Source organism: Verrucomicrobiia bacterium (assembly GCA_035577545.1).
Lineage (GTDB): Bacteria > Verrucomicrobiota > Verrucomicrobiia > Palsa-1439 > Palsa-1439 > Palsa-1439.
Genome location: DATLVI010000024.1, coordinates 57672 through 173014, shown reverse-complemented (window position 1 = coordinate 173014; position 115343 = coordinate 57672). Strand labels below are relative to the sequence as shown.

Here is a 115343-nt window from a genome sequence, read left to right as displayed (position 1 = left end):
GTGGAATTATGACGGGACGAAGTGCGGGGGGACGATTTGGTTTCCCGATGGCCGGATCTACAAGGGAGACTGGGTGATCGTGGAGGGGAAAGCGGACCTGCCTTTCGGCACAGGGGCGATGACCTGGCCTGATGGCCGGCAGTATGCGGGCCATTTTGTGGACGGGAAGATGGACGGTGTCGGAAAGATGACGTATCCCGATGGTAAGATCGAGGACGGCCAGTGGAAGCAGGATGCATTCGCGGGAGCGGCGAAGTAACGGCGCGATCCGTGTGCAGATTGTACGGCTGCCCTTTGCAACACCGCGGACCACCGATCACTGGACAGTACATTTTTGGACGCGAGCCTGGTTCCTGAACGAACACCTTCACCGTCACATCCGCCGCGTCGGCACGGATGGCAACACGGCTTTTTCGGTTCACGCCATAACTGTTCTACGGGTTTACCCTGCCAAGCGCGCAACCCGGGATACCGACTCTCCCTGATTGTTCGAGATTCTCAGTTGTGCGGACTCCTACCTGCTTTAAGGAACGCGCATGGCGGAATTTTTTAAGCGGATCTTCAGCCCCAATGACTTCATGCCGCACGGGCATTGCTATCTGTGGACAGCCAGTTTGGTCTGGCTGCACGTGATCGCGGACATGCTGATTGGATTGGCTTACCTGACGATCCCGTTGACGCTGGTTTATTTCATCCGGAAGCGCCGCGACATTCCGTTTAACTGGATGTTTTTCGCATTCGGGGTGTTCATCCTCGCGTGCGGCATGACGCATTTCATGGAGGTATGGAACATCTGGCATGCGGCGTACTGGCTGGCGGGCGCGGTGAAAATGCTGACGGCAGTCGCCTCGATCCTGACCGCCATTCTCCTCGTAAAGCTGATTCCCGTCGCCCTGACGATCCCCAGCCCGGCGCAGTTGGCGGCCGCCAATGACCAACTTAAGCGCGAAATTGCTGAACGCGCCGAGGCCGAAAGGAAGGTCACCAAACTCAACGACGAACTACAGCGCCACAATACGGACCTCGAGACCACCACCCGGGAACTGGAGGCCTTCAGCTATTCGATTTCCCACGACTTGCGCGCCCCGCTACGCGGTCTCAGCGGTTTCAGCCAGGTGTTATTGGAAGATTACCACGACAAGCTCGGTGACGAAGGCAAGGACCTGTTGCAACGCATTCGCGCCGGCAGCCAGCGCATGGGACAACTCATTGACGATTTATTAAACCTGTCGCGCGTGTCACGGAGTGAATTGCGTCACGAGCCGGTGGACCTGAGCAGGCTCGCCGGCGATATTGCCGTGGAGTTGCGGGCGCGTGATCCCCAACGAGACGTCGAACTGCGAATCGACGGCAACCTTACGGCAAACGGCGACCCACAGCTTCTGCGCGTGGTGCTCGAAAACCTTCTCGGCAACGCCTGGAAATACACGGCCAAGCGGCCCCATGCAACGATCGAGGTCGGTTTCGACCGCGACAATGGACATTCATCATTTTTTGTGCGTGACGACGGTGTGGGCTTCGACATGAAGTACGTGCACAAGCTGTTCGCGCCGTTCCAGCGGCTGCATGGGATGACCGAGTTTCCCGGCTCGGGCGTCGGTCTGGCCACCGTCCAGCGCATTATCCACCGTCACGGCGGGCGTGTCTGGGCGCTGGCTGAGGTCGACAAAGGCGCGACCTTTCATTTCACGTTGTCGTAATCGGCGAACGTGGTGGAACACAACCAGAATCGTTTACGGCCAAGTCGGCTAGGGCACAAGATCGCCCTCCCGTCCCCGCCGAAGCCAGCACGATATAATCCGACGGGTCACGCCCGGTGACCTCTGCGGTCGATGGCCTTAAAAATCGGTTGCGGTGCGAGATACCGGGGTTATATTCCGGTGAAAGAGGTGGCACAAATGTCAACGGCTTTACAGGTCGCGTTGTTTATCGCATCGGTGGCGTTTACGGTCCTGATGGTTTGCCTGATTCCCATTGTCTTTCGAGTTTGGCGACAAGTGGAGAAGTTGGTTGGTACATCAGACCGCTTGCACGAAAAGCTCCACGTCCTCGTCGAGGACAGCCGCGAATTGGTGCGACACATGACCCAGTTTTCCAAGCTTGCCAATCAGCAACTGGACGATATGAGCCAGATCACGCACACCGTGCGCCAATGGAGCGAGCGGGCGGATCGTCTTGTGGACGAGGTCGGATCGGCGATTGAGCCGCCTGTGCATTCGTTGGTGCGGAACATGAACCTGTTCCGCGCCGGATTCACCACATTTCTAGAGGTCTTGCTGCATCGAAATCATCACAACCAGGAAAAAAAGGAGGCAGATCATGTCTGAAAACAATTCAACTCCAGTAGGCGGTTATTTGGCGGCGTTCGCTATCGGCGCGCTCGCCGGTGCCGGGATTGCCCTGCTCTACGCCCCCCAGTCCGGCGAGGAGACTCGAAAGTTGCTCGCTGCCAAGGGCAGGGATCTTGGCGGTAAGGCGAGAGACGGCCTCGAGAATGCCCGGGGTTTCTTTGAAGACAAGAAGGCGGAGATTTCGGCCGCTGTCGAAGCCGGCAAGGAAGCGATGCGCGAAGAGCGGGCCAAACACCAGAGACACGTCTAGTCGCAGGACGGTCATCGGTTGTGAGCGTCGGATGGCGCTGGTCAGCGAGGTTGACCCCTTCGCCATGTGGTCGACGCGCCAAAAACCGGACGATTTACGGAAGTGGGAGTTTGCTTTCAGCCGCTTCCTCGGACAGAATCCGGCATTCATGATTTTGCATCGCAACTTCAGTTTTCCGCGTTTTTGTCATGAATGAGATCCTCGATTTCATGGTGCGTTATGGGTTGCTGGTCTTGTTCGTGGTCGTCTTCATCGAACAACTGGGCGCGCCGCTGCCGTCCCCGCCGTTTCTGCTGGCCGCCGGAGGTCTGGCGGGCGTTGGCAAAATGAATCCGTTGCTGGCGCTCCTGATGGCCACGTTGGGCTCGCTGCTGGCGGATACCATCTGGTTCTACGTGGGGCGCCATCGCGGCAACCGCATCCTCAAACTTCTGTGCCGCATTTCGCTCGAACCGGATTCGTGTGTCCGACGAACCGAGGATGTTTTCGTAAAGCACGGTATGCGGGGTATTGTTTTCGCAAAATTCATCCCCGGCCTCGGTACGGTCATGCCGCCGCTGGCAGGGATGTACCGGGTCAATCTCCGCCGGTTCCTGGCATTCGACGGTTTTGGGGCGATGCTATACGTGGGGTGTTTCCTGGTGCTGGGGCTTCTTTTTCGCAACCAACTTCAGGAAGTAGCCGAGTGGCTGGATCGGCTGGGCCGCGGCGCGATCATCCTGTTGGCGTCATTGTTGGTGGCCTACATCGCCTTCAAGTATATCAACCGGCAAAGGACCCTGCGGAAATTGCACATGGCGCGCATCACGGCCGAGGAGCTTCGCCAGCGGCAGGAGGCGGGACAGGACATATACATCGTGGACGTCCGCTCCAGCCTCGCCGCGCAGGGCGATCCCTACCGCATTCCCGGCGCGCGGCATATGTTGCTGGATGAAGTGCAGAAGTGGGCCCCTGAAATCCCGCGTGATCGGGAGGTGGTGCTCTACTGCTCCTGTCCAAATGACGCCAGCGCCGTCCGCGCGGCGTTGGCGCTTTACAAGCGCGGCATCACCCGCGTCCGTCCGCTGGCGGGAGGGATCGACGCGTGGCGGGAGCGCAGTTATCCCCTCGAGTCACTCACCGTATTTGCTGGGGAGGAAACGATCACAGCCGTGCCAGAAACTCAGTAAACAGGCTCAAGCCTGCGGAAGTTGCTCCCAATCCTGATACCTCAACGCGGGTGGGCAGGTTGGGACTGGTACTTCTTGGTGAGGTAGGTGTGGACGGAATCAACGAGGACGAGTTTCTTGCCGCCGCTACCTTCGTAATCGAGCCAGCGCCATTCGAGTTGGCCGTCGTCGCAGAGGTTGTGGATTTTTTGGATGCCGCAGGCCATGAGCTCGGCCGCCTCGGCGACGCAGACCCATGACGATGGGCGCTGCAGACGAAGGCGGACTTCGCCGTTGATCGGCGAGGGAAGCATTTCCACGAACCACTGTTGCTGAAGGGCGGATGGCGCGCGGATTTTTGAGCCTTTCACTGGCTGGCTGGTGAAGCTCATCGTGGGAATCGAAATCGAAACTGCGGGATGCGACGATTCATCATGCCGATGTCCGCGCTTCGCGTCTTTCGCGCGCTATTGGGTTCCATTTTGGTCGATCGGAAAGTGGGGACCGCGACGTGTAGGAGGCCACGCGCGGCCGCTGGGCCGTCACCCGGGATTGGGCGCGACGGCAATTGATCGAGCGGTTGGGCCTGGGCTGGCCGACGCGGCTGCACCGCCAGGCGGTTTTCCTCGGCCTCCGCAGAAGCGGTTGCGGCAGGGGCTCGATCGGGTGTAGCGAAGATTCGGGCGTCGGGCTGTGGGACAGGATCCGGCGAAAAAAGCTCAAATCCGCATTTTCGGGCTTGTCTTTGCCGCGTGGTTTTGGTCTTCTTCAAATTGAACCAATACAAATACCAACATAGAAGCATGCTGCACTAGATATCGAGAAACGATACATATGTCAACATCAAAATCCGATACTCGTAAGATATTCACTGCCAACTTTCGTATGTTGCTGTCGGCTGCCAGTTGGACGCAGACAGAAGCCGCACAGCAGCTGGGCGTCAGCCAGGGGTCGGTGAGCGACTTCACGTCCGGCAAACGCGTGCCGTCCACCAAGGGCATTGAGTCAATCGCCTACCGTTTGGGAGTCCCAGCCGAGGTCTTTACATCCAGGCTCATTCCGCTGGATCAAATGCGCAAATTGCTCTCGGGCAAACGCTCGTCGCGGGTCGCCGAATCCAGTGCGTCCTACCGCATCAGCCAGCCAGACCTTCCCGGGCTCCGCAAGCTGAAGCAGCGCTGGAAACGAAAATCCGTAAACCGCGACGAAATCAGAGTCGCCATTCGCGTCTTGTTTCGGGACCAGGCCGATGAGTTCATAGCGTGGCTTGATGCGACGTAAACCAGGCGGGCCGAGGTTCACACTCCTCATCCGTCAGACGATGGGCTCTAACGGCGCTCCTGCTTGAGCGCGTAAGCCACGAATCCTATCCAAAAAACAAGCCGGCCCGGCAGGTTGCCGAACCTGACCATGAAAATGTAACCCGGTGCGCCACTACCGCCGATCATGGCCTGCACGACAATCAACAACATGACGCAAAAACCGAGGACACTGCCCGCGAGAAGCAAAACCACCGGCCAACTCTTGTCGCGAAACAAAAGTATCAGGGAACCGACCAGGGGAAACAAAGAAAAAAATGCTGACAGTAATAAACTGACATTCATCATCATCACCTGCAGCTGATGTGAGGGGCTGGAATCACGCCTCTTGTGAATCCAATGCTGCGCGATTGCCTTCGTCTAATGTTTCCGGTCTTCCAGGTATCGCTTCAGCGGCACCCAATAATGTGTCCGCCAACCCTTGTTCTTCTCCCGGTAATCACTTGCCGGCACACCCATTTGCGAGAAGCGTAGCGTCGTCCGGCCCCCGGCCGCCTTGGAGAGTTTGAACGTGACAATCGTATAAATCCCCTTGGGCCAATTCCGCGACCGCCACGCCTGCACAATGCGTTTGCCGGGCTGCAATTCCAGGGTGATCCCGTTTATGTACGTGCCGTAACACGTAAACGTCCCTCCCACCCGCCGCTCGATCCGGGCCCGTGCGTCCGTAAACTGCGCGTGCTTTTTCTCATCCATCAACGCTGCGTAAACCTTGGCCGGCGTGGCGCGAATCGTTACCCGATGTTTGATTTCCCTGGTCACGAGGACGACTCCAGCCTACGCCGAGTTACAACACTTGCACATGCCGCTAAACATCTTCTTCAATCCCGCGAGGATCACTAGGATCGGCCAGATGATCTCGACGGCCCGGGGGCTGAGTACGTTCAACGCGCCCAACAAGAAGGTCAAACCGATCAAGACGATAAACAGACCAGGCATCTTGTGGCAGGGGCAACCGCACTTACCTTCCGACGCTTGCATGGCCGGCTCCTTTCATGGGTTGGCAACTGATGGAGTTGTTTCATCCCATTTTGCCCTCCCAAAGGCAAGCCGAATTAGCACAACCCGGCGCGCTCCTCGCTCTATTTTTTCGTACGGATGTCCAGCGACCGGAGGGCATTCAGAATCTGGTCCTTCGCCTCCCCGTTCTTCCGATTTGTCAGCATGACGAACTCACACATGTATTCCGGACTCCGGCCTAATCCCTGGAGTACGTACCGGCTCCCCTGCAGTGGATCCGGGCGACTGTCCGTCAGTTCAAAATAGAAGTATGTGAAACTGCTGCCCTTCAGCGCCTGCACTTTGATCTCTTTTTCCACAACCGCCGACATAAGTCGTTGCCCGGCGGTAAGGAGTTGGCTCTTCATTTGATCGTCGGACAACTTCACAACACTCTTGGCCATCACCATCCGCATTTCGCTGACCTTGTTCGTGTCGGAGAGGATCAGATGCGCGGGCTGCCCGCCCTCCGCCGGAGCAAACTGCACCCGAATCGCCTGTGCCACCGCAATGGTCAGCGTACTCTCCCCATTCAAGTCGAACCGTTTGACGTCGGCCCCTGTGGCGGACAAAACATCTCCCGCCACCAATAACCATGCCAGTGCAAATATCTTCATTCGATCGTCCCTCACCGGGAAGGAGAGTATATGCCCGCTCCGTCGCGGACGCCATACTTCTCGCGGATCACCGGGATCAACCACGAGCCGTCACAGCCAGCGTCGCACACGCGCTTTGTAGGCCCGGTATTCTTCGCCAAATTTCGTTTCAAGGTAGTGTTCCTCGCGGTCAATGACCAAACGCCGTACCGCCACCACCACCGGCACCAGCGTCACGAGCGGCCAAAGCGCATTCGTCACCATTGCCAGGCCCACTTGGAGCAGCGCCAATCCCAGATACATCGGGTTGCGGGTGAAACGATAGGGTCCCGTGAACACCAGAGCCGTCGTCGGTCGCATGGGATTCGGCGTCGTGCCAGCCCCGTGGAACAACCGTGCCGCCCAGATCGGCAGCATGACGCTGGTTGCGATAAACACCCAGCCGACGACGCGGGCGACCAACATCAGCCCGCTTCCCGCCGTCATCGGACGCAAGGGCCACCACCAGTGCAATAGATACCCCACCCCGATTCCCGCCGCATAGATTATCGGCGGAAACACGCGCACGCCCGAACTCTCGACAGTCGAATCGTGACTCATGGCCTTTCGGTCATCCATTGGACTGGCGCCCGGCGGTCAATGGTTCACGTGCCGCCCCTTTCAATCTTCTCGATTCTTCGCAGGTGTCGACCGCCTTCAAATTCAGCGTGCAGCCAGGCATCAACAATGCGGATCGCTTCTGCTTCGCTGACCATCCTCTGGCCGAAGGAGATGACGTTCGCGTTATTGTGTTGTTTGGCAAGCCGGGCACTTTCCTCGTTCCAGCAAACAGCGCAGCGGATACGCCTGACTTTGTTGGCTACGATGGCCTCGCCATTCCCGCTGCCTCCCAAAACAATTCCCAGGTCGGCTTTCCCATTCGCCACGCTTTCGGCCGCAGGACGGATAAAATCCGGATAGTCGACCGGCGCTTCGCTGTCCGTCCCAAAATCGTCAACTTCGTACCCGCCGGATCGCAAATGCGCTGTGACGAGCACCTTGTAGCGAAATCCCGCATGATCCGACGCGATGGCAATCCTCATCCTCGCACCATGATCGTCAACAGAACCAATCTCACAAGCAAAAACACCCGGTCAAGCAGCATTGGGCCCAGGTACCTGCCACACCACACCCATGAAGTATTTCAACCGAGTAAACGAGGCGCCGGGCAGGAGTTGACCGTATGTATTACGAAACTCATCCGCCGACAGGAACCGGTCCGTTGCCATATGGGCGAGCCAGGAACGCGACACACGAAATCGGAAAAGCCGCCACGCGGGGAGAAGACCATGGCGCAAGGCATCCGGCGGAAACCTCAGGCAGGATAAGGCGTTACGCAGCGGTGTATGGCGATCCAAGAAAGGCCAACGGACGACGTTATCAACAAGGATCAAACGGCCATCCGGTTCGAGCGCCGTTTTCAGCACACTCAAAGTCCGGGGCACATCTTCCAGATGATGAAATGTCGTATGGCTAACGATGGCGTCGAATTTCTCCTCCAGAACCAGTTGATCCGCATCTGTCCGCCGATACTCGATGTTGGCTGCAGCCCGCTTCCCGCGAGCGATTGCGAGCATCGGCTCGGAAATGTCGATGGCAACAACTGTTTGAAAATGCCGTGCGAGTTCCTTGGCGAGGATGCCCGTTCCGCAGCCGACATCCAGGACGCGGCAACGACGTTGCGGCAGATGGCTGAGGAAAAAATCAGGTCTCCGTTCGAGTGAAGCCGCAAAGTCATATTCCTCCGCAAGATGATCGAAAGAGCGAGGGTCGCGGTCCTTCAAGACAGTGCCCTTCGCGTTATTGGCCGCGCTGGCTTCTAACGACTCATTCACCCGCTTTCCTTTTGGCCCCAAAGGCATCATCTTGGTCTGTCCGTCTGGCTTACTTGTGGGAATCCTTCCCCGCACCCTTTCCGCGTTTGGGAAAAATGCACTGCACTACCAGCGCCGCCAGTCCGCCGATCAAAAAGAGAACCGCCAGGCCGCCAAGGGTGGCGAAGACGAAACCACCTACTATGAGAGTCACCAGCGCGATGATCCCAAATGCGGACACGAGCACAACGCCGCCCCAGAAAAAGGTGTCAATCCATTCTTCTTTGGTCTCTGGAATGGATGTGGGCGCCGGCGTTGGCTCAATAGCCGGTGGTTCCTCCGGTGGAACGAAGTCATCCGGGAGCGGCGTCACCCCTTCCCGTTCGTCCAACACACGGCGCGCCCGGCCCAGATCGGCATCCTCCACTTGCAGTCGTATCCCGCCCAACACGCCCCCGTAACCCAGCGACATACTATTTTCATCCGCCAGGAAGACGGGAATCCCCGCCTCTTCGAGCAGAGTCTTGTCCAACTCCGCTTCGCTCGGGTTCATGTACTGTCGGACTGTAACCATACCCATCCGCCAATCCTACAGCGCCTGTCAGCTGGTCTTTCTATCGATCCATTTATCCGTCTTTACCGGGGCATATGCACGGATTCTCGCCAGCAGCGATGCCCCATCGGAATCGACAATGAGCGCATCAAATGGCGCCTGTTTGAGGAAGCGCTGCTGGACCATGTGTTCAAGAAAACGAACCAATGGTTCGTAGTAGCCCGCGACATTCAAAAACGCGCACGGCTTTCCGTGAATGTGAAGTTGGTTCCAGGTCAACATTTCGAATATTTCTTCCAGCGTCCCGATCCCACCGGGCAACGCCACAAAACCGTCCGCCAGATCGGCCATCTTCTGTTTGCGCTGATGCATGGTATCGACGGGATAGAATTCCGTGACGCCGCGATGTGCCAATTCCTTCGCGACCAGCGCGTGCGGGATCACACCGATAACCTTTCCACCCGCCTGTAGAGCCCCATCCGCCGCCGCTCCCATCAGCCCAACATTCCCGCCCCCATAAACCAGCGCGATCCCCTCCCGCGCCAGGAGCGCGCCGAAAGTCATGGCCGCTTCCTTGTATTCCGGAAGCAACCCCGGGCTCGAACCGCAATACACCGCGAGTGCTTTGATTTGCATGACCGCGACTATCGCCGACGCCGATTGCTCGTCGCCTTACCGTGCGTCGAATACTTCGCCTTGCCCGGCGCCGGGTACTGCCTTTTATTCTGCTCCGGTCGTCGTGTGGAGCGTTCGGAGACGCGCTTTGTAGGCTGCGCTGATCTCACAAATTCCCGCCGCTCGCGCTCCCGGCATTCCAACCGGATCGGACAACCGGTAAAAGCGTAGGTGGCGCGGATTTTATCAATCAGGAACCGCTTGTAGTGCGGCGTCAACGCGCCCACGTTGTTGACGAACAATCGAAATGTGGGCGGTTGTGTGGGCTTCTGGAAAGCATAATAGACCTTGAACCGCTTTCCGCCAACATGCGGCGGCGGATACGCGTCAAGTGCCTGCATAAACAGCTTGTTCAACTGCGGCGTCTCCACATGTCGCGTCATCTCCTGCTCGATGACGGTGATCTGGTCGAACAATAGATTCAGGTTCTGGCCCGTCTTCGCCGACCCGAACAACACCGGTGCCCAATCCAGGAAGAACAATTCCTTCCGCAAAGCCTCCAGGTATTTCTCGCGGAAGGTGGTTTTTCTCCGCTTTCCTTGCTGCTCCAACCGATGGTCCTTTTCCTCTTCTTCCGCTGCGAGGTCCCACTTGTTCACCAGTATGACACAGCCGCGCGCGGCGTCCGCAATCTGCCCGGCGATTTTCTTGTCCTGGTTCGTCACACCCGCGACCGCATCAAGCACAAGCACAGCGACATCGCATTCACGGATGCTACGTTCCGCCCGCATCAGGCCGAATTGATCCACGGATGTCCTGATCTTGCGCCGATGCCGCAGCCCGGCCGTATCGACCAGCAAATACGGTTTCCCTTTCACCGTGAATGGCACATCCACCGAGTCACGCGTCGTGCCGGGAATATCGCTGACAATTGTTCGCTCATCTTTCAGGATCGCATTGATCAATGACGATTTGCCGACGTTCGGACGACCCACAATCGCGATGCGCGGCGTCCGTACAGTTTCCGGTACCACGTTCGCCGAGAATGCTTCCGTGGCGGCATCCACCAAACTCTCCACACCGGTGCCGTGAACCGCGGCAATGGAGAACGTCTTGGGGAAGCCCAACTCCGCAAATTCCGCCTCGTTCCGCGCGCGACCGGCATTGTCCACCTTATTAACCGCGAGGAACACCGGCTTGCCGCTTGAACGCAACTTCCGGGCGATTTCCTGGTCGAGCGGCACCACGCCTTCTGTCACATCCGCAACCATGATGATCGCGCTGGCCATTTCGATGGCGATTTCGGCTTGGTGCCGCGCCGCGCTCGCCAGGACGTCCCCGCTCTTCTCATCGTCCATGAACCCGATCCCGCCCGTGTCGATCACCTCAAACGTCTTCCCATCCCAGTTCGCCACAGCGCTGACCCGGTCGCGTGTCACGCCCGGCTCTTCGTGGACAATGGCGATGCGACGGCGCACGATGCGGTTGAAAAGCGTGCTCTTCCCGACGTTTGGGCGGCCCACAATGGCGAGGATATCGTGCGTTGTTTGCATAAGACCAAAAGTGCGGCATCTGCGCCGCCTCTGCATCCTAGCGGACTTGTTACGAATTCGCCAGCCGTTATATCCGTGCCCGCCGCGTTTCTGCTGGCCTCGAATTATCTTCGGGGCTAGCCTCGACCCGTGAACGCCCGCGCACTCGCCTTGAACCTACTCAACAACTGGCAAAAATCACGCCAGTTGGCCGACGAGCTTCTCGAAGCCGCGCTGGCTTCATCCCCGCTCGTTGGCCCCGACCGCGCTTTTGTCACCGAACTGTTCTACGGCTGCCTGCGCCGAAAGTTGTCGCTCGAGTTTTTGATCACGCAACTGGCCAACACGCCCCCGCAACCCGTTGTCGCCAACATTCTCCAGCTCGGTCTTTACCAACTCTTCTATCTCAAGACCCCGGCGCACGCGGCAGTAAATGAAACCGTCTCACTCGCCAAGTCCCAGGCTCATGCCAGCGAAGCAAAATTCGTCAACGCAATCCTCCGTCGCGCCGAACGGGAACACGGTGCTCTTGTGTCGAGATTGGAAGCAACCCGCGAGGCAGCCCCCTGGATTTACTATTCCCACCCGCAATGGCTGTGGGAACGTTGGACGGCGCGACTGGGCCGCGGGCCGGCGGCAGCTCTCTGCGAATGGAACAACCAGCCTCCTCCCATTTACATACGGATCAATACGCTCAAGACGTCAACCAAACCTGCCGATGTCGAGGCTGAACCGACAACGCATCCACTTTGCTGGCGAATACTGAATGCGTCAGGACTTTTTCAGGGCAAATCTTTTACGAGTGGCGAGTTCTACGTGCAGGATCCGTCCACTCTCACCGCCGTGGATGTGCTCGACCCGCAGCCGGGTGAGTCAGTGTTGGATATGTGCGCCGCACCGGGCGGCAAGACGACGTATCTCGCGCAGAAGATGCAGAATCGCGGACGCATCATCGCCGCTGACATGTCGAGTTCACGGCTCGCGCTCGTTGGGGAAAATTGCCGGCGCCTGGGCGTGACCATCGTGGCGACCTTGGCCTGCGAAGGAACACACTTGGATCGCTGTCTTCGTGGGGACCAGTTCGACCGTGTGCTGCTTGACGCGCCCTGCTCCAACACGGGCGTCCTTCGCCGTCGCGCCGACCTGCGATGGCGCATCGAAGAAAGTGAAATCTGCAAGCTCGCGACGTTGCAAGAGAAGCTGCTGGCCGCAGCCGTGCCATTCACCAAGCCGCAGGGCATCCTGGTCTACAGCACGTGCAGCCTCGAAGAAGAGGAAAACCAACGGGTCGTTGAGCGGTTCAGCAAGTCGCACCCGGAATTCACGTTGGAAGCGACGCGATCCAGCTTTCCGCCGCGCGACAGCATGGACGGCGCCTTCGTCGCCAGGTTCCGCAACACAAACGCCGCGCAAGGTGGAATACAACCTCACGCGGCGCGTGATGAAAGACAGGAAGTCTAGTTATTGGCTGGCGGTGGCGTCGGTGGTGCGGGTGGTTTGCTGTCCGCGTTCGGTCCGCCGCGCGGTCCGCGGCCAGGACCATTTGCGAGGGCCTTATCCAGTTTGGTCTTCTGGTCATCGGTGAGGGAGCTGCGCAGCTTGTCAATGTAGCCCTTCCGAATATCCATGAGACCCTTGCGTTGGTCGGCCAGCTTCTTCAGGGCCGCTTGATCGTTCGCGTCCCTGGCCGCGCGCATCTCTTCGCGGGCCTTTGCGGGATCATAGTTGTTGTCCGCCTGCCATTTCGCGGCGTCCTTCTTGAAGCTCGCTTCTAGCACGCCATACTGGGTTTTCTGGTCGGCCGTCAGTGCGAGTTCGTCCAGCACGCGCGGGAACAAGAGATTGTCCATCATATTGCCGCGCATTGGCCGGGGGCTTTCTGTCGGCTTGGCGGCGGGTTCATCCGCGGCGCGGGCGCCGACGGTGGCCACAAGGCCGATCAAACAGGCGATTATCATTCCGCGTTTCATTTCAGTCTCCTTCGGTTTGTTTGGTAGTTCGGAAAAAATCGTTTGGCAGTTCAGGAAATGTCACGGGGCTGGCGACGGCGTTGGGGGCGGCGCGCCATTGCCTTCGGGTGGTGGAGGTGACTTTGATTCATTTGTCGAGTTTGGCACCACGTCTTCGCTGGGATGCGCACGATGCCACTGCTGTTCAAACTCCTGGCTGCGTTTGCGGAATTCCTCGCGCGCCTTCTGCCGTTCCTCGGGCGTCATCTGCTCCCATTTTTGCTTGTTCTGTTTCAACTTCTCCCGCTCTGCCGGCGACATGTTCAGGAAACGTTCCACGCGGTCGTGAACGAATTTGCGTTCCTCGGGCGGCATCTCGGAGAGCGCCCGATGCAGACGCATCAATCGCGACTTCGCTTCCACCGGCATCTTGGTCCACTGCTCGTTCAGGCGCTGCTCAAGCTGGGCGCGCTGCTCCTCAGTAAGGGGCGGCTTGGATCTGGACTTGTTGGTCTGATCGGTCGGTGCGGGTGTCGGCAACGGCGGTTGCTGCGCCGGCGCTGCCCCAACCACGGCGCCAATCAGTAGAATCGACAGCAGGACAATCCGCCTCATAGATGGCTCCCTCCCTCGATTTGGTCGAGGTTGGCGATCACATCGAAGTCCTCCAGATAATCCGCCTGCTGCACATGCGCGTAAAGCTCGGCGCGCCTCCGCTCCTGCATCCGCGCGCGCCCAACCCACCCGACCACACTGAGCGCGAAGACGGCCGCACCGAGCGTCACCCAACGGACGGCAGGTTGCCAGAACCATGAACGACCCACGGCCGGCTGCTCGTCTAGTCGCCGCACCGTGCGTTCGACGAACCCGAAGGACGGTTCAATTCCCGGCTGACGTCCGATCACTTCCCACGCGCCCGCATAGGCCTGCCACTCGGGACGGCACTCCGCGCAGGCCGCGACATGGGCGTCAAAGGCCGCCTGCTGCGACTCAGACAGGCGTCCATCCAATCGCTCGTCGAACTGCTCTTTAATTGCCTGACAACGCATGTTTTTCCGTCCTCTTGTTGGAACACCGCCGACAGTAAATGGTTTCACTGGTAATAGCCGCGGAGCCTTTCTTTTAGCGTCTGGCGCGCGCGGTGCAGCAATGATTTCGTGGCGGAAACCGAGCAACCCAGCACTTGCGCAATCTCCTCATAGGACAGGCCTTCGAACCGGCACAGGATCACCGCCGTGCGCTGCGCCTCGGGCAATTCCCGGACAGCTTCCATGATCTTCTCTTTCAACTCGCGTTCGACCACCTCCTGCGCAGGGTCAGGCGCCGTTTTGTCGGGGGCCTGCCAACCCGCGCTCTCCGGGTCGGCTGGATCTTGCAGGGCCTCCAGCGATTGGGCGGCGTGACGACTGCGACGACGGTGCTCGTTGAGAATCGTGTTACGGGTGATGGTGAAGAGCCACGTGGTGAACTTCGCGGTCGGCTGGTAGCGTTTTGCCGACCGATAGACCTGCAAAAAAACGCGTTGCGCCAGGTCTTCCGCCTCCCAGGCGTCGCCGATGGCGCGATGGATGGTATTGATCACGGCCCGCTGGTGCCGTTCGACCAACTCCCGAAACGCGTCCGTGTCCCCCTCACGCACGCGCACCATCAGCACCACGTCGGAATCGTTGGGAGTCATCACGCGCAATGCTACTGCACACAGTGAAACACCGCAACGTCGCGGAAGTTTCCCCGGCCGTGTCCTTGCGAATCAAGGCAGGCTGTGGCCGAACCGGTCAAAACGTGGTAGGTAGTGCCGGTCGTGGTCGAACGACATCGCCACCAAGGTTGCGCGGCCCAGAATGCGGTCGCGTGACACGAACCCGAAATAGCGCGAATCGAAACTGTTGTCGCGGTTGTCGCCCATCACGAAGTATTTGCCTGCGGGAACCTCTACCGGCCCGAAAGATCGCATAGCTCGTTGCTGCGGTTGGATCATCAGGGAGTGTGTTTTCCCCGAGAGAGTCTCATTGAGAACCAACCCTGCCGCAACGTTGTTGTTGACCAATGCATACGATGCTGTCTCGTCGTTGATGACGAGATGATCGTTCCGTAATTCGATGCGGTCACCCGGCACCGCGACAACGCGCTTCACAAGCCGAATCCCGTCCGCCGGCGACGGGAACACAACGATGTCACCGCGCTGCGGATCAGCCCACTTGGCCACCTGCCAGGTGGTGAACGGAACCTTGAGGTCGTACGCGAGCTTGTTGATGAAGATACGGTCACCCACGAGGATGGTCGGTATCATCGAGCCCGTCGGCACGTCATTCCAATCCGCCACCGCCGACCGCAACGGCGCAAGAATAGCCACAGCCACCACCGCAGGCAAAATCCATTCACGCCAGAAGATCCGGAGTCGTTGTTTCATGCGGATTGGACAGGGCGCAGGGGTGGTTTGTTCAAGGAAACTCTACCACTTCACTTTCACAGTGCGTTTCTGGCCCACCCGGTCGACGAACGAGACTTCGCCGTGCTGCTTGCCGTATTCGTGGAGTTCCTTGGTGATCTTCACGTCGAAACAGCAGTACTCGGCGATCTCCAGGAGCCGGCCCTCTTTCCACCACTTCAACGCTTGCAGACCGTCGGCAATCTTCGGCGCGTTGAGTGTCGACTTGGCTACGGCATCGAGCGAGACCCGGTGGCCAAGCTTCTGTTCGAGGTCCACCATCAGATCAAGTGTCGGCGTTGAATGCAAATCCAGCGGGGTGTAACCGTGCAGCACCTCGTAATCGAAATTGATGATGTTGAAGCCGATCACTTTGTCCGCGCGGGTGAGCTGCCTCACCAAATCGGCGACCTGCTCTTCCGAAAAAATCCGATACTGCCCGTCAGCCGTGTTGTAGGTGACGCCGACGGACATTTTCATGTCGCGCTTCTTGTCCCAGCCGCCGACTTCGGCCGCGCTCTTTTGGGTTTCCAAATCGAAGTAAACGATGTTCGCCATGTTTACAGTGTCATCCGCGGCAGGCCGAGCGTGCGCATTGTGTGCAAGCCGGGCCGACATTCCACCAAGCGGGAAAGCGTGTTCACCAGAATAGCCGGCGTAGCCACGTCGCCCGGGACGCCGCCTTCGATCACCAACCGCAACGGCGGTTCGCCGACAATCTCGATCACGTCGCGTGGATTCGGCGCACCCACATACATCTGCAATTCCAACGTGATCACTTCCTTACCACCGCGCAAACCACGCGCAAACTGTCGCACGCCAGCAACACCGCCTTCCGCCACGGTAAGAAACTCCGTCTTAACTGTCTTGGTGGCAATCACGGGCGCAAGGCTCTCATTCAGTTCGTCCAGCGCCCAGCCCAGTCCGTCCGCGAGAAAAACCAGTGACTCCGCCAGGCCAACGTGGCCGACCTTGCGCTGCTCACTTCGGGCATTGAATTCTTCTTCGCTCAACGCCGCGCCCACCTTGCGCTGCAGCGCCTCGCGTCGCGTCCCGGCATCAACTACGCGCAGCACACGGACCGCTTCAATACGCTGGCAGGCCATCGTCAGCAGCAGCGCCAGCGTGTCCATCACCAAACCGGGATTCACACCCGTGCCGACCACGGCCGCCGCTTTCTGAATGCATAAGTCGTCCAACTTCCCCGCGAGCACTTTGTGCCGGTAATACGGGAACAACGCCTCCTCGCAAGAGGTCACACAATGCAAACCCGCGCGCACAATTTCCGTGAGCTGCTCGTAGGCCTCGACGAAACTCGACGTCGTGCAATGAATCACCACATCGGCCTGGGTCTGCGCAAACAGAACGACCGGCTTGTCAGTCACAGCCACGCCAAGCTTGCGGTCAAGACCGATCACTTCACCCAGGTCCTTGCCAGCCAGCTTCGGATCACGATCGACCGCGCCGACCAGTTCGATCCCCGGTCGGCTCGCCGCCAACCGGGCCGCCGCGCGCCCAATGGCACCCAGTCCATATTGAATCACACGTATCGGTTCGGTCATAACAGTCCTCGCCTGGTGTCTTGTAGCGCCTTGCTACGCTCGCAGCAACGAAAAAGCCTGCGGAGGTATCGATGCATCCCTATTGCCGATTGCCTGCAGCTTAGCACGCGTTTCAATGCCCGATCTCGCGCATGCTCCACTTGCCGCCCTGGTCGTCCTCCACATCGATGCGAGCGGTCGGATCGAGCACGGGAGCGCCATCCACGAGAAACCGATAGACGTATCGCCCCCGCGCCAGTTCCGTCCGCAGACTCCACACACCATCGAGGCCCTTGTGCAAGGCGCGGGTCATCGGTTTCGCATCATCTTTGACCAAACAGACGAGCACACGAACCTCTTGTGCCTCGGGGGCATTGAGTCGGAACGTCGTGTGTTTGGTAATGGAACGGTAGGCCTGCCTCATGACAATAGGATGATTTTAGGGCGGCGCAGTTCCACGATAGCGAATGATATGCACTTTTTCGAGGGTGACGAGGCCGTCGCCCAGCATTTTGTCGAGTTCGGGCAGGAACGCCTTGATCCTCTCTTCCTTGTCCACAATTTCGATCAAGATCGGTAAATCTTCACTGAGCCGGAGGATTTTCGCAGTGTGCAGGTGTGAATTGGCGCCAAACCCCATCGGGCCGCGCAGCACGGTCGCGCCCGCCAGGCCCATCTCACGCGCCTTGATCACAATGGCTTCGTAGAGTGGCTGGTGATGCCACTTGTCGAGTTCACCGAGATAGATTCGCAAAAGAGAGCCTTCGCCTTCGAGTTTCATAGTGCGCCTCCATGGAATTTCGCCTGCAACGCGCGCCCACAGACCCAGCCGAGATAAACGGCGAGCAAGCAGAGCACGTTGGAGCCGACGATGTTCAACGTGACCGCCAGCCACTCTCCGTCTCGCGCCAGATTGAGCGTCTGCAGCCCGTAGCTGGAAAATGTGGTGTATCCGCCGCAGAAACCGATCATGAGGAAATCGCGCCACTCAGGCTTGAGCCCCGCGCGCCCCGTCGCCGGACCGCTGACGGCGGCGATCACACCGATGGCGAAACAGCCGCTGACATTGACGAGGAGCGTACCGAGCGGAAAGACCACCGCCCACGGATAGTGTTTCGATTGATGCTCGGAGATGACGCCGTTCAGGCCGTACCGGGCCAGCGTCCCGAGCGCTCCTCCAAAAAACAGTAGTAACAATCTGAACATGTCATCCTCTGTGCGTTGGTAGGAGTCATCAGTCCCGAAAGCATCCGGGACGGTTGCAGGCGAACCCCATCGCCGGTTCCAATTTGCATGAAAGCGCCACGAAACTCCAGATGTAAAACACGATCCGAGATAACGGGTCAAAGGCGAACACGGCGATGCAGGCAGGGACATCTGCAGATGCCTGAAACCAATGGTCGTGTAATTATTATCCTCCCTTTCGTCTTCACGCTGATCTTTCACTATCCACTACATTGACGAGCCCATTGGGGAATTGACGTTGTTGTTATTTGACCACGCTGGTCAACAACCGGCGGAACGCAGCGCTGAATGGGACCCGACGAAACTACGTAACCAGTTGTAAAAATGCTGTTTGCGCATATCGCGGAGACACATGGCATAGGGACTGCAAACACTCGCGACCATGCGAGGCTTGTTACCCGCAGCGGTGTCGTGTTCCTGTGTTTTCGCCCAAGTTCAGGCGCAACCGCAACCGCTTTCGGGAATCCCCGTCTCCTATCGCGACGGGTTGTTGTGGGTATGCCTCGGTGCTGCGGGGTCACGATCAATACGAGATCACGTAGCTTTGGAATAGCCGACGAAGACGCAGAAGTCCAACGTACTAACCCAATAAACGGAGGAGATGAAGGTGAGGACCAAACAATGTAAGGCCGTATGGATCGGCATTGCCGCGGCGGTGTTGATCATGAGAGGTGTTCCTGTCGTCCGCGCGGACGACGCGGACTATAAGACTCTCTACGAAGAACAAAAGAAGCGTAGCGACGACCTGGAGAAACGGATTTCCGCGCTGGAAGGTGCCAGCACGCAAAATGTTGCCGTGGCCAAGGCGGACATCACGCAGAAATCGCTGGATTTCCTCGGTCAGACTGAGATCAGCGGCTTCGTATCGTCGTCGTATCTGTACGACTTCGACAGTACCCATGGATCGAGGACAGTGGCTGGGCGCTCCTTTGACACGCATGCCAACCAGTTTGCGCTGAACAAGTTCAAATTGGCACTGGAGAAACCCATCGACTACAACCCCACAAACTGGGTCGCTGGTTACCGTGCGGACTTGATCTTCGGTCAGGACGCGGCGGTGATCCACTCTACCAGCCCGCATGGTGGCACGTTTAACTTGGGGACGGACGGTGATCTGGAACAGGCCTTCGTCGACCTCAACATCCCGATCGGCAACGGGCTGAAGGTCATCGTCGGCAAGACGGTCACCCTTATGGGCGTGGAAGTCATCGAAGAGGTGGCCAATCCGAACTGGTCCGAAGGCAATCAGTTCCTCTTCGTCGAGAACTTCACCCAAACCGGCGTCCAACTGGCCTACAAGTGGAACGATAAGATCGACACGGAGTTTGTGGTGTTTAACGGTTGGGATCAACTGCCTGACAATAACACGGGCCTGTCGTACATGGGTCGCCTCGGGTATGCACTGGACTCAAACACGACTGTTGCTGTTTTGGGTTATGGCGGCCCTGAACAGACGACCGTATCCCTCGGCGGCACGAGCACGACTGCCAACTGGCGCGACGGTGTAGAGTTGGTCGCAAACCACAAGTTCACCGACAAACTCAACAGCTTTGTCCAATTGGACTACGGTCGTGAGCAAAAAGTCGTCGATCTCGGCGATTCCGAATGGGTTGCCGCCGGTCTCTGGCTGACATACGACTTCACAGACAAGATCGAACTGGCTTTCCGTCAAGATTACCTAAAGGACAAGGACGGCGTCCGGACTAGCGGAATCCAAGGCCTGCCGGTCTTCGCTCCAGGTAACGGTCCGGAACTCTGCAGTTCCACTCTCACGCTCAACTACAAGCCCATCGACAATGTACAGATCCGTCCTGAAGTGCGCTGGGATCATTCAGATGAGCCGGGTACGTACAACGGCAACCGTGACCAGTTCACGATTGGTATGGGTGTCGCCTATTTGTACTGATCGCAACTGGGAAGCACCGTCAACAAGGATGCGGCTAAAAAAGAAAAGCCAAACCTTCAAGACGTTGGGCATTCTGGCCCCGGCAGTGACGCTCTCCAGCGTCCTGTCGGGGTCGGTAGCCCGCGCTGCTGGAGCCATTACCAAATTGGCTGCGGCGTAACACGCGGTTGTGTTCGGGCATCTCCTCTTTCATGACCGTTTCCGGTTGCGCCGGGACCGCGCGGGTAAACGGGTCCCAAGCGACTCGATGTAGCTGACAACCAGGGACGCAATAAGACATGAAAAAAATCGAAGCGGTCATCAAGCCATTCAAGCTCGAAGAGGTCAAGGAAGCGCTCTCGGATTTCGGGATCGTGGGCATGACGGTCACGGAAGTCAAAGGGTTTGGACGACAGAAGGGCCAGACGGAAATCTATCGCGGCAACGAGTACTCCGTGGACTTCCTGCCGAAAATCAAAATCGAAGTCGTGTTGGGCGAGGACAAGGTTGATGAAGCGGTGGATGCAATCCTGAAGGCGGCCAGGACCGGCAAAATTGGCGATGGTAAGATCTTTGTGATGTCGGTCGAGGAAGTTGTCCGCATCCGAACCGGTGAAACAGCCGAAGCGGCCGTGTGAATTAAGAATAGCCGGGTTCATGCAGACCGCCCCTTGACGACTCAGCGCCTAAAGCCCGAGTGGCCCAACATCTAATCTATTGCGCCACAAATACTTGCTTACATTGACACACGAGGGCGCTGTGCTATGCTTTCACACTTATTGCCGAATCCGTGTACGTCGCACGGAACGGGGGACCCGGGTAGTTCGGGGCGAATTTCGGTCATTGTACCGCAACAGGCTAGCCTATTCTTCTCAGCCTGAGCCCGTCAGCTAACCTCGTAGGCAAATCGAGAGGAAACTTGATTTGCACCATGGATAACTCGGTCTCCGAGCCGAGACTGCCGCGTCTCATGCGGTCGCGGTTGAAGCGAATGCTGTTTGGCGCGCCACGCAACCTCCACGACCCGTCCCTCGGTCACAAGATTTCGTTGATTGCCTTCCTGGCCTGGGTCGGCTTGGGCGCGGACGGACTGTCATCTTCAGCCTACGGACCCGAAGAGGCCTTTCGCGCCCTGGGCAGTCATCTGTACCTGGCAGTGTTGCTGGCGCTGGCGACGGCAGCAACCGTGTTCATAATCTCCTATGCCTATAGCCGCATTATTGAACACTTTCCCGGCGGTGGTGGCGGTTATGTCGTGGCAACGGAATTGCTCGGCTCCTCGGCCGGCGTAGTTTCGGGATGCGCGTTGCTGGTGGACTACGTCCTGACAATCACGGTCTCCATCGCGGGTGGCGCGGACGCGCTGTTCAGTTTGTTGCCGGTTTCCTTACAGTACTTCAAGCTGCCGTTGGAGTTTACGGCGATCCTCTTTCTGGTGTTGATGAACATGCGGGGCGTCAAGGAATCGGTTTCGATCCTGGTACCGATTTTCCTGACGTTTGTCGCGACCCACATCATCTTGATTTTCGGTGGCTTCCTCTTTCACAGCCGCGATCTTCCAGCCGTGGCACACGAGGTCCGCAGCGGTTTCGGCCAGGGCCTGAGCCAGTTGGGAATGTGGGGCATGTTCCTCCTGTTTCTACGCGCCTACTCAATCGGTGGCGGTACGTACACGGGAATCGAAGCCGTTTCGAACGGCCTGGCCATCATGCGCGATCCAAAGGTGGAAACCGGCAAACGAACGATGCGCTATATGGCGATCTCCTTGGCGGCGACCGCCGCCGGGTTGTTGTTCTGCTATATGCTCTTTCGCGTGTCGCCTGTGGAAGGCAAGACGCTCAACACGGTGCTTGCAGAGCGATTCGCCGGCTCATTCAAGATCGGGGCCCTTCCCGTCGGCTTGTGGTTTGTGGGAGTAACCATCTTTTCGGAGGCGGTGCTCCTGTTGGTGGCAGCGCAGACGGGCTTCATAGACGGGCCGCGCGTGATGGCCAACATGGCCATCGATTCCTGGTTGCCACGCCGGTTCGCCGCGTTGTCGGACCGCTTGACCAGCCAAAACGGCGTCTTGCTAATGGGTGTGGCTGCAGCCGCGGCGTTGGCCTATACGCGCGGTGATATCCACGTTTTGGTGGTCATGTACAGCATCAACGTCTTCGCCACGTTTTCGCTTTCCGAATTCGGCATGGTGCGCTTCTGGGTACGGCATCGCCAAACCGACAAGAAATGGCTGCAACACCTGGGTGTACACGCCACTGGTTTGGTGCTGTGTCTTTCCATCCTCACCGTCATGCTCACCATGAAGATCAGGGAGGGCGGCTGGATTACCCTGGTGATTACCTGTCTGTGCATCGCCGGATGTTTTGCCATCCGTCGTCATTACCGGGCCTTCACACAACGGCTGCGCCAGGTGGAGTCTTCGCTGGAGGATATTCCGAGTGATCCCACCAAAGTCACGCCGCCGTTCGACCCGAAGAAACCAACCGCCGTCATCCTGGTCGGCGGCTTCGCAAGGCTCGGCGTCCATTGCCTGCTCAATGTGTTTCGGATTTTTCCGCTTTCATTCACCAACGTGATCTTTATTTCCGTTGGCGTGCCCAATTCCGATTTCTTCAAGGGTGGCAGCCACGTGGAAGAACTCGTGGAGCGGACCCAAACATCCCTGGATCGCTACGTGGAAATGGCCAATCGTCTCGGTATCCCCGCCCAGTCAGCCTACCGCATCGGCACCGACGTCGTGCAAGAGGTCTCGGAAGCCTGCGTCGAACTGGCTAAGAAATACCCGCGGGCTGTTTTCTTTGCGGGTGAAGTCGTCTTCGACGAACCGAAATGGTTCGACCGCATCCTGCACAACGAGACAGCGTTCGCCATCCAGCGGCGGCTGCGTTTTGCGGGCGTGCCGATCGTCGTCTTGCCGATCCGCCTGTTCCGCAAACAAAACATCACCTCGTCTCCCGCCCCCGCATGAATCAATGAAGCGCGGGTCGCTCGTGGCGCTTGCATTTTGATAACGACCCGTTAGTCTGACAGGCTTAGGTGGGTCGCTAGGGCGTCAAAATGGTGGATGAAAAAAAAATAAACTCCGCTTCCTCGGATGTCACTTTATCTCAGCGGGTGAAGGCGGTACTCATTGGCCGCTCTCTCAGCCCGCATGATCGCTCTGTCTTTCACAAGCTCTCGCTGATTGCATTCTTCGCCTGGGTGGGACTGGGCGCTGACGGCCTGTCATCATCCTGCTATGGGCCGGAGCAGGCGTTTCGGGCGCTGGGATCGCACCCGTACCTCTGCGTCTTTGTCGGGCTGGCTTCAGCACTGACCGTGTTCATCATCAGCGCCAGCTATTCGCAAATCATCGAATTGTTCCCGACCGGAGGCGGCGGCTATCTCGTCGCGAGCAAATTGCTCGCGCCCACCGTCGGTATGGTTTCCGGCTGCGCGCTGCTCATTGACTACGTACTGACGATCACGATCTCCATCGCCAGTGGCGCGGATGCCCTGTTCAGCTTTCTGCCGGAATCGTGGCTGCCGTACAAACTGACCCTCGCCTACCTCGGGGTGTTGGTGCTAACGCTACTGAACCTCCGTGGCGTGAAAGAGTCGGTGGTGACCCTCGTTCCCGTCTTCATGGTCTTTGTCATCACGCACGTTTTCGTGATCCTCTACGCGCTGATTGTGCATGGGAGCGATTTCGGCCAGGTCTTTACCGCTACGGCGGATGCTGTCCGTCAAGCGCATGGCGAGCTCGGATTGCTTGGAATGCTGATGCTAATGTTGCGCGCCTACAGCCTTGGCGCGGGTACGTACACGGGCATCGAAGCCGTTAGTAATGGCATGCCCATTCTACGGGAACCGAAGGTACAGACCGGTAAGCGGACGATGCTCTACATGGCCACTTCGCTGGCGTTCACCGCCACGGGACTGATGTTCGCCTATCTGCTCTTGCATGTGAACGTTCAGAAGGGCAAGACGCTCAACGCGGTGTTGTTCGAAACATTGACCGCCAACTGGGGCGCCGGCGCGCACTGGTTCATTTTGGTAACGTTGATTTCCGAGGCCCTGCTGTTATTTGTCGCCGCCCAGGCCGGTTTCCTCGACGGCCCGCGCGTCCTCTCCAACATGGCGCTCGACCGCTGGATGCCCACGAAATTCGCCACGTTGAGCGACCGCCTTGTGACACAGAACGGCATCGTGCTGATGGGCGTAGCGGCCTTCGGAATGATGTGGTTGTCGTCCGGCAAGGTCGAATTCCTCGTGGTGTTGTACAGCATCAACGTGTTCATCACCTTCACACTTTCACAACTCGGGATGGTCCGTCATTGGTGGATCACCGAGAAAGGAGTGGAGCATCGCCGCAAAAAACTCTTCATCAATGGTCTCGGCCTTGTCCTGTGCACGGCAATCCTCGCCCTGATGACGGTCATTAAATTCCGGGAAGGCGGCGCCATCACGATCCTCCTGACCGCCGGGCTGGTCATTATCTCGCTCCTGATTCATCGCCACTATCGTTACACCGGTCGTTTACTGCGCCGCCTCAACGACCTCGTCAAGGTTGCCGCCGTCGACACGGGAATGGACGAGCCGGTAGTAGCCAAACCCGCCCCCGATTGCGATCCAAAGGCCAAGACCGCCGTCATCCTCGTCAGCGGCTACAACGGGCTCGGCCTCCACACGCTCTACGGGGTCATGCGCGTTTTCGGTGGCGTGTTCAAGAACTTCGTGTTCGTGCAGGTCGGCATCATCGACGCGGGCAACTTCAAGGGCTCGGACGAAATCGACCGCCTCCGCAGGCACGTGCTCGACGAAATGGAACACTACGTTGACTACATGCGCGAGCACGGCCATTACGCCGAGGCTTTCTACGCGCTCGGCACCGACGTCGTGGAAGAACTGGATCAGATCGCCCCGAAGATCGTCGCGAAGTTCCCCAACAGCGTTTTCTTCGGCGGCCAACTTGTGTTCCCAAAAGACACCTTCGCCTCCCGCTGGCTGCACAACTACACCGTCTTCGCCGTTCAAAAGCGCTTCTACCACGCCGGCTTCCCCTTCGTGCTGTTGCCCATTCGCGTGTAGCCACACGCCTGCGCCTGCTTCGCAATCCATCGGCCCGACCGTGGCTCTCTCACTCCCTCTTCAGCGCTTTCACGGGATCGACGTTCGCTGCGCGATTGGCGGGCAACAGTCCGGCCAGCAGTGAAACCAGCGCCGCGCCAGCGATAAGCAGGAGACAAAACCGGGGATTCATGGAAAAAATCGAATTGGGAATGAGCAGCGCTTCTTCGGGTTCATAAACCGAGCGGCGTGCGAAGCCGATCACCCAGTGGCCGATCGCGAGCGCCAGTCCCCAACCGAGCACCATGCCAACCACGGTGCCGAGCACACCCTGCAGCATCGCTTCGCCGAGAAACAGCCGGCGAATCTCGCGCTTTGTCGCGCCCAGCGCGCGGAAAAGGCCGATGTCCGCACGGCTGTCGGATACCGTCTTTGAGGTGGTGCTCCAGACCAGACCGCAAGCCAGCCCGAGAATCAGGCCACCGAACGCAAACGCCACTTTCTTCACGATGTTCACGCTGCTGTCGAATGCGCGCGCCTGATCTTCAAACATACGCGCTCGCGTCGCGACGGAAAACCCCATCTCCTCAATGCGCTTGGCAATGGCTTCGATGTCCGCGCCCTTTTTCACCAGCACGGCGCCTTCGGTGTACTCACCTGGTTTCGGCGTGCGGCGGCCACGCTCGCCATAGACCACTTCGGTCGTTTCACGTGCGGGATTCCGCGAAGCCAGGCGGTTGCGTTGGTCGATCCACTTCTCGCACAGCGTCGCCGTTTCGAGCGGAATAAGCACCTTGCTGCCGGGACAAAACCCAACGACGCGCCCTTTCAGCGTGAGGGTCGTGTTAAAAATAGCCGTATCGTACTGTACACGGAAATTGCGCTCCATCGCGTCGTGTTGGGACACTACTTCGTCTTCGCCCAATGGCTTGAATTCGCGCTTATTGTAATCGTACTGGAATCGAGAGACCCGTGCGTAGTTGTCGCCGAGGAGGATTGTAACTTCGCGACCAAGCCAGGACTTCTCGCCCGCGGGATCGGACTCCAGTTTGCCGCGCTTCTCGTCGAAGCGGAGCCGCACATTGCGTTCCCCTACGACCAGGGGGATCGCATTGGTATTTGCGGTCACCAGCGCGCGGTCAGTTACGTACCGCAGCAACATGGGCTCTGGCACACCCTGGAATTCGGATACGCTGCGTGGCCGCTTGTCGAACCCGTTCACGCTCACCGGTTGCACCACGACGGGCCGGTCGGCTGCCTCAACCCCGGACCAGCCGCGGATCTCGTCGAACACCGCTTCGCTCAAATACTCGATCCGCTTCTTCGCTTCCCGTTTCGGCCCCTCTTCGGGCGGGAGAAGCTCGTACGGGTTTTCCCCTGCATACACGTGAATCACGTCGGGATCGATCTCTTCCGTCCAAATCGTTTTCACGGCCACATTACGCACACCTTCCATCAGTGAATTTGCCGTCACAACCACGATCACCCCGAGCGCAACGGAAATGATGGCAAATGCCGCGCGTTTCTTCCGCAACGCCAGCTTCTGCGTCGTCAACCGCAGATAATCGCGCCGCCGAATCATGCCAATTCCCCCTTCTCAATCCGGATGATTCGCTGCGCGAACCCGGCGGCCTTTTCGTCATGCGTGACCATCAATACCGTCACGCCGCGCTCGCGGTTGATCTTCTGCAGCAACTCCATCACGTGCGCACCCGTGTCGCGGTCGAGGTTCCCGGTCGGTTCATCAGCCAGGATAATCTTTGGGTTGTTGATCAGGGCGCGAGCGATCGCGACGCGTTGCGCTTCGCCGCCGGAGAGCTGATCCGGTTTGTGATCCAGTCGATCTTGCAGCCCGAATTCCGCCAGCAGCGTGCGCGCCCGGATCCGGCGGGTCCGCTCGTCCACTCCCGTAAACACCAACGGCAACGCGGCGTTGTCCACCGCCGTGTAATAATTCGGCAGATTGAAGAATTGAAAGACGAAGCCGATGGTACGGTTGCGGAAGGCGGAGATCTTTTCATCGTCCAGGCGGCTCAGGTACTCGCCGGAGACGATTACTTCGCCCGCAGTAGGCGTAAGTAAACCCGCAATGAGCTGGATAAGCGTCGTCTTGCCCGACCCGCTCGGCCCCATGATGGCCTCAAAACTTCCCTCGGCAATGCGCAAGTTAAGGTTCCGCAACGCCTGCACGCGTTCGCTCTTCAATCGGTACTCAACGCTGACATTCTCGAGACGGATCATGTCTCACGACTCAGGGTAGAGAGGCGCTTCATACAAGCCCGGCCACAACATCATTTTCCCCGCACCGACAACTTCTCGACGCCGATGTTTCCATCTTCATCGGTCGCGCGCACGGCAATGAAATGCAAGCCCGTGGCGAGAGGACCGACTTTGACTTCGAACGCTTCTTCGCGGTCGTCGAACACGCCATCTTTCGGGGCAAAAAATTTCCATTCGCCCCCGTCGACCGAGTATTCGAGGTAGCGAATTAAGCTCAGGTTGTCGCGGGCGATTCCCTTGAGAATTTCGCCGGCCGCATCATAAGAGAGTTGCTGCACCTGCGGACGAGTATTGTCAACCTTGACGGGGTCGCTGATCTTTTCGTCGGTCAGCGCCTCTCCCACAGGGTTGGATTCCTCGTCACTGGCGACAACCTTGATACGATACCAGCCGTCGGGAATGGACTCGGTGTTCCACGAATACTCGGTCTTCTTTAACGGCTTCTCCAAAAAAGCAGGCACCCAGGCGCCGTCGCCTTCAGCCTGGTAGAAGAGCCGGTAGACGAGTGTGTCGCCATCACTATCGCTGGCGCGCCAATGGATTTCCTTGATCGGCGTGGCGGGTTTTGGACGGGCCTCCTCTGTTTTGGGCGACGAGGTCGCGCGCTGAAGGGCCATACTGGCAGTGGCTTCGGTATCACCATCGTCCGATTTCAAATCGTTCGACAGCTCGGCTTTTGACTTTTCAGTCGATGGCTTTGGTTTGTCGCCTATCTCAACTGACGAGACTTCCGGCTTTTGATTCTGCATCCGGTAATACAGATCCAGCGACTCCAACATCGGGTCGGCGCCCGCGGTGAGTTGGGCCCGCACCTGGATAAACCGCGCACGCGGGCTCGCCACCTTTGTGGGCGAGGTCTTGGCAGGCTCGGCCCAGGTCGACCATGTCGAATCGGGCAACGTGGTGTTGCCGGTGCGTGTGGCGACGGCGATGGCGCCGCTACCCATCCACGAAAGGTTGCCCCACGTCGTGAGGAAACGGCAGTCATGCACTTCGCTCGTCAATTCGCCCTCGTGTGCCTTTTGTGCGTCGATACCATACGCGTTGCCGATGTTGCCGGTGCCAACGAACGCGAGCTTGCCATCACGCACCGCGAGTGTGAGCGCTTGTTGTTCGTCAAAATCAAAGAGTAATTCCCAATTCTGGCTGTCGCGGACGCGATAAACACGGCCCTGACCCGACGTGCCGACCAATGCCGCGCCTTCGCCGTCGACTTTCACATCCAAAACAGATTCATTGTCCCAGTTCGCCAGCCGGTCGACACGCCCGTCGGCATGTCGCACGTAGAGATTGCCCGCGAGCAGATTTGCCAAACGCGCTTCCGGCGGTGTCTCGCGCTCGCGCGCCACGGTTTCGGCTGTCATCGCCGCGCCGAACTGACTGCTCAACTGCTGCGTGAGGTCCTCAAACTCCGCCGCGCTCGGGCGTCGCGCCGCCACGCCTCGCGGCCGCTTGATCTTTTGCCGGTTCACGCCGATGTAAACTTCGTTGCCGTTCACCACAAGCGCCTTTACTTCGTCCTCGGCAAACTCGTGGAGAACAACACCCTTGCCCTTTTCCGCGATGCGGTAGAGCAAACCCCGGTCACTCCCGCCGGCAAGCAGCGCGCCATCGGCATCAAGCGCGAGGCACAAAATGTTCGAGTCTTCGGCAGCGTACCATTCCTCGGCCTTGCCGTCCGGGCCGATGTGGAAAATCTTCCCATCCGGGCCGGTGCCCGCGAACAGTCGGTCCTGTTTGTCCACGACCAGCGACCAGACGTACGGCGCCCGCAGTTTACAAAACGGCTCATCGATCTTCACCACGGTCGCCTTGCCGGTCGTGGAGATTTTGTAAATCTTCCCCTCCGGCATCGTCGCGGCGTAGAGATTACCATGCGAATCGAGCGCGACCGCCGTCACGGCAATCGAATCGGCCTCGAAGAGCTTCGTGGTCCGGCCATCCTTACCGAGCCCGTAGACCTCAGCCGGCGAGCCCGTCCCAAAATAAACGACGCCGTCACGATCCACCGCCGAACACCAAATTTCCTTGGCGAACTCGCCCAGTTTCGTGCTGCCATAGCCCAGGCGTAATTCACCACCGCTCGTGACGATAAGCTGCTGTATCTTGCCATGCATGAAATCCTGCGGCGACTTTAGCTCCCAGCGCTGGGTCTTGACGGCCTGGACCGTCACGGCACTGAGAAGGATGGCCAGCAAAGCTGAGAATAGGATCTTCATGCGATATTATTCCTGTCTGATTGGCACGCGAACCGTGGCCTGACCGCTGAGAACCCAGTCCGTGGGCTCCACAAGTTGCGAGATGTCCGCGGCGGCGACGACGTCAGCCGTGCTTGAATCGTCCAGAATGCCGACGGCGCTCGGCGGAAGTTTCTTCAGCAGCTTGCCATGGTATTGCATGCCCTGGCTGTGCGTCGGCGAGAGCGCGACCAAATCGGTATTGTGATGTGCTTGTTGTATGAAATCGAGAAACTCGTCAAGACTGTCGGGCGGCGCGGCGTCCGGTGGCGCGTTATTCCCAGCAACCACCGTGACGACAAGGTAATGTAACGTGTCCGTCGCCGCGGGGACGTCGATGGGAATCGTCTTCGTGACCTCGGGTCGGCCAAAGGGTTTGAGCACAATTTTAAGGGTTGTCCTTTCACCACGTTGGAGTTCCGACTTGTCAAAGTAGGCGCGTTTGATCTCCGCCGTCTGGCGCGTGAGCGCCGCGTCCACTTTCACGTCGACGCGTTTCACGGTCGGGCTGCCGAACGGGGTGTTGAACATCGCCAACAGCGGCATGAGACCCTCGATGCTCAACATACCGCCGCCGGCGCTGAAGAAAGTGTTGGTTACCGTAATGGTTCGCGACGATCCGCCTGCCTTTATGGGAGCCAGTTCCGCCCCCACAGAAATCCGCACGGTGGTGTCCTGCGAGGAACCCGACGCGGCGCTGACGGCCTGGGCGATCGCCATTAGCACAAGCTGGGGCGTGAACACCTGATTATTCATGACCTCGACATCGTAGTGCTCCGACTGCCCCGTGTCGCGATTCGCCGCGTCGATACTAACGGGGATCATCTGCGCCTGCACTTTCGCGTCGGCGACGATGCAACTCTGCCAGTCACCAACCATTGAGCCAATCTCGGCGATGGGGCTCGCCATCTTGAACGAACGCTCCAGGCTGGACATGATCGTGTGTACCTCGGCCGACACGGCAGGTGCCTGCACGGAACCGCCTTGAAAAAACGGGTGGCCGAACGCCAGGATGCGGTTCTTTTCGACGTACGTGGCCGTGCCGACCGCCGTGGCGTCCATATCGCCGCGAATCAATTGCACCCCAATCGCACCGCCGGGTTCCATATCGCCACTGTGGTGCGGCAAGGTCCTGGCGCCCGCGCCACCGGCCGCAATCGGCATCATGCCACAACCCATAAACTTCGAGGCAAACCGTTCCAGCACGCGCGAACTGAAGCCACCGAGCGAAAGGGGTGTCAACAACGGATGTGGCGCGCCGAAACTGTCCGTGGTTTGTGCGAATGCGGCGTTCGGCAGGGCAAATGGCGCGGCCATGGATGATGTCTGACCGAGCGACACGGACGCGTTGATGGTCGACGGGGCCACCGTGGGCAGTTTCAGTTCCGCCATCATATTATGGATGGGCGTGACGCCGGCCAGTGGATCGTTCTCGAACGTCCAGCCGTAGGCGAGGGCCCCAATTAGTTTCCCGTCGATGTATACCGGGCTGCCGCTCATGCCCGCGATGACTTTATGTTTCTCCAGGTCCGCGCCGCTCAAGCGGATGAGAATCATATCTTGTTTGGGTAACGCGTTTCGCAGGACGCCGATAATCTCGACGTCAAAACGCTCGGGCTTGGTCCCCTTAAACACCGATAGACCGTAGCCCTTCATGCCCGGACCGAGCTGCTCGGGCCGCAACGTGTCAGCGGCCACAGCCGGACGCAGCGCCCCCAGCAGCAAAAGGAGCAAGAGCGTGAGCGCTTTCATCATGGCGTTGGGTCTTTGGACGCCGGCGCGGCGGTTTGCGCTGAGACAGGGGCGTCCGCCGTTTTGTCTTTGGGCTGCTCGAAAACAAAACGCGAAACCTTGTCGTAATACAAATCGAACGAATCCAACGAATGGACAAAAGCGTCGCAGTGGGCGCCGTGAATCTCAACGAGTTCCTTCGGTTCATGCGCTAGCGCCCAGAGGCGGTGGGAATCATTGAATGGCACCACATTGTCTTCGGTGCTGTGGATAATCAAGATCGGCATGTGCACGTCGCGGATATTGGTCACGGAATCGAATTTATTGCGCAGCAGAAACTGCCACGGGATCAGGGGCCAGGCTTCCTCGATCTTTTCGATGACCGAGGCAATCGCGCCTTCCGTGATCAGGCCCGCTGCCGGTACCTTCTTCGCTGCCAGGTCGATCGCTACTGCCGCGCCCAGGTCTTCACCATAGAGGTAGAGGCGTTCGGGGTTCACGTGGCGGTTGTCCCTCAGGTAAAAGTAGGCGGCGAGGGCGTCGCTGGCCAGTCCGCTTTCGCTCGGGGTGCCACCGCTTTTACCGTAACCGTGGTAGTCGACGGTGAACACATCCAGGCCCATGTCGTGAAGGAGGTGGACCTTTGGGAGATAGTCGCTGATGTTACCGACCCCTCCATGAAAGAAGAGCAGCGTCGGAGTCGATGCGTTGGTCATGGGTGGGTCCTCCGGCGCGTGCGCCGGGACAAACCACCCTTGAATGTTGACACCGTCGTCAGTTGTCAGGGCGATGTTGTCAAAGGATAGCTTGGCCTCGCGGGGCGTTTTCTTGATAAACGGACTGGGCGCGTAAACGAACTGCTGCTCGTAGTTGTGCATGACGAGGTAGACCCCGCCCACCAAGAGCAGAAGCAGCGTTAACCGGAGTCCGGATCGCGTTCCGCTTTTCATGAAAAAGTAAGCATACCCTAGGTTGCCCAGTACATACTGGCAATTTGTAGTGGCGTGCAATCCGAAAATCTGCCTGATCTGCGGACCCGCCAGGATCTGCCTGTCTCCTGGATACGCATTCCTCCTAACCCATCAACCAGGGTACAGATCTGTGGCGCTGGGACCGGTAATGTGGACACGAATCACGAAGCCTATTGCGCAAATCTGCTTGCCGCTGTTGTCATTACATCCTCAACTGCTTGCATTTTGTGCCGAAATACGACTGAAAACCCTTTATTTTTCTCAATTCTCACCAGCGGCATATTCCATGCTCAATTGTGTTGCGTTGACGGTGAGACGCTCCCATGGCGCAATCAACGGCCATCAAACTTGACGTTCGGGAGTGGTCCCCACGCGCACTACTTTACGGACTGGCGCTGGCGATCACGTTCTCGTATATGCTCATCGGGCGGCTCTACAACGGTAACGATTCATGGGTCCAGGTCAGTTTGCCATTAAGCAGTGCCTCCTTGCTCCTGGTCTCACTCGCCGCTGCCGAAACCTACCTCCACGTCCGGCGCACGCAGCGAAACCACGAAGAACTGCAGGCGACTCGCTCCCGTGAGATCGAGCTTTCGCAACGGCTCGCCTTCCAAAGGCAATCCACGCTCAACCAAATTACCCGCGCCTTGATTGACAAACTCGATGTCGCTCAAATCTCACCGGAAATACTCGAAAAAATCGCTCAGTTTTTTGAGGCTGACGTCGTCGGGGCATGGATCACGGAGAAGAACGGCCAGTCGCACTTCGTCCTCAAGGGGGCCTTCGGCTTCACGGCGCACAGCGTCGAGCAACTTGAGGCGACTGAGTGGTCCTTCCCCGCATTTGAGCAGGCTCACCAGCTTATCCTGAACAACCTGGCGCAAACAGGGCCCGACCCGCTCGTTGATGTCTGCAAGCGTGAACACATTGTCTGCGCCGCCCTAAATCCTGTCATTCGTCGCAACGAACTCGTCGGCCTCATCGGCGTCTTCTACCGCAACCCGCGCGACATCTCGCCGTCCCTCGCCGCGGAAATGTTGACCGTCGCCAACATCATCGCCAGCGCCGTGCAAGCCGAGGAGTTGTACCGCGACCTCGTACAGGTACAGAAAATCGAGTCCATCGGCGCGTTGACCAGCGGCATCGCCCACGATTTCAACAACGTCCTCGCGGCGATTCTCGCCTGCGCGAGCTACGTCAAGCTGCAAACCGATCCCGCCAGCCCGACCTATCGTTACCTGGAAGCGACGGAAGCCAGCGCGCACCGCGGTGCGGCTCTGACAAAGCAGTTACTTGCCTTTGCGAGGCGCGAGGTCCCGCGCCTCGCTGTTGTCAACGCCAATGACTGCATCGAGCAGACTTTGAAGATGCTCGAACGCAGCTTCGACAAGTCGATTCTTATTCAGCGGCAGTTTGCCAAAAACCTTCACTGCATCGAGGTTGATCCCTCGCAGCTTGAGCAGATCTTCCTCAACATCGCCGTCAACGCGCGTGATGTAATGTCCGAGGGCGGCATGTTCACCATCACGACCCGCAACGTCCATCTCGAGGCGACCGATCCGTTCCGCCCCGCGCTCTCGTTGCCCGATGGTGACTATGTGGTTCTTGGGTTCCGCGACACGGGCTCGGGCATGGATGCCGCCACGCTCTCGCACATCTTCGAGCCGTTCTTCACCACCAAGCGACCAGGCAAGGGAACGGGACTTGGACTTTCCCTGGTGCTGAGCATTGTGAAGGGTTTCGGTGGCGAGATTCGCGTTGAATCGCAACCGGGGATGGGAACGATGTTCGAGATTTTCCTCCCGGCCACGAAGAAAGCGCCGACCGCCGCGCCTGTGCCGCCGCCAACAACTGTGCGCGGCGGCCAGGAGTGCATCCTGCTCGCCGAAGACGAAGAAGTCATCCGCGAAATGGCACAGATCGGTCTCGAATCGAAGGGTTACAAAGTGTTCAGCGCGCCGGATGGCGCCTCCGCGCTCTCCATGTATCGCGAGCGCCAGAAGGACATTGATTTGGTAATTGCAGACATGGTGATGCCGCGGATGAGCGGTTCTGAATTATTCGCGCGCATAAAGGAGATCAACCCGGACGTGCGTGTGATCGTCTCCAGCGGTTACAGCCACGACCAGGAGGGCCAGCGCATGTTACGCCATGGCTGCCTGGGCTACCTGCAAAAGCCCTACAACATCGAGTCGCTCAATCATCTCGTCCGTTCGGTGCTCGACTCGGGATTGTAAAGACAACTCACTCCCGGTTTTCACGAGTCAACGGTACAAACATGACCGGGGCGACGTCGCGGGTCGTAACGCCGCCATCGGTGCTCTTTTCTACGAGCAACAGGGATTGCTGATCCTGGCCATCGCCCACCGGAATTACCAGGCGGCCACCCGGTTTGAGTTGCTCGACCAGCGGCGGTGGGACGTGATCAGCAGCAGCGGTCACGACAATCGCGTCGTACGGCGCGTGCTGGGACCAGCCGAGATAGCCGTCGCCCTGCTTCACCTGAACGTTCTCGTAACCGAGGCGCCGGAGGAGTTCGGCGGATGTTCTGGCCAACGGTTCAAGGATTTCGATCGAATAGACCTCCGCGCCGACTTCCGCGAGAATTGCCGCCTGGTATCCCGAGCCTGTCCCCACTTCAAGCACCTTCGCGCCCGGCTGGAGCTTCAGCAACTCGGTCATCAACGCGACGATGTAAGGCTGCGAGATTGTCTGGCTATACCCGATGGGGAGCGGATGGTCTTCATAGGCGGCGTCGGCCAAATGCTCGGGCACGAATTCATGCCGCGGGACTTTGCTCATCGCGGCGAGCACCCGGGCATTCGTAATGCCGCGCGATTCGATTTGCTCACGAACCATGGGATCGTAGTTCGCCGACAAATCAGCCATCCTCTCTGCCCATTGCCACATCAGCCGCGTGGCGGCCGACCAGTTCAGGAAAGATTTTCTTCCGGCGCCGACTTCCCGCCGGACTTTCGGGCAAGGTATTCCTCCACGCGCAGCAAACCATCCTGGCCGGCGCGGCGGATCACCTTGAGCAGGTTGTCCATCGATGAAACCTCTTCGAGCTGTTCCTTGACGAACCACTGCAGGAAGTTGTCCGTGGTGTAATTGACTTCCTTCTTGGCCAGATCGACCAGCTTGTGAATCTGGTTGGTCACCTCGACCTCCCAGTCGAGCGACAATTTCACGGCCTCCTCCGCCGACGCGAACTTGCCCTTCGGCGCCTTGACGGCAGGAATGACGACTTCGCCGTCGGTCTCGACAACGAACTTCACAAACCGCATCGCATGATCGCGTTCTTCCTTGGCCTGCTCGTAGAAGTGCGCCGCCAACTGCGGCAGTGCCTCCAAGTCGAAGTGCGCGGCAATCGCCACATACTGCAGCGAAGCGCCAAATTCATTGCCAATTTGCTGGTTAATGGCGTCGTTGATCTTCTTACTGATGAGCATAGTACCCTTAGGATGCTGCGACCGATGGCTGAATGCAATTCTATTCTAGAACTGCCGCGGGGGCAGGTCCGGCCTCGGGGCATGGGGATCGGGAACATACATCTTGTTCTTGGCAAGAACCATGGCCTGTCGCGCGTGGATCATGGCGAACTCGCCAAAATCCTCGCGCTGTCCAATCTGATACAGTTTGATCGCTTCCAGCACAGCCCCCTGCCCAACTTCATGGAGCGACTGGGGGCTCACTTGTCTCTCCGCGATCTCGCTCGCCTGGACGCGCAATAATGGATCCATGATCCGCAGAATCTCCTCGCGCGCGCCGCGTCCAAAGATTCTCCGGGCCTTCTTGACCAGGCGAACATCGACATCGCCGTCTGCGGCCTTGCTCTCACGCAATACTTGGTAGTCTATGCGAATCATGGATTTTTGCTTCTCAGTGCCCATACTGTAGCAATTCAAATGCCTGCTCCTGTGTAAAAGTACAGTAAAAATTTGCTCTTGGTCAGGAGGGTGCGTTCGTCAAGAAATACCCGACAAACGCGATCAATTCTCACCCTGCATCTTCTGCGCTATCCAGCCAACTGTGCGTTCCATCACCGGCATCGACATCAGCACGCTGATATGCCCATGCCGCGGCCGCCACAACTCCGTACCACTCCACGCGCGGTGAAGGTCCTCCACCGTTCCAATCGGGGCGAACAAATCGTGTTCCGAACCGATGAGCAGGATATTGTTGTGCGCAACTTTCGGTTGATGATTCGTCAAATTCAACCGGTCGAGTCTTACTCGTGCGCCACCGAGACTGCGGCGAATGGGTGCGCAGAAATCCAGCTCCGCAATCACGCGGTCCATCCGCGATACCGGCGACATCAGCACCGCGCAGTCAATGCGCGCGTCCTCGCAGGTCAGTAGCCCGCTCAACCATGCGCCGAGCGAAATGCCCCACAGGCCGATCCGCGGACAGCCCTGTTCCTCCAGCCACGCGATCAGCGCCCGCGCATCCGCCAGGGATTGATGGGCCGCCTGCACCACGTGCACCAGGTCGCCCGAGAGAAAGTTGTGGATCGCTTTTTTGCCGCGCGGCTTCCGGCGGGTATGGTACGGCAACGCGAACATCGCCACGTTCACACCCTGCTTCACCAACCGCCGCGCCAGGTGCGGGAACAGGACGTGATAGCCCGCTTGCATGTTCCAACCATGAAGCAGAATGACCACCGGCTTGTCCTGCCACCGTTTGCCCGTTGTGAAAAGCCGGCCATGCACCGTGTTGTTCCGCTTCGAGGGTGAAACTACCGATGAAGTAAACTGAAACGCGCGCTTGGTGGTAAATCGCAAGTCGTGCGGAGCCACAACGGAATCGCCGAAGAAATCAGGGTCCTCTAACAGCGATTCAACCTGCGCCACTTGTCCGACCGCGCCCACACCACGATGCACGCTCAACCGCGCGAGTTGAATCGAACACCAGTCCAGAGGTTTTGCCAGGGCTGCTCGCACAATTAAACTTACTCTCGATTGCTCGCTTCCACAAATCGCTCCAGCTTCTCCAGCGCGGTGCCGCTGTCGATCAATTCCACCGCCGCGTTCCATCCGCTCGCAAAGTCGGTCACCTTTTCGGCAACCACCAGCGCCGCCGCCGCGTTCAACAGCACGATGTCGCGCCGCGCCCCGCGGTCCTTGCCGCCCAGCACTTCCCGTACAATGCCCGCATTCACTGTCGCGTCGCCGCCGACCAATTCTCCCGGCTTCACCGTCACACCGCGCCACGAAGTGTGCGGCACTCGGAAATCGCGCTCGGTCTGCTCGATGCGTCCCGCCCACAACTCCGCCATCGTATTGACCCCCATGGTGGACAACTCATCGAGCCCGTCGCCATGCACGACCAGCGCGTGTTTCACTTCGAGCAGGCGCAGCACCTCCGCGAACTTGCCCACCAGTCCGCGATCGAATACGCCGACCAGTTGATGTGTTGGGTGAGCTGGATTGACCAACGGCCCGAGAATATTGAAGACGCTTCGCTGCTTGCGCTCGGCCAGCTTGCGCCGCACCGGCGCGATGGACTTGAATGCAGGATGATAATGCGGCGCGAAGAAAAACGTCACGCCAGTAGCTTCCAGGCAATGCCGCGCTACCTCGGGTGACAGTTCGATCTTCGCGCCCAGCGCCGTCAAGACATCCGCGCTGCCGCACTTGCTGGTGATCGCCCGGTTGCCATGTTTCGCCACCGCCACGCCCGCTGCCGCCACAACGAAAATCGCACACGTGGAAACATTGAAGGTGTGCGACATGTCCGCGCCTGTCCCCACCACGTCCAATACCACCCCGCCGAATTTCGCGGGATCAATCTGCGGATCAACCGCGCGCGAACGCAGTTCGAGCGCAAACGCCGCGATCTCCCCGGCCGTCTCGCCCTTGCGCGCCAACGCCGTAAGAAAGTCCGCCTTCGCGTCCTCAGGGACCGCCTCGTCCAGCAACGCCCGCATCGCAAGTGACACGTCCTCACGCGAAAGCTCCGCGCCCGCCGTCGCCTTCTCGGTCAATTTGTCCAACGCCGCCATAAGCTGAAAGTTTATCATAACCCTTTTAGGAGGGCCATGCGGAGCCTGTCCTGAGCGAAGCCGAAGGATCGTAGCCGTCTGCTGAGACACCTAAAACCACCAATTTTTTACCTGTAACGCTGCAAAAAGGCACTCAAAACACCCCTTAAGCCGAGTCGGACGAGACGCCGCTGTCGTGTGCGGCAATTGGGTTCGTTTTCGAAAACGAACCCAAATATTTTGGCCGATTTTTTATACTACAATCCACTGCGGCTAAGATAGATAGCCGTTGTTCTTCATGCGAAAAAATTGGGTTCGTTTCGCAGAAACGTATATTGGTCCCGAAGCTCGGCCTTCGAAGCGTCCTCGCGAAGTAGGCTCGCACCGTAGCCAGAGCGAAGGCGGATCCCCCTTGGAGTGCTGCGACTCGTCTCAGCTTTGCCGTTCTGTCCGCCGCTCGCCATCAGCTTCAATTCATAATCCACGCGCTGACTATACCCATCCCGGCACACTGCGTCCAGTAAAATTATCGATTTGCGATAGACCGCTCCTCCAGATGGGGTCATACGAAGTGCGACCTTTAAGATACTGATGGAACGCAGCGAGTGCTACACGTTACGTCAAGGTGTGATGATGAGACCTGATTTCTCGCCAAGAAGCGCCAAGCCAACGGCCATTCACCGAGTTCCCGATAACAACGCGCCCTTCAGATCTTCAGCGTGAAAAGACTTACATATGAATTCATAACACGGGCCATCGTCAAAGTAGACCATGAGATGGCAAAGCCCGCCGCTTTGAGCCCCGCGCCGGCTGAGTCGTGTGGATATTTCGCTCAGACAATCAGTTTCCCCGAGGTCAACTACTTGACCGTAAGCGTCCACCATTTCGCCCGTGCATGACAAATGGTACGTAACCCGATACGTCTCTATGCCAGCGAAAAACATCCTATATCCGTGCTCCCCTCGCTTGTCAAAGAGGCAGCTCACGACGCAAGTACGGTGATTGAGCTCCTCAATCTGGTCGTCTGCGCGCCGATGTCGGGTCTGGAATCTTCCACAATGTCTTTGTCACAGCCATTGGGATCAGGCCTCAACATCAGACAATTCGGGTGTCATTTCGTTCGTAGCTCCTCATCACATCGTACGCCGTTGCCTAATCCAGTCAAGATCACGGTTGTTCCGCCACGGAAGCGTCTCGCCAAAGCCCGAAAAGCAAAAGGAGCAGACCCACAGGTCCGCTCCTTCGCTCTCAAAATGAATTACCCTACGACTTGCTGGCGGGTGCGGCGACGGGGTCGATGTTGACGCGGCGACTCTGCTTGTCGAAGCGGACCTGGCCATCGATCAAGGCGAACAGGGTCCAATCGCGACCGATGCCGACATTCGTGCCGGCGACAAAGCGGGCGCCACGCTGGCGGATGATGATGCTGCCGGCGGTGACGGTCTCACCGCCAAATCGTTTCACGCCAAGACGTTTGCTGACGCTATCGCGGCCGTTTCTTGAACTTCCTTGACCTTTTTTATGTGCCATGACTGGTTACTCCTGAACGGCCACTACTATACAATAATCTCTTTGATTTTCAAAACGGTGTGGTGCGCGCGGATGCCGCGTTTGCGATGGTAACCTTCGCGGCGGCGGAACTTGAAGGCGATGACCTTCTTGCCCTTCTTGTCCTCGTCGATGACCTCGGCGGTCACGCGCGCGCCTTTGATATTAGGCTTGCCGACCTGAATTTTCTCGCCGTCAGCCACCAACAAAACGTCCTCCAACGCGATTTCCTTGCCCTTTTCGCCGTCGAGGAGTTCGACCTCCAAAACGTCGCCGGGCTGGACGCGATACTGCTTGGCACCTGTTCGAATAACTGCGTACATGAATGTGTCCTTTTCCTCTTGGGAAGGGGCGAAAAACATAACGGAAGCCCGCGCCTCCGTCAACGATTATCTTCCCGCCCGACTTGTTGCCTATTTCATTGGCTGCGTCTGCGGCACGGGCTGGGCCTGGATCTGCGCCGGTGCTTGCGGCTGTGCCACATCCGACTGCAACTGATCGATGGTGTCCTTCGCCGCATCGATAATATCCTGATCGGGGTCGGTCAGCATTCCCTGCAGGATCTGGATCGCGCGCTTGTCCTCCGTGTCCCCCATCGCGTCGATTCCCTGGAGTCGCACGTCTTTCGGCTGGTCGCCGCGGACCGCCGTGCTGAGGATCGCCAGTTTCTTCTCGTTCTGTCCCTCGATGTCCAGCAGCGAGTTGACCAGCTCGACCTTCAGCTCCTTGTCCTTCTCATTGAGAAACAGGCGACCGATGGTGTCGACGGTATCCGGGGACTCGACCGAACTGAGGTTGTAGATGATCACGACGCGCTTCTGGAAATCCGATGTGTTCTGGTAATCGGCCTCGTATTGCTTGAGTTCGGCGGCGGCCTCCGCCGGTGAGTCCTCCTGCGGAACGACAGCCGCGGACGGAGCCGTTGTTGTAACGCTCCCGGCCGGCTGCGCGGACGGCAGGTTTGTCGGCGCCGGGAACTCGATCTTTTTGGTTGTGACGGCCTTGGGTGGGGGCGCGTCCTCGGCCGCCGGTTTCGAACATCCCGCCAGGCCCAACATCGCCAGGGCGAGTGTGCATGCGACGATTATCTGCAGACGTTTCATGTTGCGTGGTTCCCTTTCAAAGTTCGTGGCGAGAGCATACCTGCACGACGCGCCAGCGTCCAGTCTCCGTTACAACCACCCTTTCGCCGATTCATGACCTTGACTCAAACACCGCAATTGCGCAAGAGTAGCTGTGTCGATGAATATTGGGTTCATCTCCACGCGGCTGGCCGGCACCGATGGCGTGACGCTTGAAACCATCAAGTGGGCGCGCATCTGCCGCGATCTCGGCCACAGCACCTTTTTCTGCGCGGGGCAACTCGATCCCAAGATCATCCCTGGCGTCCTGCTGCCCGAGGCCCATTTCACGCATCCCGAAATCGTCGCCCTCCACCAGAAATGCTTTGGCGTCCACACCCGCCTGGGGGAAACAACCGAGCAACTCCACGAGTTGCGTGGGCGCATCAAAACCGGCCTCGCCGGGTTCGTGAAGAAATTCGCGATCGACTTGCTCGTGCCGCAAAACGTGCTGACGATCCCCATGAACCTGCCGCTCGGCATGGCGCTGACCGAGTTCATCGCCGAGACCGGCATCCACGCCATCGCCCACCATCACGATTTCTACTGGGAACGCCAGCGCTTCATGATCAACGCGGTGCAGGACATCCTCGACGCCGCCTTTCCGCCAAGCTTGCCGAGTATCAAGCACGTGGTCATCAATACTCCCGCGCGCCGCGAACTCGCCCAGCGCAAAGGCATTGCCGCCTCGCTGATCCCCAACGTGTTTGATTTCGACACCGAACCGCCGGCGATGGACGAGTACGCCCGCGACTTGCGCGAACAAATCGGGCTGAAACCCGACGACATCCTCATTCTCCAACCAACACGCCTCGTCTCGCGCAAGGGCGTCGAGCACGCCATCGAGTTGGTGCGCCGCCTGAAGGAACCGCGCGCCAAGTTGGTCGTCTCACACAGCGCGGGCGACGAGGGGCTGGCCTATTACAATTGGCTGCGCGAGCTCGCCCAGTCCGAAGGCGTGGACATTCGCTTTATGGCCAACCGCTTCAGCGAGACGCGCAGCTTCGATGAAAAGGGCCAAAAGATCTACACGCTCTGGGACATTTATCCGCACGCCGATATCGTCACCTACCCGAGCATCTACGAAGGCTTCGGCAACGCCTTCCTCGAAGCGATCTATTTTCGCAAGCCGATCGTGGTCAACCGTTACTCGGTCTACATGCTCGATATCGAGCCGCTCGGGTTCGAGACGGTTACGATGGATGGCTACGTCACCGATGACGTGGTCGAGAAAGTCCGCCACGTGCTCAACGATCCCGAGCTCCGCAAGCAAATGGCCGACCGCAATTTCACCATCGCCCGGCAGCATTTCTCACTCACCGTCTTGAAGCGCCGGTTACACAACCTGATCGAAAGCGCCGAGCACACCCCCCCGGGGGAATTTCCGCAATAGCTTCTCGTACCGCCGCGCGTACGCCCGCAGCGAATACTCTTTCAGCACGATCTTCCGATTGTCCTCGATAAGCTTGCGGGGTGGCCGGGCCAAGAAGTCCGCCAGGCGACGGACCGCCTCGTTGTCAAACGTCCGGTAAAAATGGCCCATCTTCATTCCCGCCGTGACAAAGTCCCGGGTGACCTCGGGTATATCGCGGCCCACCACCGACCTATGGCACAGCCAGCCTTCGACAAACGTATAACCGAACCCTTCGACCTCGGACGTCGTGAGGACCGCGTGCGCCAGGTGAAACAGCGGCTGTGAATTGTCCAGGGCCGCGCCAAAGCCGATCACCACGGGCAGCCGTTCCCGCCGGATCTTCTTCTTGAGCCGCTCGCTGTAATCGCGGTCCCTCGCGGAGGACGCATCAAGCGAGATGACGAGTTGGTATTGCTCCAGTCGTTTCACCAACTCCACGGCCTCGGCATTGTTCTTCCGAACCATCACCTTCATCGGCGAAAGCAGCAGCTTCTTTCGCGGGTCGAAAAGGAATCGATGCGCGTGGGCAAACGCGGCAAGCTGCGCCCGCACGGATTGCAACTCGGCGCGGGATGGTGCTGGTTGGGTGAAGAACTCCTCATCCACCGGGTTCGGTAGGACGTGAATTTTCCCCGCCGGCACCCCGTGCGTCGCGAGTTTCGCCGCATCGTGCGTGGTCAGCGTCGCCCAAATCATGTTCGGCGCGTCGTAATAGCACAGTGTGCGCTGGAAGGCGTCATCACGCTTGCCGGCGCAGTTGCGCAGCGCGCTCAGTTGCGCTGGCCGATCGTCCTCAGGAAAGTCGTGGACCTGATTGATGATCTTGATCCGGCGTTGCTCCGCAAGCAGCTTTACCGCATACGTCAGCCGCGGGTGCTTGCCAAGTCCGACATTGTGAGTGTGCAGAACGTCGACACCTCGAAGGCGTTTCGCAATACGCTCTGCCAGTCGGCTTGATTCCGCGACGAACACGGCCCGGCTGCGCGCCGGATGTTCGTCGTAACCGAAATCCGCAAGGATCTGGACTTCGAATTTCCCCGCCAGGGCGCGTTGCGCGTTGCGGATAACGGTCGCCACGCCGCCGGGTCGCAGGTGGTAGTGCAGGATCGCGATCTTCACAGCCATTCCAAAAGCTGCGCGAGGTTGTGAATCACCAGGTCGGGCTTCGTTGTGGATTCAGGGATGGCTTCTGGCGCAAAGAGAACGGTCTTGAACCCGATATGCTGGGCGGGCGCAATGTCGTTGGCGGGTGAATTGCCCACGAAGACGCAGTCGTCGGGCATGATGTTCTCCCGTGTCAACGCTTCAACTGCGCGCCGAAAAATGGCCGGGTCCGGCTTGGCAATGCCGAGGTCAAACGAGAAAAAGACGAGCAGCGGGTCGAAGATGGATTCGTACGTGCAAATGGCGCACGCGCTTTCGTCGCGGAACAGGAAGGACAACTCAATCGGCGTGTAGAACTGCGCGTTGGAGATGATCCCGTGGCGAAAACCCCGCTTCTTGAGCGTGGTCAACACGTCAAAGGCGTGCGGTTGGAGTTGCGCCGGGTTGGCCTGCCGCTGAAAAAATAGCGCGACCTCGCGCGCAAAATTGATCGTGGGCGGGTCCTCAGGTCGAAACTTCTCCAGTAATTTGAACCAGATTTCGTCGATGCGCACTTCGGGATGCGCAACGCCTTGCGCCGCGCGCGCCTCGCGTTCGGCCCGGATGCCGCGCAGGAAGAGGTCATGCAGGCGTTCCGGGGCAACGTCGAGGCCAAAATTCTTGACGGTGCGCTCAAACACTGTGCGCAATTCGGCCTCGCGTTGCACCAGGGAGTCGAGATTCCCGCGTTGCGCCGTGACCAGCGTGCCGTAGACGTCCCAAAAAATGACCTTCGCGTCGCTCATATAAACAAACGGACGGACAAGAAAATAAATTGCTTCACACCGTCGACCCCGCGTAATCTTACAATCAGGTCAGGCGGGTGCGAAGCACTTTATGAAGCCATGAGCGACTTTCATCAAAGCGGCGTCATCAGCACGTTCCATCGTCTCGGCAAGTACGATCTCGAGGCGATCGAAGCAACGCTGGCGGAATACACCGGGCGACGGCCCATCGCGCTGGTGCTGCCCTGTCTCTACAGCGAATTGGAAGGCCCGGCCCTCAGGAATATCCTGGGACATCTGCGGGGTGTCCGTTACATCCGCCAGGTCGTCGTGGGGCTCGACCGCGCGGACCAGCGCCAGTTCGATCAAGCGCGCCGCTTTTTCTCCACCCTGCCGCAAGAAGTGAAAATCCTCTGGCGCGACGGGCCGCGCCTGCGCAAGCTGATGAAATTGATGGTCAAGAACGACCTTTCCATCGGCGGTCCGGGCAAAGGCAGTAACATGTGGTTGTCGTCGGGCTTCGTGCTGGCCGACGAACAGTGCAAGATCATCGCGCTCCACGATTGCGACATCCGCACCTACGACCGCGAACTCCTCGCGCGGCTGGTGTTCCCGCTCGCGAGTCCGAACATGGACTATGAATTCTGCAAGGGCTTCTACGCCCGTGTCTCGGACCGCTTCTACGGTCGCGTCACGCGGCTGCTGGTCACGCCGCTGATTCGCGCCCTGCAGAAAGTCCTCGGGCGCGAGGTGCCGCTCCTGGTATTCCTCGACAGCTTCCGCTACCCGCTCTCGGGCGAGTTCTCGATGCTCGCCGACCTCGCGCGCATCAACCGCATTCCCGGTGATTGGGGATTGGAGATGGGCGTGCTCTGCGAGGTGTTCCGCAACTGCACGGCCAAACGAATCTGCCAGGTCGATTTGTGCGATACCTACGAACACAAACACCAGATCCTCTCCGCGGATGACGAGCGCAAGGGACTCATGAAAATGAGTGCTGACATCGCGAAATCCGTCTTCCGCAACCTGGCAACGGAAGGGCTCGTGCTCTCCGATGCGCTCTTCAAGACGCTGACCATTCGCTACCTGCGCGTGGCGCAGGATGCGGTGAAACAGTACGAGGACGACGCCGCGATCAACGGCCTTCCCTTCGACCGTCATCAGGAAATGCTGGCGGTGCGCGCGTTCACGAACGCGCTCCGTCTCGCCGCGGATGAATATCTCCGCGACCCGCTCGGCATTCCCCTGATCTCAAATTGGAACCGAGTGACCTCCGCCATTCCCGATTTCTTCGAGATGCTGAAGGAAGCCGTAGACCAGGACTGCAACGGGAAGTGACCTGCTGGAAGAGGAAGCGATGGCAACCCTAGCCCACGAAGATGGCGTCGTCAGTCCAATCAGCGCGCAGCACGCCGTTGTGCATGTTCACCAAGGGCACGTAATTATGGAACACGCGGATCGGGCTGAGGAGGCGCAACGTGGAGATTTCCTCAATCGAGTCTGGCCCATGGTTCTTGCGCAGCGAGGGCACGATCTTCCCCTGGACGTTCTCAATGATATCCGCGTCGTCTTTCCCCTCGATGATCATCACCAGCGCCACGCGTCCGTCCATTTCCGCGATGTGCGATTCGTAAATAAGGTCGGTGAATACCGAGCGCACGTTCGGCTCGCTCTTGATTTCGTCCACGATCTGTTTCACAGTGATACCGATGCGGAATTTAATGATATACAGGTGCCGGGCGCTGAAGGTGCCGGTGCCCGTCTCCTGCATGTCGATCGCTGCGAAATAGTTGAGCAGCCCTTCGTCTTCGAGGCGCTGGCGCTTCCGTCGCACAGTCGGCGTCGGCACGCCGGTAACTCGACTAATGTAGTTATTGCTCTGGCGCGGGTCGCGGATTAGGGCCTTGATAATGGCTCGCTCTTGGTCGTCGATGGTACGCAATGTAGCCTCCGCGTCGATAGTTCTGGAAAGCTGAAGATTTCGCTTGTTTTCGTTCATAGTTTTGCTACTTTTCGATTGGAATTCAACACAAAAGTGGCGTTTGTGAGTAATTTCATACAGTAATTACAGCGAGGGAAACCCCGAAATGTGGCTCAGAAGTTCACAAGGTACGAAGTGTAGTCATCGCACGGAGGCCGCGCCATGACGCCTTACGGTTGGCCCGAGAAACAAGGGCTGTACGACCCGCAGTTTGAACACGATTCCTGCGGCGTCGGTTTTGTCGTGAACATCAAGGGCCAGAAGTCTCACGACATCGTTCGTAACGCGCTCACGATCCTGATGAATCTGGCGCACCGCGGCGCATGTGGCTGCGAGGCCAACTCGGGCGATGGTGCGGGCATTCTGCTGCAGACCCCGCACGAGTTCCTCCAGAAAGTCTGCGCCCAGGATAAGATCGCCCTGCCCACATACGGCGAATACGGCGTCGGCATGGTGTACCTGCCTCCCGATACTGCCGCGCGTTACAAGTGCGAGAAGCTTTTTGAGGAAATCGTCGAAAACGAAGGGCATCGCCTGCTGGGTTGGCGCACGGTCCCGACTACCAACACGACGCTCGGCGAAACGGCGCGCGCTTCGGAACCCATCGTTCGCCAGGTGTTCATCGCGCGTGATCCAAAAATCAAAGACGACATGGCGTTCGAGCGCAAATTGTACGTCGTCCGCAAGCTGGCCGAACGGGGTATTCGCTACGCCGGCATCAAAGGCGGCAATCGCTTCTACATTTCGAGCCTGTCCTACAAGACGATCATCTACAAGGGTATGCTCATGCCCGAGCAGGTGGACCCGTTCTTTCCCGACCTGCGTGACCCCGCCTTTGCCTCCGCGCTGGCGCTGGTGCACTCGCGGTTCAGCACGAACACGTTCCCGAGCTGGGAACGGGCGCACCCGTATCGCTACGTCGCGCACAATGGCGAGATCAATACCCTCCGCGGCAACATCAATTGGATGCACGCCCGCGAGTCGTTGTTGAAGTCCGATCTTTTCGGCGACGACATGAAGAAGCTGCTGCCGATCATCAATGAAGACGGCAGCGACTCGGCCATGTTTGACAACTGCCTCGAATTCCTCGTGCTCGGCGGCCGCTCGCTGCCGCACGCGATGATGATGATGATTCCCGAACCGTGGTCGGGCCACGAGAGCATGAGCGACGAGAAGAAGGCGTTCTACGAATATCACGGTTGCCTGATCGAACCGTGGGACGGCCCGGCCTCCATTGCGTTTACCGACGGCGTGCAGATCGGCGCCGTCCTCGACCGTAACGGACTGCGCCCGTCGCGCTATTACGTGACGAAGGACGACCAGGTCATCATGGCGTCGGAGGTTGGGGTGCTCGACATTCCGCCGGAACGTGTCCTACAAAAAGGTCGGCTCCAGCCGGGCCGCATGTTCCTCGTCGATACGAAGCTCGGCCGCATCGTTGCAGACGAGGAACTCAAGCAGAAGATCGCCACGGAGCGACCGTATCGCCTGTGGCTTCAGCAGGGCCTGGTAGATCTCGAAGACCTGCCCAAGCCGGCTCACGTGCATCAGCCCGACCATGCGACCGTGCTCCTGCGGCAACAAGCGTTCGGATACACCTTCGAAGACTTGCGCATCATCCTGGCGCCCATGGCCAAGGACGCCGTCCAGCCGCTCGGCTCGATGGGCACCGACACGCCGTTGGCGGTGCTCTCGAACAAGCCGCAGTTGCTCTACAACTATTTCAAGCAGTTGTTCGCGCAGGTCACCAACCCGCCCATCGACTGCATCCGCGAGGAACTCATCACCTCGACATTCACCACGATTGGTCCGGAGGGCAACCTGCTCGATCCGCAGCCGGAAAACTGCCGCCAGATCCAACTCAAAGGCCCCGTTCTCAGCAATGAGGAGTTCGAGCGTCTCCGCCACATCAACCATCCCGGCTTCAAATCCATCACCTTGCCGACTCTCTTCAAGGTGGATGAAGGTGGCAAGGGGCTGGAGAAGGCGCTCGATCAACTGTTCCGCAAGGCAAGCAAGGCGATCAAGGAAGACCACAACATCCTTATTCTGTCCGACCGCGGCGTCGACCACGAGAACGCAGCGATCCCCGCATTGCTCGCCGTCGCGGGCATGCATCATCATCTCATCCGCAAGGGCACGCGCACCCGCGTGGCGCTCGTCCTCGAATCCGGCGAACCGCGCGAGGTGCATCACTTCGCGCTCCTGATCGGTTATGGGGCGGGTGCGATCAACCCCTACCTCGCGTTTGAGACACTCGACGACATGATTCGCCAGGGTATCGTCAAGGACATAGACCAGAAGAAAGCGGTCAAGAATTACCTCAAGGCCGTCACCAAGAGCGTCGTCAAGACGATGGCCAAGATGGGCATCTCGACCATCCAGAGCTATTGTGGCGCGCAGATCTTTGAGGCCATTGGTCTCAATCACTCGGTTGTCGACAAGTATTTCACGGGAACAGCCTCGCAGGTCGAAGGCGTCGGCATCGACATACTCGCCGAGGAAGTTCGCCTGCGCCACCGTCATGCGTTCCCCGATCGAATCGTCAACGGCGCGACACTGGATCCCGGCGGCCAATACCAATGGCGCAGCGATGGTGAGAGCCACTTGTTCAATCCCGGGACAATTTCACGGTTGCAACTTTCCACGCGCACGAACAACTACAAGGTCTTTCAGGAATATTCGGACCTGGTCAACAATCAGTCGCGCAGCCTCTGCACCTTGCGCGGGTTGTTCGATCTCAAATTCTCTCCGGAACCTATTCCGCTGGAAGATGTTGAATCGGTGGACTCCATCGTCAAGAGATTCAAGACCGGCGCAATGAGTTACGGTTCCATCAGCAAGGAAGCCCACGAAGCCCTGGCCATCGCGATGAACCGCATCGGCGGCAAGAGCAATACCGGCGAAGGCGGCGAGGACCCCGATCGCTACCAGCCCATGCCCAACGGCGACAGCAAGAATTCCGCGATCAAACAGGTGGCCAGCGGTCGTTTCGGCGTGACGAGCTATTACCTTACACAAGCGCGGGAACTTCAAATCAAGATGGCACAGGGCGCAAAACCTGGCGAGGGCGGCGAGCTGCCCGGCGCGAAAGTTTATCCCTGGATCGCAAAGGTGCGCCATTCCACGCCGGGTGTGGGCCTCATTTCACCGCCGCCACACCACGACATCTATTCGATTGAGGACCTGGCGGAACTCATCCACGACCTCAAGAATTCGAACGAGCATGCCCGCATCAGCGTCAAGCTCGTCAGCGAAATCGGCGTCGGCACCGTCGCGGCGGGCGTCGCGAAGGCGCACGCTGACGTTATTCTCATCAGCGGCCATGACGGCGGCACAGGGGCTTCGCCGCTTTCGAGCATAAAGCACGCGGGCACGCCGTGGGAACTGGGCCTCGCCGAGACCCAGCAAACGCTCGTGCTCAACAATCTCCGCAGCCGCGTCTATGTCGAAGCCGATGGCCAGCTCAAGACCGGACGGGATGTGGTAATCGCCGCGTTGCTGGGCGCCGAGGAATTCGGGTTCGCCACGGCGCCCCTGGTCACGCTCGGCTGCATCATGATGCGCGTGTGCCACCTCAACACCTGCCCGGTTGGCGTGGCCACCCAGGACCCGCAGTTGCGCGCGAAATTTACCGGCGACCCGCAGTCGGTTGTCAACTTCATGCGCTTCATCGCGCAGGAAGTCCGCGAATTGATGGCGCAGCTCGGGTTCCGCACGATCGTCGAGATGGTCGGACACGTTGACCGTCTCGACGTGAAGAAGGCGCTCGACCACTACAAGGCACGCGGACTGGATTTCTCCAAGGTATTTCACCAACCGGACATGCCTGCTGACGTGGGCCGCTCCCGCCAGATCGGCCAGGATCATGGTTTGGAACACTCCCTTGACAAGCAGTTGCTGCTGAAAGTTTGCGAACCGGCGCTGGCGCGACGCGAGCAGGTCCGCGCAACATTACCGATCAGCAACACGAACCGGGTCGTCGGAACAATTACAGGCAGCGAACTCACGCGGCGTTTCGGGCCGGAAGGCCTGCCCGATGACACCATCAAGCTGCACTTCAAAGGCAGCGCGGGCCAGAGCTTCGGCGCGTTCATGCCCAGGGGCATGACGCTGACGCTCCAGGGCGATGCCAACGACTACGTGGGCAAGGGACTCAGCGGCGGCAAGATCATCGTCTATCCGCCCGTGGGTTCCACGTTCGTGCCCGAGGAGAACATCATTATCGGCAACGTCGCGCTTTACGGCGCTACGGGTGGCGAGGTATACATTCGCGGCATGGCTGGCGAACGATTTGGAGTCCGTAACAGCGGGGTGCGCGCCGTCGTCGAAGCCGTCGGCGATCATGGCTGCGAGTATATGACCGCCGGGCGCGTGGTCGTACTCGGCCTGACTGGCCGAAATTTCGCGGCAGGCATGAGCGGTGGTGTCGCCTACGTCCTCGATGTGGTCGGTGATTTTCCGCAGCGTTGCAACCCGGCGATGGTCGGGTTGGAGAAACTGGAAGATCCCGAGGAAATCCAGGAAGTACGGGCGATGATCCAGCGGCACGCGGAATACACTGGCAGCGAGCGGGCGCGCAACATCCTGAAACTTTGGGACGATATGGCCCCGAAGTTCGTGAAGGTCATGCCGAAGGACTACAAGCGCGTTATCGAGGCCACGAAGCGGGTGAAAGCCGCTGGCCTCAGCGGCGAAGAGGCGGTCATGGCTGCCTTCGAAGAAAACGCCCATAGCCTGGCGCGCGTCGGCGGGAACTGATTTGCAATAAAATGGGCAAGCCAACTGGATTTCTGGAGATCAAACGCGAGCTGCCGGCGGACCGCTCATCGCAGGAGCGGATTCGTGACTGGAAAGAATTCCACCTGCACATGCCCGTCCAGAAGCTTCAGGAGCAGGGGGCGCGTTGCATGGATTGTGGCGTTCCCTTCTGCCACACCGGCACCTTGCTCAGCGGTATGGCCTCAGGCTGCCCGATCAACAACCTGATACCTGAGTGGAACGATCTCGTGTACCGCGGGCTATGGAAAGAAGCATTGGCGCGGCTGCACAAGACCAATAATTTTCCCGAATTCACCGGCCGCGTCTGTCCCGCTCCCTGCGAAGGCTCGTGCGTCCTCGGCATCAACGAACCGGCCGTCACCATCAAGAATATCGAGGTGGCGATCATCGACCGCGGCTGGGACGAGGGCTGGGTTACCGCCGAGCCGCCGAAAGCGCGTACCGGCAAACGCGTGGCGGTCATCGGCTCCGGACCCGCCGGCCTCTGCGCCGCGGCGCAACTCAACCGGGCCGGCCACACCGTGACCGTCTTCGAGCGGGCTGACCGTATCGGCGGGTTGCTGATGTACGGCATCCCGAACATGAAACTCGATAAGAGTCTCGTGCAACGCCGCGTTGACTTGCTTGCGAGTGAAGGGGTGGAGTTCCTCGCCAAAACCGAAGTCGGAAAGAATTATCCGGCGAAGAAACTCCTGGAAGAATTTCATGCGACCGTCCTCTGCACTGGCGCCACCAAACCGCGCGATTTGCCAATCGCAGGACGCCAGCTCAAGGGCGTACATTTCGCGATGGAATTTCTCACCACCAACACGCAGAGCGTGCTCAGTGGCCATCGCAACGGCGAATTCATCTCTGCCGAGGGGAAAGATGTCATGGTCATCGGTGGCGGGGACACGGGTACCGACTGCGTGGGCACCTCGATGCGTCACGGTTGCAAGAGCCTCGTCCAACTTGAGATTTTGCCGAAACCCCCGCTTCAGCGCGCGGGCAATAATCCCTGGCCCGAGTGGCCCAAGGTGTACAAACTCGACTACGGTCAGGAAGAAGCGGCGGCGATTTTCGGGGACGATCCGCGTGTCTATTGCGTGACCGCGAGGCGTTTCATCGGCGACGAGCAGGGCCGCTTGAAGGAAGTCGAAATCGTCCAGATTGCGTGGGAGAAAGATGACAAGGGACGGTTCGTACCCAAGGAAGTTGCCGGTACGGAAAAGATTGTCCCCTGCCAACTCGCGCTGCTCGCCATGGGTTTTCTCGGCCCGGAAGACCAATTGCTCCAGCAGTTGGGTATCGAACGCGACGAGCGTTCCAACGTGAAAGCGCTCCATGGCGCTTACACGACCAGTATCCCCGGCGTCTTCGCAGCGGGGGACTGTCGCCGCGGGCAAAGCCTGGTGGTCTGGGCCTTCAATGAAGGACGGGGCGCCGCCCGCGAGTGTGACCGTTATCTCATGGGGCAGTCCGACCTGCCCTAGGTTGGACATTCCCCGTTCCTATCATAGGCGATGCGGAGCCAGATTGGCGCTGGTTGGGTTGCCGTTGACATGGAGAACGGGATGGCGCGATAAGAAGGGCAACCCAACTGATGAAGGACGCGTGGAAAGCTCCGGCCGCAGGCGCGGCATTGATCATCTTGCTGACGGTGGTGGCCTACCTCCCGGCGCTGCGCGGGGGATTCATTTGGGATGACGACTCCTATGTTACGGACAACCCGACGCTTCGGTCCCTGGGTGGATTGGAAGCGATCTGGTTCAGGCCCGGGGTTACCTACCAGTATTACCCCCTGGTCTTTACCAGCTTTTGGGCGGAGTACCATCTCTGGGGGGTGCGGCCGTTCGGGTATCATCTGGTCAATGTCCTCCTGCATGCCGCGAACGCAGTGCTGCTGTGGCGCGTGCTGCGGCGGCTGGGGATTGCGGGGTCATGGTGGGCCGCGGCCATCTTCGCTCTTCATCCTGTGACCGTGGAATCGGTGGCGTGGGTCACCGAGCGCAAGAACACCCTTTCGGGACTATTCTACCTATTGGCCGCGCTGGCCTGGCTCCGATTTCGACCGTTAACGGCCGGGGAGCCAGCCCGCAAGTCGGACTGGCGGTTCTATTGGCTGGCCTTGGGATTGTTTGTATGCGCGCTGTTAAGCAAAACGGTGACATGTTCGTTACCGGCAGTGCTGCTGTTGCTGATCTGGTGGAAAACAGGTCGGCTGGAGAGGCGGGACGGCCTGGCGTTGGCGCCGTGGTTTGTCCTGGGGGCCGTGGCGGGGTTCATGACGAGATGGATGGAGCAACACCTGGTCGCCGTCGGAACGGACTGGAATCTGTCGTTTGTCCAGCGTTGTCTCATTGCGGGACGGGCCCTGTGGTTCTACGCGGGTAAACTGTGCTGGCCGCGCCACCTTACTTTCATTTACCCGCACTGGGAAATCGATGCCGGCGCGGCCTGGCAGTATTCGTATCCATTGGCCGCCGTGATGGTGCTGGTCGCGCTGTGGTCCCTGCGAGCCCGGATTGGAAAAGGGCCGCTGGTGGCCGTGTTGTTTTTCGGGATCACCCTGGCGCCCGCGTTGGGTTTCATCAATGTCTATCCCTTCCGCTACTCCTATGTTGCCGATCATTTTCAGTATCTGGCCGGCATCGGGCTGATCGCGTTGGCTGTTGGCGCCTGCGCAGCGGTCTTCCAACAAGCCGGCCAGCGATGTCGCGGGCTTGGGCCCCTGGCAGGCTCCATCGTTCTGCTGCTGTTGGGAACCGCCACCTGGGGGCAGGCGCACGCCTATCGCGATCTCGAAACTCTCTGGCGGGATACGGTGGCGAAAAATCCCGATGCCTGGCTCGCCCACAACAACCTGGGTACCGTCTTCCGTCAGGCTGACAAGCCAGAAGAGGCCATCGAACAGTTTCAACAGGCGCTACAGATCAAGCCTGATCTTGCCGAGGCCCACTACAATCTCGGAGTTACCCTGGCGCAACTGGACAGGTTCCAGGAAGCGATCGGGCATTATGACGAGGCGCTGCGGCTTAAACCCGATTTCGCCGAAGCTCACTATAATTTGGGAGTCGCCCTGGCTGAATCAGGCCGGGTCCCGGAGGCGATGAAACATTGGGAGCAGGCATTGCGGATTAAACCCGACTACGCGGAGGCACACTTCAATCTGGGCTTGATGCTTGCCGCGCAAGGTCGAACAACCGAGGCGTCACAGCATTACCGCAAGGCCCTCGACCTGGCGATCCAAAAAGGTAACACCACTCTGGCCAACGCCGTCCGCAGCAAAATTAATTCCTAAAAACAAGCGCTGGTGTCCCCAATTTGGGAACACCAGCGCTTTCGATTTCAGACTTTGCTTACAATTACGGCACCAGCACGCGAACGCGATAGTATCGCGTTGCGCCTGCGGTCGCACCGCCCGGATCCACCATGTTGGTCAGCAATCCCTGGCCCGCCCCGCCACTCAGGATGTTGGTTTGACCCGTGCTGGCGAAGCTGTTGCTGTTGTAATTGCCACCAGTACCCGTGGTGAACTCCAGCACATTGGTGCGCGACGCTATCGGTGGCGGGTTGCTGCTATTACCGCTGGCCCCCAGGTAGTCCACGCGGACGTCCGTAGCGTTCGTCTTGGAGACGGCGGTGATGTGGACATAGGCGGATTTATTGGTGGGATCAAATCCCGCCAGGAACTGGTTGGTGTTGCTCATTCCCTTGCCAAACGGATCGGCCCCGCCCTGTGCCTGCGGACAGCCGGTGCAACCAAAATACTGGGTCTGCCACGCGGCGTACCCACCCACAACCACCACGCTCCCGGTGATCGTCAGCGACACCCCGCGGGTCGTGTTGCCCTGGCCGTTAACCGTGTTGACGAAGCTAATCGTGTCCAAATAAGTCCCATTCGCAAGGGTGGTCGCATTCCCGTTGATGGAAACCACGACGTTCGTGTCCCCGCCGGCAGCGAGAGCCCCGCCGTAGTGCGACAGGCTCAGCCAGCTCGACGTCCACGTGGCAGTCCAGGTCATCGAACTATTGCTGACGTCAGACACCAGGTAATTCTTGGAATTCGTGGTAACCGAACTCGGCCCATCAATGACAATGAAATCTCCCGGGGTGAGCGAGATGGCGGCGGTATTCGGAATCTCGGGGGCCAGGGAGACACTATCCCACCTCTTATTAGCTGACGCGGTTGCAATGGCCACGGTCCCATTAGTCGTACCGTTGCCAGACGGGGCAGCATTATAGCCGGTCGAGTCCGTGTAGGCAGTGAGCGTACCACTACCCCCGGTGCTATTTTGCGAGCCGACGGCAAACAGGTTCACGTTGGTCGTGGTGCCGACGATTGAAACATCTCCGGCCAACCCGCGCACCGCATGAATGATCACAAAGCCATTGCTGGTCCAATTACCGCCAACCAACGACCATTTGAAGACGGCCCCATTGCCGTTGTCGGAGGCGCCGCTGTTGTTCTGGTCATCAGCGACGTAAAGGGTATCGAAAGGATCCGTCCCTCCGGGCTTCAACTGGAACAGCACGAAATTATACGGGCTGACTTCGTTGGTGCTGTAACCGGGCAGGTTAACAGCGAGGCTGTCCGTGGTGGGCAACCCGGAGCCAACGGTCGTGATGCGTACCGATCCGGACGCCGTGCCGGCATAAAGTTGATTACTGTAGATGTTGAGCGCCCGGAAGTTCTGGACGGGGTTGGTACAGACATCGCTCGAAGAGGTGGCTCCCAAGAAGGTGTGCCGAACACCGTTGGTGGCGCCCGCAACCCACATGTCCACCCCGTTGGTGCTCACCGCCGCGCGCGGGTTGCTGCCGGAGCAGTAATCCGTCAACCGAGTGCTCACGTCAACATTGCAGTTGCCATCGACGCGACCAATAACGCGCGGAACAACGCTCGCGAGGGAGGCCGGCGCTGGAGCGCCATAAAGTTTGTTTGTTCCGTACCCGACAAAAACAAGGTAGTGCTTGTCCGTCGAGCGGGTCATCAATCCTTCGGCGGTGGCAACACCAGAGCAACTGTAATTGTTGGTTGAAACCGGAACCGTCTGGATCAGAACTCCACTCCGGGTGTATTCGTCGATGAAGACCGGCGTGGGTTGATTATTCAGAGCGGCTACGCCGTCGCCTGCGCGATAAATCACGAGGTTATTTGACGTAAATCCTCCCCCGGTCAAGAGGCTAACGGATCGTGCGGCATTGCCGGGATCGCTGGAGGCGGAATTGGTAAACATGATCGTATCGACGAAGGCGCCACGAGACAGGGCAAGGGCATTCGCGTTGGTGATCGCGACGGTGACGTTGGCGGTCCCACCGGCCGCTATCGCGCCGCTGCTCGGCGTAAACGTCAACCAATTGGAGGACACGGCGCTTGCCCCCCATGACAGCGAGTTTGCGGAGCCGTTGGTCAATGTATAGATCTGGGTGCTGGGGGTGTACGGACCGCCCACAGGGCCATTCGCAAAGTAGTTGGATGACGGGGTGACCCCGATTTGAGACAGTATCAACGTAACCGGGCGGGTCGTGAAATCAGAACCAGTGTTACCCGACGTCGAGTTCGTGAACGAGATGCTCGACACATTCGTCCCGGGAGCCAGCGCGTTGGCATTCGCGTTATTAAACGAAACCGTAACCGTGATGCTGCCGCCAGATCCCAGCGTCCCGCTCGACGGGGACAATCCCACCCAGTTGTTGGCGGCACTCACCGACCAGGTCATCGTGCCGACACCGAAGTTGGCCACCGAGTAATTCTTTGTGAACGTGATCGGCCCGCCGGTGAATCCTTTGGAGAAAAAGACGTCCGTTATCGGTCCAACCGAAAGCTGCGGTGACCCCGAGGGAAATGTCTCGCTACCAACGGGAGCGAACGCGATCCCACGGAAGGCCGCATTAGCCGGAGGATTGACCGCCCAATCAGCAACGTCACCGATACCACCCGGATCGCCATTACCTACCGGCGCCGCATTATAGCCGGTCGTGTCGGTGTAACCAACCATATTGCCGCCGCCGAAATAAGGGCCGGCACCGGCCGCGGGGGCACCCGCCGCAACCAGTTTGACGTTGCCGCCGGAAGTATTGGTGCCCACCAGATAGCGCGCATTCGTAAAGAGCACCACGCCGTTCGACACCCAGGAACTGCCAACGAGGGACCACTTGTAAATACCGCCGGTGCCGCCGTCATCGGCGATGTACAGCGTGTTGATCGGGCTTGGACCGCCCGGCAGGTTGAAAAACGCGAAAGCATACGGGCTGCCGTTGGTGGTTGCCGTGCCGGGAAGATTGGTGTACGTGCTGCCGCTGGTCGTGGGCAGGCCGTTCGTCACGACACCGAGTCGAATCGCGGTACCGGAGGCAGTACTGAAGTAAAGTGTGCTGTTGTAAATGTTAACCTGGCGGATGTTGGTCAGGTCCGGCTCGAGCTGCGTCGCCGCCGTGGAACCCCGGGTCGTGTACCGAATGCCGCTGCTATCGCCACTAAACCAGATGTTCGTGCCGTCCGTGCTTGCCGCGCTGCGGATGTCATCCCCACTCGAGAGTGTGTTGGTTTGCAAAGTGGTTGAGTTGAGGCGCGTGGATTGGTCCATCGTCGCGATCACCCGCGGAACCGTCTGCGCACTCAGCGAGGCCAAAGCTGAAGAACCGGCCCCGATACTGGTCGCGAAGCCGGTGAAAACCAGGAACCGTCCGTCCACAGACCGGGTCATCAATCCTTCTGCAGACGCCGCGCCATTGGCAATCAGCGGGGCGTTCGCGCCGAAATACGCGTTGGTGGGAATTGAGATCGACTGGACGGGATTTCCATTCAGATCGTATTCATCCAAAAAGACCGGGCTGCCGGAATTCACCAGGGCATTGGTCGAGCCATCGCCGACGCGATAGACCACAACATTGCCTGCTGTAAAGTTGGCCGCCCAGGCGCCCGTCGCCAACGACAAAGCCGCCAATATAATCACCGTTTTAATGATCTTCTTCATTGTCCTCCCCCTGCTTCTTACTGCCTGCATTCTTGTTAGAGGTTCACCCAAAAGCATTTACCGTTCCACAACCGCCCTGCTTAGGTCGATGCACCCTTATAAGGAAACCAATGGTAGGGTACACCCTTCTTCCAGTCGCCCAAAGCCGAAGAGTCTGTCTCTGCAAAATTGAGGAACGCCGGGCAGCCGGGGAAACCTTGTCGACAGAAGTTGTTAGCCGCGACCCACTCCCCATGGCCATCGCCCATCACAAAGTTCGCGCCAGCTGAGTGCCGGGCCGGGCAGTTCTGGCCTGTTACGTTGGAGATACCGTCTTCCGCGCGTTCCCCGAGAACAATCGTGGTGGTGGGCTCGGTCAAATCCCCGCGCTTGAACGTAGCTGCACCATTGGGGTCCATCCGCGAATTGAACGCGTACATGAACAGCGGGTTCGAAAAGCTCAAGGCTGCGGCGGTAACGTTGCTTTTCGAACTGGGACAAGTCCAGATGTTCTTTGATGAGTACTGCGTCGGTGGATTTCCCGCCGCGTATAGGTCCATCAACCGCGGTTGTCCCAGGTAGGGAGTCACCACATTGTACCAGGCACCCGGGTTGTTGACGGCATTAATCGGGTTCATTGAGTCGCCTTCGTACGGGAAAGAATCGTTCCAGTCATCACAGTACATGTTAATGCCCAAACCCCATTGGTGCATATTACTGATGCACGTCGCCGCATAGGCTTTTTCTCTGGCCTTGTTCAGCGCGGGCAACAGCATCGCCGCCAGGATGCCGATGATCGCGATAACGACAAGCAACTCGATGAGCGTGAAGGCGCGCCTGGACTCCCTTCCCAACCAAACCGCAATCAGCTTACGCATGTTGCTGTTCTCCTTAATCTAAATCCAAATCTAAACACAATTTGCGGGCCGCACAACTCTTGCGGCTGGCGATCATCATTTAATCAATCAGGCGCTTTCCCGTGCGGCCCCACTGCCTCAGCGTAGTCAACAATTATTACTATTTTTCTCGACCCTAATGCAAGCACAAAATGGTCGGCGCCGGGCGCACGGTGGTCACCAAGCTACACAAAAGAGAAGCGCTGATGCTCCCCAACAGAATGTTGAGAAGCACCAGCGCTTTCGATTTCAAACTTTGCTTAATTACGGCACCAACACACGGACACGGTAGTATCGTGACGGGACGTTGGTCGCCCCGCCCGGATCCACCATGTTGGTCAAGGTCCCGAGTCCAACTCCGCCACTGAGGATGTTGGTCTGACCGGTGCTCGCGAAGCTGTTGCTGTTGTAATTTCCGCCGCTGCCTGCGGTAAATTCCAGCACATTGGTGCGGGAAGCCATGGGTGGCGTGGTGCTGCTGTTGCCGCTGGCGCCCAGATAGTCCACACGGATGTCCGTACCAGCGTTCACCTTCGAGACAGCAGTGATATGCACGTATGCCGAAGCATTGGTAGGATTGAATCCCGCCAGGAACTGATTGGTGTTGCTGATGCCTTTACCCAGTGGATCTGCGCCTGGCGCTGAACTCAAGGGGCTGCCGGTGAAGTATTGGGCCTGCCATGCGGTAAACGGATCCGTCGGGCCGCCCCCGATGGCTGTACCATTGTAAACATCCGCATAATTGGTCGAAACACAGACCTTGCTGATGCTTATGCCCGCTTGGAGAGCGGTCGTGCCGTTGCCAAATTGCGAGATGACAATGTCGCCGACGGACAACGGCGGAGCCGCTCCTGCACCTATTACATGAACCATGTACGGCGTTTGTGCGCCAAGGATCCCACTCGTTGGATTGACATACACCGTCATATTGGAGCCAGCGATATCAGTCTGGATGACTACCTGGTACGTCGTACCGTAGGTAAGGGTGTTTGTGCCATACGTAAACGGATCCTGGGCTTGGCCGGTGACACGCGCGGCAAATGCAAAACCACTGTTGGTAGCAATGGCACTGAACCGGTAATTGGCGAAGTTGCTGCCCGTGGTACCGTTCGTCGTTACATTCAAGGCCGCAAAGAACGACGGAGCGGTCGCTGGCGCGTTACTGACGGACAGCACCATGCCTGCAAAGATGGTGTGGTTGGTGGTAAATATGACATTCTTGTATGCATCCTGATTGTCAGCCACCACAGCAGCTGGAATCGTAACTTTCCCGCCAATTACCTGCAGCGCCGCAGCGGATATCGTACCCACCTGCGTCCAACCTTGCTGGCCCACCAGGTCGGTGTTCTGGTTGAAGGTGCTGAAGTCATCGCAGAAGTAGATTGCGCCAGCGTTAAGGGCGGCGATACGGTCGTCAATAAGTGTATTAGCCGTCGCATTGCTAAAAGTTATGTCATCCGAATAATTGCCCGCAACCAGCGCATTGGCGTTGTTGGTATCAAATGCCACGGTAATCGCCGCGCTGGCACCCCCGCTCAGCGTCCCTGTCAGGGAGTTGGCCACGGAACCATTCAAGCGCAGCCAGTTGGCCGACTTGTTAACCGTGTAGGTGATGGTGCCTGGCGTCACGCCATTGCTCAAGGTGTACACCTTGCTCGCCGGGTTGAAGGGTCCGCCGGGTACACCGGAGATCGTGTAGTCTGTCGATGGCGTCAGCGTCTGATCGCTGATGATCAGTGTCACTGCGCGCGACGTCGCATCAAATCCGGTGTTGCCTGCAGTGTTGTTCGTAAACGTGACACTGGCTGTGTTGGTGCCGGCGCTCAGGGCGGCCGCAGGGCCCGCGGCAAACGAGATAACAACATTAGCGCTGGCGCCGCCGATGAGCGTGCCGCTGCTAGCCGAGAGACTCACCCAACCTGCGCTTGCGCTGGCAGCCCAGGTCACCGTGTTCGTACCCGGATTGGCGATGTTGTAAGTCTTCGTGGCCGCAAATGAACCGCCGCTTAAGCCACTGGAGGTGAATCCCGTGATCGGTCCCACCGAAATCTGGCCCGCTCCCGCAGGAAACGTCTCGCTCCCAACCGGGGCCAGCGCGATCCCGTGAAAACCCGCGTTGGACGGCGGACTGATCGCCCAATTGACGTAGCCACCGATGCCGCCGATATCGCCATTGCCGGTAGGCGGTTGATTGAACCCGGTTGTGTCTGTGTAGCTAACGAGGTTGCCACCACCAAAGTAGGGGGCCGCTCCGGCGGGGGGGCTGCCCGCGGCATACAGTTGCACGTTGCCAGAGCTGTCATTGGTGCCAACCAGGTAGCGCGCGTTGGTAAAGAGCACCACTCCGTTGGAAACCCACGTGCCGTTGTTCATCAATGAATACTTGTAGATCCCGCCGTTACCGCCGTCGTCGGCCACATACAGCGTGTTCAGCGTGTTGGTACCGCCGGGCAATTGGAAAAGCGCGAAGGCATACGGACTGCCTGTGCCCGCTGGAAAGTTCGATAGGCTGGCCTGAAAACCGGTGCCGGCCAGTGTTGGCAAAGCATTCGTCGAGGTGTTCGGGATCCCGTTGGTCACCGCCGTGCCAATGCGGATCGCGGTACCGGACGCATCACTGAAATAGAGCGTGTTACTGTAGATATTAACCTGGCGAAGATTGGTCACGAAACTACTGAGTTGCGCGGCCAAGGTGGATCCCCGTGTCGTATAGCGCAAACCGCTGCTGTCGCCGCTCAACCAGAGATTGGTCCCGTCGGTGCTCACCGCTGTACGGATATCTTCCGCATTCGACAGTGAGTTGGTGAGTATCGTGGACGTGTTCAGATGGCCGGACTGGTCAATCGTTCCGATTACCCGTGGAACCGTCGTCGCTTGGAGAGTGGCCAATGAAGAAGAGCCGGCCCCGATGCTCGTCGCAAAGCCGGTAAAGACCAAAAAGCGCCCGTCGATCGACCGCGTCATCAACCCTTCCGAGACCGCCGTCCCGCTGGCAATCAGTGGAGCGTTCGCCCCGAAATAGCTGTTGGTGGGGATTGAAACCGACTGGACCGTGCTTCCGTCAGCGATGTTGATCTCATCCAGGAAAACCGGACTGCCGGAACTTACCAGGGCGTTTGTCGACCCGTCGCCGACGCGATAAACCACTATGTTCCCAGGTGTGAAATTAGCCGCCCAAGCGCCCGTTGCCAGCGCCGCCGCCAATGCAATGACCGAAATGATAATCTTCTTCATTATCCTCTCCCTGCTTCTTTCTTCCGTCTTTTTTGTTTAGAGGTTTACCCAAAAGCATTAACTATTCCCGCACCGACCCCGCTTAGGTCGGGGCGCCCGCAAAAGGAAACCAATGATAAGGCACGCCCTTCTTCCAATCGCCCAACGACGAGGAGTCCGACTCCGAGAAATTAAGAAACGCGGGACATCCGGCGGGATTACCCTGCCTGGCGTAGCTGTTAAGCCCGACCCATTCCGCGTGGCCATCGCCCATAACGAAATTGCCGCCACCCGAGTGCCGGGGCGGGCAATGGTTGCCCGTTGCCGTCGAGAAGCTGCCTTCGTCGCTCTCTGCGAGAACGATGGTGGTGGTGGGCTCGGTCAAATCCGAACGCTTGAATTGTCTCGCTCCGTTTGGATCCATGCGTGAGTTGAACGCATACATAAAAAATGGGTTCGCAAGCGTCAAGGTTGCCGGGTCGACGGTCTTATTCTTCGCGCTCGGACACATCCAGATGCTCTTCGTGGAAGGCACTGGTTGCTTATTAGCGTTATAGAGTTGAGTCAAACTGGGCTGACCCAGGTAAGGTGGAATTACATTGTACCAGGCGGCCGGGTTGAAATTTGCATTGATCGCATCCGATGCGTTGCCCTCGTAGGGAAAATACTCGCTCCAGTCGTCCTGATAGAGGTTAAAGCCCAAGCCCCACTGGTGCATGCTATTGAGACAATAGGCCTGATTGGCTTTCTCCCGGGCCTTGTTCAGGGCGGGCAACAACATCGCCGCCAAAATGCCGATGATGGCTATGACCACGAGCAACTCGATAAGCGTAAAGGCGCGCTTGGCCACCCTATCCAACCAAACCGCTGTCATCTTGCGCATCTTAACCTTTCTCCTTTCGACGTTCGAGCCACACCGCCTTGCGCCCGGTGGCCATTATTCAGTGAATACCATTCTCTTCTTGTACTGCCTCGGTCTAGTCAACAATTATTAGCCTTTCTCCTGCCTGTTGCAAGAACAAAAGCGCATTGGGACCTGAAATCTGGAAAAGACCCAAAAAGTCAGACCTTATGCGTGTTTTACGCGCTTTTTTACCCTGGAAGACGGTCATGACAGATCCGGGGAGTACGTGACACATTCAGGTCACAAATCCGCCCGCTGGGAGGCCGGGTCGGGTGTCAGCACCAAAACCGTCCGGGCTTCAACCTAACTGGATACAAATGCGGGCGAAGCTTCCCGCCGGTCTATTTCAAGTTTTAAGGGGCGGGCACAGTGCCCGCCCCCCCCGACTTGGCTGACGCATTACCTTGTTGTCTCCCAACGGACATCACCCCTTTCAGTTATTGGCGCGCCAGCCGAGCGTCGAACGCCCAATATCCGAAACCACTCAACAAACCGGCCACGTGTGCCAGCGGCAGGACCATCATGCCGTCGTGCGTATTCACGAATAGCGCCCGTCCCGTCCCGTATTCCCACCCCAACTTCGCAACGAGCAACCCCAAAACCAAAACAGGCAACCACCGACGCACCCTGGATCGTCTGATTTCATCGAGCGCGAGGTATCCGAAGGCGCCGCAAGCTACTCCGGATAATCCCCCGTATGCGGCAATCCCCGGTGCAAGAAACAGCACGGCCAACCCCACCCCGATCGCAGTCGCCGCGTAAAACCAAATCGGCCGTGTCCCTTCCCTTCGTTCAATCAAACTGCCCGCAGCCCCGACGGCAACCGTGTCCGCCAGCAGGTGGTCAGTCGAGAAATGTACCCAGTTGCCGGTCACCAGCCGCCACCACTGGCCATCGATGATGGCGGCGCGGTCGAACACCAACCAGCGCGACAGCGCCGGGACCGTCCTCGCCACTACAGCAAGCACGATCACCGCCAGCGTTACCCACGGGAACTTTGATCGCGAACGCACAAGCATGTCCCCCCAGCAAGCACAGCCAGCAGTAGCAACGTTACGCCATCGAGTTCGCCGACCGCCTTGAGATCGTACCCCGTCTTGGCGACGACCTTGTACTCGTCCGGTGCCTTGCGGGCCTTCTCGCGAAACACATCGAGCTGCTCCTTGAGGTTGACCGCCAGGTCATCACTTGCCTTCGTAAACCCTTGGTGTTCATCCTCTCGCAACGCTGCTATCAGGTCGACGGGCGTGGAATGCCGCCGCACCCGGCTGATGCCGGGCGCTCGGAACAGCATCTTGTGGCTCGGCAGGTGATACACTGCGGCATCGATCATGGTGTGCGTCGTGTTTCGTTCCGCCGGTACCACGTACGCGCCAACCAGCGTCCAGTATGAGAGCGCCGCCAGTTGGTGCTCGTCGGTGAACTGCGCCTGGTCGTACGACAGCAGGACAATCACATCCACCCCGAACATTGTGCCGACCTGTTCGAGGTTGGGAAAGCCTCCTCCGGGCTGCAGGTATTGTGTCGGAATCGGATTCACCGAACGAATGAACGGATACGCCTTGAACTGCTCGCCCACCCGTTCCATCAGCGCGATCTTTTCCTTTTCGGTCAACGCCGATTCCTCGTACGGGTTCTTTCCCGGCACGAACACGATCCCAACGTCCATCGGCAACGACAACGTCGGCACGCACGCCTGTTCGATGGGCCGTTCCTTGTTCGGGTACAGAAAATCAACAATGCTCGCCCGCTGGACCCGCTGCGTGGCACAGCCAACCGCCAGCGCGGCGACGATACCAGTGGTGATGAGCGTGATCCGTTTCATGGTTTGCTCCTCCTAAGGTTGGACGCCATTGTTGTTTCCCAGTGGCCAGATCACCAGTGCGGCGCCGGCGAAGCTCAGCGCCATCAGGAACACGACGGGATCGTTCATCCGGTCATGCCAGCCGCGCGGCCCACTCGTGATGGGAAGGGCGATGACTGCGATGCCAGCCAGGGCTGCCAGGTAACTTGGGACTCGTTTGAGTTTGTTCATATTTGCCTCTGCCAAATCCCTTACGCGTGGCGCATGCCAGAAAAGAGGTAAATCCGGTAGTACCTACAGGAAAGCAACATACGAGAATTGAACCCCGACCGTCTCACTTGGTAGTAGACATTAAATGAATGTAATATATACATTTAATGTATGTCATCGAAGCAGCTCCCTGCCGCGAGCCGTGAGTTCCTGCAGATTGTCTCCCAGGCTTCGTTCATCAATCCCTTCAGCGACGAGTTTGCCGTCCAACAGCGCAGAATCGCGAACTGCGATACGTCGGTGACGGATGAAGAACAGATCAAATTGATGGTGGCGCGTTGGAATGATCACCTCCATGCCCTGAACGCCGCGGGTGTGACGAACCTCAAACAGGTCACGGGCGAGGACCGCGAACTATTGCAGTACGCATTCCTCTACGAGATCTACCACCGCTTTCTCATGAGCTTCGACGAACTCATCACCGACCAGATGGCGGCAGGTACTCGCCCTGTCGTTGTCCCGTTCGCCTCCAAGGCGCTCGCGCTTTTCAGTCGTCGCGGTTTTGAAGTCACAGGAGCCCGCCGCTATTTCGCGATCTTCTACCAAATCCGTCGCGCCTACTACTTCATCGACCGCGGCCTCATCGGGCGTAGTCCTTGCATGCGGCAGCTCCGTCTCCATCTCTGGAACAACGTCTTCACCCACAACATTCGCTGGTACGAACTCCATCTCTGGAACCGCATGGAGGATTTCTCCACCATGCTGCTCGGCGAGACCGGCACGGGCAAGGGCGCAGCCGCCGCCGCCATCGGTCGCTCAGGGTTCATCCCCTTCGACGAAAGGCGGGATTGTTTTGCGGAGAGCTTCACACGCGGCTTCGTCTCGCTGAACCTGTCGCAGTTCCCCGAGACGCTGATCGAATCCGAATTGTTCGGCCACAAGAAGGGCGCCTTTACGGGCGCGGTGGAGGATCATGAAGGCGTCCTGTCGCGTTGCAGCCCGCACGGCGCGATTTTCCTCGATGAAATCGGTGATGCCACGATTCCTGTGCAAATCAAACTGCTCCATGTGTTGCAGGAACGCACGTTCTCCCCGGTCGGCAGCCACGACAAGAAACGCTTCCGCGGACGCGTCATAGCCGCCACCAACCGTCCGCTCGATCAACTCCGCGCCACGGGCCAGTTCCGCGACGATTTCTATTACCGCCTCTGCTCGGATGTCATTACCGTGCCCCCGCTGCGCCAACGGATCGCCGAAGATACTCAGGAACTCGACGATCTGGTCGCTCATCTGGTTCAGCGTATTACTGGCCAAGCCTCAACCGAAGCTGTCAACATGGTGCAGACCGCTCTCGACTCCGAGCTTGGTCGGAATTACCCGTGGCCGGGTAACGTACGCGAACTCGAACAAGCCGTCCGCCGCATCTTGCTGACCCGTCACTACGCCGGCGACCACAAGGCTATCGCGCCGGATTTGCGTTCCCAGTTGGTAGCCGGCGTGGAACACGGGACCCTCGACACCGACGCCATCCTCTCCGGCTACTGCCAGCTCCTCTACGAACGTCACGGCACGTACGAAGAAGTCGCGCGCCGAACCAAACTCGACCGTCGCACGGTCAAAGCCTACTTGGAAAAACGCAGAGCAGTTGCCGGGCGCGGCTAGGCGATCTTGCGCTTGAAGCGTAGCGCGCACAACGAGAAGAGCACACCGCCCATCACGGCGAGGATGAGCAGGTGTCGCCAGAATTCCGAAAAGCTCGCGCCGCGCAGGATGATTGCCCGCATCAACTCAATAAAATACGTCGCCGGCAGGATCGTGCTCAGCGCGTAGAAGATCCACGGCATCGTCTCGCGGGGAAAGATGAATCCCGAAAAGAAAATCGACGGCAACAACACCGTCATGCTCATCTGCAGTGCTTCGTTCTGGCTCTGGGCCACCGTAGACACGAGCAGCCCCAAGCTCAGTAGCGCGAAGATGTAAAGAAACGCCGCGCCAAACAGCATGAGCAGGCTGCCGCGGATCGGTATGAAAAACACCCAGCGCAGGATCACGAAAAGAAACGTGGCCATCGTCATCGACACGCACAGGTACGGGACGATCTTGCCAAGCATGAGCCCCCAACGGGACATGGGACTGACCAGCAGCTGCTCCAGCGTGCCGCGTTCGCGCTCGCGCACGATCGACATCGCCGCCGCGAACACCGTCGCAATCTGGAGCGCTGTGCCGATGACGCCCGGCACGAAGAAGTTTGGCGCCCGCATCGAAGGGTTGTAAAGCACTTGCGGGCGCACTTCCACGGGCAGTTCGCGCCGGCTTGTCTCGCCGAGCAGAATGCCGACCGATTGCTGTAACGCCACACCAACCGCCGTGTTCAGGGCCTGTAACGCCGTCGTGGAGTTCGACCCGTCGATCAGCACCTGTACGTCCGCCTTCTGTCCCGCGTGGAGTTTCCGTGTGAAATCCGGCGGAATCTCCAATCCCGCGTATGCCTTGCCACGGCGCACCATCGACTCCAACTCCGCCAGGCTGTCCACCCGCTTCACGACGCGAAAGGTTTGCGTGTTCACAAACGCATCCACGAGCTGCCGGCTGTCCGTGGTCCGATCTTCGTCGTACACCGCCATCGCCATGTGCTTCACGTCGTTGTCGAGCGCGAACCCGAACGCGATGATCTGCAGCAGCGGCGGGAAAAACATGAAGAACAACGTCGTGCGGTCGCGAAAGATGACGATGAACTCCTTGTAGAGGATCGCCCGAAAACCGCGCAGAAATTTCGGCATCTGGAATGTCATGTCGAACCTCCCGAGTGCTGTCGGGTCAGCACCACGAAGACATCTTCAAGCGACGGCCCGATCGGTCGGATGTCCACCTTGTGAATCCCGGCGCCGGCGAGTGCGTCGCGGATCGATTGTTCCGGCATCGATTCTTCGACCAGGAAGTGCATCGATTGGCCGAACACCGTCGCGGCGCGGACCCCGTCGAGTTTGCGCACCGCCCGCAGACCCGCGGTCACGTGGTCGCAGGTGACGTCGAGCCGCTTGGTGCCCGTCGGATTCACGACCGGCAACTGCTTCAACTCGTCGGGCGCGCCGCAGACTACAAGTTTCGACATATAGATGTAACCGACGTGCGTGCAGCGTTCCGCCTCATCCATATAATGGGTCGTCACGAACAGCGTCATGCCGCCGCTCGACAGTTCAAAGAGCAGGTCCCATAACTCGCGTCGTGCAACCGGGTCGATCCCGGCCGTCGGCTCATCGAGAAAGAGGACGGTCGGGCTGTGGACCAGCGCGCACGCCATCGCCAGCCGCTGTTTCCAGCCGCCGGAGAGCTGCCCGGCCCGGCGGTCGATATACGGTTCGAGGTGCGTGAGCGCAATCAGTTCATCGCGGCGCTTTTTCATCGTTTCGCCGCGCAGGCCGTATAACCGCGCGTAGAATTGCAGGTTCTCGTCCGCTGTCAGCTCGTCGTAGAGCGAGAACCTCTGGGACATGTATCCGAGTGAACCTTTGATCGCATCCGTTTCCCGCGAAACATCGTGGCCGGCGATGCGTCCTGTACCCGCAGATGGTTCCAAAATCCCGCACAGCATGCGAATCACCGTGGATTTGCCGGACCCGTTCGGGCCGAGAAAGCCGAAGATGGATTGTTTCTCGACGGAGAACGTGACCCGGTCCACAGCGGTGAAATCACCGAACCGCTTCGTCAGGTTCTCGCACTGGATCATCGCGTTCGCGGGCATGGGGATCAATTAGATCATGGCTGACCGGCCCGTAATCGCGCCAGTGCATTCTGCGCGTCGACCATGTTGGGTTGGAATTTCAACGCCAGTTCGTACTGTTCAATCGCTTCTCGCAGTTTACCCTCTTCCGCGAAGACCCGGCCCAAATCGTAATGCACCTCAGCGGAATCTGGCCGGATCCGAAGCGCCAGCTCCCATTGATTGATCGCCTCCGGCACCCTGCCGAGAAGGATCAGGGCATGCCCCAGGTTGCTGCGCGCCTCGAAAAGGTTGGGGTTGATCCGTAGCGCCTCCTCGAATTGTTCGACCGCTTCTGGAAGTCTGTCTTCCTGGGCGAGGGCAATTCCGAGATTACTGTGGGCCTCGATGAGATCGGGACGGAGTCGTGCTGTCTCACGGAACTCGATGATTGCTTTGTCGAATCTGCCCGCCTGCAGCAGCTGGCCTCCCAGATTATAATGGACCACCCACGCCCCCGGATTCTTCGCCACGTTGTCTTCCCAAAGAGTTCGCTCGGATGCGAATAGGCCGGCTCGTTTCCAGGTGGCCGACCCCAACGTCAATAGCACGGCCAGTCCTCCCACCGCTGCCCAGGATTGCTGTTGCCTCTCCAGGTGACGGTTGACGTTCATCGCCGCAGCCACCGCCACGCTGATGGGTCCCACGATCGAGTAATACTGCCAGTGATCGGCCACCAGGGAATATCGGTAAAAACTTTGGGGGAAGAATCCCAACACCGGAAAGAACATGACAACAAAATACCCGAACCCAAAAAAAAGGGGGCGTCCTCCTTCCTGACGCTTCCACCAAAACACCATGAGGCTCGCAATGACCAGCACCCCGGGTAAGTACGAAACCCAATAGGATGGATCGATCCTCCATTTCGGATAGACCATCATTAAATCGACCGGCAGTAACACCTTCCACAGGTAAAACCACGGGGCCCAGCCGGCTGCCGCCAGGCGAAAGGTGAAATCATCGCTTCGAATGCCCAGCGGCTTCAACGCGTGCGTGGAATGAAACCAAATCGTCAAAATTCCCAAGACCGCGGAAAAAAGAAAGAAAGGTGCGCAGCAAAGGAGATCCTTCGCCTTTACCCGGCCCCGTAACCACCAGACACAGCCCAACAGGACCACCGGCAGCATGACGACCGCCGTCTTGCTGAGCAAAGCCAACACAAACGCCAGCAGGGAAAGACCATACCAGCGCCACCGATTCTCTACGTCGAACTTTAAGTACAACAGGATCGACAGCGCGTAAAAGAACATTGAAAGCGTGTTCTTTTGCTCACTGATCCAGGCCACAGTCGCGACATTGACAGGATGGATGGCAAATACCAATGCTGCCATCCACGCGCCGATGACCTTTAATTGGCGCAGAACCAGCCATACCAGCACCGCGTTCATCGAGTGCAACAGGATGTTCACGGCGTGATAGCCCATCGGGGCCATACCCCATAATCGCCATTCCAACCAGCGCATGCTTCCGGTGAGTGGATAGTATTCCGTCGCTTCTGTTGTAAACCAGTATCGCCACAGGCCGTCGCTGGCTTTGACGAGTTGGTTCTCCGTCAGGAGCACGTTGTCATCCCAAAAAAAACCAGCGTGCAAGGCCGGCAGGTACACCACGATTGTCACCAGAATGAGAAGAACGGCGTGGGCACCCGGTGACCGCCACGTGTCCTTCATCGCATTGTTGGGTGATTCGTTCACTTGGGGAACGGCGGTACATTGGGAAAGGAAACATCGACCGACATTCCCGCGCGCAGCTTGCCGGTGTCCGTGGGGAGACGGATTTTTACACCGAACACCTGGCGTACGCGATCTTCGACGGTCTGGACGTTGCGCGGCGTGAATTCCGCGGCGCGATTGATCTGTTCGATGGTGCCGGTAAATCCTTCCTGGGAGGAATCGGTGTGCACTTGCACCGACTGGCCCAGTTGTACCAGACCCAACCACGCTTCGGGAACGTACACCCGCACCCACAGGTGCTGTGTGTAGAGCAGCGTCGCTACTTCCCGATTGGCGGCGAGCACATCTCCGACTTTCACACTCAAGATCTCGAGTACGCTGTCGCCGGGAGCCACGATCCGCATCTCACGCATTTGCGCGTCCATCTCAGCCAGTTGCGCACGCGCCTGGGCGACCTGCTCGGGCCGTGTGCCTTCTGCGAGCAAATCATAGCGCCTTTTGGCCGCGTCAGTGCTCTGCTCCAATGTGTGCGCGCGGCTGGTGGCGTTTTCCAGGTCGGTCGGCGCGTTGACTTTCTGCGCGAACAACTCCTCGGCGCGTTTCGCTTCCGCCCTGGCAAATTCCAGTTGCGCGGCAAGCGATTCCCAATCGTGCCTGGCGGCGTCAATCTCGGCGGGTCGCGGCCCGTGCTCCAACTCTTCCAGCACCGCGGCATCGTGATCGCGCCGCGCCTGTAGCTCCGCGGCGTCGAGATCGATGAGGTCCTGCTCGTTGGTCAGCGCGTCGCCTTCCTGCGCGTGAATCGTCACGACCCGTCCGCCATAACGGGACGCAACATGCACCTCGTCCACTTCCACGGTACCGGAAACGGAGCGCGTTTCCATTTGATGCTGTGACAACAGCCAGAGGGCCGCCGCAATCACCACCATCAGGACTACCACAATCCGAATCGTCGGTTTTTTGTTCGCCACGCGGCCCTCCGTCTTTCACTGCGAGAATAGCAGAGCGCCGCAACGAGACGAAAGCGGAAAGAGCATCCGCTTGGCATCCGCGGTCCGGGTTGACTTCGAGAAATGGCCCACGCAAGATGCGCGCGCAATGAGCGTGGGCCGCCTCATGTCGACGGTGGGAGTTTTCCTGGCCATGGCGGGGGTGACGCCCGGGGCCACGCCTCCGGACTTGGCAGTGTGCGTGACGGTAGAAAACCCGGTGCAGCGTCCGGGAGCCTATTGCGTGCTGCACCTCCAAATTCCCGGGGGCGATCCATTCAACCGCTACGTCATCCAGGACGGCGATGCTCTGGAATATGACGCCTTGATCGCGCCGTCCACACCACTGACGGGCGGCGGCATCGACTTGCAATTCACCGACCTCGGTTGGCTGTCGGTGGTGATGACTCGACAGACACCCGACCTCGCGGCCGGGGCAACGCGTTCATGGATATCGGCAACCGGCCGCTGGCAACACATCCGCATCCCCTTGTCCGTGGCCGCAGAACGGAGAATCGACCGGTGTTGTCTGCGTCTTGTCGATGACGCACCCGGGTCGTACCAGGTGTTGCTGGACAATATCATCATCAGTCACGCGGACCGCGCCCCCCTCGTGTTCTTCGACAACCAACACCAGGTCGCCGTTGGTCTGCAGGAGGCTAGCGGTTTCCGCATGCCGCATCCGGTCGTCTTCGACAAAGTCTTGCTGCCGCAGGATGCCTCGCTACCCGACATAATGCAGCGACTGTCGAAGACAAGCCTGGAGCTGCCACGCCTGGCTGCCGAGTTCGCCGGCCTGAATCTATTGCAAGAGGATTTCGCGGCAACGGGCGAGCCGACGAATTTCCCGGTGATTATCGAACAACTCTCCCACTACAGCTGGCGCAAGTTATTCGCCGAACTCCGCCCGCGTGAGTTCGCCCGGCAGATAGATGCCACCCTGGTAACAGCCGAACCACTTCGGGCCTATACCAAGCGGTACACGGTGGATGCGGTTGCGTACGCGCATTTGGATTTCGTCTGGTTGTGGAGTTGGCCGTTCACCCTGCGAGCGGCGCACGACACTTTCCGTCAAATGCTCGCCTTCATGGACGAGTATCCGCAATTCACTTTCACTTACACCAGCCCGGCCCTTTTCGAGGCGTTGGAACGGGAAGACCCGGAAATGTTTGCGCAAATCCAGAGACGCGCTCGTGAAGGCCGTTGGGAAATGGCTGGCTCGCGCTGGTGCGAGGCCGACCCGAATCTGATCAGCGAGGAATCCCACGCCCGCCATTTCCTGCAAGCCCAGCGCTACAATCAGGAGAAATTTGGCACCCGGACAACTGTTTGCTACGAGCCGGATATCTTTGGTCACCTGCCCACGATGCCGCAACTACTGCGCAAAAGCGGTGTGCTTTACTACGTGTCCCAACACCTGCCGGCCGACCCCTCCACGTTTTGGTGGAAAGGACCCGATGGCAGTCGCGTACTCGTCTACTCGGCGCACAAGTACAGCGATACGCTGGATGAAAACCTGTTGAATTTCTGCCTCACGCCAAATCAGCGGCGCGCCGGGCACACCGACTCACTGATCGTCTATGGCGTTGGCAACCATGGCGGAGGCCCGACGCGCGATCAAATCGAAAACGCGGTGTGGCTCGATAAGATGCCGGATTTTCCCTCCGTGAAATTCTCTACACTCGGCCGTTTCATGGAGACTATTTCCCAGCAGGCGCCCACGGCCACCGCCCTCGTTCGGCAGGGAGACATTCAGTTGGATTATCGCGGAACCTATACCACGCATGCCGAAATCAAACGACTCAACCGCGCCTGCGAAAACACGCTGATCACCGCCGAATCATTCGATGCCATCTCACAGATCCTCGGTCTCCAGACCCGAACCAACCAGTTCAATGATCTGTGGCGCTCGGTCCTCTGGGCTCATCATCACGATACAATCAGCGGGACCACTATCCATGACTCGTCCCTGTACGCCGACAGGCAACTGGGTTTGGTACTGAGTAACGCCACCTTCGCGCTTGCCCGCTCGTTATCGAATATCGTCGCGGCAGTCGATACCATTGGACCAACACCACACGCCCGCGTCGTGTTTAATCCCGTTGCGTGGCCGGTGATTGCTCCCGTGCGTGTGCCGCTTCCCGATACCAGGCAGCAATGGGAATGGATCGATACCACTGGGCGCGCTTCGTTCGTGCAGCTCGACCCGGCCTCGAGCAATTCGCCCATGGGAGTGGCTGTGCTACCACCATTACCGGGACTCGGCTATCAAGTAGGCTGGTTACAGCCCCGCCCATCGGTGAAGGACGACGATCTGCAGAAGAATCCCGGGCGTTTGGTTGCTCGCAATCAACATCTCGAACTGGAGATCTCTCCGCAATCGGGAAATATCACGCGCCTGACGCATCTGGCATCCACTACGGAATGGGTGCAGGCCTCCTCTCCATCAGTCCGGTTGCGTGTCGATTATGAAGCGCCTCATGATTGGTCGGCGTGGGAATTCGGCCCGGTGGCACGGACAGAATGGCTCGACGACGCGAAGAGCGTCACCTGCATCGAAAGCGGCCCGGTGCGCACCGTTTTCCGCGCTCGTTACCAATTCGGCCATTCGTCGATCGACAAGGATATCATCCTGTATCACGACCTGAGCCGGGTGGACATTGCGATCCATGTTGACTGGCAGGAACACGGGTCCGCCATCGCACCCACTCCATGGTTGCGCCTCGAGTTTCCCACGACGGCCACCGTCAACCATGCAACATACATGATTCCGTTTGGCGAAATCGAGCGACCCGCCGACGATGCCGAGTATCCGGCCACCTATGGAATCGGCATCAACTGCCAACACGGCAGTGTCTGTCTGGTCAGTGACTCGAAGAATGGTTTCAGCGCCAACACGAATACGATTCGCGTGAGTCTTCTTCGCACTCCGAATTATCCCGATCCAGAATCCGACGTCGGTCCTCACGAAATGGCATTCGCGCTGGAAATTTCCGCGGAACCATGGGCTCAGGCCGCCATGGGGCGCCGCGGCATGGAATTCAATCGCCACCCCATCGTCGTGAGCGCGAACCCGCACAAAGGGTCGTTGCCGGTCGAGCAAAGTTTCTTTTCCGTCGAACCGTCAACCGTACTCGTGACCGCGTTGAAGACCGCCTACGACACGCCTGGCAATCTCATCGTCCGCCTGTACCAATCCGCAACAAATCTCTGTGTTGCACGATTGAGTACGACATTACGGTCAAACTCGTGGTCTGAGACGGATTTGATCGAGCGACCGCTCACCAACGCGCCGCCAGTCGATCCTCTACGCCTGCCTGTTGGCGCGTGGGACATACGCACGTATCAGCTCACGCCAAAACAATAGCCAGCCGCTTTTCGTTGACGCCGCCGGGGGTGGCTTGCACAATCCACACTTATGCCGGGACCGATCTGGAAGTGGGTTTTATTCAATGCCTTTGTGCTGGCGATGCTGGCGCTGGATCTAGGCGTGGTTCACCGCCGGAAGCATGAGATCAAGTTCAAGGAAGCGGTCGCGTGGAGCGCCGTGTGGATTGGGCTGGCCCTGGCATTTGCCGCGTTGGTCGCCTACAAGCGCGGCACGGCCACGGCCCTGCAGTTCCTGACTGGCTACATCATCGAGGAATCCCTGAGTGTCGACAATCTGTTCGTATTCCTGCTGATCTTTTCCTACTTCGCTGTACCGACTCGTCTCCAGCACGGCGTGCTTTTTTGGGGCATCCTCGGGGCGATGGTTCTCCGCCTGTTATTCATTGTCGCCGGCGTCGCCCTGATTGAGAGATTTGAATGGGTGATCTACCTTTTTGGCGGCATCCTGGTGTACAGCGGCGTGAAAATGGCCCTGGAAAAAGAAAAGAAAATCGACCCCAACCAGAATCCTGTCTTGAAACTGTTTCGCAAGCTCATGCCCGTGACGACGGAATACGAGGGCAGTAAGTTCCTCGTGCGGCGCGACGGACGGGTATTCGCAACTCCGCTCCTGCTGGTCCTGATCGTTGTGGAGACGACGGACTTGATCTTTGCGGTGGATTCAATTCCCGCGGTGCTGGCCATCACGCGGGATCGGTTCATCGTCTACACGTCCAACGTTTTCGCCATCCTTGGCTTGCGCGCGATGTTCTTTGCCTTGAAGGGCGCGATGGATCTGTTCCACCACCTGCATTATGGGTTGTCGGCCATCCTCGTTTTCGTCGGCGCCAAGATGCTTCTCGGACACTTCGTTGAAATCCCGATCGGCGTCGCGCTCGGAGTGGTGGCGTCCATACTGGCGCTGTCCATCATTGCCTCGCTGATCTGGCCGCGGACGTCAGAGAACTAGCATACAATCGCCATAGCTGAAAAACCGGTACCGCTCGCGCACCGCCTCTTCGTACGCCTTCAAGATCAACTCGCGCGAAGCAAATGCGCTCACCAGCATCAGCAGCGTCGAGCGCGGCAGGTGGAAATTCGTCAATAGCCCGTCTACGCGGCGAAACACGTGGGGCGGACGAATGAAAATGTCGGTGGCGCCCTCGCGCTCTTCCAGCTTGTCGCACGACTCCAGTGTCCGCACCACCGTTGTGCCCACGGCCACCACACGCTGCGCGTCCTCGATGGCCTGAACCGTCGCCGCCGAAATTGAAAACTTCTCGGCGTGCATCCGGTGTTCCTCAACGTTCGCCACCTTCACCGGTCGAAACGTTCCAATGCCGACATGCAACGTGATGAATGCATGCCCAATACCCGAAGCTTGCAGTTGGGTAAGCAACTCAGGTGTAAAGTGCAGCCCCGCCGTCGGCGCGGCCACCGCGCCTGGCTCCCGCGCAAACACTGTCTGGTAGCGTTCACGGTCCATGTCGGGCTGTTCGGTCGCGCGTTTGATGTACGGTGGAAGCGGCGTGACCCCGTGTGCGGCGACGTAAGCCTCCATGTCGCCGGTGAAACGCAGTACCCGACCGCCAAATTCCGTCTCACCTTCGATGACAGCGCTCACACCGTCTTCGAATCGCAAGGTCGCGCCCGCCTTCGCCCGCTTGCCGGGCTTTACCAGGGCGGACCAACGATCAACACCCAGTTTTTCGACGAGCAATAGTTCGACCTCGGGTTCGCGCGACCAAATGCGTGCGGGAATGACCTTCGTGTCGTTGAGCACCAATAGATCACCAGCCTGCAGGTGCTGGCCGAGGTTGTGGAAGTGATCGTGGCGGATCTCGCCGGTCGCGCGATTGACGACCATCATCCGCGACGCCGCGCGGTCCGCCAGCGGCTGCTGCGCGATCAGCTCTGTTGGCAAATGATAATCAAAATCGGCGGTCTTCATGCCCGGATCGCTAGCGCCTCCCGAACAACCGGAAAAGCAACGTAACAACGATGCTGATAACCAGGCATGTCATCACGGGAAAATAGAATCGGAAGTGTTCGCGTTTGATATCGATGTCACCCGGCAATCGCCCCAACCAAGGCAACCGGCCACCGAGCGAGAATAGAACCCCGAGCACAACCAGCGCGATCCCGATAACAACCAGAGCTTTGCCGATGTCATTCATAGCCGATGGTTCACCGTCACCACCACCATGATTGCGTGCCGACCCGTCAGATTCAAGTGCGCTTTGCAAATGATGAGCCAATCGAGTCGGCTCAGAACGTACACTCCAACTTCAAGGCGTGTTCGAGACGCCAGAGGTATTCGTGGCGCGGGATTTCGAAAGTGCCGAACTGCTGCAAGTGCGGGGTGGTCCATTGCGTGTCCAGCAGCACAAATCCGCGGGCGCGTAATCGTTCCACGAGGGCCACAAGCGCCACCTTCGAGGCGTCGGTCGCGCGGTGGAACATACTCTCCCCGAAGAACGCGCCGCCCAGTGTCACACCGTACAAGCCACCGACGAGCCTCCCCTGCAACCACGTCTCCACACTATGCGCGTGGCCGAGCCGGTGCAATTGGCAATAGCATTTATTGATTCCCGGCGAAATCCACGTGCCTTCCTTGCGCCTGGCGCACTCGCCAATGACGGTCGGGAAGTCCGCGTCGTATGTGATTTCGAATTTTTTCCGCAGCCACACGCGCCGCAGCCCGTGCGGGACGTGGAACCGGTCGTCGAGGGGAATGACCGCGCGCGGATCGGGCGAAAACCACCCAATGCGGCCGCGTTGGTCGACGGCCATCGGGAAGATGCCGCGTCGATACGCAGTCAGCACAAGTTCAGGCTCGAGCACGGACCGATTGTACCCACCAACATCCACTCATCCAAGTTATCCTCGGCCGCGTCTGTTAGAGCGTGTCCAAACGGGTTGCACTCATTGAAGGACAACTATTTACAACAAATCCAGCAACTGTAGAGAATTTTGTGCACATAAAATGCTTTATTTACCTCGGGTCAAAGTTATTATGAATATACTCGTAGCGGAAGACGACAGTGTGTCACGGCGGATCCTGCACCGCAACCTCACCCGGCTTGGCCACACTGTCTCGGAGGCCGGCAACGGCGTTGAAGCGTGGTCGATTCTTCAACATGAACCGATCCGCATCGTGGTCAGCGACTGGATGATGCCGGAGATGAGCGGACTGGAATTGTGCCGCCACATTCGTGAACGCAACGACTCCAATTACACCTATTTCATCCTGTTGACAGCGCGCGAGGGCGATGAGAATTACCGCGAAGCCATGACCGCCGGTGTGGACGACTTCCTAACCAAGCCGCTGGACCGCGAGGAATTGGAAATTCGGCTGCGGGTGGCCGAACGCATCATCGGGTTCGCGACACAAGTGCGGCAATTGAAAGAACTCCTGCCAATTTGCATGTATTGCAAAAAGATCCGCGACGATCACGATTACTGGAAGGTCATTGAAGAATACATCCACCAGTACACGGGCACTGATTTCAGCCACGGAATTTGTCCCGACTGTTACGAAAAGATCGCCGTACCGCAGATTGAGGCCGCCTTGCGGAACAAAACGGGTGCCCAACTGCAGGAGAGTCGTCAATGAGTTCGACCACCCGTCAACGAATCCAGATTGCAGTCAGCGTGCTCTGGCTGGTCATCGTTGGTTTGGGGACCGGGATGCTTTGGAAGTACAGCAACACACCGAACCCGGACCCTACGCCTCCCGTTCACTGGCCGGCTGCGACCACGATCCCGCGGACGGATGGCCAGGCTACCCTCGTTATGTTTGTCCACCCACGTTGCTCCTGCACCAGCGCCAGCATGGGCGAACTGGCGGTCTTGATGGCGCACTGCCAGGGTCTCGTGAACACCCGGGTGCTGTTCTTTCGACCCAGCGGATCCCACGAGGATTGGACCCATTCCGATCTCTGGCATGCGGCTGCCGCCATCCCCGGTGTAACCGTCCAAACCGATGAAGATGGCCGCGAAGCCCGGCTCTTCCATGCCGAAACTTCCGGCCACACGGCGCTGTATGACGCGCAGGGACAACTGGTTTTTGATGGCGGGATCACGGCTTCTCGCGGGCACTCGGGCGACAATGACGGACGCGACGCGATCATGGCCTTGCTCCACGGCAAGACCACAGAACGCGCCCAGACCCCGGTGTATGGCTGCCTCATCCTTCATCCAGAATCAAAAACCACCGACGGAGCAAAATGATGGACTTAACAACGTCGACGCCAGAACGTAGCGAAGCGACCAACCGTCGCATTCACCAACTCTTCGAGGAGAGCCAGGAACAACTCCACAAACGCACCGACCACATGTTTGCCGCGTTGATGGCCCTACAGTGGCTCGCGGGCATCGTTGCGGCCTTGTGGATTTCCCCGAGAGCGTGGGTCGGACAGACCAGCTACGTCCATCTGCACGTTTGGGCGGCCCTGCTGCTAGGCGGCGCTATCTCAGGCTTTCCCATCTTCCTTGCGCTCACCCAACCGGGAAAAACGCTGACCCGCCATGTCATCGCCATCGGGCAGATGTTGACCTCTGCGCTGTTGATCCACCTGACCGGCGGGCGCATCGAGACTCATTTTCATGTATTTGGTTCCCTGGCATTCCTGGCTTTTTACCGGGACTGGCGGGTCATGCTCTCCGCCACGATCGTCGTGGCTGCAGACCATTTTGCCCGGGGAATGTTGTGGCCGCAGTCCGTGTTTGGGGTCCTCACGGCCAGCCACTGGCGCTGGATCGAACACGCTGCCTGGGTGCTGTTTGAAGACACATTCCTTCTCCTCTCGATCCGCCAGAATCTGACCGAAATGTCCGGCGTGGCCGAACGCCAGGCGGAACTCGAGGCGGTCAACGCGAACATTGAAAACAAGGTCGCCGAGAGGACACTGGAATTGACGACCGAGAACGCCGAACGCAAGCGCGCCGAGGAAGAGTTGCGTCGCAGCGAGAAGCGCTTCCGCAGCTCGATGGAGTATGCGGCGATCGGCATGGCCCTGGTGGCGCCCGATGGCCGCTGGCTCCGCGTGAACCGCGCGCTCTGCAAAATCGTCGGCTACTGCGAGGCCGAATTGCTGGCGACAGATTTCCAATCCATCACCCACCCGGACGACCTGGAAGAAGACTTGAAGAATGTCCGCAAAATCCTGGCCGGCGAGATCGACGCTTACGAGATGGAGAAACGCTACATCCACAAGGAGGGTCATTCCGTGTGGATTCAGCTCAACGTCTCACTCGTGCGCGATGCCGACGGTCAGCCGCTGCATTTCATCTCGCAAATTCAGGACATTACTGAACGCAAACGCCAGGCCAGCGAACTCGCAGCTGCCCGCGACGTGGCTGTGGAATCAGCGCGGGTGAAGGCGGAGTTCCTTGCCAACATGAGCCATGAAATCCGCACACCGATGAACGGCATCATCGGCATGACCGGCTTGCTGCTCGATTCACCGCTCAATCCCGAGCAACACGAGTTCGTGGACACTATCCGGACTTGCGGTGATACGTTGCTCACACTCATCAATGATATCCTCGACCTGTCCAAAATCGAGGCCGGCAAGCTGGCTTTCGAAACGATCGACCTTGATCTGCGCCATGCAGTCGAGGGCGTCGTCGAACTGCTAGCCGAGCGCGCGCAGAGCAAGCGGCTCGAGCTGGTCTCGCTGGTGCATCATGACGTCCTGACATCGCTGCGCGGTGACCCGGGACGGTTGCGCCAGGTACTGATGAACCTCGTTTCCAACGCGATTAAGTTCACCGAGCATGGTGAGGTCGTCGTCCGGGCCGTCCGCCACGCCGAGACAGACCGGGACGTGATCGTGCGCTTCACCGTGCAGGACACAGGCATTGGTATTAGCGAAGAGACACGGGGACGCTTGTTCCAGGCATTCAGCCAGGAGGACGGATCGACAACGCGCAAGTATGGCGGGACGGGACTCGGGCTCGCCATCTCGAAGCGCCTGGTCGAGATGATGGGTGGAGAAATTGGCGTCGATAGCACGCCCGGTGTCGGCTCGATCTTCTGGTTCACCGCCCGCTTTGAGAAACAGCCGAATACATCTGTTGTTGATGTGGCGTGCGCCCAGGATTTACGCGCCGCCCGCATTCTCGTCGTTGATGACAACGCGACCAACCGCCGGATCGTCCGCCTGCAACTCAAATCCTGGGACATCGCGAGCGATGAGGCGAGCAGCGCCGAGGAAGCGCTCCTGGTAATGCGCCGCGAATACGATGCGGGCCACCCATTCGACCTGGTGGTGCTCGACATGCAGATGCCGTCCGTCGATGGCCTTCAATTGGCGCGCAACATCAAGTCTGACCCCGCGCTGGCAGACACGCGTCTAGTTATGATGACCTCCCTCGGCAAGACCGAGCATGACGCCGAAATCACCGAGGCGGGCATCCTGCTCTGCCTCACCAAGCCGGTCAAGCAATCGAAACTTTACGACGCGCTGGCGACTGCCATGTCCAACAGCACCAACGACGTGCTCGACCCGCTGGCCTCGAACGCATCTTCCGCGTCGGCCTCCGTGACCCCCTCGGCGTCACGCGGCAACGCGCGCATTCTCGTTGCCGAGGACAACCCGGTGAATCAGAAAGTGATCCTGCGCCAACTCGCCAAGATGGGTTATGCCGCTGACGCGGTGGCCAATGGCCTCGAGGTGTTGCAGGCGCTCACGCGCATACCATACGACCTTGTCCTGATGGATTGCCAGATGCCCGAGATGGACGGCTACGCGGCCACGAGAGAGTTGCGTCGTCGTTCGGGTAGCTCAGCCCGCGTGCCCATCATCGCCCTCACGGCCCATGCCATGGAAGGTGACCGCGAGAAATGCTTTGTTGCGGGCATGGACGACTATATCAGCAAGCCGGTCAATGTGGAGGAACTGCAGGCTAAACTGGCGCGCTGGCTTTCGCTGAGACCACCCGTAGCGGAGGCGACCGTGGCACCGAGCTCGGTGGATGAGCCCGTCGACCTGCCGCTGTTGCGCAATGTCGCCGACGGCGACACCGAGTTCATGAACGAACTTGTCGAGCTTTACCTTGTCGATGCCGGAAAACGCGTCGCCGCGCTCCGCCACGCCGTGACCAGCGGCGCCGTGACTGACGTTGAACAGATTGCCCATACACTGGCGGGCGCCAGCATGGCCTCCGGCATGCGCGCGGTCGCGCCGCCGCTGCGCAAGCTTGAGCGCATGGCCCGCGCCGGTCAACTCGTTGATGCCACCGCGCTCGTCGAAGAGGTCGCCACACAACTGGATCGCACCCGCGACTTCCTCGCAACCGCCCTCCTGAGCAACAGTGAGCAGGTTGCCGTCGTGACCGGCTAACCACAATCCCGACCGATCCGGTGGGTGGGTCTGACGCCCACCGCACTTCGCCAGACGAAGACTTGCGCAATCGGTCGTCTTGCCGCACAATGCGCTCCTGCTTACGTAATTATTCAGGAGACTTTCATGATGATGATACCCGTGACATTGGATAATCCGACGACCAAGCCGCTCGACCAGCTTTGCATCGACACCATCCGCACGCTCGCGATGGATGGCGTGCAAAAAGCCAACTCGGGCCATCCGGGCGCGCCAATGGGTCTGGCGCCCGTTGGCTATTGGCTTTGGGAGAAATTTCTGCGGCACAACCCGGAGAATCCCCAGTGGCCAAACCGCGATCGGTTTGTGTTGTCGGGCGGACACGGCTCGATGTTGCTCTATAGCCTGCTGCATTTGACCGGGTACGATTTGCCGATGAGTGAGTTGGAGCGCTTCCGGCAGTTGGGCAGCCGTACGCCGGGTCATCCGGAATACGGGCTGACCGTTGGCGTGGAAACGACCACCGGGCCGCTGGGGCAGGGATTCACCAACTCAGTCGGCATGGCCATCGCCGAGCGCTGGCTTGCCGAACATTTCAACCGCGACGGCCACGAGATCATCAACTATCGCACGTACGCCATGGGGGGCGACGGCGACATGATGGAGGGCATCTGTTCCGAAGCCGCCTCGCTCGCGGCGCACCTCGGCCTGCACAAGCTGCTGTGGATTTACGACAACAACAAGATCAGCATCGAGGGCAAGACCTCTCTCTCCTTCAGCGAGGACGTCGGGGCGCGCTTCAAGGCCTACGGTTGGTTTGTCCAGCACGTGGCCGACGCCAACGACCTCAAGGCGCTCAACCGCGCCCTCAAGCGGGCGCTCAAGCAAACCGGCAAGCCGTCGTTTATCGTCGTCAATAGCCACATCGGGTTCGGCGCGCCCACGAAGCAGGACACAAACGAGGCCCACGGTGAACCACTCGGCGAAGAAGAGGTTCGCAAGACCAAGGAGCGGTACGGGTGGCCGCCCGACGCGAAATTCCTCGTGCCGGACGAAGTCGCGAAGCACATGCGCAAACAATTCCGGCGCGGGCGAAAACTGGAAAAGGAATGGCAGGCGAAATTTGACGCGTTCGCGCAGGCCCAGCCGGCCCTCGCTGCGGAATGGAAGTTAATCCAGAACCGCGAGATGCCCGCTGGCTGGGACAAGGACATCCCGACTTTCCCCGCCGATCCGAAAGGTCTGGCCACACGCATATCCAACAACAAAGTGCTCAATGCTGTCGCCAAGAATGTCCCCTGGCTCATCGGCGGCGCCGCCGATCTCGCGCCGTCCACCAAGACCTTGATTGCTGATGGCGGCGATTTCGAAAAAGGATCGTACAATGGCCGCAATTTCCACTTTGGGGTGCGCGAACATGCCATGGCGGGCATCGTCAATGGTATGGTGCTTTCCAAACTTCGCGCGTACGGCGCAGGCTTCCTGATTTTCTCCGACTACGCCCGCGGCTCGATTCGCTTGAGTGCCGTCATGGAGATCCCGATGCTGCATATCTTCACCCACGACAGCATCGGCGTCGGTGAAGACGGCCCTACGCATGAGCCCGTAGAGCACCTCATGTCCCTGCGCGCCATCCCACACATGGTGGTCATCCGTCCCGGTGATGCCAACGAAGTGGCCGAGGCGTGGCGCGTAATGATGGAGGAGAAGAAGCACCCGATCCTCCTCGCCCTCACGCGACAGGCGGTCCCCACGCTCGACCGCACGAAGTATGCGCCGGCGTCCGGACTGCGACAAGGCGCGTATATCCTCAGCGATTCCCAAGGACAACCGGACATTATCCTCATCGGCACCGGCTCGGAGTTGCAGTGGTGTGTCGAGGCCGGCGAGAAATTGAAGTCGGAAGGCGTGAAGGTTCGTGTGGTCAGCATGCCCTCAACAGCAATCTTCGATCGTCAACCTCAGGAATATCGGGACCGTGTCCTGCCGCCGTCCGTGCGGAAACGTCTCTCCGTCGAAGCCGGTGTAACTCTCGGCTGGCAAAAGTACGTCGGCATCGACGGCGCATCCGTCGGCCAGGACCGATTCGGTGCGTCGGCCCCCGTCAAGGACGTGATGAACCACTTCGGATTTACCGCGGAGAATGTTTACAACCATGCCAAGACCCTGTTGGCCACCCGGCCGTAGTGAGGCGACTGCGTTTTGACGCTTCATCAGTCTACCTTCGTCCACATCTGCCACGAAATGACAATCGCTAACCGCCGGCGATGGCGCCGATGACGGTAAAGGGCTCCTTTCCCGATACGACATCGTCGGGCAGTGGAGTGTCAGGCGGCCCGTTGGACAGGTCCTCCTCACAGGCGTAGAAGCGCAGAAAGGGCCGCCGCTTTTGTGTGCCGTGGTCGCGGATCGTACCGGTCAACACAGGGTACTGGGCTTCGAGCGCGTCGAGAACCGACCGCACCGTTACCGGGCCCTTGACGTCGACCGTCACCTCGCGGTCGACGTGGGCGAGGTTCCGTAGATGGAATGGTAGCTCCACTCGGATCATGGCAGTGTCTGGACTTCGACCGACAGAACGGGCGGAAGATCTCGGACAATGGGTTTCCAGCTGTCGCCGCTGTCGTTCGAGGCGTACACCTGCCCGCCGGTGGTGCCAAAGTACACGCCGCACTTATCGAGCGAATCCACAGCCATCGCGTCGCGCAACACATTCACGTAGCAGTCCTGTTGCGGTAGGCCTTTCGCGAGCGGCTCCCACTCGTCGCCACCCGTGCGGCTGCGGTACACGCGCAGTTTGGCATCAGGCGGATAATGTTCTGAATCGCTCTTGATGGGGACGACATAAATGGTATTCGGCTCGTGCGCATGGACGTCAATCGGGAAGCCGAAATCGCTCGGCAGATTCCCGCTGACCTCTTGCCAGGATTCGCCGCCGTCGTCGCTGCGGTTGACGTCCCAGTGCTTCTGCATGAACAGCACATTCGGGCGGGACGGATGCATCGTGATACGGTGCACACAATGGCCGACCTCGAAGGACTTGTCCGGCAACTCGTATGCCGACTTCAGCCCTCGCGTGGCCGGCTTCCACGTTTTACCGCCATCCTCGGTGCGGAACACGCCCGCTGCCGAAATCGCCACAAAAATCCGGTTGGGATCTTTTGGGTCGAGCAGGATGGTGTGCAGGCCCATCCCACCGGCGCCGGGTTGCCAGAGATTGCTTTTCGCACTGCGCAAGCCCGGAAGTTCCTTCCAGGATTTGCCGCCGTCGGTCGAACGAAACAACGCCGCGTCTTCCACCCCGGCGTACACGGTGTCCGGATCGGTCAACGACGGCTCGAGATGCCAGACGCGTTTGAATTCCCATGGATGCTGGGTGCCGTCGTACCACAAATGCGTGCCCACCTTCCCCTCGTACACGAATTTGTTGCTCTCGCCTTTGGGCATGCCTTCGGGCGTCATCGTCGCGCCGCCGCCCGGCGGATTCCACGTTTTGCCGCCGTCATCGGAGCGTTGCAAGACCTGCCCGAACCAGCCACTGGTCTGCGATGCATACAAGCGGTTTGGATCAACGGGCGAACCCTTTACATGATAAATCTCCCAGCCGCCAAGTTGGAGACCGCTGACATCCCACTTTTCGCGCTTACCATCCGCGGTCAGGATGAAGGCGCCCTTTTTCGTGCCAACCAGAACTCGTACTTTGCTCATTGTTTCCTCCCGATGTTATCCTGCCTGAACCATACCGAACCCAAATCATTTGGCAACCCGCTTTTTAGGGAATTCGGCTCACTGAATGCGGCCAGAAGAAGTCCGCTGGATGGCATTCAAATCGCTCATATTCACAGTGTGCAACGACAGCTGATCGAACGCAAACGCGGACACATCCGACCATTGCAAATCCGAGGGCTTTTCGTTACAGTCCGCGCGATGAAGAAGTCCCTCCAGTTGTGCATTTTGGTTTCGCTGTGCCTGGGTGGCGCGGTTGGCGCCTGGGCGGCGGATCCTGGCGACCGTTTCCTCGAAGCGTACTTCCTCATCCAGGAGGGGGATGCGGCTGTTCACGATAGCGACTGGACGAAGGCCAACCTGAAGTACAGCGGCGCGCTCGACATCTTGAATGAGATCAAGACGGAGAGCCCCGACTGGAATCCGCACATCATCGAGTTCCGCACAAAGTATATCGCCGACCATCTGGCCAGCTTGAAAACCAAGCTGGCGCAACCCCCTGCCCCGCCGCAACCGCAACCTGCCGCGACCACGAACGAGATTCCCGCGCCCCAACCCATACCGCCTGTCGTATCCACCATCGCCACCAATCCTGCCACGGCGGCCGAGAGCGAGCAGGTTCGGCAACTGACCTCGGAATTGCAGCGCGCCCATGAGCAAGTGGAGCAGTTGGAAGCTGCCCGCAACGAACTGAATGCCAAGCTGCAGGAGCAACTCAGCAAAGTTGCGCCGACGCAGACCACCCCGCAAATCGAAGAGCTTCTCAAAACGAACCAGGACCTTGCCGCCAAGCTGGCCGCCGCGCAAACCCAGATCGCGGAAGCCCGCGAGCGCGCCGCTGCGGTCCCCGCCGTGCCGACGACGACTACACCCACCGCAACATCGGACCTGGAACAATTGCGGTCGGAACTCGCTCAGGCCCGCGGTGAATTGCAGCAGACAAAAGAGGAACTCCAGCAGACACGGCTCGAGTTGGGAACCACCAAACAGGCGCTCGAGAAAGCGCAGACGGACAACACGGAATTGCGGCGTTCGTACGAGGAGGTCATCGGACAGCTCACCGACGCAAACAAAAAACTGACCGCCGTCAAGGCCGGCAGCGACAAGGACGATGAAATCATCCGCCAGTTGCGGAAGGAAAACGCGCTGTTGCGGATCATTGCGGAACGCAAGGCTTCTGACTCCGCCACCACCGGTGAAAGCGAAGAGACTACGAACGGCCCGTCCATCCCCGAGCTTCGTGGGTGGCGTCCGCGCCCCCGTGCGCAGCCAGTCGTCAAGGCCCCGCCGCCGCCCAAACTGGAAGAACCCAAACCGGAGCCAAAGCCAACGCCACCGCCCTCTTCGATGGAAGAATCGAGCCGGGGCAAGCTGGTCGCTACACTGACTGCGCCAAAGAAGGCTGAACCGACGAACGAAACGGTCGTCGCGGAACCGCCGAAACCGCAGACCAACGCTCCCGCAAAGCCTCCAGCGCCTGCGACGCCCCCGGCACCCGCGAAGCCTCCGGCTCCTGTGAAAAAGACGCCTCCGCCCGCACCGAAGAAAGAAACCGCAGAGCCGGCCGAGGCCGCGCCGAAGGACCAGGAGAAGGAGAAGCCGCAACCGGCAGCACCGGCTCCACCTGACGTGCGCAAGTTGCTTAATGAAGGCCGCGCCGCGCTCGCGTTGAAGGATTTCGATACTGCGGCGGGCAAGTACAACGCCGCTTTGGATCTGGAGCCGACGAACAGCGTCGCACTCGCCAACCTCGGCGTCATCCGCTACCAGCAGAATCGTCTCGACGATGCCGAAAACTACTTGCGCAAAGCGGCCGTCGCCGCGCCCAACGACAGCAACACGCGCTCCCTGCTGGGCGTGGTCTATTTCCGCAAAGGAGCGATCGAGGACGCCTACGCGGAACTGAATCGCGCCGTCGCGATCGACCCCCATAACGCCGAGGCGCACAACTACCTGGGGATCGTGCTCAGCGAAAAGGGTTGGGGCGCTTCCGGCGAATTGGAAATCCGCCGCGCCATCGAGATGAACCCGCAATATGCAGACGCTCATTTCAACCTGGCCGTCGTTTACGCCAAGCAGCGTAACCCGAAAGTGGAACTCGCCCGCTATCATTATAAGAAGGCGCTCGATCTGGGCGCCAAGCCCGACCCGGAACTCGAGGCGCTGTTGAAGAAACTTTCCGAAAAACCGGCTGCCCCCGCGGACGGGGTACAACCAAAACCGTAATCAGCGCCCACCTCGCGAAGCAGTGGCGACCGTCGCCGGCATCACACCGGCAGCAGGATCCGAAAGGTCGTTCCCTTCTTCGGCGCGCTCTTGACTTCGATCTTCCCGCTGTGTGCCTCCACAATTTTTTGGACGATGGCCAGCCCAAGCCCGGTCCCTTGCGTTTTCGTGGTGAGAAACGGCTCAAAGATCTGTTTCTGCTTCTCGGGCGCCATGCCCATGCCCGTGTCGGTGAATGACAGCACCATCGTGCTTCCGGGCCCGTGTTGCATGGCCGAGGAGACCGTGAGCGTTCCGCCGCGGATCATCGCATCGGCCGCGTTGAGAATCAAATTCAGGCACGCCTGCTCGATCTGGCCGCGATCGGCCCGCACCTTCGGCAGTCCCTCGCCAAATTTCCGGACCAACTCGATCTTCTGCTGGCTCAATTTTTGGCGCGTGAGCAGCAGCACGTCGTCGAGTAAATCATTCACGTCCACCAGCTCCAGGGTCGGCTCGGTCGAGCGCGCGTAACCGAGCAAATGATCGACGATCTTGTTCAGGTGGTCCATTTTTTCGGACATGATCTCCGCGTCGCGCGCCCGCGGGTCCTCGGGCGGGAATTTCAAATCGAGCGAGTGAAACAACATCTTCATTACCGTGAGCGGATTGCGAATTTCGTGGGCGACCTCCGCGGCGAGCAGGCCGAGTGTGCTCAGGCGCTCGTTGTGGCGCAATTGCTCTTCCACGTCCACGATCTTCTCGTGTAGCCGCGCGTTTTCAATCGCCACCGCCGCGAGGTTGGCCAGCGCGGAGAGCGTCTTGGTGTCCTGGTTGGAAAAATGATACGGTTCCGCCGTGTAAACATTCAGCGCGCCAATCGCAACGTCTTCCACAACCATCGGCACGGACAACAACGAGACCAGCCCCTCTTCGCGCGCCATCTCGGTGTGCCGATAGTCATCGTGCGTCTGTACGTTGAAAATGCGCAGCGGCTTGCGGCGCCGCACGACAAACCCGATCAAACTGTCCGCCACCGGCAGCGGCGGCCGGCGCAGATACTTGGTGCCCGCCCCGTGGCAGGCGCGCAATTCGAGAAACTCGCGGGTCGGATTCACCAACATCAGCGAGCAGACCTTTGTGTCCATTAGCCGGCACGCGTCGCGCGTGACGCGTTGCAGAATGTCCTGCAGGTTGAGCGACGAGATGACCGATTGCGCGACGGAAAAAAGCGACTCCAACTGCCGCGCGTTATGCGCCACCGCCTGGTACAACCACGAGTTCTGGATGACCTGTGCCGATTGATTGGCGATGGCCACCAGCAGTTCTTCGTCTTCAACGCTGAACGCGTCGCGGCGCGTCGAGTCCACGTTCAACACGCCGATCAACGCGCCTTCCACCAGCAGCGGAACGGCCAACTCGCTGCGGATGTCCTTGCGCACGGAAACGTAGTGCGGGTCGGCCCTGACGTCCGGCACCCGCAACGGCACCCCCATCTTCGCCACCCAGCCGGTGACCCCGCGGCCAATCGCCAGCTTCGTCTGCCGTGCCTTCTCGCTGAGCCCGATGGCCACCTCGATCTCCAGCAACTGCGTGTGCGGATCAATGAGCACAATCGAACCGCTATGTGCCTGCATCACCCGCACCGCCTCGGCAAGGACGCGATTGAGAACCTCTTCCGGTTCCAGTGTGGAATTGATCACGCTGCTGACGCGCACCAGCACTTCAAACTGCCGCAGCCTGCGTTGTTGCGAAGTCGTATTCCGCGCCATGATCAGCCTGTCAATCTCATCCCCAAAATCCTAAACGAATCTCCCGTAAAAAACACGCCGCTTTCCATTTGTCCCCGGTAGGGACGCGCTGCCGCGTCCTTACTTCTTCCCGACACCCAAAAATGGAGTCGCCCCAAAATGACCATCTATGTAACTCATTGTAAATCAAATACCTAACTGGGGGGGTTCGTTTCGCAAAAACACATGTTTCGAGGTCCTCCTCGTCCGCCATAGCTTTAGCGACGGCGGATTCCTCCCGTCCCTGTAGGAGCGATATTCTATCGCGATTCCCCTCTTGGCGGACCCACCATAGTTGCGCACAGCAACGAGTCCGCCATCGCTCTTCGGGCTATGGCGGATCCCCTCGCCCTTGAGAGTTGTGCGTTAAAAGTTGGATGTTGAGCGTTTATTTGTTCATAATACCATTATCGGAATCCGATGTACAGAGGGAATTACCGGGGTTTGTGTGGCGGCACCCCAAAAGCTTTCGGAGCGCCTAATCAGCCCTGTTCGCTCTCCGTCTCTGTCGCCCTATTCGTCCCATCCTGCCCCCCGATCCTCCCCTGGAAGCCTTGTAAGCCATTCTACCGGAGCCCCGAAAACATTGAGGTTCCTGCAATGTAAAAAGGGCGTAAAACTGGCGATATAGTATCGACACATAAACAACATATGTTACACTAAATTTTTACGAAGCATGGTGATGAGAGTGAGGTTCTCACACGGGACAAAGATCGCCGCCCGCCTGTTTGTGATCGGCTGCGCCACCGTTTCTTGGCATCTGGCCGCGTATGCCCAGACCAACTCTTGGATCAACTCCATCTCCGGCAAATGGGAGGATGCCTCAAGCTGGTCTCTGGGCACTGCCCCGGGCATTGGCGATTCCGCCGATGTGATCACCAACGCGGGCAACTCAACGGTCACCAACAACGCAGCGACCGCCGGCGGTTTCCCCGCCACGATGGTCATCAGCAACCTGACAGTTTCGGCCCCCAATGGCTCAACTAATACTCTCGTCCTCTCCAATCTCGGAACCGTTACTCCACTCGTCGTTCACAGTTCGGTCGTCATCGGACCGGGCGGGGTATTGCGGATGACGAATTCGCTCTTGTCACTGGACGGAGCCACGGATGGCGCAATCGGGTTGGATTCAAGCGCGACGCTTTATGGCAGCACCGTGCTTCTCAATACGAATGTTGTGATGACGGTTGGAACCACGGGCACTGGTACGCTTTCGGTCGCCGGCGGAACGAACATTGTATACGGAGATGTCTATGTGGGTTACTCGACGAATTCGGTCGGCTCGGTTGCATTGACCGCCGGGCAACTCGTGACGAGTAACGGCAACCTGGTTGTTGGCTTCTACGGCTCGGGGCAAATCATTGTTTCCAACGGCACGCTCCTGTCCGGGATTTTCACCAATACTCCTTTTGGCGGCGGTACTGTCACCGTACCACCGACTGCTATCCTGCTGGGAGCGACGGCCAGCGCCAATGGCACCTTGACCATGCTCGGCGGGACCTGCTTCGAAACTGGACACCTGGGTCTCGGCGAGGAATTCGGCGCGACGGGTCTGGTCTGGATGAGCAACGAGCAATTGATTATGACGAACGGGCCGGGTATCAGCGTCGGCGGGAACGGCGTGGGGCAAATGGTTGTCTCGAACAGTTCGTCGTTGGTTTTTAACGTGGGTGTGGCGAATGGGCCGGCATCCCAGGGAACGTTGACCATCGTGGGCGGCACGACCACGTTTTCAAGCGGGCTCCTCGTCGGCGGTTCTTTGGGTGCGACCGGCACGGTGTTCGTGACGAGCGGGCAGTTGACGCTTAACTATCCGACGATGATCGTGGGCAGTTATGGTTTTGGTCAGATGACGGTTTCCAACAGCTCAGTAGTGGCGAGAGTGATTCACATTGGGAACAACTCCGGTTCTTACGGGACGCTTGTATTTGCCGGCAGCACAACGGCCACCGTGTCGAATATTGTTGCCGGCGCTTACTCAAACTCCACCGGCCTGATACAGATGAATGGTGGCATCGTGACCGTCACCAATCAGTCGGGCGCGTGCAGCCTGGTTATCGGCCAACTCGGTCAAGGCATCCTGACGCAGAACGGGGGAAGTTTGACGGTGGACCAATTGGTCGGCGTCAACGGGACGAACAGCCAGTTCAACTTCAACGCCGGCAATCTGGGCTCGAAGTCCACGACCATCAGTAATGCGCAGACGTTCGTCGTGGGAGACGGAGTTGACGCAGCCACCTTCCAACTGCTGGGCGGGGTTCACACTTTTTCCAGCGGATTGCGGGTACGATCCAGCGCAGTCGTGACCGGCTGCGGCACCATCAACGGTGCGGTGATGATCGACCCGGGCGGCACGATTACGTCCGCATGCGGTGCCGGGACGACGCTCACCTTCAACGGCATTGTCACCAATAACGGCGCCTTACTGGCGGTCAACGGAGGCACGTTGGAATTCTATAGCCCGGTGGTGAATAACGGTTTGATCAATGCTCTCGCTGGCCACGTCAAGTTTCATGCGGGATTAGTGAACAATGGTGTGGTGCTCACCAACAACACGATTCCACAGATCGTCTCGATCTCCGTGGCGGGTTCGAATGTGAATCTCCAATTCACCACGTTTAGCAATCTGACGCACCTCGTCGAATACAATTCCAACCTTGTCAATGGGAGTTGGATCGCGCTGACTGGATATACCGGTACCGGAGGAATTATGAGTCACACGGATCCGGGAGGCGCAACGCTGACCCAACGATTCTACCGGGTTCATATGGTGGTGCCATGATGAAAAATCGCGTCGCGTTTACACTGCCGCAGTTGCTGGTCGGCGTCGCCGTCGGCTCGTTATTGATCGTCGCCCTATTACCCACCCTGCAATCGGACCATGACACTCTTCAGCGTGCGCTGTGCGCAAATAATCTGCGCGAAATCGGCCAGGCCATCACCATGTACGCCAGCGACAACAACGATTTCTTCCCGCCGGGGTACGTAAGCGGTGGGGGGGCAACAGATTGGCACTTGCTCGTCGGGCCCTATGTGGGGATGAGTCACATCACCTATACGTCGGGCCCCGCGAAGAGTTCTGTGTTTATCTGTCCGGCGGCCGTGCTGATACCACCACCCGGTACAACGGTAAACCTGACGTACACCGCTCATCGAGCGATGTTCTGGTGCTCGCCATCGCCTTGCACGCCGTTACCTGTGACCTACAAAATGAGCCAATGCATTCGCCCCAGTGAAGTGGTCATGGTCTTTGACGGCTGCCAGCAGTCCGTTGACTTTGCGGGCGCGTTCGATGCCCAGGCCTGTTCGGATCAACTCGCTGACACCACCATCGCTTACCCTGGCATTAACCCGAACAACGCGGAGCCTGCGGGAGCGAATACTGATGGCCCCAGTGGCGTTGGCCTTATCCGTTGGCGCCATTCTAATAATACCGGCGCGAATTTCCTTATGGTCGATGGGCACGTGAATTCGCTGCTCATCGGGCAGCTCTTGCGCCGTAACCTCCGTTACGATAAGTGAGCGCGCTCCGACGAAACGACGCGATGCATTTACGCTGACAGAACCGACATCGCCTCAGGTTCTCGGTCAGCAAGACGGCATCTAGACCATCGGTTTGCCCGACCTACGGTACCGCCGCCTTCGTCGCCGTCGGCTGGGCCGCGGGGGGATTCACGAAAAGGCACAGGGTGGCCACGGCGCCGCCGTTGTGGGCGGTGTGCACGAACGCGTAGAGACGGTAGCCGCCGGGGATTGTCGGCATTTTCACTTCAGCGCCGCGGTCTGTCACGTTGACAATCGCTTCGGGGAAGCCTGACGCGCCCGCCGCGCCTTCTGCGGCGACCTGGTAGCGGAACATATCGCGCTGCAACTCCCAGGTCACTTTGATCGGTTCGCCGTTCATGCTGCTGGCATCGAGCAACACGCGCACCACCGCACCCGTCTCCACCCGGCCGTCGCCATCCACCAGCTTCAAACTGTTGATTTGCGGGCAGGGATTGCTAACCGGTTTGCCGGTCCACAGTTCGCTCATCGTATCGACCGCGGCGACCTTGGTGCCATCGGGCAGGAACATCCCGTACCACGTCGCCGACGCCTCGCGCTTGTTGCCCCAGAGGAAAGCGCACGAGCCGAGGCACCATCCCTTCTCGCCAACCACGGCCCCCAGGTATGACTTCCGGTACTGAACCGCCTTCTCCGTGCTGGTTAATTCCGGCACGCCGCCCCACGGCTTCTTCTTCGTCTCCCACTGCCCCGGCGGGCCGAATTCCGTGATGATGTACGGCTTCGTGCCCCCGGCTTTCTTGTAGCGCTCGCCAATCGTCGAGGCGCCCGCGTACGTATTGAGGCCAAGGATATCGACATCCGGGCAGTTCTTGTTGAATTGCGAAACTTTATCGGTGCCAAGCTCCGCGATGACCGTCATCGTGGGGTGGTTCGGGTCTTCCTTCTTGATCATGGCCGCGATGTCCTCGATCGCCTGCCACACGGCCGGGTCACCGGCGGGCTCGTCATTCTCCATTTCATTGCCGATGGCCCAGAGGAGCAATGCCGGATCATCGCGGTAGCGCCGGACAGTCTCACGCGCCCTGTCCAGTTGTCTCTTCACCTGCTCGGCGTTGTGGTAGTCGAAGCCCCCCCGCTTGTGGCCGATCCACATTCCCGAGATCACCGTTAACCCGAACTTCCGAGCGTCATCCAAATCGTCGACAAGGCGATCGGCGCTCCACGTGCGGAAACAGTTCCCGCCATATTGGGCCAGCAATTGCTTCGACGCGTCTCCACCAACGCCCTTGATGAAATAGGGTTTGCCGTCGCGCAACAACTGCCAACCATCGGCCGTTTTCACCACCTCAACGCGTACCGGACCATCCGCCAACGCCGTATTGTGAAACAGCGCTGAAATTGTTATCGCTACCAGCAGTCCCGTCAACGCGAAGCCAGTCCGCGCCGCCTGGTACACTGATCTTCCGCGTAAGAGTCGGATATCTCCATTCCTAAAGACGTCATCGGGCATGTTTGCCGATGGTAGCGCGATTCAAACATCTTGCAAGGCCCATCGGCAGATTCGAATCAGCTCGCCAGGAGATTGATCGCCGTTTCGAGTTTCCCGCGGATGCCGTCCAGACGCGCTTCGTCGGTAATTTTCTTGCCGAGCTGGTCCTGGACATAGAACACGTCGATGGCCGCGCCCTTTTCCGTGGAAATCTTGGCGAAACTGATATCGAGGTTCAGTTCGCTGAGCGTGTGCGTGATCGTGAAGAGCAGACCGAGCCGGTCTTCGGTCTGGACCTCGACAATCGTCCGGACCTTGCTGATCTCGTTGTCGATGTCGATAATGGTCGGGATGCGCACCTCGCGAATCCGGGGGGTCTCGCCGCGAATCGCGCGCAGCCGCTTGAGCACCTCGGGAAACTCGATGTTCTCGCGATTGCTCAGCATCCGCTCCAGCATTCCTTCCGCAGTCTGGATCGCGCGCTGGTCCGTGACCGCCGCGAGTTCCTTGTCGCAAACATCGAACACATCGAGCACCACGTGGTCGCCGCGGGTGTAGACGCTCGCGCGCAGGATGTTCAATTCCGCCGAAGCCAGGGCCCCGCAGATTTTCGAGAACAACCCAAGGCGGTCCCAGGTGCAGATCGACACCTGCGAGTAACTCTGCGCGGGGAACGACTGCCAGTCCACCACGGGGACTAGGGCGTCCGCGGCTTCCTCAACTTCCAACTGCCGCGTCAGGAAGCGATGAATCACCATCAGGTGGCGCTCGATGTCGTCCGCGCTGGTGTTGATGTAATAGCTCGCCGGCATCAATTCGAAATGCGAATAAATCTCCTCGAGCGGCAGTTGGCTTTTCAGTTTCGCGCTGACTTCCTTGTACAACTGCTCGATGCGTCGCGAAAGGATGTCGCGCGCGCGCTCCGCCCCGGTGAGGGTTTGTCTCGTGCGGTGGTACAACTCCCAAAGCAACGCCTCTTTCCAGTCCGTCCACGTCTTGAGGCTCGTGCCGGCCGCGTCGGCGAACGTGAGCAGGAGCAACTGGTTGAGGCTCACCTCGGTTTTCACGATGCGGGCCGCGGCGTCGATCGTGGCCTGGTCGTCAAGGTCGCGCCGCTGGGACAACATGGAGAGCTTGAGGTGGTCGCGCACCAGGAAGAGCAACTGCGCCGTCTCATCGTCGCCGAGCCGCAGCCGGTCCGCCACCTTGCGTGACATTTCGAGGCTGGCTTCCGCATGGTGGTCCACGTTCGCAGCCTTCCCAACGTCGTGAAGCAACAGCGCGAGGTAGAGCACGTGCGGGTGTTCCAGTTGCTGAAAAATCCTCTTGTAGTTGGTGTGCGGCGGTTCGGTCGCGTCGATGATGCGGTCAAGATGTTCGATCACCTGGAGCGTGTGTTCATCCGCTGTGTAGCGATGGAAGAACTCGTGCTGGACCAGGCACGTGAGCCGGCCAAACTCGGGAATATATCTTCCGAGGAACTCGACCTCGTGCATCCGCCGCAGGATGCGGGCGACTTGTCCCTTATGTTGCATGATGCCGAGGAACGTGTCGCGAGCTTCGGGCGAACGCTGGAACGAACGATCGACCCATTTAAGGTTCTGCCGTATCTGCGAGCGCAACTCCGGGCTCAATTCCACCTCGCGCTGTTGCACGTAGCGGAACACGCGCATCAGCCGCAATGGGTCCTGCTTGAAGATCGTCGGCTCGCTCGCGGAGATCAGGCCGTCGCGGATCAAAAATCCGTCAATCGCCTCCGCCTTGCGCGGGCGTCGCCCGAGCAGCGTGCCCAGCCGCGATGGCTTTGACGGCTTGAGGGCCATGCGATCGGCCAGCGCGTTGGTGAGCAGGAAGATATTGCGCGAGTGCATGTAATAGTCGCGCATGAACGCCTCGGTCCGCCGCAGCAGGTCGTGCTGGCGATAACCGAATTCCGAAGCAATCTGCGGCTGTAACCCCAGACCGATGACGTCGCAGGCGCGATTGGTCATGTAGTGCATCGAATTCCGCACGCGCAGGATGAAATCGTACGCGGCATCAAGCTGGCGCTGCTCGCTGGCCTCTAGAAAGCCGCGTTGGCGCAATTCCGAAAGTCTCCGGCAACCGTATTTGAAAAATGACATCCAGATCAGGTTTTGGAAATCGCGCAGGCCGCCGCAACCGCCTTTGACGTTCGGCTCCTGCAAATAGACCGAGTCGCCGAATTTCTCGTGGCGGACTTTCTGGTCCTCCATGCGCGCGGCGATGTATTCGTCCTCGTGCCCCTTGACGCACTCCTTGACGAGCGCATTGCGAAACGACTCATAGATCTTTTCATCGCCGGTCAGCAGTCGGGATTCGATCATCGAGGTCTTGGACTGCATGTCCATGTTGGCTTGCGCGGTGGCTTCCGCGATCGAACGGGTGGAATGGCCGACCTTCAGACCAACATCCCACAGCATGTAGAGAACCTGTTCGACCATTTCCTTCAGGTACGGATGGTGGGAAGTGCCACGACCGGGTGTGCCGTGCAAAAACATGATGTCGATATCGGAATACGGGCTGAGCTCGCCGCGCCCATAGCCGCCAATCGCCACGAGCGAGACGGTCACGACCTCGCCGTCGTGAGTTTGGCGGTAGTTTTCATCCGCCGCTTTCAACACGTGGCGCAGCACCACGTCCATCACCTGCGCCCGGCCCTGCGCGATCTCTCGTCCGTCCCCGCCCGCATGGTGCAACAGGCGCAGGCGGTGCTCCTCGACTTTCAGGAATTTCTTGTAGGTATTGAGGATCTCAGCGGGACGCGCACCGGACTTCAGGACAAGCCGCTTCTCGGCGTGCCGCAGCACTTTTTCGAGGTGACCCTGTTGCGTCATGGCGCAAACAATACGGGACAACGACAGAAACGGGCAAGTTGAAATGCCCCAGCCGCAAGTGTTTCGGCAGCAATTAACGATGCCGTCGACAACTTGTCACAGCCGACCGGTTGACTTCGCCTGATTTTGGGTTATTGTCCGTCTAAGTTTTTCCTCACAAGGAGGAGGATTGAATGACTTTACGACATCGAAAACAAGACCCTCTCGCTGATGTGTTTCGGTCTCAGCAAGAGGAGATTAAAAAATACAAGTGGATCGAAAGCGAGAAGCTGGGCAGGGACATTGGCTGGGAGCGCGCCTCCCACGAGTGGTTACAAAAGCACTTCCCCGGCTGGAAGCGCGCCCATTGGGACCGGTTCGTCAAAGAGGCGGTTCGCACCCAGGGAAGCCTGAACTAACTTCGCGTCCATCGATTAGCAGCCCGCCAGGCGCTCACCTTACCGGAGCGTTGCAGCATTGCGGACGAACGCGGAAATGGGTAACCTGTCCGCATGCTGAAGCTCGGGGTCAACATCGATCATGTCGCCACCCTGCGACAGGCGCGCTACCGCTCTGCCCAATACCCGCCGGGAAATCCCCGGTTGTCCGGCGCGATTCCCGAGCCGGACCCGGTCTGGGCGGCTGTCGAGGTGGAACTGGCCGGCGCCCACGGCATCACCGTGCACCTGCGTGAGGACCGGCGGCATATTCAGGATCGCGACGTCCGCCTGCTTCGCCAAACCATCCGCACGCGCTTGAATCTGGAAATGGCCGACGTGCCGGAGATCATCGCCTTTGCGGAGGAAGTGAAGCCCGATGAAGTTTGCCTCGTGCCGGAGAAACGGCAGGAAGTCACAACCGAGGGCGGCTTGAATGTGGCGGGCGCTGCCAAATCACTCGCGCGCACCATTGCGCGGTTGAAGAAGGCCGGCATTGTTGTCAGCTTGTTCGTGGATCCCGACGCGCGGCAGATACGCGCAGCGGCCGATGCGGGCGCGGATTTCGTCGAACTGCACACAGGCACATTCGCGGACGCGCGCCATGAACTAGAGGAAGCGGCGGAGATCAAGAAATTGACCACGGCGGCAAAGTTGGCGCACAAGCTGGGAGTGCGCGTGAACGCCGGGCACGGCCTGAATTACCAGAACACCCCGGCCATTCTCGCAGTGCCACACCTGGAAACATTGAACACGGGCCATTCCATCATGTCCCGCGCGCTTTTCGCGGGGTTACGGCAGGCTGTCCGCGAAATGCTCGCCTTGATGGTGCCACCCACGCGATGAAGAATGAAGGTATGCGCATTCTGGGCACCGGTGTGGACATCGTCGAGACCGCGCGCATCCAGGATTCCCTCGACAAGTTCGGCGAACGGTTCCTGAAACGTTGTTTCTGGCCCGACGAAGTCGCCTACTGCAACAGCATGAAGTTTCCCGCGCTGCATTTCGCCGCGCGCTTTGCGGCAAAGGAAGCCATCTCAAAGGCCTTCGGCACCGGCATCGGGCATCACCTTGGCTGGAAGGACATGGAGATCCGCAAGCGCGAGAGCGGCGAGCCGTACGCGGTGCTCCATGGCAAGGGTGAGGAACTGGCTCGGGCGCGCGGCGTCACGGAAATGTTCGTCAGCCTCTCACACTCGAAGGACTATGCCGCGGCGCAGGCGGTGATCGTCGGTCAGGCGCCGTCAACGGGCGCGGACCAGTAGGACCAAACCTACGCCCGCGAAAACCGTATTCGTCAGCCAGGCGGCCACTACCGGTGGAATCCGGCCACCTTCCCCAAACGCGCCGGTAATATTATTGAGGAAATAGAACGCCACGACGAGCGTGAGCGCCGTCCCCACCCCGAGCAACGGACCGCTCCGGCTCACGCGCATTCCGAGCGGGATTCCCATCAACACGACGATCAGGCAGGTGAGCGGGAACGCGTAACGATTCTGGAGGTTGACTTCGTACCGGGCCAGGCCCGCCAGGTGGTTGGCACGCCGCTGCGTGCGGATGTAGCGCCGCAATTCACCCGTGGTCAATTGTTCGGGCTTCTTTCCCTCGACCGCCAGTCGCTTGGGGGTCTCCTTGATGGCGGGAAAATTCGTCTCCGCCACGCGAACCACCTGCGGTGGCGTCTGATGATAGTCATAGATGTCCGCGGCGAAAAAATGCCACTGGCCGTTGATCCAACGGGCGCTCTCGGCGTACACGTCCCGCAGGGGCGTATTGTCGGCGTTGTGGTCATGCACCTCCGTGTTGTCCATCCGCGAGGCTTGCGTATCGAACCGGCGCGCATACCAGTCGCGGTGCTCGACGGAATTTGCGAAGAAATAATTCTCCAGCACGCCGCGTTCGCCGCGGCCTTTCACCGAGTTTCGCAAAGCGTCCGCATTTTCCCGGGCCCGCGGCACGAATAATTCATTGACGGCGAACACCGCGAGGGTGGCGGCGGCACCGACGCCGAGCAACGGCACGGCAAGGCGCAGGAGGCTGACGCCGCTGGCACGCATGGCGATCAGTTCATTGTGCTTGCTGAGGTTTGCCAGGCAGAACAGCAGCCCCAACAGCAGCGCCATCGGCATGATCAGGACGAACATTTCCGGGAAAAGAATCAGGTAATAGTGGAAGACGGTGCCGAGCCGGGCGTGGTACTGGATGAACTCGTCGAGCGTGCTGAAAAGATCGATCACGATCATCAGCATCGCAAACGCATCGAAGCAGTACAGTAGCGGCCAGGCAAATTCGCGCAGCAGATATTTGTCGAGAATCCGCACGGGGTGAAGAGTAGGGAAAGGAGCGCGCAGCCGCGAGAAAAAAGCGCCAGTGAATCGATAATGGGATTTCGCCGAACGGACTAGATATTTGCCACAAGATCGCGCACGCGGACTTTGAGAACTTTGGCGAGCCTGATCAATGCAAGCAGGGAAACAAACGTCTCGCCCCGCTCGATTTCTCCAAGGTGGTTCGGATGAAGGTCGGCCAGTTCGGAGAGTCGTTCCTGGGTAAGGCCGGCCTTCTTTCGGTACCCGCGAATTGCCTCGCCGATGATCTTGTACTGTTTGGGAATAGCCTGCACCAACCGGTTACGAAACCAAGAAATTGCGATGCACACCACAGGCATAAACCCTGTATTTCATTTCGTTTGTTCTTGCGTTCTTCCGCTGCTGGCCGCACTGTCCACGCCGTAGGATTTCTTGGTGAGGCCAAAGCATGAATGCGAGATTCATGAGGACGAGATGGGGCACAATTGTTTGCGCTATTGCGGCAGCAGTGCCTTTAGAGATTTCGGCTGTCGCGACGGCGCAGGATACGACGATCACCAATCTGGCGCAGTTGGCCGACATGGCCTTCAGCGCGAATCATAGCTTGTATCTGCCGTGGATGCCGTGGCAGTGGCGGGCGTATTCCACAGACAACGGCGAGCCGTGGTGGATCGATTGCTCACAAGTTGCTTGCGCGGACTTGCTGTCAACGTCTACCAATTCCTGCGCAACGCTGCAGGTGCATGGGGTAACGGTTACATCCGTGGTTTTAACCAAGAATGTTCTCACCGGAGAAACACTGCTGGGGTCGGGGTGTTCGACGAATGTGATCGCGAGCATTGACGCCCCAAGCGGCTACCAGTCTGGCATGCAATTAGGCGAAAACGCCTGGGTCTGGCGACAGTGGCAGCAATTCACCAACAATCCGGACGCGTGGGGAATCGAAGGCGATCTTCCGCCGCTCACCATCACGCTTAAGGCGCGATTGGCGGATGCTAATGACTACTCCGCCTATCAAAGCAACCTCGAAGCGGCGGCCGGAACGACCGCAAGCGGGGACGATGGGGATGGCGAATTCACGGCGCTGGCGGGTAGCGGGATGATGGGGATGGACAACATTTCCTGCACGATCACGGACGAAATGAGCGCTTTCGGGATCACGGACATTGAGATGGAAACCAACGGCTGTGCCCTGACATGGCCCAGTTGTTCTGACCATTTGTATGTCGTGCAAGCGGAGAGCAGCCTCACGCCGACCTCCTCCTGGACAGACGTAGCCTGGATGTGGGGCGACAACGGCGCGACGACCTGGACGGACACCAACGCCGTCGGCCAAGTGCAAGAGTTCTACCGAGTCGTTCGTGCCAGCCCGGACCAGTTGAACAATGGGGTTCCTTACGGGTGGGCTGTGGATTACGGGCTGGATCCCCTCGATCCCAACCTGGCCCATGAAGACCTCGACAACGATTTCTGGTCGAATCTCGGCGAGTATCTGAACGGAACCGATCCGATTCTTCCTGCGGACGCACTGCTGCTCAGCTTCACGATCAATGGCGGTAACACGGTCGTTAGCAACACCCAGGTGGAAATCGAGCTGGCTACCGGAATCATCGCCGATTACACGATAATCTCGGAGGATTCTGACTTTACCAGTAGCGTGACCAACCTGTTTTCCCCGGTGTTCGATTACACCTTGCAAAACACGCAGAACGGCATGCATACGTTGTACCTGCAATTGTTCAAGACAAATGGCACAACAAGTCCGGTCTTTTCGGCGACGGCCGAACTGGATACGATGCCGCCATCGATTTCGATAACATCTCCGACCAATGGCACGATCGTCTCGCGGCACCGCGTCAACATCGAAGGGTTCGCGGCCGACACGAGCCCGACCAACGCGCCGCAGTTGGACGCCGGTCGCTGGTTGCAGGTCACGGTCAACGGCGAGTTTGTCAACAATCATGACACCAATGGCAACTGGTGGGCTGGCCCAGAAGACCTTGCACCGGGCACGAACATTTTCGTGGCCACAGCAACCGACCGCGCCGGCTGGACCGCGACCAACGCTGTCTCGTTCATCTACGATCCGACTTTGGCAACGAACGTGCCTAACTTTACCTTGGACGTCACCAATGCAGTCACTGTGGGATCCAACGCGACGACGATAGCCGTGTCGGGGACGATTGACGATGGCAACGCAACGGTGCAAATTGATCTGTTGGATGCCGTGGATCCCACGATCACCAATGCGAGCATCAGCGCCGCCGTCAACGGCACGAACTGGTGGGCCGACGTGCCAGTCGTGGACGGCAGCAACGTCGTGGTCGTCTCTGCGGCGAACTCGGCCTCCGCTCCGTCGACGAACAGTTTCCTGGTCATTCAGAATGCGCATGTGTTCCTTCAGATCACCAGCCCGGCGGCGGACACGGACGCCAACGCCACTAACGTGCTGGTGGTTGGGCAGGCGAGCACGAACTTCGATCACACGATCACGATCAACGGCGTCCCCGCACTGACTTCCACCGGCCCGGGCGGCATCACCTTTAGCAATACCGTGCCCCTCAATAGCATTAATGCCAACGTTGTGGAGGTTGACGCTACCGGCACGGATGGCAGCTCGGCTATCATGCGCCAGATTGTGTACGGATACGAACTGTTGTCGTTTCACATTCAAGAAGACGGCACGGGCACCTTCCCGGGCGGGTGGTATGTATCAACGACAACATGCGTCTGGGACCCAACGCATGGTAACAGGTATCATCTTCACGATGTTGTGGACAACGCAAATGGAGGCTTTACCGATGATGGGGACCCGGCCTTTAGCTTGACGTGCGGTTCTTCACACGCGGGGGACATCTGCCTCGATTTTTCATTTTATCCCCGCTGGGCATTTGAAGGCGATTATTATTCTTGGTCCGGTCCTTGGTGGGGGCCCGGCGTCAACTGGGAATCGTGGGATAGCCAATTCACCGTCATCAAGCACGCACCTGATGACGAAGAACAACTGGTGGTGTTTCATTTCACCGGGTTTCAGTACTCTTCGGGATCGTACGACGGGATCGTGTTCGACCCATCGACCATCACGTTTCGCGGCTCGCCGGGCTTCTGGTACATCGGCAGTAGCGGACAAACCAACGGCATTGCTTTTCTCATCAAGATTCACACGAACACGCCGTTTACAATTAAGGCCAGTGATTTTGTATTCCCAGCGATTCCGGAAATGGCAGCAGAAGATGTCAGCCACGAAGTCTTCTTCTCCGGCTTCGGGAATGCTAAGCCTGACGTTACTATCAAAAAGCAAGGAACAAGCGGTGCTCCGACGGACGGGTTGATTGTCAAAACAGGGGACACCTTGGAGATTCAGCTCAAGGATGGGAGCTCATTGAGCAATGATCTCTCATGGTATTATCAGCAACTGAAGTCAGATGGCACCTGGACAAGCTGGACTGACTTCGGCTCGCAAGGGCATGAGTACAAGTTCGAGTACACAACAGCGTCCGGTGGGATCTTCAGTGTTAAGGCTGCGTACTCTTCTAATGGAAAGCAGACAGATTTTATTTACACTAGACAGCGCGACGAACGCAAGAAGCCGGGCGGACAATACGGTAATGGCAAGAAAGGCGCTCCCGATGCCGTAGGTGTCGCTGACACCCAGATGCAAATCGATATACGCAACAAGGCGAAAGCATTTCTTAGCAGCTTCCAGTATTCCTATCCAGAGATAGTGCCGGCCGCCTACGGATTCCCTGAATTTGGCACGAATACCCTGAAGTGTAACATTTTCGTGGCGCACATGGCTGTTGCTGCTGGAGCCGTCGTGCCGAAGATTAACGGCTTCTCGTTCGAGTATCCACCTCTTGCGAATCAATGGGCCGGAACTCAGGACACCGATCAGAGTGAACTGGGCGTTCAAACTACAATTGATAACTGGACACTATTACCTTCTAATGCCAACCCGCAACCGGGGTATATAATCGCCCATCCAGAATCCGGCGACAGCGGTCATTGCGGAATAACCGATTATGATGGTCAGGGTATAGGGGCTGGCACATACATGCTAACAGTTCATAAATTGTATAACTTTTATGAAGACGGAACATCGCGAATGAGAAGATATGAACCCTAGACATCTCACTGCGAAACTCCGCCTAGCAGGACAGATCGTCTGCTGGCTGGTGCTGGTCTTGCTCACATTGGCCGTACTCGATAAGTCAGAACTCGGAATCCGCCGCGACCGAGCCTTATGTGACGCAGCTTCCGATGGAAACATCTCCCGTATGAAGGTTTTGTTGCTTTTAGGTGCTAGCGTTAACCACTGGCCCGGGGGTAAACTCCCGCCCCTACAATGCGCTTGTCTCGGAGGCCAATTGGAAGCGGTTCGGTTTCTTCTGGCACGCGGCGCGAACGTAAATCAAAAAAATAAGTTTGGGGAGACGGCCCTAGATGCCGCCTATTCTAGGCATCACGATGAAATCATTAAACTTCTGACAGCAGCAGGAGGCATCAGGACGCGCATAGGCGACTCATAATTGGGTCAACTCAATACACTGGACAGTTCACGCAACAGAAACCACGATGTAGACGTCATGGGTCTGGCTGGTCTAGGATAGAAAACGACTCGCCGAGGAATCAATCGAGTTTGCGGATGGTGTTTAATCCTTCAATTGGTACACGGCGCGCGAGACGCGCTGGGCCTCAGGCATGAGGTTCAGGATACGCAGGATGTAGCCCGTGCCCTTGCGACTGTGCGGCTGCATGCGTTCGTTGTACAGGCGCGTCAACTCGTGAAAGTGGACAGGTTCCTGCCGGTCCCGGAGGATATCGGCGATGACCAGCGGCGCCCCCACCAGCGGGAGAAAATAGCGGCGATCCACCGTGCCGCTGATCTCCGGATGGTGATCCAGGAGCACGGTCACCAGCCGCGGGCGCTGGCCATTGAGAAAACTGAGTTCGTCCGAAACACTCGCGAGGATTTTCTCGAACGGAATGGGCTCACGGGCCGCGTCCAGAATCTGCAAAATCTGCTTCTCGACGTGGTTGAGCACGTGTCCCGGCAAAATGGAAAAATAGTCATACCGGAACGTGATCCGCTCCAGCGTCTCACTCATCAACAACAGAACGCCCCAGGGTTGGTATCCGCCCAGCATCGGATCATCCGCCCATTTCCCCAACTCGGCCGCCGTCACGACACAACTGCCGGAAAGGATGCTGTCAGCCCAGTAAATCTCCTGGCTCTCGGCTACGGCGCGGGCCAGATTCGAACGCAGTGCCGCGATGGCTGATTCCTCAATTTGCCGCACGCGCTCGCGCGTCACGCGGATGCGCATCCGCGCGATCTCCTGCAGCGTGCGCCGCTTCATGTGTGGTCGGAACAGCGGGTCGGCCAAACCGTAGCGCTGTTCGATCACGAAGATCTCCTGGGTGTTGAGGAACTCCCGCAGCCAGACGCGGGCGTTGGCCAACTCGGCGTGGCCTCCCTCGAGGCGCCGGGTCCAATTGAAAAACCAGCGGACGTTTTCGAGCGATGTGGTGCCGAAGTTCGTCAGGTTGAGAAGCTGCTGGTCACTCCATCCACGAAGCTGGCCGACGGTCTTTACGCCCGTCTGTTCAAGGCAGTGTACGACGCGCGCGCTCAGTCCGGATTTTGGAATGGGCCAGCCGTCGATCTCCTGACGCGTAAATTGATGTGGCTGAATTCTCTCCATAACAGATCACAATTCGATTACAGGTATTCGTCCGTTAGCGAATACGTCAATACATAGTACCCTCTGCGCCCCGCCGCATCTACAGGTGGTATGAAACCCAACACCCATGAAAAATACAAGCAGAATCTTTTGGCAAGAGCCCATGGTGGCGGGGGCAGCTATCAGCGGCCTCAAGGCCAGCCTTTTTTGCTTTTGCGCCAGCCGTGACCACCGTTAATATACGCGCATGGAACCCGTTTTGCCAAAGCTGGTTGAGAATGCCTGCCGCACGCTGCAAGAACTGGCCGCACAAGAGGACGCGTTTCAGAAGATTGCCGTCGCGGCCGTCGCCACGCTCAAATCCGGCGGAAAAATCCTTACCTGCGGCAATGGAGGCAGCGCTGCTGATGCCATGCATCTCGCCGAGGAATTGGTCGGTCATTTTAGGAATCATCGGCCCGCGCTTCCCGCCATCAGCCTGGTCGCCGACGGCACGCTGCTCACCTGCATCGGCAATGACTACGGTTTCGACCAGGTTTTTTCCCGGCAGGTGGAGGGACTGGCCAACAAAAATGACCTGCTGGTTTGTTTCTCGTCAAGCGGGAATTCGCCAAACATTCTCCGCGCACTCGCGACCGCCAGGGGCAAGGGCGTAAAATCCGTGGCTCTCCTGGGCAAAGGTGGTGGCCAGGCCCGGGGCAAAGCCGATTTCGAGATCATCGTCGCCAACTCCGACAGTGGACGAATCCAGGAAGCCCACACCTTGGTCCTGCACGCGCTCTTGGAAGTGATCGAGCGCGAAATAACCCCTTGATTCAATTCGGTTTGGGAACAGGCGGTGGTGGTCGCGGCGCCGACCCAGGCGCCCCCGGGGCACTGATCCCCTGCTGGCGCATCTGCGCCAGGATCGACTGGGTTAGATCCGTGGTTACTGCGTTGGTGGGCGGCCGGTAGACAAATGTCGAATCGGGTATATCCGGATTGAATTTCAGATTCTTGAACTCCATCGCCATGATGACGTTCGTCAGTGACTTGTCGTATTGCTCGAAGCGACGGACAAAACCATCATCCTTGCCGATGCTGACACGCATCTTGCCCACCCGGCCGGCTTCCATAGCAAATTGCTGGTTGGTGACCGCGCCCGGTTTCAACAGGCCCTCCATCACGTACACAGGCTGGCCATCAACTTCCCCGCCGTCAACCTTCTTATAGTCGTAAATTTCCCGGGTCACTTCCCAGTGCTTGCTCGGATCCATCTGATCAAGCGGATTGTACTTCCCGCCCGTAGCGCTCGTGGCGTTACTATAGACTCTACCCACGTCTACCCTCATAACCTGGGGCTGGGAACCCATCTCACTGATCTGCCACATGATACCGTCTTCGCCCAGGATCATGGTCATCTTCCCCTTTTGGCCCGCCATCGGCATATCCATTTGCATCCACATTCTTCCCGGCAGCTTCAGCAGGAGCCGGCCATCGACCGCCATGGAAGAGCCAAGCATCCTCATCCGCTGCGTGTAATCCGCCGACCACGTCTTGTAGGTGGCCGTCTTCGCAGACGAAAATCCCATGATCTCCTCCGCGGTCTTCAATTCTCCCGCGGTGGCGCCCACGACGGTGGAGCCGATCGCGAAAAGACTCGCGATGGCAATTGCGGTTCCCTGGCGAAAACATTTCATGATAGGTCCCTTCCTGAAGTCGTCCCGCCAGCCTACCATCGGCTGTCGCATTGGGCAAGCAGGTCGCTCCCTGTTTTCCGTTTGACGGGTCTGGGGGGATGACTTACGATACTTGTGGCGTTGCGAGTGGCGGGAGTTCCCGCCCTCTCTGGAAGTTTTGCCCCGTTGTTTTATCATAAGGAAAATTATACATGGCTATTAAAGTAGGCATCAATGGATTCGGGCGCATCGGGCGCCTGGTGTTTCGCGCAATTTGCGACCAGGGTTTGTTGGGCAAGGAGATCGAGGTCGTGGCGGTCAACGATATCGTTCCCGCCGACAACCTGGCGTATCTCGTGAAGTACGACTCGACGCAGGGCCGCTTCAAGGGCACGGTCTCCAGCGAGAAATCCAGCCCGTCGGTCGCCGAGGATGACGTACTCGTTGTCAACGGCCTCAAGATCAAATGCCTCGCCGTGAGGGAAGGCCCCGCAGCGTTGCCGTGGAAGGCCCTCGGTGTCGATCTCGTGGTGGAATCCACTGGCCTGTTTACGGACGCGGAAAAAGCCAAGGGCCATTTGACCGCCGGCGCGAAGAAGGTGCTCATCACCGCCCCAGCCAAGGGCGAGGACATCACGATCGTCCTCGGCGTGAACCACACGAAGTATGACCCCTCCAAGCACCACATCGTTTCCAACGCGAGCTGCACGACCAACTGCCTCGCTCCGGTTGTCCACGTGTTGCTGAAGGAGGGTCTCGGCGTCGAGGAAGGGCTGATGACCACCATCCACAGTTACACCGCGGCCCAGAAGACCGTGGACGGTCCCTCAAAGAAAGATTGGAAAGGTGGCCGCACCGCAGCCCAGAATATCATTCCCTCTACGACGGGCGCCGCGAAGGCCGTGGGCCTAGTGATTCCCGAGGTGAAGGGGAAACTTACCGGCATGTCGTTCCGCGTGCCGACTCCCACCGTCAGCGTGGTGGATCTCACCGTCAAGACGGTGAAAGAGACCAGCTACAAGGAAATCTGCGAGTTGATGAAGAAGGCCAGCGAGACGTATTTGAAGGGTATTCTCGGTTATACCGCCGACGAAGTCGTCTCGACGGATTTCATCCACGACGATCACTCGAGTATTTTCGACGCGGGCAGCGGCATCGAATTGAACAGTCGGTTCTTCAAGCTCGTGAGCTGGTACGACAACGAGTGGGGTTACTCCAATCGCTGCGTGGACCTCATCCGCTACATGGCCAAATAGCGTTCCAAGTGCTTCCGAAACCGGGTGTTCCGCGAGGAATGCCCGGTTTTTTATTGCGAAAAGGGTCACTATGGTGTATCATATCCCTTCCGTTGAAATTCAATACGCCAACGTATCGCGCTGGGCAGCAAGGGAATCCGGGGTTGGCGCAACTCAGGTTCGCGGTCTTCTTCGCGTTTTTATTCGCCCTCTCACTCCCAACTCGGGCGCAGCAGGTTTCCCCGGACCATGAAACCGTCGGGGTGCCGCAGACGGGCGAGAAAGGCTCGCGCGAGACCATGGCCGACATCACGACGCGGCAACAGCGCGAAGACCAATTGTCCAGGGGCAAGCCGAAGAAGTTCCGGTTGAAGACGGAAAAGGAAATGCCCGAGCGCGATCGGCTCCGGCAGGACCCGAATTCCCCCGCCGTCGCGCGCTGGGTCCCATCCCGAAATATAGCCGACAACGTCTCGACCCTGGTCGCCCCACTCGCCCCGCAAAGCCTTGGCGTCAACTTCACGGGTGCCACGCTGGCCGATACAGCAGCGTTCCCGCCCGACTCGATGGGCACGGTTGGCCCGTCGCAGTTTGTGGTATTCGTCAATGGCCGGATTCGGTCCTTCAACAAAGCTACTGGTGTCGCCGATGGCGTGCTAAATGTGGACCCGGATGTTTTCTTTTCCTCCGTAGTGACCCCCGTGCCGCCGGCGGGTTTGAATTTCACGAGTGATCCACAGGTTCGCTACGACCGGTTGTCGGGGCGTTGGTTCCTCTCCATCATCGATGTCCCGAGCAGTACAACCAACAGCATTGGTGACACTCCAAATCGGTGGCTTCTGGCCGTTTCCGATGCGGCCAGTTCGAACGCACTTTCTGGTGGCACGGTCTGGACCTTCTATCTCGTCCAACAGAACACGGTCGGCGGCGGCAACAGCGGTGAATTCCTCGACTATCCATCTTTGGGTGTCGATGCCAACGCGTTGTATGTCGGCGGAAACATGTTCGGTGCATCCTCGCAGGCGTTTACAGGTTGTTCGGCCTTTGTCATCCGCAAAAGCTCGGTGTTGAACGGCGGGCCGCTGGTTGTCACCGCCTTTCGCGGGATTGTCCCAAACGGCAGTTCGGATGGACCGTACTCACCGCGCGGCGTGGATAACTATGACCCGACAGCAAACGAGGGGTATTTTATCGGCGTCAGCGCCACGCTCTTCGGCAGGCTGGACCTGCGACGCGTGAGCACACCGGGTGGCACACCAACAATTTCGGCAAACATTCTCCTGACCGTCAGCTCGACCTCTACCCCCATCCCTGTCCAGCACCTCGGGAACACGGGTGGCAACAACGGCCGGCTCGACTCGCTCGACGATCGCTTGTTCGCCGCGCATATTCGCAACGGCAGACTGTGGACGGCGCACAACATCGCGGTCAGTTCGACGGGGGCGGCGTCCACCACCAGCCCGCAGCGGCGCGACGCTGTCCGCTGGTACGAGTTGAATGGGATCCGCAGCATCGACAACGGCGGGACACCTGTCGTCGTCCAGTCCGGCACGATCTTCGATACCGCAAGCAGCCTCTCGGCCGCGCGTCAGTTCTGGATTCCCTCGGTGACGGTATCGGGACAAGGCCACGCGGCGCTGGGCTTCAGCACCGCCGGAACTCCATTCCATGCCGATGCTGCCACGGCAGGCCGCCTCGTTGGAGATCCATTGGGAACGGTCCAGGCGGTCACCAACTACACCGCCAGCGCCACAGCCTACAATCCAACGAACGATCTGGGGAGCACGAGCGGGCGGCGTTGGGGCGACTACTCGTTCACCAGCCTCGACCCGAATGACGACATGACCCTGTGGACCATCCAGGAGTTCTGCGACTCCGCCAACTCGTACGGCGTGCGCGTCGTGAAACTTTTCGCACCGCCACCCGCAACACCGGTGAGTTGTAGCCCCTCGTCGATCACCCAGGGCGTGGCCAATGTCAACGTCGTCGTCAAGGGAACCTCGACGAACGGCTCCGGCTTCTTTGATCCCGGTGCAGGCTTCGCGAACCATCTTTCCGCGACCGTCAACGGTGGCAGCGTAACCATCAACAGCATCACGTATTCGAATCCAACCAATATAACGCTGAACCTCACCGTCGCCAGCAATGCCGTTGCAGGTGTGTTCACCGTCACGGTCACGAATCCCGACGGCCAATCGCTGGCGAGTGCATCGGGGATTCTGACGATTGTGTCGCCGCCGCCGGTGAATTTCAATCTCTCGGTCGCGAAGATTGGCGCCGGTACGGGCACGGTGACCAGTTCACCCGCCGGCATCAGTTGCGGGGCCACCTGCACCGCCAGCTTTGCCAATAACTCCGTCGTGACACTTAGTGCCGTCCCTGACACGAATTCCGCCTTCCGTGGTTGGAGCGGCGGTGGCTGCGCCGGAACAGGCGCTTGCGTGGTCACCCTCATCTCAAATACGACGTGCACCGCGAACTTCGACGCGTTGCCGGTGATCTCCGCCGCGTCGACCACTCCGGCGTTGCCGACGACAACCAACGATCTCGTTGCCAGCGTCACCTCGAGCAACGATGCCGATGGCGACCCCATCACCGTGGCCTACCAATGGCAGCAGTCCGTCGACAGCAGCAATTTCAGCAACATCGCGTTCACCGTTAATCCATTGCCCGCGTCCGCGACAATCGCGGGCAATTATTATCGCGTCCTGCTCACGCCAAACGACGGCGTCGCGGATGGCCAGACATTCACTACTGCTTCGGTGCTGGTGCCCGTGGATGCCGATGGCAACGGCATTAATGATGATTGGGAAGTGCAATACTTCGGCCAGATCGGCATCGACCCTAACGCCGACCCCGATGGCGACGGGTTCAGCAACTTGCAGGAGTTCGCAGCCGGCACCGACCCGACAAATTCCAGCAGCGCCCTGCGTATCACCTCGATCGTCGCGAATGGCCCGGACATCGTCATCAGTTTCACGACCTGCTCAAACAAGACCTACGACGCGCAGTACAATGACGACCTGACGACGTCAAACTGGAGCGGCGTCGCCACGAACATCCCCGGTACCGGCGCGATCGTTTCGACGAATGACCCCGGTGCCGCCAGCCTCACCAACCGCTTCTACCGCGTCCGCCTCGTGCCGTAAGGCATTTGTCCCGGCAAAAGCGCTTTCTCTGGAACGACGACGGCATGAGGACCGGAAAGCTATATTATTGACTTGCGGTCTCTGCTCTGTTTCACTCCTCTCTCGGAGAAGCGAAGAGTCTGGTGTTTGACGGTTTCTTTCGAAGACCGAGGGCCGCATTGGACTGTCGATGCTCACAGAGGTTCCGCCGCCGTACGTGTCAATCACACGTAGCGCTAGTTCTTAATCCATTTTCCGCGGCTGTACGCTTATTGCCGCGACCAGAGAGACCCGGCGCAACCCGGATATCTTGCATCCACGAATCACCCCTCCAAGGCGAACAACCGCTTGCTGCACTGCCGCAGGAGGTCCATTGCACAGGCGCTCCGATCGTATGCTGCCGGCAATAAGAGAAGGAAGGAATGGAAACCATGCAAACTCGTCAAACAACACGTCACCCGAAAAAGCACCAACGGACCGCGCCGCTGTATGTTTCACCCGCAGGCCGCCTTTGGCGCTCGATGTGGATGGCCGCGTTGGTGGGGGTTTGCACGATCGTGGGGCTGCTGATCGACGACGGAGCGGCCGATGCTCAGACTGCCTCAAACAGCGCTGCTGGCGCGACGGAGTCTTTGCCGACATCCACCCTGAAGAAACTGGACCCTCAAATCGTGTTGGCTCTGAAGCAGAGTCGAGGAGAGCCTCCGTTCGACAAGCCGACATCGCTCCAACCCAACATCCCGATGAGAGATGGCGACCGCGTGCTCGTTGACCTGAATGCCACGGTTTCCGAAGGTTTACTGAATCAGATCGCGCTCATCGGAGGGAAGGTGGCCAGCAGTCCTGATCCGAGTCATATCATTCGCGCCATGATTCCGCTCACGCAGGTGGAAGCCCTGGCAGGCCGTGCGGACGTCAAATCCATTTCCCCGGCGGTAGTAACTGTTAAGAATGTGATCAGACCGGTAGACGAGCGAAAGAACTGAAGCATGGAAAAAAACTTTCGCAATTTCGTCTGCTTCAGCCTGCTCCTGGCCGGTGCTTTGCCGGCTCACGCCCTCACTATCGTCCGCACCAACGACCCCTCCCTGGCAGCCAATCTATCACCAGCCGATGTCGCAGCCGCGAGTGCTGCCTTTGACTATGCGGCGGCGCAAATCGCGGCGCTCTATAATGACCCCATCCAGGTCAATATCACCCTTGCGGCCGTTCCGGGGACGGGAACCCTGGGTGAAAGCAGCACCAGCCTCCTCGGCACGCTGACCTATACTTCAATACGAACTGCTCTCATCAATGACGCGACCCCGGGCGACCTCAATGATGCAACGGCGGTCGCAAGCTTGGGGGTCTCCGATCCAACAGGTGGCACGTCAGCCAATTTCTTAGTTGCCCGTGCCCAGGCCAAGGCGCTCGGGATCATCCCCAGCGACGCCACACAAGACGGCACGTTTACCTTTGGCGCCGGGTTTTCCTACACCTACGATCCGCTTAACCGCGCGGTGGCGGGCAAGTTTGATTTCATCGGCGTCGCTTTCCATGAGATCACCGAAATCATGGGACGTATTGCAATACTTGGCCAAAATCTAACCGGGGTTCCAAACTACATTCCCTACGATCTGTTTCGCTACAAGGCGTCGACCGTGAGGAGCATCAACCAAACTGACACGGGTGTTTACTTCTCCATCAACGGCGGCGTCACGAGCTTGAAAGCCTACAACGTGCCAGGAAATGGTGGCGACCTGGCGGACTGGGCCAGCGGGGCGAATGATGCCTGCAACGCCTTCAGCAGCTCCGGCGTGCAGAACGACCTGACGGCGGTGGACGTTCAGGTGCTGGATGTCATCGGCTATAATCTCAATCCGGCTTTGATTGTCACGCCGACCACGGGATTCAGTTCTACAGGGCTGGTGGGCGGCGCGTTCAGTCCGTCGTGCGCGACCTATACGCTCACCAATCAGGGAACGGCGTCGTTCATTTGGAGCGCCACAAAGGCGCAACCCTGGCTGACCTTGACGCCGTCCAGCGGCGCATTGGTGGGGGGACAGGCGACCAACGTCAGCGTCTGCATCAACGCCACGGCGAATTCACTGGCTGCCGGCTCCTACGGCGACACGGTGACCTTCAGCAATTTCGTCACCGGCGCCACCCAGTTGCGCCCGGTGAGTCTGACTGTCCAGGCGAACATCGCTACGATGTTTCTTGCCAATTTTGAAAGTGGCAACCAGGGGTTTACTTACACTGCCGACCCCGACGCCACTTCCAATCTCTGGCACATGACCACCCGGCGGTCGTCGTCGCCGTCACACTCGCAGTACTACGGCCTGGAAGCGACAGGGACCTATGACACTGGCGCGCGCAATGCCGGCAACCTCGTTTCTCCCCCGATCTCGCTGGTGGGCGCCACCGGCCCGGTCACGCTTTCGTTCAAGTACTTTCTCCAGACCGAGCAATTCCCCGGCTTCGACGTGGCGACCGTGTTGATTTCCACCAACGCCGGCTCAACCTGGATCACGCTGGGCACCTTGTCCGATTCGCCCAGCTTCACCACGTGGTCCACTGACATTTCGGTCCACACGGGAAAGACCGTTCTCGTGGAATTCAACTTCGACACGGTTGACAACATCAACAACGGCTTTGAGGGCTGGTACATCGACGACGTGACCATTACCGGTGGAGTCAGTGCTCCTCCATTCCAAATCACCAGCATCGTCAGGTCGAACAATAATATCCTGATCAGTTGGACGACCGGTATCGGCCAGACAAACGCGTTGCAAGCGACTGCCGGGACCGGCAACGGCAGCTACGCCACAAACAATTTCGCGAACATCTTCATTGTCACGAATGCCACCACCACATCAACTAATTACACAGACGTCGGTGCGGCGACGAACTTCCCGTCGCGCTATTACCGTGTGCGGCTTGTCCCGTAGGGGTGGTGCCGTAGAGGCCTTGCATTCAATCGGAACCGTGCGTAGGTTGCCGACGAGGTCTTCAGTATGGGTTGCAGAGGCAAGGGCATAACGATTGT

98 protein-coding genes and 2 riboswitches (2 of these 100 cut by a window edge) are annotated in these 115343 nt (G+C 58.8%); of the genes, 38 read left to right on the top strand and 60 right to left on the bottom strand.

The window, feature by feature from the left end; genetic code table 11:
- The 6 genes from VNL17_08550 to VNL17_08525 form a co-directional block, all read left to right on the top strand.
- Window positions 1-259, top strand: the 3' portion of a protein-coding gene (locus VNL17_08550; GenBank protein HXI84125.1) for a hypothetical protein. Its footprint begins 407 nt before the window's first position; only the last 259 of its 666 coding nucleotides appear in the window; its start codon lies beyond the left edge, outside the window; it ends in the stop codon at window positions 257-259.
- A 277-nt stretch (window positions 260-536) separates the two neighbouring features.
- Window positions 537-1700, top strand: a complete 1164-nt coding sequence (locus tag VNL17_08545) for an ATP-binding protein (GenBank protein ID HXI84124.1) — start codon at window positions 537-539, stop codon at window positions 1698-1700.
- Between the two features lie 198 nt (window positions 1701-1898).
- Window positions 1899-2327: a DUF948 domain-containing protein gene (locus VNL17_08540; protein ID HXI84123.1), complete on the top strand. Its 429-nt coding sequence runs from the start codon at window positions 1899-1901 to the stop codon at window positions 2325-2327.
- Entirely contained in the window at window positions 2320-2601 is a 282-nt protein-coding gene (locus tag VNL17_08535) for a YtxH domain-containing protein (GenBank protein ID HXI84122.1), read from the top strand. Before VNL17_08540 ends, VNL17_08535 begins: the two co-directional genes overlap by 8 nt.
- A gap of 31 nt (window positions 2602-2632) precedes the next feature.
- Complete coding sequence (locus VNL17_08530; GenBank protein ID HXI84121.1) at window positions 2633-2797, top strand: hypothetical protein; 165 nt, start codon at window positions 2633-2635, stop codon at window positions 2795-2797.
- On the top strand, window positions 2790-3770 hold the full coding sequence (locus tag VNL17_08525) for a DedA family protein/thiosulfate sulfurtransferase GlpE (protein ID HXI84120.1): 981 nt from the start codon (window positions 2790-2792) through the stop codon (window positions 3768-3770). Before VNL17_08530 ends, VNL17_08525 begins: the two co-directional genes overlap by 8 nt.
- Before the next feature lie 41 nt (window positions 3771-3811).
- Here the strand turns inward: VNL17_08525 and VNL17_08520 are convergent, their stop codons facing one another.
- On the bottom strand, window positions 3812-4141 hold the full coding sequence (locus VNL17_08520; protein HXI84119.1) for a hypothetical protein: 330 nt from the start codon (window positions 4139-4141) through the stop codon (window positions 3812-3814).
- 442 nt (window positions 4142-4583) lie between these two features.
- Here VNL17_08520 and VNL17_08515 point away from each other — a divergent pair, with 442 nt between their 5' ends.
- Window positions 4584-5030 (top strand): helix-turn-helix transcriptional regulator, encoded by a 447-nt coding sequence (locus VNL17_08515; GenBank protein ID HXI84118.1) that lies wholly within the window; start codon window positions 4584-4586, stop codon window positions 5028-5030.
- A gap of 47 nt (window positions 5031-5077) precedes the next feature.
- Here the strand turns inward: VNL17_08515 and VNL17_08510 are convergent, their stop codons facing one another.
- The 10 genes from VNL17_08510 to der form a co-directional block, all read right to left on the bottom strand.
- Window positions 5078-5263, bottom strand: coding sequence for a hypothetical protein (locus tag VNL17_08510; protein HXI84117.1), 186 nt, complete (start codon window positions 5261-5263; stop codon window positions 5078-5080).
- 165 nt (window positions 5264-5428) lie between these two features.
- Window positions 5429-5830, bottom strand: coding sequence for an SRPBCC domain-containing protein (locus tag VNL17_08505; GenBank protein HXI84116.1), 402 nt, complete (start codon window positions 5828-5830; stop codon window positions 5429-5431).
- A 15-nt stretch (window positions 5831-5845) separates the two neighbouring features.
- A complete protein-coding gene (locus tag VNL17_08500; protein ID HXI84115.1) occupies window positions 5846-6049 on the bottom strand; it encodes a DUF5668 domain-containing protein in 204 nt (67 codons plus the stop codon).
- 101 nt (window positions 6050-6150) lie between these two features.
- Window positions 6151-6684 (bottom strand): hypothetical protein, encoded by a 534-nt coding sequence (locus VNL17_08495; GenBank protein HXI84114.1) that lies wholly within the window; start codon window positions 6682-6684, stop codon window positions 6151-6153.
- Window positions 6685-6774: 90 nt separating this feature from the next.
- Window positions 6775-7263 (bottom strand): isoprenylcysteine carboxylmethyltransferase family protein, encoded by a 489-nt coding sequence (locus VNL17_08490; protein ID HXI84113.1) that lies wholly within the window; start codon window positions 7261-7263, stop codon window positions 6775-6777.
- A 44-nt stretch (window positions 7264-7307) separates the two neighbouring features.
- Window positions 7308-7745, bottom strand: coding sequence for a ribose 5-phosphate isomerase B (gene rpiB / locus VNL17_08485; protein ID HXI84112.1), 438 nt, complete (start codon window positions 7743-7745; stop codon window positions 7308-7310).
- 51 nt (window positions 7746-7796) lie between these two features.
- The gene (locus VNL17_08480; GenBank protein HXI84111.1) at window positions 7797-8537 is read right to left on the bottom strand and encodes a methyltransferase domain-containing protein; all 741 of its coding nucleotides are present in this window, start codon (window positions 8535-8537) and stop codon (window positions 7797-7799) included.
- Window positions 8538-8586: 49 nt separating this feature from the next.
- The gene (locus tag VNL17_08475; GenBank protein HXI84110.1) at window positions 8587-9090 is read right to left on the bottom strand and encodes a DUF2007 domain-containing protein; all 504 of its coding nucleotides are present in this window, start codon (window positions 9088-9090) and stop codon (window positions 8587-8589) included.
- Window positions 9091-9117: 27 nt separating this feature from the next.
- Entirely contained in the window at window positions 9118-9705 is a 588-nt protein-coding gene (locus VNL17_08470; protein ID HXI84109.1) for a TIGR00730 family Rossman fold protein, read from the bottom strand.
- An 8-nt stretch (window positions 9706-9713) separates the two neighbouring features.
- Window positions 9714-11237, bottom strand: a complete 1524-nt coding sequence (der, locus tag VNL17_08465) for a ribosome biogenesis GTPase Der (protein HXI84108.1) — start codon at window positions 11235-11237, stop codon at window positions 9714-9716.
- A 129-nt stretch (window positions 11238-11366) separates the two neighbouring features.
- Between der and rsmB the strand changes: the two genes are divergently transcribed.
- The gene (gene rsmB, locus VNL17_08460; GenBank protein ID HXI84107.1) at window positions 11367-12677 is read left to right on the top strand and encodes a 16S rRNA (cytosine(967)-C(5))-methyltransferase RsmB; all 1311 of its coding nucleotides are present in this window, start codon (window positions 11367-11369) and stop codon (window positions 12675-12677) included.
- On the opposite strand, the gene VNL17_08455 is transcribed toward rsmB, so the two are convergent.
- The 10 genes from VNL17_08455 to crcB all read right to left on the bottom strand — a co-directional run bounded on the left by VNL17_08455 (window position 12674) and on the right by crcB (window position 18340).
- Window positions 12674-13186 (bottom strand): hypothetical protein, encoded by a 513-nt coding sequence (locus VNL17_08455; GenBank protein ID HXI84106.1) that lies wholly within the window; start codon window positions 13184-13186, stop codon window positions 12674-12676. The two genes, rsmB and VNL17_08455, sit on opposite strands and share 4 nt — an antisense overlap.
- Window positions 13187-13246: 60 nt before the next feature.
- Window positions 13247-13780, bottom strand: a complete 534-nt coding sequence (locus VNL17_08450) for a DUF3106 domain-containing protein (GenBank protein HXI84105.1) — start codon at window positions 13778-13780, stop codon at window positions 13247-13249.
- Window positions 13777-14214: a zf-HC2 domain-containing protein gene (locus VNL17_08445; GenBank protein ID HXI84104.1), complete on the bottom strand. Its 438-nt coding sequence runs from the start codon at window positions 14212-14214 to the stop codon at window positions 13777-13779. The genes VNL17_08450 and VNL17_08445 overlap by 4 nt, the downstream gene beginning before the upstream one ends.
- Window positions 14215-14258: 44 nt before the next feature.
- Window positions 14259-14843, bottom strand: a complete 585-nt coding sequence (locus tag VNL17_08440) for a sigma-70 family RNA polymerase sigma factor (GenBank protein ID HXI84103.1) — start codon at window positions 14841-14843, stop codon at window positions 14259-14261.
- A gap of 72 nt (window positions 14844-14915) precedes the next feature.
- Window positions 14916-15575, bottom strand: coding sequence for a signal peptidase I (gene lepB, locus VNL17_08435; GenBank protein HXI84102.1), 660 nt, complete (start codon window positions 15573-15575; stop codon window positions 14916-14918).
- Between the two features lie 42 nt (window positions 15576-15617).
- Window positions 15618-16151, bottom strand: coding sequence for a ribonuclease H-like domain-containing protein (locus VNL17_08430; GenBank protein HXI84101.1), 534 nt, complete (start codon window positions 16149-16151; stop codon window positions 15618-15620).
- A gap of 2 nt (window positions 16152-16153) precedes the next feature.
- A complete protein-coding gene (locus VNL17_08425; GenBank protein ID HXI84100.1) occupies window positions 16154-17155 on the bottom strand; it encodes a dihydrodipicolinate reductase in 1002 nt (333 codons plus the stop codon).
- Window positions 17156-17267: 112 nt separating this feature from the next.
- Window positions 17268-17558, bottom strand: coding sequence for a hypothetical protein (locus VNL17_08420; protein HXI84099.1), 291 nt, complete (start codon window positions 17556-17558; stop codon window positions 17268-17270).
- Window positions 17559-17573: 15 nt separating this feature from the next.
- Window positions 17574-17915, bottom strand: a complete 342-nt coding sequence (locus tag VNL17_08415) for a DUF190 domain-containing protein (protein HXI84098.1) — start codon at window positions 17913-17915, stop codon at window positions 17574-17576.
- Window positions 17912-18340, bottom strand: coding sequence for a fluoride efflux transporter CrcB (gene crcB / locus VNL17_08410; GenBank protein ID HXI84097.1), 429 nt, complete (start codon window positions 18338-18340; stop codon window positions 17912-17914). The genes VNL17_08415 and crcB overlap by 4 nt, the downstream gene beginning before the upstream one ends.
- A 12-nt stretch (window positions 18341-18352) precedes the next feature.
- Window positions 18353-18423: riboswitch (Fluoride riboswitch) on the bottom strand.
- Between the two features lie 563 nt (window positions 18424-18986).
- Between crcB and VNL17_08405 the strand changes: the two genes are divergently transcribed.
- The 4 genes from VNL17_08405 to VNL17_08390 all read left to right on the top strand — a co-directional run bounded on the left by VNL17_08405 (window position 18987) and on the right by VNL17_08390 (window position 25334).
- Window positions 18987-20285 (top strand): outer membrane beta-barrel protein, encoded by a 1299-nt coding sequence (locus VNL17_08405; protein ID HXI84096.1) that lies wholly within the window; start codon window positions 18987-18989, stop codon window positions 20283-20285.
- 278 nt (window positions 20286-20563) lie between these two features.
- Complete coding sequence (locus VNL17_08400; protein ID HXI84095.1) at window positions 20564-20902, top strand: P-II family nitrogen regulator; 339 nt, start codon at window positions 20564-20566, stop codon at window positions 20900-20902.
- A 132-nt stretch (window positions 20903-21034) separates the two neighbouring features.
- A riboswitch (cyclic di-AMP (ydaO/yuaA leader) is annotated at window positions 21035-21183 on the top strand.
- Window positions 21184-21195: 12 nt separating this feature from the next.
- Window positions 21196-23232 carry an APC family permease gene (locus tag VNL17_08395; GenBank protein HXI84094.1) on the top strand — a complete coding sequence of 679 codons (2037 nt, stop codon included), beginning with the start codon at window positions 21196-21198 and terminating at the stop codon, window positions 23230-23232.
- Between the two features lie 146 nt (window positions 23233-23378).
- Entirely contained in the window at window positions 23379-25334 is a 1956-nt protein-coding gene (locus VNL17_08390; protein HXI84093.1) for an APC family permease, read from the top strand.
- Between the two features lie 49 nt (window positions 25335-25383).
- Here VNL17_08390 and VNL17_08385 read toward each other — a convergent pair whose 3' ends face one another.
- From VNL17_08385 to VNL17_08365, 5 genes are read right to left on the bottom strand one after another with little or no spacing between them, the layout of a single operon-like run.
- A complete protein-coding gene (locus tag VNL17_08385; GenBank protein ID HXI84092.1) occupies window positions 25384-26895 on the bottom strand; it encodes an FtsX-like permease family protein in 1512 nt (503 codons plus the stop codon).
- Complete coding sequence (locus VNL17_08380; protein ID HXI84091.1) at window positions 26892-27554, bottom strand: ABC transporter ATP-binding protein; 663 nt, start codon at window positions 27552-27554, stop codon at window positions 26892-26894. Before VNL17_08380 ends, VNL17_08385 begins: the two co-directional genes overlap by 4 nt.
- Before the next feature lie 50 nt (window positions 27555-27604).
- Window positions 27605-29812 carry a WD40 repeat domain-containing protein gene (locus tag VNL17_08375; protein ID HXI84090.1) on the bottom strand — a complete coding sequence of 736 codons (2208 nt, stop codon included), beginning with the start codon at window positions 29810-29812 and terminating at the stop codon, window positions 27605-27607.
- 6 nt (window positions 29813-29818) lie between these two features.
- Window positions 29819-31585, bottom strand: a complete 1767-nt coding sequence (locus VNL17_08370) for a SpoIVB peptidase S55 domain-containing protein (protein ID HXI84089.1) — start codon at window positions 31583-31585, stop codon at window positions 29819-29821.
- Entirely contained in the window at window positions 31582-32511 is a 930-nt protein-coding gene (locus VNL17_08365; protein ID HXI84088.1) for an alpha/beta hydrolase, read from the bottom strand. Before VNL17_08365 ends, VNL17_08370 begins: the two co-directional genes overlap by 4 nt.
- A gap of 344 nt (window positions 32512-32855) precedes the next feature.
- On the opposite strand from VNL17_08365, the gene VNL17_08360 reads away from it, so the two are divergent.
- Complete coding sequence (locus tag VNL17_08360; protein HXI84087.1) at window positions 32856-34769, top strand: response regulator; 1914 nt, start codon at window positions 32856-32858, stop codon at window positions 34767-34769.
- 7 nt (window positions 34770-34776) lie between these two features.
- Here VNL17_08360 and VNL17_08355 read toward each other — a convergent pair whose 3' ends face one another.
- The 8 genes from VNL17_08355 to VNL17_08320 form a co-directional block, all read right to left on the bottom strand.
- On the bottom strand, window positions 34777-35391 hold the full coding sequence (locus VNL17_08355) for a protein-L-isoaspartate(D-aspartate) O-methyltransferase (GenBank protein HXI84086.1): 615 nt from the start codon (window positions 35389-35391) through the stop codon (window positions 34777-34779).
- A gap of 74 nt (window positions 35392-35465) precedes the next feature.
- Window positions 35466-35984: a ferritin gene (locus VNL17_08350; protein HXI84085.1), complete on the bottom strand. Its 519-nt coding sequence runs from the start codon at window positions 35982-35984 to the stop codon at window positions 35466-35468.
- Between the two features lie 45 nt (window positions 35985-36029).
- Window positions 36030-36401, bottom strand: coding sequence for a hypothetical protein (locus VNL17_08345; GenBank protein ID HXI84084.1), 372 nt, complete (start codon window positions 36399-36401; stop codon window positions 36030-36032).
- A 123-nt stretch (window positions 36402-36524) separates the two neighbouring features.
- A complete protein-coding gene (locus tag VNL17_08340; protein ID HXI84083.1) occupies window positions 36525-37475 on the bottom strand; it encodes an alpha/beta fold hydrolase in 951 nt (316 codons plus the stop codon).
- Between the two features lie 8 nt (window positions 37476-37483).
- Complete coding sequence (gene trpD / locus VNL17_08335; protein HXI84082.1) at window positions 37484-38554, bottom strand: anthranilate phosphoribosyltransferase; 1071 nt, start codon at window positions 38552-38554, stop codon at window positions 37484-37486.
- A gap of 1224 nt (window positions 38555-39778) precedes the next feature.
- Window positions 39779-40045: a 50S ribosomal protein L27 gene (rpmA, locus tag VNL17_08330; GenBank protein HXI84081.1), complete on the bottom strand. Its 267-nt coding sequence runs from the start codon at window positions 40043-40045 to the stop codon at window positions 39779-39781.
- Between the two features lie 26 nt (window positions 40046-40071).
- Complete coding sequence (gene rplU, locus VNL17_08325; GenBank protein ID HXI84080.1) at window positions 40072-40386, bottom strand: 50S ribosomal protein L21; 315 nt, start codon at window positions 40384-40386, stop codon at window positions 40072-40074.
- 90 nt (window positions 40387-40476) lie between these two features.
- Window positions 40477-41166 (bottom strand): hypothetical protein, encoded by a 690-nt coding sequence (locus VNL17_08320; protein ID HXI84079.1) that lies wholly within the window; start codon window positions 41164-41166, stop codon window positions 40477-40479.
- A 139-nt stretch (window positions 41167-41305) separates the two neighbouring features.
- Between VNL17_08320 and VNL17_08315 the strand changes: the two genes are divergently transcribed.
- Window positions 41306-42577 (top strand): glycosyltransferase family 4 protein, encoded by a 1272-nt coding sequence (locus VNL17_08315; GenBank protein HXI84078.1) that lies wholly within the window; start codon window positions 41306-41308, stop codon window positions 42575-42577.
- Here the strand turns inward: VNL17_08315 and VNL17_08310 are convergent.
- Window positions 42521-43723 (bottom strand): glycosyltransferase family 4 protein, encoded by a 1203-nt coding sequence (locus VNL17_08310; protein HXI84077.1) that lies wholly within the window; start codon window positions 43721-43723, stop codon window positions 42521-42523. The genes VNL17_08315 and VNL17_08310 overlap by 57 nt on opposite strands.
- Window positions 43714-44487 (bottom strand): HAD family hydrolase, encoded by a 774-nt coding sequence (locus VNL17_08305; GenBank protein ID HXI84076.1) that lies wholly within the window; start codon window positions 44485-44487, stop codon window positions 43714-43716. Before VNL17_08305 ends, VNL17_08310 begins: the two co-directional genes overlap by 10 nt.
- 99 nt (window positions 44488-44586) lie before the next feature.
- On the opposite strand from VNL17_08305, the gene VNL17_08300 reads away from it, so the two are divergent.
- Window positions 44587-45804, top strand: a complete 1218-nt coding sequence (locus VNL17_08300) for a glycosyl transferase (GenBank protein HXI84075.1) — start codon at window positions 44587-44589, stop codon at window positions 45802-45804.
- Window positions 45805-45832: 28 nt separating this feature from the next.
- On the opposite strand, the gene VNL17_08295 is transcribed toward VNL17_08300, so the two are convergent.
- The gene (locus tag VNL17_08295) at window positions 45833-46465 is read right to left on the bottom strand and encodes an Lrp/AsnC family transcriptional regulator (GenBank protein ID HXI84074.1); all 633 of its coding nucleotides are present in this window, start codon (window positions 46463-46465) and stop codon (window positions 45833-45835) included.
- A 144-nt stretch (window positions 46466-46609) separates the two neighbouring features.
- On the opposite strand from VNL17_08295, the gene gltB reads away from it, so the two are divergent.
- The 3 genes from gltB (at window position 46610) to VNL17_08280 (ending at window position 54509) form a co-directional block, all read left to right on the top strand.
- Complete coding sequence (gene gltB / locus VNL17_08290; GenBank protein ID HXI84073.1) at window positions 46610-51208, top strand: glutamate synthase large subunit; 4599 nt, start codon at window positions 46610-46612, stop codon at window positions 51206-51208.
- Between the two features lie 11 nt (window positions 51209-51219).
- Window positions 51220-52701 (top strand): glutamate synthase subunit beta, encoded by a 1482-nt coding sequence (locus VNL17_08285; protein ID HXI84072.1) that lies wholly within the window; start codon window positions 51220-51222, stop codon window positions 52699-52701.
- 110 nt (window positions 52702-52811) lie between these two features.
- Window positions 52812-54509 (top strand): tetratricopeptide repeat protein, encoded by a 1698-nt coding sequence (locus tag VNL17_08280; protein HXI84071.1) that lies wholly within the window; start codon window positions 52812-52814, stop codon window positions 54507-54509.
- 64 nt (window positions 54510-54573) lie between these two features.
- Here the strand turns inward: VNL17_08280 and VNL17_08275 are convergent, their stop codons facing one another.
- The 7 genes from VNL17_08275 to VNL17_08245 all read right to left on the bottom strand — a co-directional run bounded on the left by VNL17_08275 (window position 54574) and on the right by VNL17_08245 (window position 65215).
- The gene (locus tag VNL17_08275) at window positions 54574-58188 is read right to left on the bottom strand and encodes a hypothetical protein (GenBank protein HXI84070.1); all 3615 of its coding nucleotides are present in this window, start codon (window positions 58186-58188) and stop codon (window positions 54574-54576) included.
- A gap of 80 nt (window positions 58189-58268) precedes the next feature.
- On the bottom strand, window positions 58269-59045 hold the full coding sequence (locus VNL17_08270; protein HXI84069.1) for a DUF1559 domain-containing protein: 777 nt from the start codon (window positions 59043-59045) through the stop codon (window positions 58269-58271).
- A 282-nt stretch (window positions 59046-59327) separates the two neighbouring features.
- Window positions 59328-62297 carry a hypothetical protein gene (locus VNL17_08265; protein ID HXI84068.1) on the bottom strand — a complete coding sequence of 990 codons (2970 nt, stop codon included), beginning with the start codon at window positions 62295-62297 and terminating at the stop codon, window positions 59328-59330.
- Between the two features lie 82 nt (window positions 62298-62379).
- On the bottom strand, window positions 62380-63159 hold the full coding sequence (locus VNL17_08260) for a prepilin-type N-terminal cleavage/methylation domain-containing protein (GenBank protein ID HXI84067.1): 780 nt from the start codon (window positions 63157-63159) through the stop codon (window positions 62380-62382).
- Between the two features lie 458 nt (window positions 63160-63617).
- Window positions 63618-64193, bottom strand: a complete 576-nt coding sequence (gene rrtA, locus VNL17_08255) for a rhombosortase (protein ID HXI84066.1) — start codon at window positions 64191-64193, stop codon at window positions 63618-63620.
- Complete coding sequence (gene rhlP / locus VNL17_08250; GenBank protein ID HXI84065.1) at window positions 64163-65005, bottom strand: rhombotarget lipoprotein; 843 nt, start codon at window positions 65003-65005, stop codon at window positions 64163-64165. The genes rrtA and rhlP overlap by 31 nt, the downstream gene beginning before the upstream one ends.
- 12 nt (window positions 65006-65017) lie before the next feature.
- A complete protein-coding gene (locus tag VNL17_08245; GenBank protein HXI84064.1) occupies window positions 65018-65215 on the bottom strand; it encodes a hypothetical protein in 198 nt (65 codons plus the stop codon).
- Window positions 65216-65365: 150 nt separating this feature from the next.
- Between VNL17_08245 and VNL17_08240 the strand changes: the two genes are divergently transcribed.
- A complete protein-coding gene (locus VNL17_08240; protein HXI84063.1) occupies window positions 65366-66856 on the top strand; it encodes a sigma 54-interacting transcriptional regulator in 1491 nt (496 codons plus the stop codon).
- Here VNL17_08240 and VNL17_08235 read toward each other — a convergent pair.
- The 4 genes from VNL17_08235 to VNL17_08220 are packed head-to-tail and all read right to left on the bottom strand — an operon-like array spanning window position 66853 to window position 71598.
- On the bottom strand, window positions 66853-67986 hold the full coding sequence (locus VNL17_08235) for an ABC transporter permease (protein HXI84062.1): 1134 nt from the start codon (window positions 67984-67986) through the stop codon (window positions 66853-66855). The genes VNL17_08240 and VNL17_08235 overlap by 4 nt on opposite strands.
- Complete coding sequence (locus tag VNL17_08230) at window positions 67983-68936, bottom strand: ABC transporter ATP-binding protein (GenBank protein HXI84061.1); 954 nt, start codon at window positions 68934-68936, stop codon at window positions 67983-67985. Before VNL17_08230 ends, VNL17_08235 begins: the two co-directional genes overlap by 4 nt.
- Window positions 68937-68950: 14 nt before the next feature.
- Complete coding sequence (locus VNL17_08225; GenBank protein HXI84060.1) at window positions 68951-70648, bottom strand: tetratricopeptide repeat protein; 1698 nt, start codon at window positions 70646-70648, stop codon at window positions 68951-68953.
- On the bottom strand, window positions 70645-71598 hold the full coding sequence (locus VNL17_08220) for an HlyD family efflux transporter periplasmic adaptor subunit (GenBank protein HXI84059.1): 954 nt from the start codon (window positions 71596-71598) through the stop codon (window positions 70645-70647). Before VNL17_08220 ends, VNL17_08225 begins: the two co-directional genes overlap by 4 nt.
- Before the next feature lie 127 nt (window positions 71599-71725).
- Here VNL17_08220 and VNL17_08215 point away from each other — a divergent pair, with 127 nt between their 5' ends.
- Complete coding sequence (locus VNL17_08215; protein ID HXI84058.1) at window positions 71726-74983, top strand: glycoside hydrolase family 38 C-terminal domain-containing protein; 3258 nt, start codon at window positions 71726-71728, stop codon at window positions 74981-74983.
- Between the two features lie 51 nt (window positions 74984-75034).
- Window positions 75035-75955 (top strand): TerC family protein, encoded by a 921-nt coding sequence (locus VNL17_08210; GenBank protein HXI84057.1) that lies wholly within the window; start codon window positions 75035-75037, stop codon window positions 75953-75955.
- Here the strand turns inward: VNL17_08210 and queA are convergent.
- From queA to aat, 3 genes are all read right to left on the bottom strand, one after another.
- On the bottom strand, window positions 75944-76936 hold the full coding sequence (gene queA, locus VNL17_08205) for a tRNA preQ1(34) S-adenosylmethionine ribosyltransferase-isomerase QueA (GenBank protein HXI84056.1): 993 nt from the start codon (window positions 76934-76936) through the stop codon (window positions 75944-75946). The genes VNL17_08210 and queA overlap by 12 nt on opposite strands.
- A gap of 10 nt (window positions 76937-76946) precedes the next feature.
- Window positions 76947-77162: a DUF2905 domain-containing protein gene (locus VNL17_08200; protein HXI84055.1), complete on the bottom strand. Its 216-nt coding sequence runs from the start codon at window positions 77160-77162 to the stop codon at window positions 76947-76949.
- A 91-nt stretch (window positions 77163-77253) separates the two neighbouring features.
- On the bottom strand, window positions 77254-77829 hold the full coding sequence (aat, locus tag VNL17_08195) for a leucyl/phenylalanyl-tRNA--protein transferase (GenBank protein ID HXI84054.1): 576 nt from the start codon (window positions 77827-77829) through the stop codon (window positions 77254-77256).
- 172 nt (window positions 77830-78001) lie between these two features.
- Here aat and VNL17_08190 point away from each other — a divergent pair, with 172 nt between their 5' ends.
- The 4 genes from VNL17_08190 (at window position 78002) to tkt (ending at window position 84500) form a co-directional block, all read left to right on the top strand.
- Entirely contained in the window at window positions 78002-78601 is a 600-nt protein-coding gene (locus tag VNL17_08190) for a response regulator (GenBank protein HXI84053.1), read from the top strand.
- Window positions 78598-79218, top strand: coding sequence for a RedB protein (locus VNL17_08185; protein HXI84052.1), 621 nt, complete (start codon window positions 78598-78600; stop codon window positions 79216-79218). The genes VNL17_08190 and VNL17_08185 overlap by 4 nt, the downstream gene beginning before the upstream one ends.
- Window positions 79215-82334 carry a response regulator gene (locus VNL17_08180; GenBank protein ID HXI84051.1) on the top strand — a complete coding sequence of 1040 codons (3120 nt, stop codon included), beginning with the start codon at window positions 79215-79217 and terminating at the stop codon, window positions 82332-82334. Before VNL17_08185 ends, VNL17_08180 begins: the two co-directional genes overlap by 4 nt.
- 126 nt (window positions 82335-82460) lie before the next feature.
- Window positions 82461-84500, top strand: a complete 2040-nt coding sequence (tkt, locus tag VNL17_08175; protein HXI84050.1) for a transketolase — start codon at window positions 82461-82463, stop codon at window positions 84498-84500.
- Window positions 84501-84567: 67 nt separating this feature from the next.
- Here the strand turns inward: tkt and VNL17_08170 are convergent, their stop codons facing one another.
- Both VNL17_08170 and VNL17_08165 read right to left on the bottom strand, forming a co-directional pair.
- On the bottom strand, window positions 84568-84864 hold the full coding sequence (locus VNL17_08170; GenBank protein ID HXI84049.1) for a MoaD/ThiS family protein: 297 nt from the start codon (window positions 84862-84864) through the stop codon (window positions 84568-84570).
- Window positions 84861-86021: an exo-alpha-sialidase gene (locus VNL17_08165; protein ID HXI84048.1), complete on the bottom strand. Its 1161-nt coding sequence runs from the start codon at window positions 86019-86021 to the stop codon at window positions 84861-84863. The genes VNL17_08170 and VNL17_08165 overlap by 4 nt, the downstream gene beginning before the upstream one ends.
- A 219-nt stretch (window positions 86022-86240) precedes the next feature.
- Here VNL17_08165 and VNL17_08160 point away from each other — a divergent pair, with 219 nt between their 5' ends.
- On the top strand, window positions 86241-88265 hold the full coding sequence (locus VNL17_08160) for a tetratricopeptide repeat protein (GenBank protein ID HXI84047.1): 2025 nt from the start codon (window positions 86241-86243) through the stop codon (window positions 88263-88265).
- 41 nt (window positions 88266-88306) lie between these two features.
- Here VNL17_08160 and VNL17_08155 read toward each other — a convergent pair whose 3' ends face one another.
- Window positions 88307-90016 carry a GAF domain-containing protein gene (locus VNL17_08155; GenBank protein HXI84046.1) on the bottom strand — a complete coding sequence of 570 codons (1710 nt, stop codon included), beginning with the start codon at window positions 90014-90016 and terminating at the stop codon, window positions 88307-88309.
- A 700-nt stretch (window positions 90017-90716) separates the two neighbouring features.
- Between VNL17_08155 and VNL17_08150 the strand changes: the two genes are divergently transcribed.
- Together VNL17_08150 and VNL17_08145 are read left to right on the top strand one after the other, a co-directional pair.
- Window positions 90717-92816, top strand: a complete 2100-nt coding sequence (locus tag VNL17_08150; protein ID HXI84045.1) for a hypothetical protein — start codon at window positions 90717-90719, stop codon at window positions 92814-92816.
- Window positions 92813-93556 (top strand): prepilin-type N-terminal cleavage/methylation domain-containing protein, encoded by a 744-nt coding sequence (locus VNL17_08145; GenBank protein HXI84044.1) that lies wholly within the window; start codon window positions 92813-92815, stop codon window positions 93554-93556. The genes VNL17_08150 and VNL17_08145 overlap by 4 nt, the downstream gene beginning before the upstream one ends.
- 103 nt (window positions 93557-93659) lie before the next feature.
- Here VNL17_08145 and VNL17_08140 read toward each other — a convergent pair whose 3' ends face one another.
- Both VNL17_08140 and glnD read right to left on the bottom strand, forming a co-directional pair.
- Window positions 93660-94997, bottom strand: a complete 1338-nt coding sequence (locus VNL17_08140) for a glycoside hydrolase family 2 TIM barrel-domain containing protein (protein ID HXI84043.1) — start codon at window positions 94995-94997, stop codon at window positions 93660-93662.
- Window positions 94998-95107: 110 nt separating this feature from the next.
- The gene (glnD, locus tag VNL17_08135; GenBank protein HXI84042.1) at window positions 95108-97885 is read right to left on the bottom strand and encodes a [protein-PII] uridylyltransferase; all 2778 of its coding nucleotides are present in this window, start codon (window positions 97883-97885) and stop codon (window positions 95108-95110) included.
- 173 nt (window positions 97886-98058) lie between these two features.
- On the opposite strand from glnD, the gene VNL17_08130 reads away from it, so the two are divergent.
- From VNL17_08130 to acpS, 3 genes are all read left to right on the top strand, one after another.
- The gene (locus VNL17_08130) at window positions 98059-98283 is read left to right on the top strand and encodes a hypothetical protein (GenBank protein HXI84041.1); all 225 of its coding nucleotides are present in this window, start codon (window positions 98059-98061) and stop codon (window positions 98281-98283) included.
- Between the two features lie 93 nt (window positions 98284-98376).
- Window positions 98377-99147 carry a pyridoxine 5'-phosphate synthase gene (locus VNL17_08125; protein ID HXI84040.1) on the top strand — a complete coding sequence of 257 codons (771 nt, stop codon included), beginning with the start codon at window positions 98377-98379 and terminating at the stop codon, window positions 99145-99147.
- Window positions 99144-99566 carry a holo-ACP synthase gene (gene acpS / locus VNL17_08120; GenBank protein HXI84039.1) on the top strand — a complete coding sequence of 141 codons (423 nt, stop codon included), beginning with the start codon at window positions 99144-99146 and terminating at the stop codon, window positions 99564-99566. The genes VNL17_08125 and acpS overlap by 4 nt, the downstream gene beginning before the upstream one ends.
- On the opposite strand, the gene VNL17_08115 is transcribed toward acpS, so the two are convergent.
- On the bottom strand, window positions 99546-100622 hold the full coding sequence (locus VNL17_08115) for an LptF/LptG family permease (GenBank protein ID HXI84038.1): 1077 nt from the start codon (window positions 100620-100622) through the stop codon (window positions 99546-99548). The genes acpS and VNL17_08115 overlap by 21 nt on opposite strands.
- Before the next feature lie 80 nt (window positions 100623-100702).
- Window positions 100703-100924: a helix-turn-helix transcriptional regulator gene (locus VNL17_08110; protein HXI84037.1), complete on the bottom strand. Its 222-nt coding sequence runs from the start codon at window positions 100922-100924 to the stop codon at window positions 100703-100705.
- 149 nt (window positions 100925-101073) lie between these two features.
- On the opposite strand from VNL17_08110, the gene VNL17_08105 reads away from it, so the two are divergent.
- Window positions 101074-104736 carry a hypothetical protein gene (locus VNL17_08105; GenBank protein ID HXI84036.1) on the top strand — a complete coding sequence of 1221 codons (3663 nt, stop codon included), beginning with the start codon at window positions 101074-101076 and terminating at the stop codon, window positions 104734-104736.
- Window positions 104737-105262: 526 nt separating this feature from the next.
- Here the strand turns inward: VNL17_08105 and VNL17_08100 are convergent.
- On the bottom strand, window positions 105263-106315 hold the full coding sequence (locus VNL17_08100) for a DNA-directed RNA polymerase subunit alpha C-terminal domain-containing protein (GenBank protein ID HXI84035.1): 1053 nt from the start codon (window positions 106313-106315) through the stop codon (window positions 105263-105265).
- Between the two features lie 226 nt (window positions 106316-106541).
- On the opposite strand from VNL17_08100, the gene VNL17_08095 reads away from it, so the two are divergent.
- Window positions 106542-107108 (top strand): SIS domain-containing protein, encoded by a 567-nt coding sequence (locus VNL17_08095; GenBank protein ID HXI84034.1) that lies wholly within the window; start codon window positions 106542-106544, stop codon window positions 107106-107108.
- Between the two features lies 1 nt (window position 107109).
- Here VNL17_08095 and VNL17_08090 read toward each other — a convergent pair whose 3' ends face one another.
- Window positions 107110-107973: a hypothetical protein gene (locus VNL17_08090; protein HXI84033.1), complete on the bottom strand. Its 864-nt coding sequence runs from the start codon at window positions 107971-107973 to the stop codon at window positions 107110-107112.
- A gap of 191 nt (window positions 107974-108164) precedes the next feature.
- Between VNL17_08090 and gap the strand changes: the two genes are divergently transcribed.
- The 5 genes from gap to VNL17_08065 all read left to right on the top strand — a co-directional run.
- Window positions 108165-109208, top strand: a complete 1044-nt coding sequence (gene gap, locus VNL17_08085) for a type I glyceraldehyde-3-phosphate dehydrogenase (protein HXI84032.1) — start codon at window positions 108165-108167, stop codon at window positions 109206-109208.
- Window positions 109209-109351: 143 nt separating this feature from the next.
- Complete coding sequence (locus VNL17_08080) at window positions 109352-112336, top strand: hypothetical protein (protein ID HXI84031.1); 2985 nt, start codon at window positions 109352-109354, stop codon at window positions 112334-112336.
- 401 nt (window positions 112337-112737) lie between these two features.
- A complete protein-coding gene (locus VNL17_08075) occupies window positions 112738-113301 on the top strand; it encodes a hypothetical protein (GenBank protein HXI84030.1) in 564 nt (187 codons plus the stop codon).
- A gap of 3 nt (window positions 113302-113304) precedes the next feature.
- Window positions 113305-115245 carry an NF038122 family metalloprotease gene (locus VNL17_08070; GenBank protein HXI84029.1) on the top strand — a complete coding sequence of 647 codons (1941 nt, stop codon included), beginning with the start codon at window positions 113305-113307 and terminating at the stop codon, window positions 115243-115245.
- Window positions 115246-115311: 66 nt separating this feature from the next.
- A protein-coding gene (locus VNL17_08065) for a PQQ-dependent sugar dehydrogenase (protein HXI84028.1) crosses the window boundary here: on the top strand, window positions 115312-115343 show its start. Its footprint extends 1504 nt past the window's final position; only the first 32 of its 1536 coding nucleotides appear in the window; the start codon lies at window positions 115312-115314; its stop codon lies off the right edge, out of view.

What these genes read in the sequence shown, in the direction of transcription:
- VNL17_08380 (HXI84091.1), bottom strand. Translation starts at nt 27,554, where the DNA reads ATGATCCGTCTCGAGAATGTCAGCGTTGAGTACCGATTGAAGAGCGAA.
- VNL17_08360 (HXI84087.1), top strand. Translation starts at nt 32,856, where the DNA reads ATGGCGCAATCAACGGCCATCAAACTTGACGTTCGGGAGTGGTCCCCA.
- der (HXI84108.1), bottom strand. Translation starts at nt 11,237, where the DNA reads ATGCAAACAACGCACGATATCCTCGCCATTGTGGGCCGCCCAAACGTC.
- gltB (HXI84073.1), top strand. Translation starts at nt 46,610, where the DNA reads ATGACGCCTTACGGTTGGCCCGAGAAACAAGGGCTGTACGACCCGCAG.
- VNL17_08160 (HXI84047.1), top strand. Translation starts at nt 86,241, where the DNA reads ATGAAGAAGTCCCTCCAGTTGTGCATTTTGGTTTCGCTGTGCCTGGGT.
- rpmA (HXI84081.1), bottom strand. Translation starts at nt 40,045, where the DNA reads ATGGCACATAAAAAAGGTCAAGGAAGTTCAAGAAACGGCCGCGATAGC.
- glnD (HXI84042.1), bottom strand. Translation starts at nt 97,885, where the DNA reads ATGACGCAACAGGGTCACCTCGAAAAAGTGCTGCGGCACGCCGAGAAG.
- VNL17_08270 (HXI84069.1), bottom strand. Translation starts at nt 59,045, where the DNA reads ATGCGTAAGCTGATTGCGGTTTGGTTGGGAAGGGAGTCCAGGCGCGCC.
- crcB (HXI84097.1), bottom strand. Translation starts at nt 18,340, where the DNA reads ATGTTCAGATTGTTACTACTGTTTTTTGGAGGAGCGCTCGGGACGCTG.
- VNL17_08165 (HXI84048.1), bottom strand. Translation starts at nt 86,021, where the DNA reads ATGAGCAAAGTACGAGTTCTGGTTGGCACGAAAAAGGGCGCCTTCATC.
- VNL17_08310 (HXI84077.1), bottom strand. Translation starts at nt 43,723, where the DNA reads ATGGCTGTGAAGATCGCGATCCTGCACTACCACCTGCGACCCGGCGGC.
- gap (HXI84032.1), top strand. Translation starts at nt 108,165, where the DNA reads ATGGCTATTAAAGTAGGCATCAATGGATTCGGGCGCATCGGGCGCCTG.
- VNL17_08495 (HXI84114.1), bottom strand. Translation starts at nt 6,684, where the DNA reads ATGAAGATATTTGCACTGGCATGGTTATTGGTGGCGGGAGATGTTTTG.
- VNL17_08545 (HXI84124.1), top strand. Translation starts at nt 537, where the DNA reads ATGGCGGAATTTTTTAAGCGGATCTTCAGCCCCAATGACTTCATGCCG.
- VNL17_08300 (HXI84075.1), top strand. Translation starts at nt 44,587, where the DNA reads ATGAGCGACTTTCATCAAAGCGGCGTCATCAGCACGTTCCATCGTCTC.
- VNL17_08515 (HXI84118.1), top strand. Translation starts at nt 4,584, where the DNA reads ATGTCAACATCAAAATCCGATACTCGTAAGATATTCACTGCCAACTTT.
- VNL17_08230 (HXI84061.1), bottom strand. Translation starts at nt 68,936, where the DNA reads ATGCCCGCGAACGCGATGATCCAGTGCGAGAACCTGACGAAGCGGTTC.
- VNL17_08155 (HXI84046.1), bottom strand. Translation starts at nt 90,016, where the DNA reads ATGGCGCGGAATACGACTTCGCAACAACGCAGGCTGCGGCAGTTTGAA.
- VNL17_08420 (HXI84099.1), bottom strand. Translation starts at nt 17,558, where the DNA reads ATGAGGCAGGCCTACCGTTCCATTACCAAACACACGACGTTCCGACTC.
- VNL17_08180 (HXI84051.1), top strand. Translation starts at nt 79,215, where the DNA reads ATGATGGACTTAACAACGTCGACGCCAGAACGTAGCGAAGCGACCAAC.
- VNL17_08200 (HXI84055.1), bottom strand. Translation starts at nt 77,162, where the DNA reads ATGAATGACATCGGCAAAGCTCTGGTTGTTATCGGGATCGCGCTGGTT.
- VNL17_08375 (HXI84090.1), bottom strand. Translation starts at nt 29,812, where the DNA reads ATGAAGATCCTATTCTCAGCTTTGCTGGCCATCCTTCTCAGTGCCGTG.
- VNL17_08470 (HXI84109.1), bottom strand. Translation starts at nt 9,705, where the DNA reads ATGCAAATCAAAGCACTCGCGGTGTATTGCGGTTCGAGCCCGGGGTTG.
- VNL17_08210 (HXI84057.1), top strand. Translation starts at nt 75,035, where the DNA reads ATGCCGGGACCGATCTGGAAGTGGGTTTTATTCAATGCCTTTGTGCTG.
- VNL17_08535 (HXI84122.1), top strand. Translation starts at nt 2,320, where the DNA reads ATGTCTGAAAACAATTCAACTCCAGTAGGCGGTTATTTGGCGGCGTTC.
- lepB (HXI84102.1), bottom strand. Translation starts at nt 15,575, where the DNA reads ATGAAACAACGACTCCGGATCTTCTGGCGTGAATGGATTTTGCCTGCG.
- VNL17_08425 (HXI84100.1), bottom strand. Translation starts at nt 17,155, where the DNA reads ATGACCGAACCGATACGTGTGATTCAATATGGACTGGGTGCCATTGGG.
- rplU (HXI84080.1), bottom strand. Translation starts at nt 40,386, where the DNA reads ATGTACGCAGTTATTCGAACAGGTGCCAAGCAGTATCGCGTCCAGCCC.
- VNL17_08070 (HXI84029.1), top strand. Translation starts at nt 113,305, where the DNA reads ATGGAAAAAAACTTTCGCAATTTCGTCTGCTTCAGCCTGCTCCTGGCC.
- queA (HXI84056.1), bottom strand. Translation starts at nt 76,936, where the DNA reads ATGAAGACCGCCGATTTTGATTATCATTTGCCAACAGAGCTGATCGCG.
- VNL17_08450 (HXI84105.1), bottom strand. Translation starts at nt 13,780, where the DNA reads ATGAGGCGGATTGTCCTGCTGTCGATTCTACTGATTGGCGCCGTGGTT.
- VNL17_08355 (HXI84086.1), bottom strand. Translation starts at nt 35,391, where the DNA reads ATGGTTCGTGAGCAAATCGAATCGCGCGGCATTACGAATGCCCGGGTG.
- trpD (HXI84082.1), bottom strand. Translation starts at nt 38,554, where the DNA reads ATGATAAACTTTCAGCTTATGGCGGCGTTGGACAAATTGACCGAGAAG.
- VNL17_08415 (HXI84098.1), bottom strand. Translation starts at nt 17,915, where the DNA reads ATGAAACTCGAAGGCGAAGGCTCTCTTTTGCGAATCTATCTCGGTGAA.
- VNL17_08190 (HXI84053.1), top strand. Translation starts at nt 78,002, where the DNA reads ATGAATATACTCGTAGCGGAAGACGACAGTGTGTCACGGCGGATCCTG.
- VNL17_08295 (HXI84074.1), bottom strand. Translation starts at nt 46,465, where the DNA reads ATGAACGAAAACAAGCGAAATCTTCAGCTTTCCAGAACTATCGACGCG.
- VNL17_08475 (HXI84110.1), bottom strand. Translation starts at nt 9,090, where the DNA reads ATGGTTACAGTCCGACAGTACATGAACCCGAGCGAAGCGGAGTTGGAC.
- VNL17_08235 (HXI84062.1), bottom strand. Translation starts at nt 67,986, where the DNA reads ATGACATTCCAGATGCCGAAATTTCTGCGCGGTTTTCGGGCGATCCTC.
- VNL17_08500 (HXI84115.1), bottom strand. Translation starts at nt 6,049, where the DNA reads ATGCAAGCGTCGGAAGGTAAGTGCGGTTGCCCCTGCCACAAGATGCCT.
- VNL17_08100 (HXI84035.1), bottom strand. Translation starts at nt 106,315, where the DNA reads ATGGAGAGAATTCAGCCACATCAATTTACGCGTCAGGAGATCGACGGC.
- VNL17_08305 (HXI84076.1), bottom strand. Translation starts at nt 44,487, where the DNA reads ATGAGCGACGCGAAGGTCATTTTTTGGGACGTCTACGGCACGCTGGTC.
- VNL17_08170 (HXI84049.1), bottom strand. Translation starts at nt 84,864, where the DNA reads ATGATCCGAGTGGAGCTACCATTCCATCTACGGAACCTCGCCCACGTC.
- VNL17_08105 (HXI84036.1), top strand. Translation starts at nt 101,074, where the DNA reads ATGAGGACGAGATGGGGCACAATTGTTTGCGCTATTGCGGCAGCAGTG.
- VNL17_08130 (HXI84041.1), top strand. Translation starts at nt 98,059, where the DNA reads ATGACTTTACGACATCGAAAACAAGACCCTCTCGCTGATGTGTTTCGG.
- VNL17_08260 (HXI84067.1), bottom strand. Translation starts at nt 63,159, where the DNA reads ATGCGCAAGATGACAGCGGTTTGGTTGGATAGGGTGGCCAAGCGCGCC.
- VNL17_08315 (HXI84078.1), top strand. Translation starts at nt 41,306, where the DNA reads ATGAATATTGGGTTCATCTCCACGCGGCTGGCCGGCACCGATGGCGTG.
- VNL17_08280 (HXI84071.1), top strand. Translation starts at nt 52,812, where the DNA reads ATGAAGGACGCGTGGAAAGCTCCGGCCGCAGGCGCGGCATTGATCATC.
- VNL17_08350 (HXI84085.1), bottom strand. Translation starts at nt 35,984, where the DNA reads ATGCTCATCAGTAAGAAGATCAACGACGCCATTAACCAGCAAATTGGC.
- VNL17_08365 (HXI84088.1), bottom strand. Translation starts at nt 32,511, where the DNA reads ATGAAAAGCGGAACGCGATCCGGACTCCGGTTAACGCTGCTTCTGCTC.
- VNL17_08430 (HXI84101.1), bottom strand. Translation starts at nt 16,151, where the DNA reads ATGGCGAACATCGTTTACTTCGATTTGGAAACCCAAAAGAGCGCGGCC.
- VNL17_08095 (HXI84034.1), top strand. Translation starts at nt 106,542, where the DNA reads ATGGAACCCGTTTTGCCAAAGCTGGTTGAGAATGCCTGCCGCACGCTG.
- rhlP (HXI84065.1), bottom strand. Translation starts at nt 65,005, where the DNA reads ATGAAACGGATCACGCTCATCACCACTGGTATCGTCGCCGCGCTGGCG.
- VNL17_08150 (HXI84045.1), top strand. Translation starts at nt 90,717, where the DNA reads ATGAGAGTGAGGTTCTCACACGGGACAAAGATCGCCGCCCGCCTGTTT.
- VNL17_08125 (HXI84040.1), top strand. Translation starts at nt 98,377, where the DNA reads ATGCTGAAGCTCGGGGTCAACATCGATCATGTCGCCACCCTGCGACAG.
- tkt (HXI84050.1), top strand. Translation starts at nt 82,461, where the DNA reads ATGATGATGATACCCGTGACATTGGATAATCCGACGACCAAGCCGCTC.
- VNL17_08265 (HXI84068.1), bottom strand. Translation starts at nt 62,297, where the DNA reads ATGAAGAAGATTATCATTTCGGTCATTGCATTGGCGGCGGCGCTGGCA.
- VNL17_08455 (HXI84106.1), bottom strand. Translation starts at nt 13,186, where the DNA reads ATGAAACGCGGAATGATAATCGCCTGTTTGATCGGCCTTGTGGCCACC.
- VNL17_08400 (HXI84095.1), top strand. Translation starts at nt 20,564, where the DNA reads ATGAAAAAAATCGAAGCGGTCATCAAGCCATTCAAGCTCGAAGAGGTC.
- VNL17_08075 (HXI84030.1), top strand. Translation starts at nt 112,738, where the DNA reads ATGGAAACCATGCAAACTCGTCAAACAACACGTCACCCGAAAAAGCAC.
- VNL17_08395 (HXI84094.1), top strand. Translation starts at nt 21,196, where the DNA reads ATGGATAACTCGGTCTCCGAGCCGAGACTGCCGCGTCTCATGCGGTCG.
- VNL17_08440 (HXI84103.1), bottom strand. Translation starts at nt 14,843, where the DNA reads ATGACTCCCAACGATTCCGACGTGGTGCTGATGGTGCGCGTGCGTGAG.
- VNL17_08540 (HXI84123.1), top strand. Translation starts at nt 1,899, where the DNA reads ATGTCAACGGCTTTACAGGTCGCGTTGTTTATCGCATCGGTGGCGTTT.
- VNL17_08240 (HXI84063.1), top strand. Translation starts at nt 65,366, where the DNA reads ATGTCATCGAAGCAGCTCCCTGCCGCGAGCCGTGAGTTCCTGCAGATT.
- VNL17_08285 (HXI84072.1), top strand. Translation starts at nt 51,220, where the DNA reads ATGGGCAAGCCAACTGGATTTCTGGAGATCAAACGCGAGCTGCCGGCG.
- VNL17_08490 (HXI84113.1), bottom strand. Translation starts at nt 7,263, where the DNA reads ATGAGTCACGATTCGACTGTCGAGAGTTCGGGCGTGCGCGTGTTTCCG.
- VNL17_08275 (HXI84070.1), bottom strand. Translation starts at nt 58,188, where the DNA reads ATGAAGAAGATCATTAAAACGGTGATTATATTGGCGGCTTTGTCGTTG.
- VNL17_08145 (HXI84044.1), top strand. Translation starts at nt 92,813, where the DNA reads ATGATGAAAAATCGCGTCGCGTTTACACTGCCGCAGTTGCTGGTCGGC.
- VNL17_08090 (HXI84033.1), bottom strand. Translation starts at nt 107,973, where the DNA reads ATGAAATGTTTTCGCCAGGGAACCGCAATTGCCATCGCGAGTCTTTTC.
- VNL17_08345 (HXI84084.1), bottom strand. Translation starts at nt 36,401, where the DNA reads ATGATTCGCATAGACTACCAAGTATTGCGTGAGAGCAAGGCCGCAGAC.
- VNL17_08520 (HXI84119.1), bottom strand. Translation starts at nt 4,141, where the DNA reads ATGAGCTTCACCAGCCAGCCAGTGAAAGGCTCAAAAATCCGCGCGCCA.
- VNL17_08530 (HXI84121.1), top strand. Translation starts at nt 2,633, where the DNA reads ATGGCGCTGGTCAGCGAGGTTGACCCCTTCGCCATGTGGTCGACGCGC.
- VNL17_08320 (HXI84079.1), bottom strand. Translation starts at nt 41,166, where the DNA reads ATGAAACGTCTGCAGATAATCGTCGCATGCACACTCGCCCTGGCGATG.
- VNL17_08370 (HXI84089.1), bottom strand. Translation starts at nt 31,585, where the DNA reads ATGATGAAAGCGCTCACGCTCTTGCTCCTTTTGCTGCTGGGGGCGCTG.
- acpS (HXI84039.1), top strand. Translation starts at nt 99,144, where the DNA reads ATGAAGAATGAAGGTATGCGCATTCTGGGCACCGGTGTGGACATCGTC.
- VNL17_08245 (HXI84064.1), bottom strand. Translation starts at nt 65,215, where the DNA reads ATGAACAAACTCAAACGAGTCCCAAGTTACCTGGCAGCCCTGGCTGGC.
- rpiB (HXI84112.1), bottom strand. Translation starts at nt 7,745, where the DNA reads ATGAGGATTGCCATCGCGTCGGATCATGCGGGATTTCGCTACAAGGTG.
- VNL17_08215 (HXI84058.1), top strand. Translation starts at nt 71,726, where the DNA reads ATGAGCGTGGGCCGCCTCATGTCGACGGTGGGAGTTTTCCTGGCCATG.
- VNL17_08385 (HXI84092.1), bottom strand. Translation starts at nt 26,895, where the DNA reads ATGATTCGGCGGCGCGATTATCTGCGGTTGACGACGCAGAAGCTGGCG.
- VNL17_08185 (HXI84052.1), top strand. Translation starts at nt 78,598, where the DNA reads ATGAGTTCGACCACCCGTCAACGAATCCAGATTGCAGTCAGCGTGCTC.
- VNL17_08445 (HXI84104.1), bottom strand. Translation starts at nt 14,214, where the DNA reads ATGCGTTGTCAGGCAATTAAAGAGCAGTTCGACGAGCGATTGGATGGA.
- VNL17_08525 (HXI84120.1), top strand. Translation starts at nt 2,790, where the DNA reads ATGAATGAGATCCTCGATTTCATGGTGCGTTATGGGTTGCTGGTCTTG.